Below are 115343 nucleotides of genomic sequence, written 5' to 3'. Positions count from 1 at the left end.
CCCTGCAGCGCGGTTCCTTCAACAAGGCCGGCTACCTGCGGTTCGACTTCTCCTGGGGCGAGGGACTTTCCGACGCTGCCAAGTCCGAGATCGAAGAGGTGTCCAACCTCGCGATCCGCAGCAACTACCAGGTCGAGACCAAAATCATGTCCCTGGCCGACGCCAAGGCACTGGGCGCCACCGCGCTGTTCGGCGAAGCCTACGGCGACACGGTGCGCGTGGTGGAAATGAACGGCGACTGGTCCCGCGAACTCTGCGGCGGCACGCACGTGGCCTCCACCTCCCGGATCGGCAGCCTCACCCTGCTGGGCGAGCAGTCCGTAGGCTCGGGCAACCGCCGGGTGGAAGCGTTTGTCGGCATGGACGCTTTCCGCCACCTGGCCGCCGAGCGCGCGCTGGTCAACGAACTGTCCGAAATGCTGAAGGTCCCCTCCGTGCAGCTGCCGGACCGCCTGGCCGCCACTTTGGCCAAGCTGAAGGCGACGGAAAAGGAACTGGAGAAGCTGCGCCGCGAGCAGCTGGCCGCCTCCGCAGCGGCGCTCGTGGGCACCGCAGTGGACGTTGACGGCGTCCGCCTGCTGGCCCACAACGCCGGCGAAGTCGGCGGCGCCGATGACCTGCGCACCCTTGCGCTGGACCTGCGCTCCCGGCTGGGCAGCGAACCCGCTGCCGTGGCCGTGGCCGGCGTTTCCAACAACCGTCCCGTAGTGATCGTTGCCACCAATGAAGGCGCCCGCAGCGCCGGGGTCAAGGCCGGAGCACTCGTGAAGGTTGCGGCCGGCGTCCTCGGCGGTGGCGGCGGCGGTAAGGACGACGTCGCCCAGGGCGGCGGCTCCGACGCCGGCAAGATCGCGGATGCCCTCACGGCTATCCGCGGAGCCGTGGCCGGACGGGGCTAACTTGGCTGATTCTGCTGTACCGCGGGGCGTAAAGCTCGGGGTCGACGTCGGCCTGGTCCGGGTGGGCCTGGCCGCCAGCGACCCCGACGGCGTCCTGGCCATGCCGGTCAGGACGCTGAAGCGGGACGCAAAGAAAAACAGCGACATCAAAGTGGTGCTGAACGAGGTTGCCGAACGGGGTGCGGTAGAGGTTTTTGTCGGCCTTCCCCGCAGCATGCGGGGCGGTGAAACGGCCTCAACCCAGATGGCACGGGACTACGCGAAGACGCTGGCCGACGCGTTGCTGGCGGCAGGCACCGGACTGGAAGTGCGGCTGGTAGACGAACGCCTGACCACGGTCACCGCGCACCGCTCGCTGCACGAAGCTGGAATGAACAGCCGGAATCACCGTACAGTGGTTGATCAAGCGGCTGCTGTCGCAATTCTGCAGCAGTCTATTGACACACAACGTTCCCTGAACCGGGACGTGGGGGAGCTGGTTACACCGAGCCGGCCGCATCGCCACCGTGATGCAGAGCCGGCCCCGACTGAGGAGTCCACAATTTCGCAGGACATCGAGCGCGAAGGCGGTATCACGCCGTGAGCCACAGATATCCCGAGTACCCCGCCATGGCGGAACCGGACCATGAGCCCGGATACGGCCACGGAGAAGAGCTTCCCATGACGCAGTTCTTTGACGAGCCCGCCGACCTGCCTACCCGCAGGAGCCAGCGGCCGTCCCGGGAGAAGCAGCGACGACGCCGCCGCCGCACCATCATCATGGTCACCGTGCTGGCCGTTTTCGCCGCCGTCGTGTTCGGCCTCACCATGTTCCTGCGGGACCTGCTGGGCATGAATGAGATCAAGGACTACGAGGGGGCCGGCAACGGCACCGTCGCGTTCACCGTCGCGGAAGGGGACGGGCCCCTGCTGATCGGCGGCAAGCTGGAAGCCGAAGACATCGTGGCCACCTCCAAGCAGTTCGTCAATGCCTTCACCGAGCAGTCGGACGGCCGGGAGATCCAGCCGGGCACGTACGAGATGAAGTACCAGATGTCTTCCTCCGCAGCGGTGGATGCGCTGCTGGGCGACGGCGACAGCCCGGTCCATTACGCTGCCGTGCAGCGCGGGCTGCGCCAAAACGAAGTGTTCGAAGTGCTGAACACCTCCACGCAGATTCCGCTTTCGGAGTTCCAGGCGCTGGCTGACGCTCCGCAGCAGTTCGGCCTGCCCGCCCAGGCCGTGAGCCTGGAGGGCTACTTGTTCCCGGGCGAGTACCGGTTCGACGTGGGCATGGAAGCCACGGACATCATCAAGGAGATGGTGGACAACACGTTCGCGGAACTGAAAAACGCGGGGATCACCGATCCGGCCGAGCAGTACCGGGTCCTGACCAAGGCCAGCATTATCCAGGCCGAAGCGGGTGAAGCCGACTACGGCAGCGTTGCCGGTTCCATCGAAAACCGGCTGCACGCCGACAACAAGGAAACCAACGGGCTCATCCAGTCGGATGCCACGGTGACCTACGGGCTGGGCCGCAAGAGCTACGAGCTTACGTCCGACGAGAAAGCCGACAAGTCCAACCCGTACAACACGTACGCCAACCCGGGACTGCCCGTCGGGCCCATCGGTTCGCCGAGCACGGAGGCCATCGAGGCCGCCGCCCACCCCAGTGATGTCCCGTACTACTACTGGGTCACGGTCAACCTGGACACCGGCGAGACGAAGTTCTCCAGCACGCTGGCCGAACACGCCAAGTACGTGGAGGAATACCAGAACTGGTGCAGCACGCAGAAGCCGGGGCGGTGCGGATAGGTGGATCCGACCCTGCGGCGGGCAGCCGTCCTGGGGCATCCGATCGGCCACTCCAAGTCGCCGCTGCTTCACCGGGCGGCTTATGCCTTCCTGGGCTTCGCCTGCAGCTACGAGGCGATTGACCTGACCGCAGAGGAGGCCGCGGCGTTCGCGGCCTCCCTGCGGGGCCAGCCGGCCTGGACCGGGCTTTCCGTGACCATGCCGCTGAAAGCCGTCTTGGTTTCCGCAATGGACCGCACGGACTGCCGGGTTGCGGCCCTTGGGGTCCTGAACACCGTGACCTTCTCCCACGGAGCGGACGGCACCGTCCTCACCGGACACAACACCGACGTCGACGGCATCCTGGGCGCGCTCCGGCGTGCCGGGGCGCCGGAGCATCCCCGCGCCGTCGTGCTGGGCGCCGGCGGCACCGCCTGCGCTGCCGTAGCGGCGCTGGCCGAACTTGGTTCCCCCCGCGTGCAGGTCTGTGCCCGCCGCTTCCCCGCGCCGTCGCCCGGCAACGCCGGAGTGCGCGAGGCAGGGGAGCGGATGGGCGTGAGTGTCTCGGCCCGGGGCTGGGACGAAGCGGCCGCCGCCTGCGCGGAAGCCGACGTCGTCATCTCCACGCTTCCCCCGCACGGCGCCGACGCACTGGCACAGGAACTGCGCGGCATTGTCCCGGGCAGCATCCTCCTGGATGTTGCCTACGATCCCTGGCCGAGCATGCTTGCGCAGGCCTGGTCTGCACACGGCGGCCGGGTGGCTGCCGGCATCGAGATGCTGCTGTACCAGGCGGTGGAGCAGGTGAAGCTGTTCACAACAGATGCCTTCTTCGACGAGCCCGGCGTCACAAACGCCATGTGTGACGCAGTCGGTATCCCGCGGCGCTGAACGGCCCGGCGGGACATGGCAGTATTGAAAGCATGTTGCGTTGGTTGACCGCCGGTGAGTCCCACGGGCCTGCATTGGTTGGAATTGTCGAAGGTGTCCCCGCCGGAGTGGAAGTGGACAGCGCCGGGATCCAGTCCGCGCTGGCCCGCCGCCGGCTTGGCTACGGCCGCGGTGCCCGGATGAAGTTCGAACAGGACGCCGTCCGCATCCTCGGGGGCGTCCGGCACGGAAGAACCCAGGGCGGCCCGGTGGCCATCGAGATCGGCAACACCGAATGGCCCAAGTGGGAACAGGTGATGTCCGCTGACCCGGTGGACCCCTCCGTACTGGCCGATTCCGCCCGCAACGCGCCCCTGACCCGTCCCCGCCCCGGGCACGCCGACTTCACCGGAATGCAGAAGTACGGCTTTGACGAGGCCCGTCCCGTCCTGGAACGCGCCAGTGCCCGCGAAACAGCCACCAGGGTGGCCCTCGGCGCCGTAGCCGCTGCGTTCCTGTCCCAGCTGGGCATCCGCCTGGTCAGCCACACCGTGGGCATCGCCGGCGTCATGGCGCCGCAGGACGCAGCGCTCCCGCTGCCCTCCGACGTTGACGCCCTCGACGCCGATCCCATGCGCTGCTTCGACGCCCGCGTCTCCGCGGCCATGGTTGCCGAAGTGGACGCCGCGCACAAAGAGGGCGAAACCCTCGGAGGCGTGGTGGAGGTGCTGGCCTACGGCCTGCCGCCGGGGCTGGGCAGCTATGTGCACTGGGACCGGCGGCTTGATGCCCGGATTGCAGGTGCCCTGATGGGTATCCAGGCGATCAAGGGCGTGGAAGTGGGTGACGGGTTCCTCACCGCCACGCGCCGCGGATCCGCTGCACACGACGAAATCCTGCAGGACGCCTCCGGCCGCGTGGTCCGGTCCGGGAACCGGGCCGGCGGCATCGAAGGCGGCATGAGCATCGGTGAACTGCTGCGCGTCCGCGCGGCCATGAAACCGATCGCCACCGTGCCGCGCGCCCTGCGGACCGTGGACGTACGCACCTCCGAACCGGCCCGTGCACACCACCAGCGCTCCGACGTGTGCGCCGTTCCCGCCGCCGGCGTAGTGGCGGAAGCCATGGTGGCCCTCGTCCTGGCCGAAGCCGTGATCGAGAAGTTCGGCGGCGATTCCGTGCCGGAGACCGCCCGGAACCTGCGCGCGTACCTGGCGGCCATCCCCGAGTCCCTGGAATCCGCCGGCACCGATGTCCCGCAGTACTGACCGCCGCGGCAGCGCCCGCAGCGGACAGACCCGCCGCACCGGACGCCATGTGGTCCTGATGGGCTTTATGGCCGCGGGCAAGTCGGTGGTGGGCCGCGGCTACGCTGCCCGTGCCGGACTGCCCTTCGTGGATACGGACGAGGCCGTGGTGGAACGCCACGGTCCCATTGCAGACCTGTTCAGTTCCCGGGGGGAGTGCTATTTCCGTGAGGTCGAGGCCCGGACCGTGGCCGCCGCGCTGGAATCGCCGGAGCCTGCCGTCATTTCGCTGGGCGGCGGTGCCGTCCTGGATTCAGGCACGCAACAGCTCCTGGCCAACGTCACGGTAGTGTTTTTGGATACGGACCTGGCCACCGTGCTTCCCCGGATCACCCGGGCAGGCCACCGGCCGCTCCTTTCCCCGGACCCCGTCCGGCGCTGGCAGGAGCTGGCCAAGGTCCGCCGTCCCGTCTACGAATCCCTGGCCGACATCACCATTGACACCAGGGGCCTCACAGTTCCGGCCATCATCGACCGGCTGACTTCCGTCCTCACTAAAGGAGAAGACTAGATGCCCTCCGAACCGACGATCATTCCGGTGACCGGCTCCGCCCCCTCAGACAACTACGACGTCGTCGTAGGCAACGGCCTGCTGGGGCGTCTTCCTTACATGCTCGGAGAACGCGTGCGCCGTGTCCTGGTGATCCACCCCAGGGCACTGCGCACTACGGGGGACACCGTGCGGGACGAACTGGCAGCAACCGGCCTCACGGCCGTGACCGCTGAAATCCCCGACGCCGAAGAAGGCAAGCACATCCAGGTGGCCGCGTTCTGCTGGCAGGTCCTGGGCCAGAACGACTTCACCCGGTCCGATGCCATTGTTGCCGTGGGCGGCGGCGCCGTGACCGACGTTGCCGGTTTTGTGGCCGCCACATGGCTGCGCGGCATCAAGGTGGTGCACATCCCCACTTCCCTGCTGGGCATGGTGGACGCCGCCGTGGGCGGCAAAACCGGCATCAACACGGCCGAGGGCAAGAACCTTGTGGGCGCGTTCCATCCGCCCGCTGGAGTCTTAGCCGACCTGGATGCCCTGGGCACCCTGCCGAAGAACGAACTGCTCAGCGGCATGGCCGAGGTCATCAAGTGCGGTTTTATTGCCGATCCCGCCATCCTGGACCTGGTGGAAGCCAACCCGGAGGCAGTGGGCGACGGCGGTTCCGACGTCGTGCGCGAACTCGTGGAACGATCCATCCGTGTGAAGGCCGAGATTGTTTCCGCCGACCTGCGCGAAGCCGGCCGCCGGGAATTCCTGAACTACGGGCACACCCTGGGACACTCGATCGAACTGGCCGAACGCTACCAGTGGCGCCACGGCGCGGCGGTGTCGGTGGGCCTGGTGTTCGCCGCCGAACTGGGCCGCATGGTGGGGCGCCTGGATGACGCCACGGCGGACCGGCACAAGGAGATCCTGTCCTCGCTGGGACTGCCTGTCAGCTACCGGAAGGACCGTTGGTCCGCCCTGCTGGACGGCATGCGCCGGGACAAGAAATCCCGCGGCGACCTGCTGCGTTTTGTGGTGCTGGACGGTCTGGCGAAACCCTCCATGCTCGAGGTGCCGGACACCTCGCTGCTGTTCGCCGCCTACCAGGAAATTGCTTCCGAGCCGCAGGGCGGGATCCGGCTCAGCCTGTAGCTCCCCGGAAGCGGGTAGAATAGTCGTCGGACTTGAATATATAGACGGACAACGGAAGAGAAACTGTGGCGACGACCAACGACATCAAGAACGGCACCGTGCTGAAGCTTGAAGGCAACCTCTGGAGCATCATCGAGTTCCAGCACGTGAAGCCGGGCAAGGGTGGTGCGTTCGTCCGTACCAAGATGCGCAACGTGACTTCGGGCAAGGTAGTGGACAAGACGTTCAACGCCGGCATCAAGGTCGAGACCGCCACGGTGGACCGCCGCGACTACCAGTACCTGTACCAGGACGGCGAAGACTACGTCTTCATGGACACCTCCGACTTCGACCAGCTCACGGTTCCGGGCAAGATTGTCGGCGACAACGCCAACTTCATGATGGAGTCCATGATGGTCACCATCGCCATCCACGAAGGTTCGCCGCTGTACATCGAACTGCCGCCGTCGGTCACCATGGAGATCACGTACACCGAGCCGGGCCTGCAGGGCGACCGCTCCACCGGCGGCACCAAGCCGGCCACCATCGAGACCGGTTACGAGATCCAGGTTCCCCTGTTCCTGGAGCAGGGCACCAAGGTCAAGGTCGACACCCGCACCGGCGACTACTTGGGACGCGTTAACGAGTGAGCGCACGCAGTAAAGCACGGACCCGCGCACTGGAGGTCCTCTTCGAAGCCGAACAGCGTTCGGTTTCAGCCTTTGATGCCATCAGGGCCCGCCGCGAACAGACCGACCAGACGATCAACCCCTACACCATGGATTTGGTGGAAGGCGTGGTTGCGATGCAGGAACAGATTGACGAGTTCCTGAGCACGTATTCGCAGGGCTGGACGCTTGAACGCATGCCTTCGGTGGACCGCATCATCCTCCGCCTGGGCGCCTGGGAACTTCTCTACAACGACGAGATTCCGGACAAGGTCGCCATCAGCGAAGCCGTGGAACTGGCGAAAACGCTCTCCACGGACGAGTCCCCGGCCTTCATCAACGGCCTGCTGGGCCGGCTGCAGGAATTGAAGCCTTCGCTCCTGGCCTAGGGGGCAGGCAAGCCGGACACAGGCAGTACGTCAAAGGACCGGCCCCCGCGGGGGCCGGTCCTTTTGTATGCCTTACGCCTGTTTTCCTAGACCCGCGCGCCCGCCAGCATGGCGGCACGGATGCCGGTCACTTCGGCCAGCAGGGTGGCCTCGTACTCCTGGTTGGCTGCGACGTCGCGGCCTACGGCAATCTGCTGCCGGGTCAGGGCCAGCCGGGTGGAGCGGCGGATGAACTCCTTCATGGTGCCCGCTGAGCCGTTGAGCCTGGCCCAGCTCATGGCCTGACGGCGCCCGTTGCCGGTGGCGAGCATGCGCACTTCTGCCGGTGTGAACCACCCGGCCATGGCATATTCGTCCAGGCGCCGCAGCGTGAGCCGCTGCTCCTTGCGGCGCAGCATCCACACGCCGGTGACCGCCAGGGCAAACAGCGGGACCTGCAGCAGGAAGTAGAACACAAAGAAGTTGTCCTCGAAGAAGAACGTCGGGCCGCCGTTCCACAGCATGTGGCCCAGGATCGCCGGAATCAGGCCGAGGATGAAGGCCGGCAGAATCCAGCCGCGGCCGGCCCGGCTCGCGGCAAGGCCGAGGGCCAGGCCGGTGCAGGCAGTGAAGAGCACGTGCGCGAAGGGGGAGAGCAGTCCGCGCAGCACAAAGGTGAAGCCCAGGTCCGCGGCGCCCCAGTCGGAACCGACCATGGCCGTACCGAAATAGAGGATGTTCTCCGTAAAGGCGAAACCCGCAGCCACAGACGCTGCGAAGACGATCCCGTCCACGGGACCGTCGAAAATCCGGCGGCGGGCCAGCAGCAGGATCAGGATGCCCAGACCCTTGGCTGTTTCCTCAACCACCGGTGCCTCGAGAACAAGTCCGAGGATTTCGGCAGAGGTGTAGGGCAGGATGTCCAGCAGGGCGAGAGTGAAATACGGGCCGAGCAGCAGGGCGATCACCACCGATACGCCGGCGCCCCAGAGGAAGGAAAACAGCAGGGCGCTGCGCGGTTCCGGTTCCCAGCGGTCCACCCACCAGATGCCGAGGAAGCAAATGCCCAGCGGTATCAGCGCCAGGATGCCGCAGATCACGAAGGCCGGAGAACCGAAACGGTCGATCAGCCCCATGCCGACCCACGCCAGCGCCGCCGCGGACAGGACCGTCAGCACAATGGTGGCTGCCAGGCCCTTGTCGCGGCGGGGTGCCGGAGGTACCCAGAAGGGCTGCACCGGGGCCGGGCCGTAGGCAGGGGCGTACCCGGGAGGCCCGGGGTACTGCTGCGGGGCGGGTTGGAAACCGGGTGCGCTCATGCGTCGGGCCTGCTCATAGGAGACAGAATAGTCACACAACTGACGTTCCGGTTCCGGATCGCGGGGTGCGGCGCGCCCTGTGGTAGCTTGGGTGCGCATTCAACCTTTAAGTTCCGTCCTGTGAGGCGGGGAAGGAGGAAGCGGAAATGGACAATCATACTGTCCCGGTACCCAGCCGTACCGTTCTGTCTTCAGCTGACATAGACCGCGCGCTGACGCGCATTGCCCACGAAATCCTCGAGGCCAACAAGGGCCCTGAAGACCTTGTCCTGATGGGCATTCCCCGCCGCGGATACCCGCTGGCCCAGCGCCTGGCAGCAAAGATTGCCGCAGCATCCCCGGGAGTGGACCCGGCGGCCATTACCGGCCAGCTGGACGTCACCATGTTCCGGGACGATCTTTCCCGCCGCCCCACCCGGCCGCCGTATGCCACCCGCGAACCGGCCAGCGGCATCGACGACAAGGTGGTTGTCCTGGTGGACGACGTGCTCTATTCGGGCCGCACCATCCGCTCCGCCCTTGACGCCTTGGTGGACCTCGGCAGGCCCCGGATTGTCCGGCTGGCCGTGCTCGTTGACCGCGGGCACCGGGAACTGCCCATCCGCGCGGACCATGTGGGCAAGAACCTGCCCACCTCGTCGCGGGAGCAGGTCCGTGTCCGGCTGACCGAGTCGGATACTGCGGAATCCGGCGCTCCCGCCGTCGACGAAGTGGTTATCGAGGGCACTGCATGAGGCATCTGCTCTCCACACTGGACCTCAGCCGGGATGATGCCCTGGCAATCCTGGACACGGCGGAGCAGATGGCGGCAGTGGGGGAGCGGGAAGTCAAAAAGCTTCCCGCCCTGCGCGGCCGCACCGTGGTGAACCTTTTCTTCGAAGATTCCACCCGCACCCGGATTTCCTTCGAAGCAGCCGCCAAGCGGCTCTCCGCCGACGTCATCAATTTCTCCGCTAAGGGCTCCTCGGTGTCCAAGGGGGAATCGCTGAAGGACACTGCCCAGACACTGGCGGCCATTGGCGCCGACGCCGTGGTGATCCGCCACGGTTCCTCCGGGGCGCCGGCCAGGCTGGCCAACTCCGGCTGGATCGACGCCGCCGTCCTGAACGCTGGAGACGGCACGCACGAACATCCCACCCAGGCCCTGCTCGATGCCTTCACCATGCGCCGGCACTGGGCGCGGCTGCACGGAACCCCGTCCGCCGGTACCGACCTGGCCGGCATGAAGGTGCTCATCGCCGGAGACGTGCTGCATTCCCGGGTGGCGCGGTCGGACCTCTGGCTGCTGCGCACCCTGGGCGCGGAAGTCACCCTGGTGGCACCTCCCACCCTGCTGCCCTTCGGCGTCGGCGCCTGGCCGTGCACGGTCAGTTACGACCTGGACGAGGCGCTGGAAAGCCGGCCCGACGCGGTGATGATGCTGCGCGTACAGGGCGAGCGGATGGACTCGGCGTTCTTCCCCTCCGTCCGCGAATACTCCCGCCGCTGGGGCCTGGACGACGTCCGGCTGGACCGGCTGGACGCTCTCGGCCTGACGGACACCATCATCATGCACCCCGGCCCCATGAACCGCGGGCTGGAAATCTCCGCCCGGGCCGCGGACTCGCCGCGCTCCACCGTCCTGGACCAGGTCAGTAACGGCGTATCCGTACGGATGGCCGCCCTTTACCTGCTGCTCTCCGGTGAGGGCAGCCACGCACGCACAGCACAGGAGCATTCGCTATGAGCACCACCGGCACCTACCTGATCCGCGGCGCCTCGGTGCTCGGCACGGAGCAGGCGGATATCCGCATCGAAAACGGCACCATCACCGCCGTCGGCCCCGGCCTGGACGCCGACGGCGCCGAGGTTCTCAAGGCACACGGCCTGATCGCCCTGCCGGGCATGGTGGACCTGCATACCCACCTGCGCGAGCCCGGCCGCGAAGACGCCGAGACCGTGGAAACGGGCAGCCGCGCCGCGGCCCTGGGCGGATTCACCGCCGTGCACGCCATGGCCAACAGCATGCCTGTCGCGGACACCGCCGGTGTGGTGGAACAAGTCCTGAGCCTGGGCGAACGCGCCGGCTGGGTGGACGTGCGCCCGGTAGGAGCCGTAACCGTGGGCCTGGCCGGGGAACGGCTGGCCGAGCTGGGTGCCATGGCCGATTCCCGTGCCCGGGTGCGGGTGTTTTCCGACGACGGCAAATGCGTCTCGGATCCGGTGCTGATGCGCCGGGCGCTGGAATACGTCAAGGCCTTTGACGGAGTGGTGGCGCAGCACGCGCAGGAACCCCGGCTCACTGAAAGCGCCCAGATGAACGAGGGCGAGGTGAGTGCCGTCCTGGGCCTGGCCGGCTGGCCGGCCGTCGCCGAGGAAGCCATCATTGCCCGCGACGTCCTGCTGGCGAAACACACCGGGTCCCGGCTGCATGTCTGCCACCTGTCCACCGCCGGATCCGTGGAAATCATCCGCTGGGCCAAGGCGCAGGGCATCAGCGTCACTGCAGAGGTCACCCCGCACCACCTGCTGCTGACCGATGAGCTGGTGCGCAGCTACGATCCGGTCTACAAGGTCAACCCGCCGCTGCGCACTGCCGCGGACGTGCAGGCAGTCCGCCGCGGACTGGCTGACGGCACCATCGACATTGTGGGCACCGACCATGCCCCGCATCCCAGTGAGCACAAGGAATGCGAATGGGAGCAGGCGGCCATGGGCATGACCGGCCTGGAAACCGCGCTGTCCGTAGTGCAGCACACCATGATCGACACCGGGTTGATGGACTGGGCCGGCTTTGCCCGCGTCACGTCCTCCACACCTGCCCGGATCGGGAATGTCTCCACGCAGGGCCGTCCCCTCGCCGCCGGTGAACCGGCCCATGTCATATTGGTGAACCCAACTGCGCGCCGGACCGTTGACCCTCATAAGATGGCAAGCAAGGGACGCAACAGTCCGTTTGCCGGACTGGAACTGCCCGGCGTGGTCGAGGCGGTTTTCTACGCCGGCCACCCCACGGTCCTGGCCGGCAGGCTGAACACGCCCCACCCCGCTGCCGCAAAGGAATCTTGATGGAACTGCTGTACTTCTTCCTGGGCCTGGCCGCCCTCATTGTCGTGGTCCTGGGCCTCTTTGCCCTGGGCTGGCGCGGCCGCCGACGACGCCAGCAGGACATGCCCCGCCCCCTGCCGGTGCCGGAGGACCTGTCGGAACCGGGTTTCCAGGCGCTGGGCCAGTACGTGGTCACCACCACCGCCGGCGACTGGCTGGACCGGGTGGCGCAGTACGGACTGGGCGTCAAGTCCAATGCCACCGCCGCCGTCTTCCCCGAAGGCCTGCTGTTTGCCCGGTCCGGGGCAGAGGATCTGTGGATCCCCAAGTCCGACCTGCGCGCGGTCCGGTTGGAGCGCGGGATGGCCGGCAAATTCGTCGAAAAGGACGGCCTGGTCACCGTGACCTGGCAGCTCGGCCCCAAGCGCGTGGACACCGGCTTCCGGACCCGCGCGGGCAGCGACAAGACCCCCCTGATAAACGCCATAACGAAACTTCTGCCGGAATCGGCCGCCCCAAGCGAGGAACAACTGTGACAGTCCACGAGATCATCAATCCCACCCCCGCCGTCCTGATGCTCGAGGACGGGCGCACCTTCCGCGGACGGGCCTACGGAGCGCAGGGCACTGCCCTGGGCGAAGCGGTTTTCGCCACCGGCATGACCGGCTACCAGGAAACCATCACCGATCCCTCCTACGCCCGGCAGCTGGTGGTCCAGACGGCCCCGCATATCGGCAACACCGGGGTCAACGCCGACGACGCCGAGTCCCGCCGCATCTGGGTGGCCGGCTACATTGTGCGCGACGCCGCCCGCCGCCCCTCCAGCTGGCGCTCCGAATCCACTCTCCACGAGCAGCTCGCGGAGCAGGGCGTGGTGGGAATCTCCGGTGTGGACACCCGCGCCGTGACCCGGCACCTGCGCGAACGCGGCGCCATGAAGGCCGGGATCTTTTCCGGGGACGACGCCGGCCGTCCGGATGCCGAACTGCTCGCCGAGGTCCGTGCCCAGCAGGGCATGGAAGGCGCGCGTCTGGCCGAAGAAGTCAGCGTGGATGAAACCTACCTGATCGACCCGGCGGACCACGGCTGGACGGGCGAACCCGTTGCCACGGTGGCCGCCGTCGACCTGGGCATCAAGTCGATGACCCCGGTCCGCCTGGCCGAGCGCGGCGTTCGGACCTACGTACTGCCCGCCGCTTCCACTTTCGAAGACATCTCGGCACTGAAGGCCGACGGCGTGTTTATGTCCAACGGCCCCGGCGACCCGGCCACCGCCGACGCCCAGGTGGACCTGCTGCGCGAGGTGCTCGATTCCGGAACGCCGTTCTTCGGCATCTGCTTCGGCAACCAGATCCTTGGCCGCGCACTGGGCTTCGGCACCTACAAGCTGCGTTACGGCCACCGCGGCATCAACCAGCCGGTGCTGGACCGGCGCACCGGCAAGGTGGAAATCACCAGCCAGAACCACGGCTTCGCCGTCGACGCCCCGCTGGACGGGCCCGTCACTGCGCCGGAGTCCCGCTACGGCCGGGTGGAGGTCAGCCACGTGTCCCTGAACGACAACGTGGTGGAAGGCCTCGCCTGCCTGGACATCCCCGCTTTCTCCGTCCAGTACCACCCCGAAGCTGCCGCCGGCCCGCACGACTCCGCTTACCTTTTTGACCGTTTCGTGGAGCTCATGGCCTCCAGCAAGAACAAGGAGAGCATCTAATGCCCCGCAGAACCGACCTTAAATCCGTCCTGGTCATCGGCTCCGGCCCGATCGTCATCGGCCAGGCCGCGGAATTCGACTACTCCGGTACGCAGGCGCTGCGCGTCCTGAAGGAGGAAGGCCTGCGGGTCATCCTCGTGAACTCCAACCCGGCCACCATCATGACCGACCCCGAGTTCGCCGACGCCACCTACGTGGAACCGATCACCCCCGAGGTGGTCGAAAAGATCATCGCCAAGGAACGCCCCGACGCGATCCTGCCCACCCTGGGCGGGCAGACCGCCCTGAACACCGCCATCGCGCTGGATAAGAACGGCGTGCTGGAGAAATACAACGTGGAACTCATCGGCGCCAACATCGCCGCCATCGAACTGGGCGAGGACCGCGAAAAGTTCAAGGGCGTCGTCGAACGCTGCGGCGCCGAATCAGCTGATTCCATCATTGTGCACAGCATGGACGAGGCCTTCGCCGCAGCCGAAAAGCTGGGCTACCCGATGGTGGTCCGGCCCTCCTTCACCATGGGCGGGCTGGGTTCCGGGCTGGCCTACAACGCGGAGGACCTGCGCCGCATCGCCGGCGCCGGCATCCAGTACAGCCCGACCTCCGAGGTATTGCTCGAAGAGAGCATCCTCGGCTGGAAGGAATACGAGCTGGAAATGATGCGCGACAAGAACGACAACGTGGTGGTCGTCTGTTCCATTGAGAACTTCGATCCCGTGGGCGTGCACACCGGCGACTCCATTACCGTGGCCCCGGCCATGACCCTGACCGACCGCGAATACCAGAAGCTGCGCAACATCGCCATCGCCGTCATCCGCGAGGTGGGGGTGGACACCGGCGGCTGCAACATCCAGTTCGCCATCGAACCGGATACCGGCCGCGTGGTGGTCATCGAAATGAACCCGCGTGTATCGCGCTCCTCCGCGCTGGCGTCCAAGGCCACCGGTTTCGCCATCGCCAAGATCGCCACCAAGCTCTCCCTGGGCTACACCCTGGATGAGATCCCCAACGACATCACGAAGAAGACCCCGGCGTCCTTCGAACCGACCCTGGACTACGTGGTCGTGAAGGTTCCGCGGTTCGCGTTCGAGAAGTTCCCGGCCGCCGATCCCACCCTGACCACCACCATGAAGTCGGTGGGCGAGGCCATGGCCATTGGCCGCAACTTCACCGAAGCCCTGCAGAAGGCGCTGCGTTCCCTGGAGCAGAAGGGCGCCACGCTGTCCTTCGATCCGGTGGACGCCGCCGACGTCCCGGCCCTGGTCGAAGCAGCCAAGCGGCCCACCACCGCGCGGCTGCAGCAGGTCCAGCAGGCCCTGCTGGGCGGCGCTTCCATTGAAGAGCTCTTCGAAGCCACCGGCATCGATCCCTGGTACCTGGACCAGCTGGCCCTGATCAACGAGACGGCCGAGCAGATCCGCGCCACGCCGTCGGTCAACGAGGACATCCTGCGCCTGGCCAAGCGGCACGGCTTCTCCGATGAGCAGATCGGAACGCTGACCAACACCCCGGAAGCCGTTATCCGCGGCGTCCGGCACGCCCTGAACGTGCGCCCGGTCTACAAGACCGTGGACACCTGCGCAGCCGAGTTCGCCGCCTACACCCCGTACCACTACTCCTCCTACGACGAGGAGGACGAGGTGGCCGAACACGCCAAGCCGTCCATCATTATCCTGGGCTCCGGGCCCAACCGGATCGGGCAGGGCATCGAGTTCGACTACTCCTGCGTGCACGCGACCATGGCGCTGCGCGAAGCCGGCCACGAGACGGTCATGATCAACTGCAATCCCGAAACCGTCTCCACCGACTACGACATCTCCGACCGGCTCTACTTCGAGCCGCTCACCCTGGAAGACGTCCTGGAGGTGATCGCCGCCGAGCAGCGCACCGGCGGCGTACTGGGCGTGTTCGTCCAGCTTGGCGGGCAGACCCCGCTGAAGCTGGCGCAGGCGCTGGCCGACGCCGGTGTCCCCATCCTGGGCACCTCGCCCGAGGCAATCGACCTGGCGGAACACCGCGGTGCCTTCCAGCGGGTCCTGGACCAGGGCGGACTGACCGCACCGAAGAACGGTACCGCCGTCTCCTTTGAGGACGCGAAGAAGGTTGCGGACGAAATCGGTTACCCGGTGCTGGTCCGGCCTTCCTATGTGCTGGGCGGCCGGGGCATGGAAATCGTGTACGACGAGGAAAACCTGTCCCGCTACATCACCCACGCCACCGAAATCACGCCGGACCACCCGGTGCTGGTGGACCGGTTCCTCGAGGATGCGATCGAGATCGACGTGGACGCCCTCTTCGACGGCACCGACCTGTACGTGGGCGGGATCATGGAGCACATCGAGGAAGCCGGCATCCATTCCGGCGACTCCGCCTGCGTGCTGCCGCCCATCACCCTGGGCACCGACGTCATCGCCCGGGTCCGCGAAGCCACCCGGGCCATCGCCGCCGGCGTGGGCGTGCGCGGCCTGATCAACATCCAGTTCGCGCTGGCCTCCGACGTCCTGTACGTCATCGAAGCCAACCCGCGGGCCTCCCGCACGGTCCCGTTCGTCTCCAAGGCCACCGGAGTGCAGCTGGCCAAGGCCGCCGCCCTGATCGGCACCGGCGTCACCATCGCTGAACTGCGGGCCGCCGGAAAGCTGACCGCCGACGGCGACGGCTCCACCCTGCCGCTGGACGCCCCGGTGGCCGTGAAGGAGGCCGTGCTGCCCTTCAGCCGGTTCCGCACGCCCGAGGGCACTGTGGTGGATTCCCTGCTCGGCCCGGAAATGCGCTCCACCGGCGAGGTCATGGGCATCGACAAATACTTCGACACGGCCTTCGCCAAGTCCCAGGCCGCAGCCAACAGCGCCCTGCCCACCGCCGGCAAGGTGTTTGTATCCGTGGCCAACCGGGACAAGCGCTCAATCATCATGCCGGTGAAGCTGATGAGCGACCTCGGCTTCGAAATCCTCTCCACCGGCGGCACCGCCGATGTACTGCGCCGCAACGGCATCACCGCCACCGTGGTGCGGAAGGTTGCCGAGGGGACCGGCCCCAACGGGGAAGGCACCGTCGTCGACCTCATCACCGCAGGTGAGATCAACCTGGTGGTGAACACTCCCTCCGGCGGCCAGGCCCGCGGCGACGGTTACGAGATCCGTGCCGCTGCCACCTCCATCGGCTGCCCGGTGGTCACCACGGTGTCCGAGTTCGGCGCCGCGGTGCAGGCCATTGAGGCGATGCGCTCCTATGAATGGGATGTCACCTCGCTGCAGGAGCATGCCGCCCGCCTGAAGGCCGCCGCAGGTGCCTGAGGCACGCCGTCAGTTCGGCGCACGGCTGCGCTCGGCCATGGACCGCCGCGGGCAGCTGTGCGTGGGCGTTGATCCACATCCGGGCCTATTGGCGGACTGGGGACTTAACGACGACGCCGCCGGGCTGGAGCGTTTCTCGCTGACCGTCCTGGAGGCGGTGGCCGGGCACGCCGCCGCACTCAAACCGCAGGTGGCCCTGTTCGAACGCCACGGCTCGGCGGGCCTGGCGGTCCTGGAGCGCTTGCTGGCGGCGTGCGCCGACGCGGGGATGCTCAGCATTGCCGATGCCAAGCGCGGCGACATTGGCTCCACTATGGCTGCCTATGCCGATGCCTGGCTGCGGGACGGCTCCGCCCTGGCCGCCGACGCCGTGACGCTCAGTCCGTATCTCGGCTTCGAATCGCTGCGCCCGGCCCTGGATCTCGCGGCAGGCAGCGGACGCGGTGTGTTTGTGCTGGCACTGACGTCCAACCCGGAAGGTGCCTCGGTGCAGCACGCCGGCAACGCTCACGGGGAACGCTCGGTGGCTGCACGCGTGGTTGATGCCGCCGCCGCGGAAAACGCCCGGACCCCGGATGGGCTGGGCCCGGTGGGCCTGGTGGTCGGCGCGACGGTGGGGGCCGGGGTGCTGGACGGGCTGGACATTGACCTGGCCGCATCCGGTGCGCCCCTGCTGGCGCCGGGCCTGGGTGCCCAAGGCGCCACGGCCGCAGACCTGCGCAAAACCTTCGGAGCGGCGTATCCCAATGTCCTGGCCACCTCCAGCCGCGGCATCTTGCAGGCGGGACCGGATCCGCGGTTGCTGCAGGCAGCGGCGGTGCGGGCCGGCGCGGAGCTGGCAGCCGAACCGTAACTGCGCGCCGTCTGCGCCGAAAGCCCGCTCCATTGCAATTGGGCTTCGATTGCGGATAGGTTCGGTCCTACCAGCAGAGCCGCTGACAGCGGTACGTCGTCGTCCGGGAGTCCCTTTTGAACCTCAAGCCCCTGACCGAAGCCGAGCGTACCCGGGCCCGGGAAAAAGCCACTGCCGCCCGGGCCGTACGGGCCGAGGTCAAGTCACGCATCAAGTCCGGTGACCTCAGTATTGAAGAAGTGATCCTCTCCCGTTCGGGGGAGGAGGCCGTAGGCCGGCTGAAGGTCATGGACCTGCTCCGCGCCCTGCCCGGTGTAGGGGAGCGCCGCGCAGCTGGAATAATGGCTACGGTAGGTATAGCGCCCACCCGCCGTGTCCGGGGGCTGGGCGTGCATCAGCGCAAGGCGCTGATCGAGCTGCTGGAGAACCACTAGGTTTCGACCGCTGCAGTCTTTCAGCGCATTTATCACGAGTGAATGAGGTTTACGTGTCGCAACCGCGGCTGACAGTTCTTGCAGGTCCAACCGCAGTTGGCAAGGGCACTGTGTCCACCTATATCCGGGACAATTATCCCGAGGTCTGGCTTTCCGTCTCAGCCACCACCCGGGCACCCCGGCCCGGCGAGGAAGACGGCGTGCACTACTTCTTCGTCAGCGCTGAAGAGTTCGACGCCATGATTGAACAGGACCAGATGCTCGAGTGGGCCGTTGTCCACGGCCGCAACCGCTACGGCACCCTGCGCCGCACCGTGGAGGCCGCCATGGCCGATGGCCGCAGCGTTCTCCTGGAGATTGACCTGCAGGGCGCACGCCAGGTCAAGAAGTCCATGCCGGAGGCGAATTTCGTGTTCCTGGCCCCGCCCAGCTGGGACGAAATGGTACGCCGTCTGGTGGGCCGGGGTACCGAAACCCCCGAAGAGCAGCAGCAACGGCTGGAAACCGCTAAACTGGAACTTGCTGCCGAGTCCGAGTTCGATCACACCGTCATTAATGATGACGTCCAGCGGGCTGCAGCTGAGCTCGTATCACTCATGGGAATCAGTCCGCGCCAGCGCTGACAAACCTCGAATCCCGTTCAAGAATTTTGGAGAACCCTGTGTCTGAAGGCATCATCAACCCGCCGATCGACGACCTGCTCGAAGCCGCCGATTCCAAGTACGCGCTGGTCATCTACGGTGCCAAGCGCGCCCGCCAGATCAATGCCTACTACTCCCAGCTCCATGAGGGCCTGTTCGAGTATGTTGGCCCGCTGGTCGAAACCAAGCTGAACGAAAAGCCGCTGTCCATCGCCCTGCGCGAGATCAACGACGGCATGCTTGTGGTGCGCCCGAGCGAAACCGCCGAGTAGACAGCACCACCAACGGGGGAAGGCAGCAGCGTGCGCGTAGTTCTGGGCGTTGGCGGCGGAATTGCCGCGTACAAAGCCGCGTCGCTGCTGCGGTTGTTTACCGAAGCCGGGCACAACGTCAGCGTTGTGCCCACTGAATCCTCCAAGCAGTTTGTCGGAGTTGCCACCTGGGAGGCACTGTCCGGCAACACCGTTTCCTCTTCGGTCTTTGACGAGGTGGAGAAGGTCAACCACGTTCGGCTGGGCCATGAAGCCGATCTGATTGTGGTGGCCCCCGCCACGGCGGACCTGCTGGCGCGCGCCGCCTCGGGGCAGGCCAATGACCTGCTGACAAATACGCTGCTGATGGCCAGGGGCCCGGTGGTGTTCGCACCTGCCATGCACACCGAAATGTGGGCCCATCCCGCCACGGCGGCCAACGTGGCGACCCTGCGCAGCCGCGGCGCCGTGGTCCTGGAACCGGGCGTCGGCCGCCTGACCGGCAAGGACTCGGGTCCGGGGCGGCTGCCCGAGCCCGAAGCGATCTACGCTGCCGCGTTGGCCGCGGTGGAGCCGGGCCCGCTTTCCGGTACCACTGTAACCATCACCGCCGGCGGCACCCGCGAACCCCTGGACCCGGTCCGTTTCCTGGGCAACCGTTCCTCCGGCAAGCAGGGGACCGCTCTGGCCTCGGCCGCCCTTGCCGCAGGCGCCAAGGTGCGCCTCATCGCCGCCCACATGGACGTCCCGGCCCCTGCCGGCGTCGAACTGGTTTCCGTGGAGACCGCGCTGGACATGCGTGCGGCAGTCCGCGAGGCTGCCGCCAATTCGGACGTGCTGATCATGGCCGCGGCCGTGGCAGACTTCCGTCCGGACCGGACGGTGGAAACCAAAATCAAAAAGAGCGACGACGTCCCCGACCCTGTGATTACCCTGGTCCGCAACCCCGATATCCTGCGCGAACTGGTGCAGGACCGGGATGCGTCCGCCACCGCCGCACCGCGGCTTATTGTCGGGTTCGCCGCCGAGACCGGTGACGCGTCAGCCGACGTCCTGGAATACGGCCGCAAGAAACTGGCCCGGAAGGGCTGCGACCTGCTGGTGCTGAACCGGGTGGGCCGGTCCCTGGTCTTCGGTCAGGACGAAACCGAGGTGACGATTCTCTCACCGCAGGACTCGGACCTGGAGCCGGCCGGAACCATCGCCGGTACCAAATCCGAGGTCTCGGCGCGCATCATCGCACGGATTGCCGGCGAACTGGCTGCCCGCCGGTCCTGACCCCGCGGCCGGCCGGGTCCGGGAGTGTCCGGGGTGCCCGGTAGAGTAAATGCTGTGACTTCTACTTCTGCCTCTCCCAAGACGCAGTCCAACCTGCGCCTTTTTACCTCGGAATCCGTCACTGAGGGCCACCCGGACAAAATCTGCGACCAGATCAGTGACGCCATCCTCGACGGACTGCTCAAGGTGGACCCCGAGTCCCGGGTAGCTGTTGAAACCCTCGTGACCACCGGCCTGGTCCATGTTGCCGGTGAGGTGACCACCGAGGGCTACGTCGAAATCCCGCAGCTGGTCCGCGACACCATCCTGGACATCGGCTACGACTCTTCCGCCAACGGCTTCGACGGTGCGCGCTGCGGTGTGTCCGTCTCCATTGGCCAGCAGTCCCCGGAAATCGCCTCCGGCGTGTTCAACTCCCTGGAAAACCGCACCGGCAAGGTGGTGGACCCGTACGACGCCCAAGGCGCGGGGGACCAGGGCATTATGTTCGGCTACGCCAGTGATGAAACCTCGGTGCTGATGCCCACGCCCATCTGGCTGGCGCACCGGCTCTCCGAGCGCCTGACCAACGTCCGCAAGGACGGCACCCTCCCGTACCTCCGCCCGGACGGCAAGACCCAGGTCACCATTGGCTACGACGGCGACCGCCCAGTGTCCGTTGATTCCGTGGTGGTATCCACCCAGCACGCCGCAGACCTGGACCTTGAGCAGCTGCGGGCCGACATGGCCGCGTACGTCATTAATCCCGTGCTGGCCGGCAGTGACCTGGACGTCTCCAACGTGCAGCACATCATCAACCCGGGCGGCCCGTTCGTCATCGGCGGCCCCGTGGGAGACGCGGGCCTGACCGGCCGCAAGATCATTGTGGACACCTACGGCGGATTCGCCCGCCACGGCGGCGGCGCCTTCAGCGGCAAGGACCCGAGCAAGGTGGACCGTTCAGCGGCCTACGCCATGCGCTGGGTGGCCAAAAACGTGGTCGCCGCCGGCCTGGCCCGGCGTGCGGAAATCCAGATTGCCTACGCCATCGGCATGGCCCGCCCCGTAGGCATCTACGTGGAGACCTTTGGGACCGAAACCGTTGACCCGGCCCGGATCGCCGACGCCGTCCAGGAGGTCTTCGACCTCCGCCCGCTGGGCATCATTAACGGCCTGGACCTGAAGCGCCCCATCTACCAGCGAACCGCCGCGCACGGCCACTTCGGCCGCGAGGATGAAGGGTTCACCTGGGAGCGCAAGGACAAGGTCGAGGACCTCCGCAGCTACTTCAACGTGTAGCCGGCATGGCAGCGGACCAGTCCGGGGAGGCCGTGCAGCTGTCGCTGCTGCACGGCTTCACGCCGCCGGCCAAGGCAGTGGGCAAGGCCCAGCCGGCGCCTGCCCTGCCGATAGCGCGCGTCTTGCTGGACTCGCCCCTGCCGCACCTGGACCGGCCGTTCGACTATCTGGTTCCCGTGGAGCTCGACGCCGACGCGGTGTCCGGTGCCCGGGTCAAGGTCCGGTTCGGCGGGCAGGAGCTGCCCGGGTTCATCACCGAACGGACCGCGGAAGCGGATACCACGGCCCGGCTGATGCCGCTGGGTAAGGTCATTTCCCCGCAGCCGGTGCTCACCCCGCAGATCCTTCGCCTGGCTGAAGCGGTGGCGGCACGGTACGCGGGCACGGTGCACGATGTGCTGCGCGTCGCCATTCCGCCGCGGGCGGCCCGTGTGGACAAGGAATTCACGGCACGCAAGAACGCGGCGGCCGACGGCGAAACCGCTACGGCGGCCGCACCGGGTAAGGCTGACGGACCGGAAGGTGCCGGAGCGAATCCGCTGGCACGTTATCCGCACGGCCCCCGCTTCCTCACCCACCTGGCTGCCGGCCACAGTCCGCGCGCGGTGCTCTCCTCGCTGGGCGGATACGGACCGCAGGACTGGCCTGCCGAAATCGCCGAAGCCGTCCGGTCCACGCTGATTTCCGGGCGCGGGGCCGTAGTGGTGGTGCCCGACAACAAGGACCTGGCCCGGCTTCAGGCTGCCCTGACCGCACGCATCGGAGCCGACGCGTTTGTGCGGCTGACTGCGGAGGACGGTCCCACCCCGCGCTACCGCAGCTTCCTAATGCTGCTGCACGGTGACGTCCGGGTTGCTATCGGCACCCGGTCAGCTGCCTACGCACCCGTAAAGGACCTTGGCTTGGCCGTGCTCTGGGACGACGCCGATGACCTCCATGCCGAGCAGCGCGCTCCCTACCAGCATGCACGCGATGTCCTGCTGCTGCGCACCGAACTGGAGAACTGTGCGCTCCTGCTTGCCTCGCATTCGCGCAGCACCGAAGCCCAGCGGCTGGTTGCCAGCGGCTGGGCCGCCGGGATCGCGGCCGAGCGCTCCACCGTCCGCGGGCACGCGCCCCGCGTGGTCAGCACCTCGGACTCCTTCACTATGGAACGGGATCCGTTGGCGGCCCGGGCCCGGATTCCGCATACAGCGTGGAAGGCCGCTCAGGACGGGCTGACCCGCGGTCCGGTGCTGGTCCAGGTGGCACGTACCGGTTTCTCTCCGGCCCTTGCCTGCCAGGACTGCCGGGAACCCGCGCGCTGCCGGCACTGCTCCGGTCCGTTGGGGCTGGCCAGCCGAAACGGCATTCCCGCCTGCCGCTGGTGCGGGCGCCCGGAGCCTATGTGGCACTGCGGCAACTGCGGCGGAACACAGCTGCGCGGTTCCACTGCCGGCGCGGGACGCACTGCCGAGGAGCTGGGGCGCGCCTTTCCTTCCACCACGGTCATTTCATCGGCTGGGGACCATGTGCGGGCCGAGATCCCTGATGCGCCTGCACTGGTGGTTGCCACGCCCGGAGCCGAACCGGTTGCGGCCGGGGGATACGCGGCGGCCATCCTGCTGGACGGCAACGCGATGCTCTCGCGGGAGTCCCTGCGTGCCGGGGAAGATACCCTGCGGCGCTGGTTCAGCGCCGCCGCGCTGGTTCGTCCGGCGGGGGAGAAGGGACTGGTGGTGGTGACGGCCGACGACGGCACAACCGTTGGGCACCTGCTGCGCTGGGACCCTGCGGGGGCAGCGGAGCGCGAACTGATGCTGCGGCAGGAACTAGGCCTGCCTCCTGCTGTACGGTATGCGGAGCTGACCGGTTCGCGTGAGGCACTGGAAGCCTTTAGTACCCGGCTGGACCTGCCTCAGGGGGTCCGTTCCATTGGTCCTGCACCGCTTCCCTCCGCAGGTCTTCCGGGCGGCGTCCAGGACAGCGGACCGGAGGCCGGGCAGCTGGGCGGAGCCGGCGGCAGGTACCGCACGCTGCTGTTCTTCCCCTATGCTGCGGCCCCGTCCATCACGGCGTCGTTGCGGTCCGTCAAGGCCGCAGCATCAGCGCGGCGCACGGGCGACCCGGTGTACGTGCGGGTGGACGGCACCGACATCCTTTAAGCCGCTACAAGAGTTCACACAGCTACAGCAGTTCACACAGGACGGCGCAGCCCGCGAGCAGCACGAGGAGCGATAGCTGCGCGGCGTTGCCCAGCCGGGCAAGCCTTCCGAGAAGTCCGCGGGGCACGCCGTGGATCATCCAGCCGGGCCGATTGACTTTGAAAATATGCACAGGCCATCCCTTCTTCCTGGAGGCGGCGACTAAGAGGAGTCCCTTCCAGTATCCAGCCGGCCACGGAACGGTCCCTAACCTGAGCGGCGTGAACTTGGCAACAACCGCGTACAAGAGCGGGGTCCCGGGAGAGTTCCCGGGACCCCGCTTGGTTGTCACGCGCTGACGGCCTCGTGTGCCTCGGCGTCACGGGCTTCGCCTGCCTGCACCGCGATCTTCCTCGGCTTGGCCCGCTCGCCCACCGGGATGGTTACGCTCAGGACACCGTTCTCGTAGCTTGCGGAGATCTTCTCGGTGTCGAGTCCCTGCCCCAGGTTCAGCTGGCGCAGGAACGAACCGCTTTCCCGTTCACGGGTGAGCCACTTGACGCCTTCGGCTCCGTGCAGGGTGCGCTGGGCCCGGATGGTCAGCAGCTGGCCGTCGATATCAACGTCGATGGAGCCGGGATCGATGCCCGGCAGGTCGGCGGCCAGGACATAGTGGTCGCCCTGCCGGTAAAGGTCCATCGGCATGCCGCGGAGCGTTCCTTCACCGCGCAGTGCCTGTGCCATCCGGTCGAGTTCCTGGAACGGATCAAACTTCATAGCCATGTGGTATCAACTCCTCCATTCGATCGCTTGATTCAAGCGTTGTTCTGCCTTTGTTGTGCGTTTGTTGTGCGATTGTTCCAAAGTTGAGTGAGCATCACTCAACTTGCGGAAGCAGGTTAGCACTCCACGGATCGGAGTGCCAACTACTTTTTCTGCGGCACAGGTAACGCAGGCACGGGAATTCAGAGCGCAGGTTTGAGCGTGGTTTCCACCCAGGCAGCGAAGCTTGTTTCGGTGACCCGGTGCGGGTCTCGGACCTGCACGTCGTAAATGCCGTTGTTCTGGGCGGCCCCCATGTCCGCTAGGCCCTGAACCCAGCCTTCACTCATGCCGTATTGGAGGAGCGTCGACCGGTAGGTATCGGAGCTGACCTGCGCAAAGTGCACGGGCCGGCCGATACTGTCCGAGATAATCCCTGCCATCTGCCGTGGGGTGAGCAGGTCCGGCCCCACCACGGGTAACGACTCCTGCCCCGTCCAGGTCCGGTCTGTCAGCAGTCCCACCGCAACACGGGCGATGTCGGGGGTCGCGACGGTCAGCAGTACTTTGTCCTGCTCGTTGGGCAGGGGGAGTATCCCGTGGTCCTTGATGGATGAGCGGTGGTTCAGGAGGTTGTCCATAAAGAAGGGCATGGCCAGGGAGCGGGTGTGCACGCCTGTTGCGTTGATGATCCCTTCCGCCTCCAGGGCAGCGGAGAGGTGCCCGGCCTCTGCCGTATACCCCCGCCCGAGGGTGGATACCACGACCGCACGCTTGACCCCTGTTGCGGTAATTGCAGCCGCCGACGCCGCGGCGAACCCGCGGTAGTGGCTCCGTACATTCGCTGCATGGACATCTGGCGGGGTGATGTGGAGTACGGCATCCGCCCCCTCGTAGGCAGCCATGGCGACCTCAGGGTTGCCGTGCGAACCCGCGAACACCTCGACGTTTTCGGCGATGCCGTCCGGCAGCGCCGCGGGGTTCCGGGCAATAACCCGCACGGACTGGCGCTCCGCGAGCAGGCCCTGAACTACTGCGTGCCCGATCTGGCCGGTTGGTGTGGTGACTACAATCATGGTTTCCTCCGAAAATGGGCATCCTGCTTGGCAGTATTGGAACCGGAGTTCCGGTTCCGCTTTGGTGTGCGCCACGATACGGAACTACAATTCCGTTTGTCAAAGGAGTGCCACATTGAATGATTCTTTACGTGCCGATGCGCGAAGGAACCGGCAGAAAATCCTGGCTGCGGCCAGGGAGCTGTTCGCCAGCCACGGCAACGATGTCCACATGGACAAAATTGCTGCCCATGCCGGCGTCGGCATAGGTTCCCTTTACCGGCACTTCTCCAACAAGCAAGAGCTGCTCACGGCGATTGTGCAGGAACGATTCGGCGGCATGTCTGAGCTCGCCCGCTCGGCGGAGGCAATCGAAGACCCCCGGGCGGCATTTGAGGCCGTGCTGGTGGGCTACCTGGAAGCCGCGGACGACGACGCCGGCTTCCAGCTCGCCTTGCTCGGTTCCGGGCCTTTCGAATGGGAGGGCGTCCAAGCCGAGAAGACGGAGTTTGCCCGCATCGTCACCCGGATCATCCGCAGGGCCGCTGACTCCGGTGCGGTGCGCGGGGATCTGACCTGGGACGACTTTCCGGTGATCACCTGCGGGATTATGTCGACCATGTATTTCCAGCCCGGCGGCGCCGATTGGCGCCGGCATCTGACCCTTGTCCTGGAGGGGCTGGGATAGCCTGCGGCCCCGCACTACCCCTGCCGGCAAGCCAGCCAGTCGTACACCAGCCGGGCTGTGTGCCGTCCGTGGATGCGCAGGAGGGGACTGGTGTCGACGTCGGGTTGGCTGCCCCAGTGGATCATGTAGTTCAGCAGGGCTGCCAGCAAGGCATCAATATAGGCGTCCGGCACGTCCCGGGTGAGTTCGGACCGGCGCAGCCAGGCATCGGCGTCGATACCGTCGGCCCGGGCGTAAGGCAGCACCCCCACCCAGTCGATCCAGGGTGCACCGGTGCCCAGGAAATTCCAGTCGCAGAACAGCGCACGTCCGTCGCTGATGAGGATATTGTCGGCGCGCAGATCGCCGTGCAGGACCGCGTCTCCGGCCAGTGCCTCGGGACACAGGTCCAGTGCTTCCTGGAACCCGCCGGCCTCTTCCGCGCTGAGCCCGGGCAGGAACCATGGCGGCTCTCCGCCGTCGGCGACCGCCTTGAACCGAGTCGGAATCAGGGCCATATCCTCGGCCACCGGCGTCCCGCCTTCGGCCTGCGGGAAGTCGGTGAGCAGCGCTGCAGCAGTGACGCAGGCGGTTTCCACGGCGGCAACATCCGCTTCGGTCCAGGGCTGGCCCGGCATCCGTCCGGGCACGGCCTCGTACACCAGCATCTGCCAGTGAATGCCGTCGGCCACCAGCCGTTGCGCACTGCGCAGGGCAGGCATAGGCATCCCCGGGAGCATCAGGGGAACCACCTGGGACTCGCGGAGATAGGAAGGGTAGATGAAGGCGTCCGACGCTGCGGCTGCCTTGGCGAAGATACGGTCCCCGCTCTTGTTCCCGAGCACCGCAGCGAAGCCGGGGGTGAACCCGCCGCCTGCCGGCTCCACCAGTGACACCCCGCCGTCAAGGGAAGCGGCAATGCTGTCCCGGACAGCAGCAGGAAGCCGGCCCCAGGGGAGACGGCGTGCGGTTCGGCGGTAATCGGGAATAGCCAGGGGTTCCTGCATGGCCACAGCCTACGGGAGGGGGCGGCAACCTGCCGCCAGCTGCTGCAGCCGGGCGGCAGGCGCCAGCAGCCCCGAAGGCAATTAAGTTGTACACAACTGAGTTGTGTCCTACGGTGGAAGGCATGAACGAATCGCTGCAGCGCCAGGTCTGCTTCTCGCTGTACTCAGCCTCACGGGCCGCCACCGCGCTGTACCGTCCGATGCTCGAGGAACTTAAGCTGACCTACCCGCAGTTCCTGGTAATGACGCTGCTCTGGGAACAGGACGGCCAGAGCGTGAGTGACCTGGGGCAGTCCCTGGAACTGGACTCGGGCACGCTCTCTCCGCTGCTCAAGCGGCTGGAAGCGGCGCAGTTGCTTCAGCGCCGCCGGGCCGTTGAGGACGAGCGCCGGGTCCGCGTCTACCTCACAGATGCAGGACGCGCCCTGGAACAGAAATCCCACGACCTTCCGGACCGTGTCGCAGCATCCGCCGGCCTGGATCCGGAGGAACTGCGCAGCCTCCAGGAAACCCTCGCCAAGGTCAATGCCGCGCTGCGGCAGTCCGTGGTCAAAGCCCAACAGTCCATCCACCCCAACAGTTAGGACCTCTCCATGAGCACGTACCCCGAAACAGGCCGTGAAATCCAGCTTGCCTCCCGCCCCGAGGGCTGGCCCGCAGATGAGAACTTCCGCTTGGCCGAAGTGCCGGTCCCTGAACTGCAGGACGGCCAGGTGCTGGTCCGTAACCTGCACATGTCCGTGGACCCCTACATGCGCGGACGCATGAATGACGTGAAGTCGTACGTCCCGCCGTTTAAACTCGACGCCGCACTCGAGGGCGGTGCAGTCGGCGAGGTCATTCAGTCCCGTTCGGATGACCGCAAGCCCGGCGACGTAGTGCTCCACGGCCTTGGCTGGCGGGACTACGCGGTGCTGGACGGCCGCCGCACAAAGGTCATTGACACGGATCTGGCCCCCGCCAGCGCCTACCTGGGTGTACTGGGAATGCCCGGACAGACCGCTTACATCGGCCTGACCAAGGTGGGGGAGTTCAAAGAAGGGGATGTGGTTTTCGTCTCGGGTGCCGCAGGCGCCGTGGGATCCCTCGTAGGCCAGATCGCCAAGGCGCTGGGAGCGAAGAAGGTCATCGGCAGCGCCGGTTCCGCGGAAAAGGTCCAGCGGCTGCTTGACCTCGGATTCGACGAGGCGTTCAACTACCACGAGGGCCCCGTCAAGGAAGCCCTGAAGAAGGCAGCCGGTGCGGACGGTATCGATGTCTACTTCGACAATGTTGGCGGCGAACATCTCGAAGCAGCCCTCTCAGTGATGAACAAGGGCGGCCGGGTGGCAATGTGCGGGGCCATCTCCCAGTACAACGACAAGGGCGCCGCCACCGGACCCCGCAACCTTGCCATCGCCATCGGCAAGGAAATCACGCTGCGCGGCTTCATCGTCGGCAGCTACAGCCAGTATGTCGACGAGTTCAACACCGTGATGGGCGGCTGGCTGCGGGACGGCGCGGTCAGCTACGACGAAACCTTCGTGGACGGCCTGGAGAACGCACCGCAGGCCTTCATCGACCTGATGAAGGGGGCCAACAAGGGCAAGATGGTCGTTAACCTCTAACGGCAGGCGCTAACGACGACGTCGGCGGCCGGGGAACAGGCGTACAGCCTCCCCGGCCGCTGCCATCAGCTGCCGCGCGGAAGCCGCCCATCCGTAGTCGCCCGCCCGCTGCAGGCCGGCGTCGGACGCCTTCTGCCAGCGCTCCGGCACCGCCAGCTCACGGACGGCGCCGGCGAACGCGGCCGGGTCGTCCGGATCCACCAGCAGGGCCGCGCCGCCGGATACCTCCCGGAAAATCGGAATGTCGCTGGCCACCACCGGGGTGCCCACCGCCATTGACTCGATCACCGGCAGTCCGTAGCCCTCGGCCTTGGACAGGGTCACCAGGGCCGTTGCCCGCCGCAGCAGGTGATCGTATTCCTCATCGGTCACCCCGTTGTGGAACCGCACCTGCGCCCCGGCCGGAACCAGGGCCTCCAGTTCCGTCCGCCGTGCATCGCTGATCCGGCTGAGCAGGTGCAGCGTGAACCCGGGCAGGTGCGCCATGCCGCGGATAACCGTTTCCACATTCTTGTACGGCATAAACGAACCCATATACAGCAGCGACGGTTCCGCAGGGGCATCCGCCGTCCGCGGCACGGCGCCTGGCTGCGGTGCATTGGCAAGGATCCGGACCGGCCGCCTGGTCAGCCGGTGCTGCTCCATCAGCGCCCGCGTGGTCTCGCTGATGGTGGCAACGACGTCGGCCCGGTTCAGCAGGAGCCGCTGCGGCCAGTACGCCAGGTGGTACAGCCGCCACAGGGCACGCACCGGCAGCGGCAGGAACGACGGCGGGGCGGGGTTCTGGTAGTAGATCAAGTCGTGCAGGGTAAGGATCAGCGGGTACTTCCGTCCCCAGCTGCCCATGGTCTGCATGGGGCAGAACACCGCATCCGCCCCCAGCCGGTTGATCCGCCGGGCCACGAATAGTTCGGCGGGGGACAGGGGACTGTTGATCCTGACCCACGGCAGGTCCGGCAGCAGGGCCAGCTGCCGCTCGTCCGAAATCAGCATCAGGACATCGGTGTGTTCACTGACCGCTTCGATCATGCTGGCGCCGTAGCGGCTGATCCCGTCGTGGTGGTCCGTGCGGGTAAACCGGGCGTCGATGGCCAGCCGCATCCTCATGTGTGCCTCCGGGACAGGAAATCTTCGATTATTGCTGCCGCTTCGGCCGGTTTTTCATAGTGCACCAGATGCCCCACCCCGGGAAGGATGTGCAGCTCAGCGTCTGGAATCATAGCCGCCAGCTTCCGCTGGCCCTTCACGGATCCGAGGTCGTCCTGTTCCGCAGCGATCAGCAGCACCGGCATCGCCAGCTGCGCGGCGACGTCGCGCACCGTGGTGGAGATGGAGGCCCGGAACGCGTCCAGGACCACCGCGCGGTTGGCGAAGGCACTGAAATACGCATCATGCTGGCCGTGGATCCAGCGGCGCAACCCCGGATCACGGGTCTTGGCCATCATGATGCTCATGCCGCGGACAATCAGCGGGCTGCGCAGCAGTGCCATGCCGGGCCTCTCCGGCAGGGCGGCACTGGCCCGGTAGTACAGCTCCGCCGCCTTGCTGGTGATGCCCTTGGGTCCCTCCAGGGCAGGCTCACAGATGGGGTTGACCAGCACCAGTTCGCTGATCAGCTCCGGGGACTGCGCCGCCAGGTGCGAGGAGATGATCGAACCGAAAGAGTGGCCCAGCAGCACCGTGTCCGGGCCCAGGTCCAATGCGGCGAGGGCCTCCCGGACAAAGGAGGCGTAGGCCGGAACATCGTGCCGGCCGGGCAGGGCGGAGCCAATGCCGAACCCGGGAAGGTCGGGCACCAGGACCCGGTGGCGGGGGAGGGATTCCACTATGCGGAGCAGCCCGTGGTGGTCGCCGCGGAAGCCGTGGACCATCAAAACGGGAGGTGCGCCGGCGTCGTCGAGCGGGCTGAAGTCCCAGCAGAACTGCTCGGTGCCCGCCACGGTAAAGGAGCGGACGACGGCGGTGCGTGCGAGGGTCACGGCCGAAGCGGACATCAATTGACCTCATCCGGGTGGGAGCCGGACCGCTGGCCGCGGTCCAGGCCGTTAATCGCCTGCCGGTGCGCGTCCCTCAGCTCGAAGGAGAACAGGTCCAGGTTCCCCGCAATCCGCTCCGGGCTGCTGGCCTTGGGGATCACCACGTTGCCCTGGTCCAGGTGCCAGCGGAGGATGACCTGCGCCGGGGTCCGGCCCAGTTCGCCCGCTATTTGCCCGATAACCGGGTCGGCCAGGACGGCACCGCGTCCCAGCGGGCTCCACGCCACCGTGCGGATGCCCAGCTGCTCGTGGAGTTCGCGCAGTTCCTGCTGTGCCAGCCACGGGTGCAGCTCAATCTGGTTCACGGCAGGAACAATTCCGGTGGCATCCATCAGCTGCTCCAGGTGCGCCGGCTGGAAGTTCGAGACGCCGATCGCCCGCACCCGGCCGGAGGCGTACAGGCTTTCAAGGGCCCGGTACGTTTCAATGAACAGGCCTCGCCGGGGGCAGGGCCAGTGGATCAGGTAGAGGTCCAAGTAGTCCAAGCCGAGCCGCGCGAGGGAGTCGTCGAAGGCCTGCAGGGTGGAGTCGTAGCCTTGGTCCGTATTCCAGACCTTGGAGGTGACAAAAATGTCCCCGCGGGCGGCGCTGCCGCTGTCCGTGAAGGTATTGACGGCCTCGCCCACCCCGGTTTCATTGCCGTACAGGGCGGCAGTGTCCACATGGCGGTAACCGGTGTCGAACGCGGTCAGGCACAGGCCGGCCGCGCTGTCTTCCGGAACCTTGTAGGTGCCGAAGCCGATTTGGTCCATCAGGACGCCGTTATTGAGCTCGATTCGAGGTGCCGGCTGCATAAGATGACTTTACCGAGGTGGGCGCCCGCCAGCCGAATCGGACCTGACTACCTGTTTTGCCGTGCTGTAATTGGCGTGCCGCCAAAGAGGTCCGCTAAGGTAATGGCGCTTCTTGCAAAAGATTGGTTGCATAGAACCAAAGAAATCCGCCCACCCGTCTGGGGCGCGGAATGCCACAAATGATCGGAGGAGTCGATGGTGACTCTGGGAGAAGTTTTTATCAGTGAGCTGGCGGGAACCGCCATCCTCATCATTCTTGGCTGCGGTGTCGTAGCCAACGTTGCCCTGGCCAAGACGAAGGGTGCCGGCGGCGGTTTCCTGATGGTCAACTGGGGTTGGGCCATCGGTGTGTTTGCCGGTGTTTACGCTGCCGCCATTTCCGGCGCACACATCAACCCGGCCGTCACCGTGGGCCTGTGGGCCAGCGGTGCCGATGAATTTGCCCCCGGTGTCGAGGTGTCCTTCGGTGCGGCCCTGACCTACTTCGCGGGCCAGATGGCCGGCGCCATTATTGGTGCCTTCGTCGCATGGCTGGCGTACAAGAAGCAGTTCGACGACGAACCCGACGCCGCCAACATCCTGGGCGTTTTCTCCACCGGCCCGGCCATCCGTTCCTACGGCTGGAACCTCGTTACCGAAATTATCGGCACCTTCGTGCTTGTTTTTACGATTATTGCCTTCGCAGGTACACCGACCGAACTGGGTCCGCTGGCCGTGGCGCTGGTAGTGCTCGGCATCGGTGCCTCCCTCGGCGGCCCCACCGGCTACGCCATCAACCCGGCACGTGACCTCGGTCCGCGCATCGTCCACGCCTTGCTGCCCATCCGGCACAAGGGCAACAGCGACTGGGCCTACGCCTGGGTCCCCGTGGTGGGTCCGCTGATCGGCGGCGCCCTGGGCGGCTTCCTCGGCGCCCAGATTCCCCTCCCGGAAATTTCGCTGTAGCGCACCGGCCGCCGCCCGCGGTCACCCATATACCCCCACCGCAAGGAGCAGAAACAATGCCTGATAATCCCAGGTACATCATCGCCATCGACCAGGGCACCACCAGCAGCCGGGCCATCGTCTTCGACCACGACGGAAACATCGTTTCCACGGGCCAGAAGGAACACGAGCAGATCTTCCCGCACGCCGGCTGGGTCGAGCACGATCCGCAGGAAATCTGGACCAACGTCCGCGAAGTAGTCGGCACCGCCCTCTCCAAGGCGAACCTGACCCGGCACGACATCGCCGCCGTCGGTATCACCAACCAGCGCGAAACCGCGGTGGTCTGGGACAAGAACACCGGCGAGCCCGTGTACAACGCCATTGTCTGGCAGGACACCCGTACGCAGCCCATCGTTGACGAGCTGGCGCAGAACGGCGGCCTGGACCGCTTCAAGAACACCGTGGGCCTGCCGCTGGCAACGTACTTCTCCGGCACGAAGATCAAGTGGATCCTGGACAATGTTGAAGGGGCCCGCGAGCGGGCCGAGGCGGGGGACCTCATCTTCGGCAACACGGATTCCTGGATCGTCTGGAACCTGACGGGCGGCCCCGACGGCGGCGCGCACATCACCGATGTGACCAACGCTTCGCGGACGCTGTTCATGAACCTTGAGACACTCACCTGGGATGAGGACATCCTCAAGGAATTCGGCGTGCCGAAGTCCATGATGCCCCAGATCCGTTCCTCGTCCGAGGTCTACGGCATGGTTGCGGGGTCGCAGCTGCTCCGCGAAACCCCGGTCGCCGGCATCCTGGGCGACCAGCAGGCCGCCACCTTCGGTCAGGCCGCCTTCGCCCAGGGCGACGCCAAGAACACCTACGGCACCGGCTGCTTCCTGATCTTCAACACCGGCGAGGAGATTGTCCGTTCCGAAAACGGCCTGATCACCACCGTGGCCTACCAGCTGGGCGACGCCAAGCCGGTGTACGCACTGGAAGGTTCCATCGCTGTCACCGGTTCGCTGATCCAGTGGCTGCGCGACAACCTGGGCATGATCAACAGCGCCCCGGAAATCGAGGAACTGGCCCGCCAGGTGGACGACAACGGCGGCGTGTACATCGTTCCGGCGTTCTCCGGCCTGTTTGCCCCGTACTGGCGTTCCGATGCCCGCGGTGCCATGGTTGGCCTGACCCGCTACGTGAACAAGAACCACATTGCCCGCGCCGCGCTGGAAGCCACCGCTTTCCAGACGCGCGAAGTGCTGGACGCCGTGAATGCCGACTCCGGTGTTCCGCTGACCGAACTTCGCGTGGACGGCGGCATGGTTGCCAATGACGCCCTGATGCAGTTCCAGGCCGACATCCTCGGCGTGGACGTGGTGCGTCCCAAGGTCATCGAGACCACGGCCCTGGGTGCGGCCTACGCCGCCGGCCTGGCCGTTGGATTCTGGAACGACACTGACGAGCTTGGACGCAACTGGGATGAAGGCAAGCGCTGGAGCCCCGCCATGGAAGATGCCGAGCGCGAACGGCAGATGCGCAACTGGAAGAAGGCCGTCACCAAGACCTTCGACTGGGTTGACGCTGACGTGAACTAATACCACGCAAAGCACAACGCAGAAGGCCCCGGCGGTTACCGCCGGGGCCTTCTGCGTTGTGCCGCGCAGGCGGCAGTGTGGCGAGTTCTCCATGTGGCCGGAAACCCCGACTACCCGGGACACCGCCATCTCCAGGAGCGGGCAACAGCGGCTGCGACATTGCCGTGGACGCCACTCGGGCCCGGGAAGCGCAGGAAGCCACTGAAGCTGCCGGTCAGAAGTAGGACACGCCGTTGGTCTTGAAAGGCAGTCCCAGGCCCCCGGCCACTTCTTCCAGCAGCTCCGGGCAGAAGAAATACACCTTCGTCTCCGCAATCAGCGGCACGCCTTCCGCGGCACGCATCCGGACGACGTCGGCCACCACTTCCGCTGCGTCAGGGCTGTCCTTGGGCCGTTCCCAGAGCAGGATGACCTCCTCGCCGTCGAATTGGTGCACGGTGGCCCGGTAGATCTCGGGCGCCTCCGGGCCGAAGGTGTGGTCCAGGGAACCGGTGCGGATTTCCTCGTGTCCGGTTTCGCTGACATTGCCCACCACCTCCGTGCGGCCGTTCGCCAGGAACAGGCTGACCATGGCCTCAATGTCGTAGGAGTTGAACGCATCCGCCAGCCGGCGCAGCAGTTCGGCGTGCCCGGCCGAAGGCACCGCCACAGCCGCGGGACCGCCGGACGAGCCGTCGGAATGCGACGGCGCCTCCTGGGCAGCCGCCAGCGTGTTCCGGCCGCGGTGCAGGGCCGATTTCACTGCACCGGCGCTGGTATCCAGGACATCCGCGGTTTCGGCCAGTGAATAGCCGAATACGTCCTTGAGGACCACGCAGGCACGTTCCTTCGGTGGCAGGACATCCACCAGCCGGCGGAGGGCGGCCTCCACCGCCACGGCGGTGAGCGGATCGGCGACGCCGTCGTCGGCGCGGTCCATCTCCGGGGCGCTGAAGTCCGCCACAGTGTTCCTGGTGCTGCGCCGGACGTTGTCCAGCCAGGTGTTGGTGGCTATGCGGACCAGCCACGCCTGCAGGTTCCGGATCGGTTCGTGCCGCTGGGACGCCTCGGCCAATGCCTTGGTCAGGGTTTCCTGGAGCAGGTCTTCGGCGTCCCACACGTTCCCCGCCAGGCTTCGGCAGTAACGGTAAACGGAAGGGCGGACCGGCTCCAGGGCGAGCAGGAAATCGCGCCGGACCTGCCGCAGTTGGCGCGGAATGCCACCCAGTCCCGCACTGCCGCTTTCCGTGCCCGCCAATGACACTGCAGGGTTTGTATCCACTGACATTTCGCTCCTTTTCCCAGGCCGCCCCCGGCGGTCCTGAACCAACAATGGCATTGCGCCACAGCCTTTAACCGGTAGACGCACGGAGCAGGGGAAAAGATACGCTGCCGGGCAGAATTTCCCCCTGCGGCTCACCCCGGCATCCTGCTTCCGGAGCGCACGCTCTGTTGTAAAGTGGAGAAATGAGCGCAGTAATCCTCCTTAGCTAGCCGCGCACCGTCTGTGCGCGGCCGCCCCTTGCTTGTCGAGGGGCTTTTGTGTGTCTGGGGAGGACCAGGTTTTCCGGTGCATCGGCCCGGAGCGCGGATCAAGATTTTTTCATTCAGGACAGAGGCGAAACATAGTGAGCACGCAGTCACAGACTGATCAGCAGGAAGAGGCCGTCTACAGTTTCGCGGCCATCGAACAGAAATGGCCGAAGGTCTGGGAGGACCTTGGCGTTTTCACCCCTGCCGATGACGGCTCCCGCGAACGCCGCTACGTGCTGGACATGTTCCCTTACCCCTCCGGCGACCTGCACATGGGGCACGCCGAAGCGTTCGCGATGGGCGACGTCGTTGCCCGGTACTGGCGCCAGCTCGGTTATGACGTGCTGCACCCGATCGGCTGGGACTCCTTCGGCCTGCCGGCTGAAAACGCCGCCATCAAAAACAATGCGCACCCCAGCGACTGGACCTACCGCAACATTGAAACGCAGGCGGAATCCTTCAAGCGCTACGCCATCAGCGTTGACTGGTCCCGCCGCATCCACACCTCCGACCCGGAGTACTACCGCTGGACCCAGTGGCTGTTCACCCGGTTCTACGAGCGCGGGCTGGCCTACCGCAAGAACTCCCCGGTCAACTGGTGCCCGAAGGACCAGACCGTGCTGGCCAACGAGCAGGTAGTCAACGGCGCCTGCGAACGCTGCGGCACCCAGGTCACCAAAAAGTCCCTGAACCAGTGGTACTTCAAGATCACCGAGTACGCGGACCGGCTGCTCGATGACATGGAGCAGCTCAAGGGGCACTGGCCCGAGCGCGTGCTGGCCATGCAGAAGAACTGGATCGGCCGCTCGGAGGGCGCCCACGTCCGCTTCGCGATCGAGGCTGCCGAGGGCAAGCCCGAGGAACAGGTCACCGTTTTCACCACCCGCCCGGACACCCTGGCCGGTGCCACCTTCTTCGTGGTGGCTGCAGACGCTCCGCTGGCGGTTGAGCTGACCACTGACGGGAACATGGATTCCCTGCTGGCCTACCGCGAGCAGGTCAAGGCTCTCTCGGACATCGAACGCCAGTCCACCGAACGCACCAAGACCGGCGTCTTCACCGGCCGCTACGCCGTGAACCCGCTCAACGGGGAGAAGCTGCCCGTCTGGGCCGCGGACTACGTGCTGGCCGACTACGGCACCGGCGCCATCATGGCCGTGCCCGCGCACGACCAGCGCGACCTGGACTTCGCGAAGACCTTCGACCTGCCCGTGCGGGCGGTCCTGGATACCGGCGAAGAAGATCCCGCCGTCAGCGGCACTGCCACCACCGGCGAAGGCACCCTGATCAACTCCGGCGCCCTGGACGGCCTGCCGAAGTCCGAAGCGATTCCGGCCGCCATCGCCATGCTCGAAGAGCAGGGCACGGGCGAGAAGTTCGTGAACTTCCGGCTGCGCGACTGGCTGCTCTCCCGCCAGCGGTTCTGGGGCACCCCCATCCCCATCATCCACTGCGCCGAGTGCGGCGAGGTTCCGGTTCCGGATGACCAGCTGCCGGTCACCCTGCCCACCGGGCTGAAGGGCGAAGCCCTGGCCCCCAAGGGCACCTCGCCGCTGGCCTCCGCCGAGGAATGGGTCAACGTTGCCTGCCCCAAGTGCAGCGGCCCGGCCAAGCGCGACACCGATACCATGGACACCTTCGTGGACTCGTCCTGGTACTTCATGCGCTTTGTATCCCCGCATTTCACCGACGGACCCTTTGATCCGGAGGCGGCGAAGAACTGGATGCCGGTCGGACAGTACGTGGGCGGTGTCGAACATGCCATCCTGCACCTGCTCTACGCACGGTTCTTCACCAAGGTGGTCCACGATATGGGCCTGCTGGAAACCAGCGAACCGTTCGGTTCGCTGCTGAACCAGGGCCAGGTCCTCAACGGCGGCAAGGCCATGTCCAAGTCGCTGGGCAACGGTGTGGACCTGGGCCAGCAGCTGGACAAGTACGGCGTCGACGCCGTGCGGCTGACCATGATCTTCGCCTCGCCGCCGGAAGACGACGTCGACTGGGCCGACGTCTCGCCGTCGGGCTCCGCTAAGTTCCTGGCCCGCGCCTGGCGCCTGGGGCAGGACATTACGAGCGAACCGGGCATCGACTACTCCGGCGGCGACAAGAAGCTGCGGTCGCTAACGCACCGGACCGTCGCCGAGGCCACCGAACTGCTGGAGAACAACAAGTTCAACGTGGTGGTGGCGAAGCTGATGGAACTGGTCAACGCCACCCGCAAGGCCATTGATTCCGGTGCGGGCGGCGCCGATCCGGCAGTGCGCGAAGCTGCCGAAGCCGTGGCCGTGATCCTGAGCCTGTTCGCCCCGTACACAGCGGAGGATCTGTGGAGCCTGCTGGGCCGCGAAGCCTCCGTGGTGAACGCCGGCTGGCCCACGGTCGACGAGTCGCTGCTGGTGCAGGACACGGTGACCGCCGTGGTCCAGGTCCAAGGCAAGGTCCGGGACCGGCTCGAGGTTGCCGCGGACATCTCCGAGGAGGACCTGCGCGAAGCCGCGCTGGCGTCCGAGGCAGTGCAGCGGACCCTTGACGGGCGCGGCATCCGGACCGTTATTGTACGGGCGCCGAAACTCGTCAACATCGTCCCGGCCTAGGCCCCGGACAACCATGGACTGGCTGGAACGGCTCGCATCGCGGGCCAAGGGACGGCAGCGGGAAACCGCCGCCGTCCCCGGGCCGTCCGTGGGAGTGGTGACGGATTCCGCGTCCGCCCTGCCCCGGGGGTGGGCGGACGCAGCCAAGGTGGCACGGTTTGTGCGGGTTGTTCCCATGCCGGTCATGATCGGAGACCAGATTTACGGTGAGGGATCCGAGGAACTGATCCCTGCCCTGGCCATGGCCCTGGCCCAGGGACACGAGGTGCGCACTTCACGGCCGGCGCCGGGCCGGTTTGAGGCGGCCTACGCCGAACTGGCTGCTGCCGGATGCAGCTCCGTAGTGTCCGTCCACCTCTCCGGCCAGCTGTCCGGCACAGTGGACTCCGCGCGGCTTGCCGCCCGCTCGGCAGCTGTTCCCGTGGAGGTTATCGACAGTGCGACGGCGGCCATGGGACTCGGTTTTGCCGTTGCCGCAGCAGCCGAAAGCGCCCGTGCCGGCTGTCCGCCCGAGGCCGTGGCTGCCTGCGCCCGGGCAGTGAGTGCGGATTCGAACATCCTCTTCTATGTGCCAAGCCTGGACCAGCTGCGGCGCGGCGGGCGTATCGGGGCGGCAGCCGGCTGGCTGGGGACCCTCTTCGCCGTGAAGCCGATCCTCGTGGTCCGCGACGGGAAGGTCCTGCCGCTGGAACGCGTCCGGACCGCCCCGAAGGCACTCGCCCGGCTCGCCGAACTGGTGCAGCAGGACATCGCCGCGCGGACCGGGAAGGTCCGTGCGGCCGTGCACCATTTTGGCAATGCCTCCGAAGCCGAACGGCTGGCCGGCCTCATCGGGGCAGCTTCACCCGAAGTCGAGATCCTTATCTGCCCGCTTCCTGCGGTTCTTGCCGCCCACGTGGGGCTGGGAGTACTGGCGGTCGCGGTTGTCGGGGACCGTGCGCCCATATCGGGTGAGCGCGGGGCACTTGCCGCACCGGTCAGCGCACCGCCGGAGTCGCCGGAGTCGCCGTCGTCCTGAGGGGCTTCCTCCACAGGGGCGCCGGCGTCCCGGGCGCAGCGACGGAAGGCCCGGTTGCAGGCACGCGGAGAGCTGGATGGGCCGTTTTCCACCTAGCTTTTTCCCATGGCACAGCACCGATGGGAAACCACCTGGCAGGGGAGCGAACCGGAACCGGACCTGCCGGCTACTCCCGAGAACGCAGAGGATGCACCCGATGATTCTCCCGGCACGCGACGCCGGTGGGCCTTCACGCTGCCCGCCGCAGTACTGGCGGTGTGCCTGCTGCTGGGATGCGGGGCAGCCGTGTATCTGCTCAGGGACCGGAATCCGGTACCGGTTGCGTCCGTTGATCTTGAGGAGCCGGATGCCTCAACGCAGCCACCTGTTGGCGCCGGCAGTTCCGCAACGGGTACGGCACCGGCACCGGATGCCCCCGCAGAAGCCGCCCGCGTGTCCGGGCCGACAACAGCGTCCGGTGGGGCCGGCGTAGTAGTGGTTCACGTCGCGGGAGCTGTCCAACGCCCCGGGGTGGTCCGCCTGGAGGCCGGAAGCAGGATTGTGGATGCCGTTGACGCAGCCGGCGGTTCAGCGGCGGATGCCGACCTTGCAGCGGTGAACCTGGCTGCAGTGCTGGAAGACGGTGCCATGGTGCTGGTGCCCCGTCTCGGCGAGGCTGCTCCGCCCGCAGCTGGAACGGCAGCGGAGCGCGGAGGGGGTAGCGGGGGAGTGCCTGGGATTAGCGGCGGTACTGGGGCGGGTGCCGGCGCGGCTCCCGGAGCCGGTTCCCCGGTCAACCTCAATACCGCCGACTCCGCGCAGCTGCAGGAGCTGCCGCGGGTGGGGCCGGTGCTGGCCGAACGGATCATCGCGTGGCGGACCGAGCACGGACGCTTCAGCCGGCCGGAGGATTTGGACGCGGTGCCCGGCATTGGGGAAGCCATGATGGCGGCGCTCCTGCCGCTGGTCACGGTTTAGCAGCTTCGGCATGGGTCAAAGGGGCACCTGGGACCGGTATGTGGCTTCCGCCTTGGGATCAGTATCAGCTGCGCCTGCTCCCGCTGTGGCAGCCGCACGTTCGCCGGCCAGGAATCAGCGCGGACAAAAGACAACCGAACCGCCGGCGCGGGTGCTGGAACTGCGGCTTCTGCCAACTGCCGCCACAGCCTGGGCTGCTGCCTTCTGCGCAGTGCGGCTGGCCCCGGAAACCGGTTTGCTGCTGGCTGCTGCGGCAGCTGCTGGGAGTATTGCGGCGCTTGCCCTGGCAGCGCGCCGGCGGGCGGGCGGTGCTGCTCTCCTGCGGGGCGCCGCCGTGCCGATGGCCGCTGCAGCGCTTGTCTGTGCCGGAGCTGCCGGTGCTTTGACCGAGCGCAGCAGCGGTCCCGTTTCCGGTCTCATCGCCGGGGAAAGGTCAGTCAGTGCTGACTTCCGTGCTGTGTCCGATGCCCGGCCGGCCGCAGCAGACCGCTTCACCGGGCAGTCCCGGTACCTTGTTGACGCAGTCGCCGAAACCGCCGCTGCGGACGGTAAGCGTTTCGGAACATCAGCGCCCATCCTCGTAGTGGGCGGTGAAGAATACGCCGCGATCCGCTGGGGCGACCGGTTCAGCAGTGCCGGAACCCTGCAGAAACTGCAGCCCGGAGACCGGAACCTTGCGCTGATGCGTGCAGCCACAGATCCTGACATCCATCCGGGAGGCGGCTGGTACGGTGCAACGGCACAGCTGCGGGACGATTTCGTGCAGGCCGCGGCCCACCGGGGAGTATCCGTGGACGGACTGCTGGCGGGCATGGTGCTCGGCGACCGCAGCACCCTGGACCCGGATCTGAGCCAATCCATGAAGGCTACCGGCCTGACCCACCTGACGGCGGTCTCCGGTGCCAACTGCTCCTATCTGCTGGCCTTCATCTTCCTGGCCGCCAGGGCCGCGCGCCTGCCCCGTGCAGCCGCCGTGCTGCTGGCGCTGGCCGGACTGGCGGCGTTTGTCCTGCTTGTCCGGCCCGATCCGAGCGTGCTTCGGGCAGCGGTTATGGGCGGGCTGGGCACCCTGGCGGTGCTATCCGGACGCGGGCGCCTGCCGGTGGCCCTGCTGTTCCTGTCCATCACGGTCCTGCTGTTCATCGACCCCTGGCTTTGCACGAGCTACGCGTTCATTCTGTCGGTCTGCGCCACACTGGGACTGGTGGTCCTGGGGCCGCACCTGCTGCGGGTGCTGTCCCGTCGGCTTCCGCTGTGGTTCGCGGCAGCACTGACGGTGCCGGTCGCGGCGCAGCTGTTCTGCGCCCCGGTCCTGGTCCTGCTCCAGCCGCAATTGCCGGTGTATTCGGTGCCTGCCAATCTGGTGGCTGCACCGGTCGTCCCGGGCGTAACCATCACGGGAATGCTGGCCGTGGCAGTGGTCGGGTTGGCACCGGCCGCTGCCGGAATCCCGTTGGCGGTCGCGGCCGCAGGGGCCTGGTGGGTCGCCGGGACCGCCCGTGCCTTCGAATCCGTGCCGGGCGCCCTGGCGCCGTGGCCGGCAGGCGGACCCGGAGCCGTGCTGATGGGGACGGCCGCAGCCGGCGCCGCAGGCGGGATCCTGTACTTGTCCCGGAGGAACCGGCACCACGGGGACCTTCCACGCCGGCAGGGGCCCTCACTGCCCTGGTTCCGGCACCGGAACGTTAACCGCTGGAACGCTAACCGCTGGAACGTTAACCGCTGGACCGTGGCCGGTGCGGTCATTGTCCTGGTCCTGCCGGCCGGGACGGTTCTGGTCCTACGGGGTGCGGGAGAGGGGCCGGCCGTGCCGGTGAAGGAATGGGTGCTGGCTGCGTGCGATGTGGGGCAGGGCGACGGACTGGCGGTCCGCACCGGGCCGGGGAGCGCCGTCGTTGTGGATGCGGGCGGTGAGCCCGAGGACATGGATAACTGCCTGGACCGGCTGGGCGTGCAAAGCATCGACCTGCTGGTGATAACACATGCCCATCTGGACCACTACGGCGGCACCGCCGGTGTCCTGTCCGGGCGCAGCGTGCGGGAGATTGGATATTCCACGGCGTCGTCCACGCTGCCCCCGGAACTGGAGGAGGCACTGTCCGGCTCATCGGCGCCCCGAACCCGGTTGAGTGAGGGCATGACGGGTACCGCCGGCATGGTGCGCTGGGAAGTTCTCTGGCCGCCGGAAACAGCCTCAGGACGGGCAACGCCGGGTGCGGGGGAGGACGATGAGAACAATGCCAGCGCCGTCCTGCTGCTTACTGTTGCCGCTGCGGACCCGGGCCGGCCGCCCCTGACGGTGCTTTTGACCGGAGACGCCCAAACGGACGCCGCCGCTGCGGTCCTGGCATCCCACCCCGTCCTGCAGGCCGGAGTGGATGTGCTGAAGGTGGCCCATCACGGTGCCCGCAACGGCGGCGACGGGTGGCTGCGTGCAGCCCATCCGTCGCTGGCGCTGATTTCGGTCGGAGCGGACAACGACTACGGACATCCGGCCCCGCAGATTGTCCAGGGACTGGAAAGCGCCGGCGCAGCTGTAGCACGGACGGATGAGCTGGGGACCGTCCTGGTGGCACGGCGCCAGGACGCCCTCCAGGTCAGCGGGCTGCCGCCGTGACCGGACGGTGGATTGACGGCTTCGGGACGGACACCGGCTCTCCGGAACCGGCGCGGAGCCCTGAGTTGGTGCCCGCGGACCGGCGTGAGAATCTTGGAGGGAGGATATCCGCAGTGCGGGTATGCTCAGATCCACTGATCCCGGCGGGTTCCGCAACCCCGCCGCCAGCACAATCCCAGGAGCACCTGCTGTGAATCCGGCCGTCCCTTCCAAACGCAGCTCCGGCAGCAAAACCTCCTCGCGCACGGTGTCGTGGCGGGAGGTCGAACCGGCCCCGGTTATCCTGCTGGCCGGCCCCGAAGATTACCTGGCGTCCCGGGCCCGGGACCGGCTACGGGCGGCGCTGCGGGAGAAGCAGCCGGACACCGAGCTGGTGCAGTTCGACGCCGCTTCCTACGCCTCGGGGGAACTCACCCTGCAGTCCAGCCCCTCACTCTTCGGCGAAGCCAAACTCATTGAAGCCGTGAACCTGGCCTCCATGAACGAAGACTTCCTCACCGAAACCCTTGCCTATTTGAAGGATCCGTCCCCGGACGCAGTCCTGGTGCTGCACCACAGCGGCGGCAACCGCGGCAAAAAGCTGCTGGACGCCGTGAAGGCTGCCGGTGCTCCGGTGGTGGAATGCCAGCCGTTCAAGAAGGATGCAGAAAAGCTCGAGTTCGTCACCTCCGAATTCCGGTCCGCCCGCCGCCGCATAGATCCGGCTGCCGCCCGCGCACTGGTGAACGCCGTGGGTTCCAGTCTGTCCGAGTTGGCTGCGGCCTGCCAGCAGCTGATCAGTGACGCCACCGGCGAGGTCACCGAAGAATTGGTGGAACGCTACTACGGAGGCAGGGTCGAAGCCACGGCCTTCAAGGTGGCAGACGCCGCCCTGGCCGGCCGGGCGGCCCAGGCGCTGTCCATGCTGCGTCACGCACTGGATACAGGAGTCGATCCGGTGCCGCTGGTCGGCGCCCTGGCCATGAAGGTCCGCGCGGTGGCCCGCGTGGTGAACCTGCGCGGTTCCTCCGCGTCCATGGCCAAGGAACTGGGCATGGCACCGTGGCAGGTGGATCAGGCACGCCGGGATGCGCAGAGGTTTTCCTCGGAGTCCCTCATCGAAGCAGTGCAGGCCCTCGCCGAAGCAGACGCCCAGGTCAAGGGCGCCGGACGGGACCCCGTGTACGCGGTGGAACGCGCCGTGACCGTAATTGCCCTGGCGGCATCGGGCCGGTAAAAGCCTGGACTTAAACCAAAGCGCGGCCGGTCCCGAAGGACCGGCCGCGCCGGAAGTCTTGCTAGCTTGCTGCTTAGAGCGCGCTGACCTTCTTGGAGATGGCCGACTTGCGGTTGGCAGCGTTGTTCTTGTGGATTACGCCCTTGCTGACGGCCTTGTCCAGCTTGCGGCTGGCGGTCTTCAGCGCTTCGGCTGCTGCATCCTTGTCGCTGGCCTTGACTGCAACATCAACCTTGTTGATGACGGTCTTCAGCTCGGACTTCACCGAGTTGTTACGCTGACGCGCCTTCTCGTTGGTGAGGATGCGCTTCTTCTGGGACTTAATATTGGCCACTTATAAACTCTCTTTGTATTGCGGACTTGGTCGGTGAGGGTATTTCAGACCAGACATTGACTGAGCGGCGTGGGGATACCGTAATGGCGCCTGAACTGAAGTGCCCGTCGACCTGCGCGGACACACAGCAATAAATGTTAGCAGAGATTCGGTGCCGGAATGCCAACCGGCGCTCAGCGCGCCGGGCGCACCTTTGCCAGTGCGCGGACTACCCGGCCGAACGCCCGCTCATCCATCACTGCGCCCTCACGGCGGATGCTCTCCGGTTCCAGGCGGAGCACCCGGTCCAGTTTAACTTCGCTGGGACGGCCCTTACTGTCCCACGGCCCGGTACCGACGTCCAGGTACCGCGGATCAGACGATCCAGTGTTGTTCCGGTCCCGGCTGGTCATCATCAGGCCCAGCAGCAGGGCACCGCTGCGGCCGATCAGCAGCACGGGGCGGTCCTTGCCCTGCGCCGGGTCTTCCTCGTAGGGGACCCACGCCCATACAACCTCACCGGGGTCGGGATCGCCGTCGGGCCGGGGTGCGTAGACCGGACTTACGGGCCCCGCATAGTCACCCGCGTATCCAGTAGGGCCCGACGCCGCGGCCTGCCGGGGGTGCGACGGCGCAGCCTTGGGTCCGGGGGAGGGCGCGGGGGACGGCCTTGGGGAGCGCCGGCCGGGCCCGGGCCGGGATTTTATACCGGTCCGGTCCCGGGACCCCTGCCCGGAAACGGTGCCGGCACCGGACCCGGCCTGGCCCAGCAGCCGGGCGGCGGAACGGACAAGGGAAGCGAAGGTGCGTGCGTTAAAGGGCATGGCACTACGTTAGGCGTCCGGCAGTCAACGGCGCTTCGGTTCCTGCTGGGGCAGGCAAACGTGGGAGACTGTTAATTCGACAGAAACACCCACCAGCAAAGCCTGGACACTGCCACCGCACGCAGGCGCACCCGCGCGGCGTCGGGCCTGTCCCGGAAACAGTAAAGGAACCGCCACAGTGTCACCTATGGCCCGCTTCTCGCCGGTGCCTGCCGCGACGGATCCGGCGATCATCAGAAACTTCTGCATCATCGCCCACATCGACCACGGCAAGTCCACCCTGGCCGACCGCATGCTCCAGTCCACCGGCGTCGTCGAGCACCGCAATATGAAGGCCCAGTACCTGGACCGGATGGATATTGAGCGGGAACGCGGCATCACCATCAAGTCCCAGGCCGTGCGCATGCCGTGGGAGCTCGACGGCGAGTCCTACGCACTGAACATGATCGATACACCGGGCCACGTGGACTTCACCTACGAAGTATCCCGGTCCCTGGCAGCCTGCGAAGGCGCGATTCTGCTGGTGGACGCCGCCCAGGGCATCGAGGCCCAGACGCTGGCGAACCTGTACCTGGCCATGGAGAACGATCTGACGATCATTCCGGTGCTGAACAAGATCGACCTCCCGGCAGCGCAGCCGGAGAAGTACGCCGAAGAACTGGCGAAGCTGATCGGCGGCGATCCGGCGGATGTGCTGAGAGTTTCCGGCAAGACAGGCGTGGGCGTCGAAGCCCTGCTGGACCAGATTGTCCGCGAGATTCCGGCGCCGCAGGGTGATCCCGATGCCCCGGCCCGCGCCATGATTTTCGACTCCGTGTATGACACCTACCGGGGCGTCGTCACCTACGTCCGCGTGATTGACGGGTCCCTGTCCCCGCGCGAACGAATCCAGATGATGTCCACCCGCGCCAGCCACGAGCTCCTGGAAATCGGCGTCAGCTCCCCGGAACCCACCCCGTCCAAGGGACTTGGGGTCGGTGAGGTGGGCTACCTGATCACCGGCGTGAAGGATGTGCGCCTGTCCAAGGTCGGCGACACGGTTACCAACCTGGCCAAGCCGGCTACGGAATCCCTGCCCGGCTACGCAGACCCGAAGCCCATGGTCTTCTCCGGGCTGTACCCCATCGACGGTGCCGACTACCCGGTGCTGCGCGAGGCGCTGGAAAAGCTGATGCTCAACGACGCCGCGCTGGTCTACGAACCCGAGACGTCGGCCGCGCTGGGCTTCGGCTTCCGGGTGGGCTTCCTGGGCCTGCTGCACCTGGAAATCACCCGTGAACGGCTGGAGCGTGAATACAACCTTGACCTGATCTCCACGGCGCCCAACGTGGAGTACGAGGTGACGCTCGAGGACAAGAAGGTCGTCACGGTGACGAACCCCAGCGAGTACCCCGAAGGCAAGATCAAAGAGGTCCGTGAGCCGATGGTTTCGGCTACTATCCTGGCGCCGAATGAATTTGTCGGTGCCATCATGGAGCTGTGCCAGACCCGCCGCGGCGTCCTGGGCGGCATGGACTACCTGTCCGAGGACCGGGTCGAGATCCGGTACCGCCTGCCGCTGGCCGAGATCGTGTTCGACTTCTTCGACATCCTCAAGTCCAAGACCCGCGGCTACGCCTCCCTGGACTGGAAGGCCGACGGCGAGCAGGTTGCCGATCTGGTCAAGGTGGACATCCTGCTCCAGGGCGAGCAGGTGGATGCTTTCAGCTCCATCACCCACAAGGACAAGGCGTACTCCTACGGCGTGATGATGACGGGCAAGCTGCGCGAACTCATCCCGCGCCAGCAGTTCGAGGTCCCCATCCAGGCCGCCATTGGCTCGCGCATCATTGCCCGCGAGTCCATCCGCGCCATCCGCAAGGATGTGCTTGCCAAGTGCTACGGCGGCGACATCAGCCGTAAGCGCAAGCTGCTTGAAAAGCAGAAGGAAGGCAAGAAGCGCATGAAGATGGTGGGCCGCGTGGAGGTTCCGCAGGAAGCCTTCGTGGCTGCACTTTCCTCTGACGATTCCAAGGACAAATCCAAGAAGTGACACCCAGCGCATTGCCCCTCGGAGACCCGGCACCCGCCGACGGCCTCCTGCCCGCACAGGCCGCAGAAGGCGCAGCGGAGCGGAACTTCGGACTGTACGTCCACATTCCGTTCTGCTCCGTCCGCTGCGGTTACTGCGATTTCAACACCTACACGGCCACCGAGCTCGGCGGCGGCGCCTCCCAGGCGGCCTACGGGGCGACGGCGGCCCGCGAAGTGGTTTTCGCAGCGGACGCGCTCCGCCGGTCCGGGATGCCCGAGCGTCGGATGGAAACCGTGTTCTTCGGCGGCGGCACGCCCACGCTGCTGCCGGCCGAGGACCTGGCCATGATCCTCACTACCGCCGTCGACCAGTGGGGCCTGGCGCCCGGCGCTGAGGTCACCACTGAGGCGAACCCGGATTCGGTGACCCCCGAATCCCTGCAGTTGCTCGCCGACGCCGGTTTCACCCGCGTGTCCTTCGGGATGCAGTCAGCGGTACCGCACGTGTTGGCGGTCCTGGACCGCACGCACACCCCCTCGCGGGTGCCGCAGGCAGTGAAATGGGCGCGCGACGCCGGCCTGCACGTGAGCGTGGACCTGATCTACGGCACCCCGGGCGAATCCATGGAGGACTGGAAAATTTCCGTGGAAGAAGCCCTGAGCTACGAGCCGGACCACATTTCGGCCTATGCCCTGATCATCGAGGAAGGGACCAAGCTCGCGGCGCGGATGCGGCGCGGCGAGGTGCCCCCGATTGACGACGACGACCACGCTGACAAGTACGTGCTGGCCGACGAAATGATGACCGCAGCCGGCTTGTCCTGGTATGAGGTCAGCAACTGGGCGCGCACCCCGGCGGACCAGTGCCGGCACAACCTGGCCTACTGGCGCAGCGACGACTGGTGGGGGATCGGCCCCGGCGCACATTCGCATGCCGGCGGCGTGCGCTGGTGGAACGCCAAGCACCCCACCGCCTACGCCCAGCGGATCGCAGCGGGGGAGTCGCCCTCAGTGGGCCGGGAGACGCTTGACGCCGACACCCGGTACATCGAAGACATCATGCTGCGCACGCGGCTGGCAGAGGGCCTGGAACTGAACCGGCTGCGGGAGCCCGGCCGGCTGGCCGTGGCGGGCCTGATGGCCGACGGACTGGTGGATCCCCGGGCGGCGCTGACCGGGAAAGTGATCCTCACCGGCAACGGACGGCTGCTGGCCGATGCGGTGGTCCGCCGGCTGCTGCCGGACTGATCGCCGGCACAAACGAAAAAAGCCGGACCGGGCTTAGTCCCGGTCCGGCTTTTTTATTTGGCTGAACTACTTGATACGGCGCAGGTTGAACGGGTAGCGGTACGGCCGTCCCCGGTTGCACTCAATGCCGGCAATGACGGAGGACACAGCCACGTAGACCCAGATCAGGGCGTTGAGTACGGCGAAGAAGCCGCCCACCACGGGGATAAAGGACAGGGCCCAGACCACCAGCGCCGCAATGCTGGGCGGTAGCGTGAAGTTCAGTGCTTCCTTGGATTCCTGGGCAGTGAACGGGCCGCGGTCGCGGAAGACCAGGTAGATGATCAAGGACGGGACGAAGGCGAGTATGCCGCCGAAGTGCGCCATGGTTGCCCACTGCCGGTCCTCCGAAGCGGTCAGCGGAAGCGCGTTGGCCGGAGCGCCCTGATACACGGGTCGCTGCGCGGGCTCTTCCGGGCGGGGCGGGTGATTCTGGCGTGTGTTGGACACGGCGTAATTTCCTTTTGGCTCATGGTGACTCAGGGTCGGTCCGCTACTACGTATTCCTCAAGCGTACTGTCTGGTCCGCTTTACAACGGAACGGAGACGGCCGGTGCGGCGCACATCTCACCTAAGGGACAGTCAGGAAGTCAATGACTTCTTCCACCCGTCCCAGCAGCGAGGGCTCAAGGTCCGCATAGGTGTGCACCTGCCCCAAAAGCTTCTTCCACCCCAGGGCGACGTCGGTGTGGTCCCGGTGCGGCCAGCCCAGGCCCTGCAGGATGCCGGTCTTCCAATCAAGGTTCCGCGGCACCACCGGCCAGGCACTCCGGCCGATCACCGAGGGTTTGATCGCCTGCCATACATCAACATAAGGGTGGCCCACAATGAGGACGTTGCCCGGCGCTCCGGGGCAGGTCATTGCCTCGGCGGCAATCCGGGATTCCTTGGACCCCGGGACCAGATGGTCCACCAGGATGCCGAGGCGGCGCCCGGGTCCCGGCCCGAAGTCGCGGACCGCCGAATAGAGGTCATCAACGCCGTGGAGGGGCTCGACGACGATTCCCTCCACGCGCAGGTCATCGCCCCAGACCTTTTCCACCAGTTCAGCGTCGTGCTTGCCTTCCACCCAGATGCGGCTGGCCCGCGCGGTGCGGGCGCGTTGGTTGGCCACCCGTACGGATCCGGACGCGGTACGGGCCGGTGCGCCCCTGCCCGGCGCGGCCGCGGACACCGGCACCACCTCCACGGGCTCGCCCTCCAGCAGGAAGCCAAAGCCCAGCTCGAAGGACTTGGTTTTTCCGCGGCGGTCCTCCAGGACCATCAGGTGCAGCCCGCCGGATTTCTCCACCCGCATCACGGCACCCACCCAGCCGGAGGCAACATCCTCCAGGACCAGGCCGGGTTCGGCGCCGACTTTTCGCAGGGCCGTCCGGGCCGGGGCAGTGATGTCCTGCGGACCCCAGGAAAAACTGGACACGAAAATTGCCTCACTCAGATGCTCGGTTGGGCTGGAATGCCCGCAGGGGGTGAACGGGTTCCTCAATGCTAGCAACGCAGTTGATCCGTATTAGACTTAGCACTTGAGCAGTGGGAGTGCTAACCCGCCGCACCATCCGCCGATTCGCTGGGAGGGAAAAGCCATGAGTGAGCCACGCCGGCTCGAGGTCCTCCGCGCCATTGTCGAGGACTACGTCCATTCACGCGAGCCCGTCGGCTCCAAGGCACTGGTGGAGCGCCACCAGTTGGGTGTTTCCTCCGCCACCATCCGCAATGACATGGCGGCCCTTGAAGAGGAAGGGCTCATCACCGCCCCGCACACTTCGGCGGGACGCATCCCCACGGATAAGGGCTACCGCCTGTTCGTGGACCAGATTTCGGACGTGAAACCGCTCTCGGCCCCGGAACGCCGTGCCATCCAGTCCCTGCTCGAAGGCGCAGATGATCTGGATGACGTTATGGACCGCACTGTACGGCTGCTGTCCCAGCTGACCAACCAGGTGGCCGTGGTCCAGTACCCGCACCTGGGTAACGCCAAAGTGCGCCACATCGAATTTGTCCTCCTGGCGCCGGCCCAGGTGCTGGTTGTCCTGATTTCCACCACGGGACGGGTGGAGCAGCGGGTCATCACGGTTCCGCAGCCGGTGACCGAACCCGATCTGCTGGACCTGCGCCACCATTTCCTTACCGCCCTTGCCGGCACGCCGCTCAGCAGCATCACCGGCCACCTTGCCGAAGCGCTGGCCACCGTGCCTGCCGCTTCCCGGAGGGTGGCCGCCGCGTTGGGCCACTGCCTGGAAATGCTCGCCGGAATTAACCGGGAGGACCGCATGGTTATGGCCGGAACGGCCAACCTGGCCCGCTCCACGGTAGACTTCCCGCTGACAATCGGACCGGTCCTGGAGGCTCTCGAGGAACAAGTCGTGATGCTGCGGCTGTTGTCCGAGATGGAGCAGGACGCCCGGGGTGTTGCCGTCCGGATTGGACGGGAAAACCCGCACGGCGGATTATCCGAAGCATCGGTGGTGGCCACGGGGTACGGACCCGACGCTTCGGCAAAGGTCGGCATCCTGGGCCCCACCCGGATGGACTATCCCACCACCATGGCAGCCGTCCGGGCCGTGGCGCGGTACCTCTCACGAATACTCAATAACTAGGCCGGCCCGCACCAGCTGCGCGGCCGTCCCGCCGGGCCACCCGGCGGACCACAAACTACGCCTCCACCACCGGAGGCAGGCAATACAGGAAGCGATGTGCACGAGTGAGCGATCACTATCAGGTTCTGGGCGTCGGACGAGACGCCACGGGTGAAGAAATCAAGAAGGCGTACCGGAAGCTTGCCCGCAAGCTGCATCCGGACGTCAACAATGCTCCGGGTGCATCCGATGAGTTCAAAGCCGTAACGCACGCCTACGAGGTTCTCTCGGATCCGGAGAAGCGCCGCATTTACGACACCACGGGCAACGAGAACGGCACCGACAACGGCTTCGGCGGCGGCGGCTTCGGCGGCCAGGGCTTCGGTTTCCAGGACATCTTCGACACCTTCTTCGGCGGTGCAGCCCCCGGCGGCGGACGGGGACCCGCCTCGCGGGCCCGGCGCGGCCAGGATGCGCTCATCAACGTGCGGATCGACCTCAAGGACGCCGTCTTCGGCGTCAACAAGAAGATCGACGTCGACACCGCCGTCGTCTGCCCCACGTGTGACGGATCGTGCTGCCAGCCGGGCACATCCCCGCGGACCTGCGACATCTGCCACGGCACCGGCCAGGTGCAGCGGGCTGTACGTTCCATCCTCGGCCAGGTCATGACCTCGGCCCCCTGCGGAACCTGCAACGGCTTCGGCACCGTCATTCCGGATCCGTGCCACGAATGCTCCGGTGAAGGCCGGGTCCGCAACCGCCGCACACTGACCATCAAGATCCCCGCCGGCGTCGCCACCGGCACCCGGATCCAGCTCAGCCAGCAGGGCGAGGCCGGCATGGCCGGCGGCCCCGCCGGCGACCTCTACGTGGAAATCAGGGTCAACAATGACCCGACGTTCCTCCGCGAGGGAGATGATCTGCACGCCACCCTCACCGTCCCGATGACTGCGGCGTCCCTGGGCACCACGGTCACCCTCGACACCTTCGACGGCGAACGTGAAATCACGGTCAAGCCCGGCACCCAGTCCGGTGAGGTCTCCGTCCTCAACGGACTCGGTGTTACGCACCTGCGCGGCCACGGCCGCGGCGATCTGCGGGTGCATGTGCACGTGGAAACCCCGCAGAAGCTGGACTCCGAGCAGGAAGAGCTGCTGCGCAAACTCGCCCAGCTGCGCGGGGAGGAATACAGCGAGGGCCGCCTGAACAGTTCGAACTCCGGCGTCTTCGCGAAACTGCGGGACCGGTTGGGCAACCTCTAGGATGACCAACCCCATTTTCTTCGGGGATCCGGAGCTGGTGGCAGCAGTCCTTCCAGGCGGCTCGTTCCGCCTGGAAGGACCGGAAGCCCGCCATGCCGTGTCCGTGAAGCGGATTGCCCCCGGCGAGCCGGTGGACGTTGTGGACGGTGCCGGACGGCGGATCACCGGCACCGTCACCGTGACCGGCCCGTCCCTGCTGGAACTGGCCGTGGAAGCGGTAACGCAGGAGCCGGCGGAGGCTGAGCGCCTTGTCCTGGTGCAGGCCCTCGCCAAGGGAGACCGTGATGAGCAGGCGGTCGAAGCGGCCACGGAACTGGGCGTGGATGCCGTGATCCCGTGGCAGTCGGACCGCAGCATTGTCCGGTGGCGCACGGAGAAAGCGGCCAAGGGCCAGGCCAAGTGGCAGGCACTGACCGCCGCCGCCGCCAAGCAGTCCCGCCGCTCCCGCATTCCCGAGGTTGAGCCGCTGCTCGACAGCAAGGCCCTGGTCCGCCGTCTCTCGGACCTGGACCTGGTACTGGTGCTGCATGAGGAAGCCGACGCACCCCTCGCCGGGGCCTTGGCGGCACTCGGCGACCGCCGCGCTGGTCCGGCCGGGCCGGATGAGGCGCAGGCTTCCATTGCGGTGGTTGTGGGACCGGAGGGCGGTATCAGCCCGGCGGAGCTGGAACAGCTGCGTGCCGCCGGCGCGGTGGCGGTCCGGCTGGGCCCGCATGTGCTGCGGTCCTCCACCGCCGGTCCTTCTGCGCTGGCTGTCCTGAATCAGCTGCTGGGCCGCTGGTAGTCCGGCCGCCGTAGGGCGCCTTACCCCTCGGGGGAGCCGGGATCGGAGATAACCGTGATCCGCTTGGAATCTCCGGCCGATTCATGTCCGCCGTAGAAGACACGGATACTGTAGTCGCCCGGTGCGAGGGTCGCGGAGAAACTGAACCTCCCGGTTTCCCCTACTGCGGCATGCAGGTCCACGGTGCCCGCAGCCACGGCTGCCGAGGACGGCCTGCCGTCCACCACGGGCTCGGCACGCCAGTACAGCTGGGAAGGCTGCGCCACCGCGGTGCCGCTGATCTCCACGTCACTGCCGCGCACCTGGGATTCCTGCGGATCGATGATCCAGATGGGAGCAGCCAGCTTGGTGTCCCGGCGAAGCGGCTCATCCAGCGGGACATGCCCGAACGCACGATAGCCCGCCTTGCCGTCCACCAGGATCACCACCGTGCTTTCCTGGCCCACCGCGGTGAGTTTCGCGTTGGCGGCAGCGGCGGTGGCGGTGTACACCAGCTGCTGCACGGCACGGTGGGCCATTCCGGAGTCGAGGGAGCCCTTGAACGCATCCGAGGAGATGTCCACCGTGATGACGTTCTTGCTGGAAATGGAAGCGGTGACGCTGTCAGCCGGATGCCATGGCGTGAAATAGTCCTGGTCCAGCGGTTTCCCCGCCGTCATTGCCCGGACTGCCTCGCCGACCGGATCGCCGGTGTGGTCCGAGTGCAGGAACTCCCGGTAGAGGCTCACGGTTGTTTCGTTGAGGCCGAGCCAGTAGACCGGCATCAAGGTAGAAGCCGAGGCCGCCTCGGCGGGCGGGGAGATGGTCATGGCGGCACCTCCGCCGGTTTCGCCGGCGTTGGCCGACGTCGGCATGGTGGTGGTGGCATTCTCTGCCACCACGCCGCAGCCGCCAAGCATCACGGCGCCGGCTGCCAGCGCGGACCCGGCGAGCAGGAGCCGGCGCCGGCACATGGAGGGGGATGGGGCACGGCGGGTTTTTCCGGTGGACATCAACCCTCCTTAAGGTGTCGCTAACAGGTACGTCATCCACCTTCGCACACGGTTTCGGGCCCACCGGTGCTGTTCGCGGGACCACGGCCGGACTGAAACACGATTGAGACATCACCGTTGCGGCCCCGAGATAAAGCCCATGGTGTTCCGCCCGGGTGCGGGCAGATCAAGTAAGATTTACGTAGCCGGAGTTGCGCGGCGCAGGCACCAGCAGGGGCGCAGGAATCACGTGCAGGGAAATAAAGCCCCGTACTGCGGCGTTTTTAGTAAACGGGACGCGGAGTACGGCGCACCGAACCACCCAACAGCAGCACACCCAACAGCACTCAATAAGGGGCGATGAAAGGCCTGGAAAGGCCGTCTATATGACCGAATCTTCAATGGAAATCGGCACCATCCGACTGGACAACCAGACAATTGTCTTTGACTCCACGGAACACATGGTCCAGTCGCTGGGGGCCAACGACGAGGCCCTGCGGATCATTGAGGCGGCCAATCCCGAGGTGAGCCTGCTGGTCCGGGGGAATGAGCTTTCGGTTGCCGGACCCGCGGCCGATGTGGAGCAGACCGTCCGACTGGTCAACGAGGTCCGTGTACTGGCCCGGAACCAGACCCGGGTTACCCCTCAGGTCCTCGAGCAGCTGATCAGCATGCTCCGTGATCAGAGCACGCACCGCCCGGCGGACGTGCTTACCCAGAACATCCTCTCCACCCGCGGCAAAACCATCCGGCCGAAGACCCTGAACCAAAAGAACTACGTGGACGCGATTGACCGCAACACAGTGGTCTTCGGCATCGGGCCGGCCGGCACCGGCAAGACATACCTGGCAATGGCCAAGGCCGTTCAGGCGCTGCAGCAGAAGGAGGTCAACCGGATCATCCTGACCCGGCCGGCCGTTGAAGCGGGGGAGCGGCTCGGCTTCCTGCCGGGCACACTGAGCGACAAGATCGATCCGTACCTGCGACCGCTGTACGACGCGCTGCACGACATGATGGACCCCGAATCCATTCCGCGGCTGATGGCGGCAGGCACCATTGAGGTGGCGCCGCTGGCCTACATGCGCGGCCGGACCCTCAATGACGCGTTCATCATTTTGGACGAAGCGCAGAACACCACGCCCGAACAGATGAAGATGTTCCTGACCCGCCTCGGCTTCGGCTCCAAGATGGTCGTCACCGGAGACGTCACCCAGGTGGACCTTCCCGGCGGCACAGCCTCGGGGCTGCGTATTGTGCACGACATCCTGGGCGACATCGACGACGTCGCGTTCTCCGAACTCCAGGCGGTCGACGTCGTACGCCACCGGTTGGTCAGCGACATTGTCACTGCCTACAGCGAGTGGGACGAGGCAAAGCGCAGCCGCAGCGCCGCGCGCAGCGACGAAGGACAGTCCAACAGCCGCGGCAACGGCGGCCACGGGCGGGAGGCCCGTTCATGAGCATTGAAGTAAACAACGAATCCAGCGCGCCCGGAGTGGACGAAGAGGGACTGGCCCGGCTGGGCCGGTACCTGCTCGACAGCCTCTACGTGCACCCCGAAGCGGACCTGTCCATCATCCTCGTGGACGAGGATGCCATTGAAAAGCTGCATATCGAGTGGATGGACCTGCCGGGCCCCACCGATGTGCTCTCCTTCCCCATGGATGAGCTGCGTCCCGGAACAGCCGGACGAATCACCCCGGCCGGCGTCCTGGGCGACATTGTGCTGTGCCCGCAGGTAGCCGCACGCCAGGCCGCCGACGCCGGGCACGGCACCGACGAGGAACTGCTGCTCCTAACCACACACGGCGTGCTGCACCTGCTCGGCTACGACCACGCCGAACCCGAGGAAGAGAAAGAAATGTTCGGCCTCCAGCGCCGCCTGCTCTCCGCCTACCTGGGTAAACAGGCCCCCAAGGAGACCCGAAGTTGAGCATTGGTGTCCTTGTGGTTATGGCCATGGCCTTTATGGTCCTGGCCGGGCTGCTGACCGCAGCCGAATCGGCGTACGGCTACCTGCCCCGCCAGGACGCCGAGGCGCTGCTTCACGGCAAGGCAGGCGCACCGCTGCGCCGCATCCTGGCACACCCCGTGGCGCACATGCACGCGCTGCGGTTCTGGCGCGTCTGGTTCGAAATGGCGATGGCGGTTTCCGTGGCCACGCTGTTCCAGCTGCTGCTGGACAACATCTGGCTGGCCGGGCTGCTGGCGACCGTCACCATGGCCGCCGTCGGCTTTGTCCTGGTGGGGGTGTCCCCGCGGCAGATTGGACGCAAGCACGTTACCGCCGTCGTGGTCCTCACCGCCGGACTGGTCCGCGTGCTGCGCGCCGTCCTGGGTCCGATCCCCGGCTGGCTGGTGCGGCTGGGCACGGCCGTGGCTCCCGGCACCCAGGGCCCGGATGCCGCCTTCTTTACCGAAGAGGAATTCCGGGAGCTGCTGGACCGCGCCTCCGATGCGGACATGATCGAGGACACCGAAGCGGAACTGATCCATTCCGTCTTCGAACTCGGTGACACCAAGGTCCGCTCGGTGATGGTTCCCCGCACCGACATGGTCTGCATCGAAGCCGGCAGCACCCTGCGCCAGGCCATGTCCCTGTTCCTGCGTTCGGGATACTCCCGGGTGCCGGTCATCGAAGACAGCGCCGACCACCTGGTGGGCATCCTCTATCTCAAGGACGTGGCCGCCCGGATCCACAGCGATCCCGAGCGCGGCTCCGTGGAAAAGGTCGAAGACTTTGCCCGCAGCGTCCGCTACGTGCCCGAATCCAAGGCCGTCAGTGAACTGCTCCAGGAACTCCAGCGGGAATCCACTCACGTGGCCGTGGTGATCGACGAATACGGCGGAACTGCCGGGCTGGTGACGCTTGAGGACCTCATTGAGGAGATCGTCGGCGAAATCGTCGACGAGTACGACTCGGAGCGCCCCGAAATCGAAAACCTCGGCGAAAACCGCTACCGCGTCAGCTCCAAAACCGGCATCGACGACCTCGGCGAACTGTTCGACGTCGAACTGGAGGATGATGAAGTGGATACGGTTGGCGGATTGCTGGCCAAAGCCCTCGGCCGCGTCCCGATTGTCGGTTCCGAGGTGGTAGTGGAAGGCATCGTCCTCCACGCCGAACGCCTGGAAGGCCGGCGCAACCGGGTTTCACATGTCCTGGCCTGGAAGGCCGCTTCCCCGGAAGACTCCGAAGAATCCAGCGATGAGGGCCAGAACCCGGCCCCGCGCTCCCGCTCTACAGAATTGGTACCCCGTAATGACTGAACCGCAGTTCCGCGCAGGATTCGTTTCCCTGGTGGGCCGGCCCAATGCCGGCAAGTCCACCCTGACCAATGCGCTGGTCGGTTCCAAGGTGGCGATTACCTCCGCCAAGCCGCAGACCACCCGGCACACCATCCGCGGCATCGTGCACCGCGAAGACTCACAGGTGATCCTCGTGGACACCCCGGGACTGCACCGCCCCCGCACCCTGCTGGGCAAGCGGCTCAACGAGCTGGTGGCTGACACCCTGGCTGAGGTCGACGCCGTCGGGTTCTGCCTGCCGGCCAACGAAGCCGTAGGCCCCGGCGACCGCTACATTGCCGCCCAGCTGGCGGCACTGAAACGCACTCCCGTGATTGCCCTGGTCACCAAGACCGACCTGGTGGACCGCGCGGCACTGGCCAAGCAGCTGATGTCTGTCACCGCGCTGGGCAATGAGGTGCTGGGCGAGGCCGGCTGGGCCGACGTCGTACCCGTCTCTGCTGCGGACGGTTTCCAGGTCGGTACCGTAGCGGACGTGCTGGCCGGCCACATGCCTGCCTCGCCGCCGCTGTACCCGGACGGAGAGCTGACGGACGAGCCCGAGGCCGTCATGGTGGCAGAACTGGTCCGCGAAGCCGCCCTGGAGGGCGTGCGGGATGAGCTGCCACACTCCCTTGCCGTGGTTGTGGAGGAAATTGTTCCCCGCGAAGGCCGCAGCGAGGAGAACCCGCTGCTGGACGTACGCGTGAACCTGTACGTAGAGCGTTCTTCCCAGAAGGCCATTATCATCGGCCGCGGCGGGTCCCGCCTGCGGGACGTTGGAACAACTGCGCGCCGCGGCATCGAGGCGCTGCTGGGCACGAAGGTGTACCTTGACCTTCACGTCAAGATCGCCAAGGACTGGCAGCGGGACCCCAAGCAGCTGGTGAAGCTGGGGTTTTAGCTCCGCTCCGGCCGGCTCTTCCGGCCGCCACGGTGCCTGCCCCCGCGTAACTCACAGGGTCAGCCCGTACACTTTGTACATTCGTTTGAGCATATCGATTCATGAAGGGGACCGGCTATGTCATCTCGCCGTGCCGCAACGGGCGGCGGCCCCTTGGGAAATACCAGTGCCAGGACAGGCGGTTCCGCGGAACCGGGTGGCAGGCATCTTTCCCGGCGGGCCTCCGCCGGGCATCCGGTCCTCAAGGGTATTGCTGCCCTCCTTTCGCTGGTCCTCGTGGCCGGCGTCGTTTTCGGCGTGGTGCAGGTAATGCGGCTGCAGGGCAACTTTGACACCGAGCCGCTGAACCTGGGTTCGGGTGACGCTCCGGTTGAGCAGGTGGATGCCAACACCGATCCCATGCAGATCCTGGTCTTGGGCACCGACAACCGCGACGGGCAGAACTCGAACAACTCCGACGTGATGATGCTGGTGAACCTCTCCGCGGACCGCTCCAACGTCACCGTGGTGAGCTTCCCCCGCGACCTGCTGGTCCCGCTGCCCCAGTGTGAAGATCCGGCCTCCGGCGTTGTTTATGACGCCATGGACTTGGGCCAGCTCAACGGCGCCCTGGGCAACGGCGGCCCGGGCTGCACGGTTGCAGCCATCAACGAACTGACCGGCCTGACCATCGACCACTTCATGATGGCCGACTTCGATGCCGTGAAGGAGTTGTCGAACACGCTCGGCGGCGTGGAGGTGTGCGTCAACCAGCCGGTTAATGACCCGCTTTCAGGTTTGGATCTTCCCGCTGGTGTCAGCACCGTCCAGGGCGAACAGGCACTGGCGTTCCTGCGCACCCGGCACGGATTCGGCAACGGCGGCGACGAAGGCCGTATCCGCGCCCAGCAGAGCTTCCTGGCCTCCATGGTCCGCAAGGTCAAGGACGAAGGTACGCTGAACAACCTGCCGAAGCTGTACTCCATGGCCGAGACGGTCACCAAGAACCTCACCGTGGACGAGGGCCTGGCACAGATTCCGGACCTGGTTTCCCTCGCCACCCGGCTCAAGGACGTGGACCTGGGCAAGGTGGCGTTCGTGACCGCTCCGGTGGTGCCCTGGGAACTGGACCCGAACCGCCTCGTGCTTGACGAGGAAAAGGCGCAGCCGCTCTTTGACGCACTGGTCTCCGACCAGGGTGTGACCGCAGAGCCCACCGCACCTGGAACCACCGGGACCCCGACGGATGCCTCTACTGACGCAGCCACCGGCATGCCGGTCACAGAGGAGCCCACGGTTCCGGTGGTGGATCCGGCAACTGTGCCCGTCACGCTGGTGAACGCCTCCGGCGCTTCGGGACGGGACAAGGCTGTAGCCGAAGTCCTGCTCTCGAAGGGGTTTGTCCAGGCACTGGCCGGCGGCACGGCGTCCACGCAGAGTCCGGCAACGCAGATCTTCTATGGTTACGGCTATGAGGAGATGGCGCTGGAAGTGGCCCGGACCCTGAATATCCCGGACGTGCAGGTGGTCCTTAGTGCGGCCTACACGGGTGTTTCCGTGGAGATCGGAGCGGACTTCGCCTCCGGCTCCGCCATGAAGGACCTGGGCGACGTCGGTGACCTGAGCGGCCAGACCGCTGCGCAGGTTACGTGCCAGTCCGCATTTGGAAACTAACATTTGAAGCGGGGGATCGCCTGCGTGTTAGTGTGATCACGTGCACGCAGAGATCCTTCTCCTTAGCTGCCGCGGCGAGGCTCCACAAGCACCTGCTTAGGCCGACCCCCCGCTGCGGAGTTCGTGTTGCCCGGCCACCGTTTCTGATGATCGACGAGAAAAGGCCAAACCAACACCATGCGCAACGCACAGCAGCCCTCGGGCATGCCGACGTCCAAGTACGTACCGTTCCACGAGCAGATCAACGTGGACCTGCCGGACCGGACGTGGCCCGGCAAACTCATCACCAAGGCGCCGCGCTGGTGCGCGGTGGACCTGCGGGACGGCAACCAGGCCCTCATTGACCCCATGACTCCCGAGCGCAAGCACAAGATGTTCGACCTGCTCGTGAAAATGGGCTTCAAGGAAATCGAGGTCGGTTTCCCCTCCGCATCCCAGTTGGACTTCGACTTTGTACGGCAGCTCATTGAAGGCGACCGGATCCCGGACGACGTGACCATCCAGGTCCTCACCCAGTCCCGCGAACACCTGATCGAGCGGACCTACGAATCGCTCGAAGGCGCAGACCGGGCCATTGTGCACCTCTACAATTCCACCTCGATCCTGCAGCGGCGGGTGGTCTTTAACACCGACCGGGACGGGATCGTGGACATTGCGCTCAGCGGTGCCCGCCTGTGCAAAAAGTACGAGGAACAGCTGCGCGGCGTCGACGTCACGTATGAATACTCCCCGGAGTCCTACACCGGCACCGAACTGGACTTCGCCGCACGCATTTCCGACGCCGTCGCCGAGGTGCTGGAAGCGTCCCCGGACCGGCAGATGATCCTGAACCTGCCGGCCACCGTCGAAATGACCACCCCCAACGTTTACGCGGACTCCATCGAGTGGATGCACCGCAACCTCGCCAGCCGGGACTCGGTGATCCTCTCCCTGCATCCGCACAATGACCGGGGGACCGGTGTGGCCGCAGCGGAGCTGGGCTACCTGGCCGGGGCGGACCGGATTGAGGGCTGCCTGTTCGGCAACGGTGAGCGCACCGGCAACGTGGACCTGGTGACCTTGGGCATGAATATGTTCAGCCAGGGCATCGACCCGCAGCTCGACTTCTCCGACATGGACGAAATCCGGCGCACCGTTGAGTACTGCAACCAGCTGCCCGTGCCCGAGCGTTCCCCCTACGGCGGCGACCTGGTGTTCACGGCCTTCTCCGGCTCCCACCAGGACGCCATCAAAAAGGGCTTCGAGGCCATGGAGAAAGACGCCGCCGCCGAAGGCAAAACCGTGGACGAAATTGCGTGGGGCGTTCCGTACCTGCCGATTGACCCCAAGGACATTGGCCGCAGCTATGAAGCGGTTATCCGGGTCAACTCCCAGTCCGGCAAGGGCGGGGTGGCTTACCTGCTTAAGAACGAGCACTTCCTGGACCTGCCGCGGCGCGCGCAGATCGAGTTCTCCGGCGTCATCCAGCGCCGCACCGATACTGCCGGCGGCGAGATCACCGGTGCTGAGCTGTGGAAGGTGTTCCAGGACGAGTACCTGCCGCACACTCCGGAGTCCGACGCCGCCGCGTGGGGACACTATGAACTGATCTCCGTGAACGCCGACACACCCGCGGACGGCCGCTTCAACCTGACCGCCACCCTGAGTGTTGACGGCGTCTCCCAGCGGCGGATGGCCAGTGGAACCGGTCCCATTGCCGCACTGCTGGAAATCCTGGGTCAGGACGGCATCGACGTGCGCCTGTTGGATTACACCGAGCACGCACTGTCGGCCAGCGGCAACGCGCACGCGGCGGCCTACGTGGAACTCGCTGTGGGGGAGCGGGTGCTGTGGGGTGTGGGAATAGACCCCAACACCACCATGTCCGCGCTGAAAGCGGTCATTTCCGCGGTCAACCGGGCCATCCGGGACCAGGGCTGATCCTGCCCTTCGCAACGGTGTCCGGACGCGCCCGGCGGCAGTGTCCGCCGGGACGTCCGGACGTGGGAAAATAGCCGGGTGGCCAAATCCTTCGCATCCCGCACCTACCGTGATGATGCCGTGGTCCTGCGAACCCACAAGCTGGGCGAGGCGGACCGCATCCTCGTGCTGCTGACGCGCGAGCACGGCCAGGTGCGCGCCGTGGCCAAGGGCGTGCGGCGGACTTCGAGCAAGTTCGGGGCGCGGCTGGAACCCTTTATGGTGGCCGAACTCCAGCTCTCGCACGGCCGGAACCTGGACATCGTCACCCAAGCCCAGACCAAGGGCGCCTACGGGCACGGCATAGTATCCGACTACGCCCGCTACACGGCCGCCGCCGCCGTCGCCGAAACGGCCGAACGGCTCACCGACATTGACGGCGAGTCGGCCAAGGCGCACTACCAGCTGGTGATCGGCGCCTTTGCCGCGTTGAGCCGCGGTGCGCACGCCCCGGAACTGATCCTGGACTCATATCTGCTGCGCGCGCTGGCCACGGCGGGGTGGGCGCCGAGCTTCACCGACTGCGCCCGGTGCGGTGCGCCGGGTCCGCACACCGCTTTTTCAGCGCCGCTGGGCGGAGCGGTCTGCCCGGTGTGCCGCCCGCCCGGCTCGGCGTCGCCGTCCCCCGAAACCATGACGCTGCTGGCGGCGCTGCTCAGCGGCGACTGGCCGGCAGCCGATGCTTCCGGACCACAGCCGCGGCACGAATCCGCCGGGCTGGTGGCCGGTTACCTGCAGTGGCACCTGGAACGGGTGCTGCGGTCCCTTCAACACGTGGAGCGTGTCTGACCTTGCGTTCAAAATCCCCCTCCGCCGTTCCGGCAATGCCGGTTATCCGGCCCACACCGCATCCCTCAGGCGCGGTGCCGCCGCCGGTGCCAGCGGAGCTGGTGCCCGCGCACGTGGCTATTGTGATGGACGGCAACGGACGCTGGGCCAACCAGCGCGGACTGCCCCGGACCGAGGGGCACCGCGCCGGCGAGGCGGCACTGCTGGACGTGATGGCAGGCGCCATCGAAATGGGTATCCGGCACGTCTCCGTCTACGCCTTCTCCACCGAAAACTGGAAACGCTCCCCGGAAGAAGTCCGCTTCCTGATGGGCTTCAGCCGCGACGTACTGCGGCGCCAGCGGGACCAGCTGAACGAATGGGGCGTCCGGATCCGCTGGTCCGGACGCCGCCCGCGGCTGTGGCAGAGCGTGGTGAAGGAACTGGAGACCGCTGAGGAGGCCACCCGCGGCAACACGGTATGCACGCTGAACATGTGCGTGAATTACGGCGGGCGGGCAGAAATTGCCGACGCCGTGGCCGCGATTGCCGCAGATGTGCAGAAGGGGCGGCTGCGGCCGGGGTCCATCAGCGAAAAGACCATCCAGAAGTACCTGGACGAACCGGACCTTCCGGACGTTGACCTGTTCCTGCGCACCTCGGGGGAGCAGCGGTTCTCCAACTTCATGCTCTGGCAGTCGGCCTACGCTGAAATGGTCTTTATGGACACGCTTTGGCCGGATGTGGACCGGCGGACCCTGTGGGAAGCGGTGGAGATCTATGCCCGGCGCGACCGCAGGTACGGCGGCGCCGTCGATCAGGCCGCCCTCGGCCAGGCCGCAGCCGACCCGGCCGCAGTAGATGAGGCCGCCGGGGCCTAGCCGCCGAACACAAACGCGGAGGCCCAGCGTTGGATGCCTGCGTATACGCGGGTCCGGACCGGCAGCGCGGAAAGCAAGGTGTCATGGAGGGCGCCGTCGAACCGGTACACAGTGACTTCCGGACCCAACAGCACCGCGCGCTGGACCATCAGGGAGACGTCCAGGACGCTGTCGGTGCGCAGCATCTGCGGATTCCAGGCGGGGGCGATGGTGGAGGCCGCAGAGGCGAGCATCAGGACGGGCACGTTGATGTCCAGTCCCCGGGCCACGCGTGCGTGCCCGGCCAGCACGGCCCGAATCCAGCCTGCCCGCACCGGGAAGCTGAAGGGCGGACGCCAGGCCGGGTCTACGGGCCACTCCCCGTCCATTTCGGCGCTGATGCTGCGGAAGTAGAAACCGAATTCGGGGATCTTCAACCGCGTTTTGGGCCGGCGTCGTGCCACCGGTTCCACCAGCCCGCTGGTGGCGAAGCGGAGCATTGAACTGCCGCTGATTTCCAGCCACGGGCTGTTCAGGATCAGGGCCCGGAGCCGGCCCGGGTTGCGGTGCGCCCACAGCGCGGCGACCAGCCCCCCGGTGGAATGTGCCATCAGCGTGGTCCGGACCGTTGCATCGGCACCGCACCGGGCCTGCACATCCTCGGCGACGGCGGCCAGCGCCGCTTCGATGTCGGCGTTATACTCGGCGAGGTCGCTCACGTAGCCTTCGGATTGTCCCGGCCTCAGGCTCCTGCCGTACTTGCGCAGGTCAAGTGCGTAGAACACCGCACCCTGTTCCGCCCAGAAGCGGGCAAGCTCCGCCTGGAAGAAGTAGTCACTCCAGCCGTGCAGGTAGAGAACGGTATCCACGGTCCCCGTGGGCGGTGCCGCCTGCACCGGTACATAGGAGACCAGGGTGGCAACCAGCGGGCCTTCCTCGTCTGCCCCGAGGTCCAGCGTCATACTCCGGAATCCCTCGCCCAGGACGTCGGGTTTCCAGTTGGGCTGATCGTGGTGCATGCCTTCGACAATAGCGGAGCGTGCAGCAGCGGCGGGCAGGGTTTGGCCGGACGTGCCGGGTCTGGGATTCTTTGGAGTATGCGCATCTATCCCACCTTCTTCCGTCTCGTTTTCTCCGGCATGGATCCCGAGCGGGCCCACCGGATCGGTTTTGCGCTGATCCGCGCGGCAGCCCGGACTCCCGCAGCACCCGTGATGCGCCGCCTGATGCGGCCGGCGGCAGGTCTGCGCACCGAGGCCCTCGGCTTGTCCTTCCCCTCGCCCTTCGGCCTGGCCGCCGGGTTCGACAAGGAAGGTTCCGGCATCGGTGCCCTGGCGAACCTTGGCTTCGGCCACGTGGAAGTAGGCACGGTCACCGCGCAGGCGCAGCCGGGCAACGCCAAACCCCGGCTCTTCCGCCTGGTCGAAGACCGTGCGGTCATCAACCGGATGGGTTTCAACAACGACGGCGCCGCCGCCGTCGCCCCGCGCCTGGACAAAGCGCGGAGGGCGCTGGCCCGCACCTTCGGTGAGCCCCGTCCCGTGATCGGGATCAACATCGGCAAGACGAAAAAGGTGGACCTGGCCGACGCTGTGCAGGACTACCTCACCAGTGCACGCACCCTGGCGCCGCACGCGGACTACCTCGCCGTCAACGTCAGCTCGCCAAACACCCCCGGCCTGCGCCTGCTGCAGGACATCAGTTCCCTGCGGCCGCTGCTCACGCAGGTGGGCAATGCTGCGGACGACGCCGCGGGCCGGCATGTGCCGCTGCTGGTAAAAATCGCGCCGGACCTGACGGATGAGGATATTGACGACGTCGCGGAACTGGCGCTGTCACTGGGACTGGACGGGGTGATTGCCACCAACACCACCGTCACGCGGGAAAACCTGGCCACGGACCCGGAGCAGGTGATCTCCTGCGGTGTCGGCGGACTAAGCGGCGCACCGCTGAAACGGCGTTCCCTTGAGGTCCTGCGCCGGCTGTATGCCCGGCTGGAAGGCAGCGGCTGCGCGATCATCTCCGTCGGGGGAGTGGAAACCGCAGCGGATGTCCGGGAACGCCTGGCTGCCGGGGCAACCCTGGTGCAGGGCTACACGGCCTTCCTCTATGAAGGTCCGTTCTGGGCGGCACGCATCAACCGGGCACTGGCGCGCGGCTAGGCGGCGCCCGGAGAGCAGGCCTGAAGAGCAGGCCTGGAAAGCAGGCCTGGAAAGCAGGCCTGGAGAGCAGGCACAAAAAAAGGGGGAAGGGCCGCCGTCGGCCCTTCCCCCTTCCGCCAAGCGGAACGGGTCAGGAGGGGTACTGCCCGCGCGCAACCTGCGGCTTCGGGAGCCGGAAGCGGCGCAGCTGCAGGGAGCGGGACACCCCGTACCAGACATCGCCGGAGTTGGGACCGCCGAACTTTGAGGTGAGACGCTTGCGGATCTGGCGCCGCAGCATAAAGCTGTCGGCGATAACAGCCAGGATCAGCACCCAGAAGGCGGCCATCACGAACAGCTGGACATCTACGTTCTGGATGAAGCTGAAGATGACGAACACCAGGGCCGCGATCATGACGTATTCACCCACGTTGCGGCGGGCGTCGACAATGTCGCGGATGAACCTGCGGTTGGGGCCCTTGTCGCGCAGCGGAAGATAACGCTCGTCGCCGGTGTCCAGGGCCTGGCGGGTCTTCAGCCGTTCCGCCCGCATGGAGTCGCGGGCAGCAGCCTTTGCCGCCTTGCGGTCATCGGGCACCAGGGGGCGCCGGCGTGCGGCTTCCTGGTCCTTGCGGCGGGGTGTGGGAGCGCCCTTGCCGGCACGTTCCCTGGCGCCGGCTTCAGCGGCGACAGCCTGGTCCACAGTTTCCTGCGCGGTGGGCGCTTCTTTCTTTCGTCCGAACACAACCCAAGGATACCGTGAAAGATTGTAGGGTTTTGGCTATGACTTCCAACCCCGCACAAGACCCCATTCCCGCGCAGATCCATGAGGACGCCCTGCGCGCCAGCGTGGCCGCAGACTTCCCGCGGACCGTCGAGCAGCTCAAGTCCCTGGTCAGCATCCCGGGCATCGCGTGGGACTCTTTTGACCCCGAGCACCTGAACCGCAGCGCCGCCGCCGTGGCGGAGCTGATCCGCGAAGCCGGCATCGAAGACGTGCAGGTACTCCGCGTGGACAACAACGGAACCCCCGGCGGCCCCGCCGTCGTCGCCCGCCGCCCGGCCCGCCCCGGCGCTCCCACCGTCCTCCTCTACGCGCACCACGACGTGCAGCCGCCGGGAGACCCGGACCTCTGGGAATCCGATCCCTTCAGCGCCGAGGAACGCAACGGGCGGCTCTACGGCCGCGGCGCTGCAGACGACAAGGCCGGCATCATGGCGCACATCGGTGCCCTGCGTGCGCTGGAGGACGTCCTGGGCGAAGAGTCCGGCGTAGGCGTCACCCTGTTCATTGAAGGAGAGGAAGAAGCCGGTTCGCCGACCTTCCGCACCTTCCTGGAGACCTACCAGGACCTGCTGCGCGCAGACGTCATTGTGGTGGCGGACTCGGGCAACTGGAAGGTGGGCGTTCCGGCCCTGACCACCAGCCTGCGCGGACTGGTGGACGGCACAGTGGAAGTCCAGGTGCTGGACCACGCCGTGCACTCGGGTATGTTCGGCGGTCCCGTGCTGGATGCGCCCACGCTGCTCGCCCGGCTGATCGCCACTTTCCACAACGCCGACGGCGACGTCGCCATCTCCGGGCTCGTCGCCACCGACGACGCGGCCGTGGACTACCCCGAAGCCGATTTCCGCGCCGATTCCTCGCTGCTCGACGGCGTGCAGCTGGCCGGTACCGGGTCAATCGCCTCCCGCCTGTGGACCAAGCCGGCACTGTCCATCATCGGCATCGACGTCCCCACGGTCGCGATGTCCTCGAACACCATTCAGCCCAAGGCGCGTGCCAAGTTCAGCCTGCGCCTTGCTCCCGGCCAGAGCCCGGAAGCAGCCATGGAAGCCATTGAAGCCCACATGCAGGCCAATGCACCGTTCGGCGCGAAGGTCACCTTCACACCGGGGGAGAAGGGCAACGCCTTCGCCACCGACACCAGTGCCAGTGCGGCCCGGACCGCACTGTGGGCACTGGGCCGCGCGTGGGGAGTGGAGCCCGTGGAGTCGGGCATGGGCGGCTCCATTCCGTTCATTGCAGACCTGGTGGAGCTGTTCCCGTCCGCTCAGATCCTCATCACCGGGGTGGAGGACCCGGATTCCCGGGCACACAGCGCCAACGAATCGCTGGACCTGAACGACTTCCGGAACGCGATCCTGGCCGAAGCACTGCTGCTGGCCCGCCTGGGTGCACGCGAAGGCTGATCGGCCGGCAGCCGGGGCGCACGGATGACCGGGGGAATGGATCAGTCCCCGGTATCTGTTAGATCGTTGGGGGATACCGGACGTACCATTGAGACACTGGTTTCGGCCTGCGGCAGGCGCGACGGCCTGCCAGCGGGAAACCAGCTGAGGAAAGAGAGAAACTATGAGCGTTTCCACCAGCGAAAACATCACCGCTGCGGCAGATACTGAGCTGCCCACGCACGAAGTGATGCTCTCGGACGTAGCCGCACAGAAGGTCCGCAGCCTGCTGGAGCAGGAGGGCCGTACGGACCTCCGTCTCCGCGTTGCTGTCCAGCCCGGCGGCTGCTCGGGACTTATCTACCAGCTGTACTTTGACGAGCGGGTCCTGGACGGCGACGCCGTCCGGGACTTCGACGGCGTCGAGGTCATTGTGGACAAGATGAGCGTTCCCTACCTTTCCGGGGCATCCATCGACTTCGAGGACACCATCTCGAAGCAGGGCTTCACCATCGACAACCCGAATGCGGGCGGCTCGTGCGCCTGTGGAGACTCCTTCCACTGACACACCGGCCCGACGGCCCTAAAAGCAGAGCTTTATTTCCCCGGCGCGGCGGCGATCTGTCACTGGATGGCCGCCCGTACGGGTAAGCTCTACACGTAGTAGTAAAACTAATGCCTGCAACCGGGAACTTTTTTGTCCCCGGCCGGGCAGCACTTGCACGCAACAAGAGGAAGGGCCGTCTGTGAGTTCGCAGGACCGAACCAGCAGCCGACGCGCCAGGATCTTAAAGATCTCAGCCGTAACGTCGGCCGGCGCGTTGTTTTTATCGGGGTGTTCATCGGAAGTCCAAAAGGGCTGGCTGCCTACGGACCGCGACACCACTAACCACACCGGCCGCATCATGGACCTTTGGGTCAACTCATGGATTGCTGCCCTGGCTGTAGGTATCCTCACCTGGGCATTGATCCTGTGGTGCATGGTCGCTTACCGCCGGCGCAAGAATGAGACCGGATACCCCCGCCAGCTCAGCTACAACCTGCCGCTGGAAATCTTCTACACGGCGGTTCCGCTGTTCATGGTTTTGGTGCTGTTCTACTTCACCAACCAGGACATCCAGGCGATCAACGAGCGCAGTGATGATCCCGACGTCGTCGTAGACGTCCGCGCCAAGCAGTGGTCCTGGGACTTCAACTACGTCAACGAAGACAAGTACTACCAGGGCACCCAGGTTAACCTGGACGGTCAGGAAGTCTCTGCCGACGAGTTCCCGACACTGGTACTGCCCGTCGACAAGACGATCGAACTGCAGCTGAACACCCGCGACGTCCAGCACTCCTTCTGGGTGCCTGCGTTCCTGCAGAAGATGGACATCTACCCGGGCCGCACCAACGTCATCACCTTGGAAACCGGCAAGACCGGAACCTTTGACGGCAAGTGCGCCGAGCTCTGCGGCGAGTACCACTCCGAAATGCTCTTCAACGTAGAGGTCCTCAGCGAAGACGACTACAACGACTACGTTGCCACCTTGCCCGACGGCCAGGTGACCGGCGAGTACGACCGCCAGTACAACTCAGAATCAAGCGAAGTTAGGAGGTAGGAGGACGCTATGACTACTCTCGAATACACTTCGGAAGATTCCGGCACCAGGGTTGCACCCCGCGTAGTACCCGTCTCCAAGGGACGAATCGTCGTCAACTGGATCACCTCCACTGACCACAAGACGATTGGGTACATGTACCTGATTGCCTCATTTATTTTCTTCTGCCTCGCAGGCGTGATGGCCCTGGTCATCCGTGCGGAGCTCTTTGAGCCGGGTATGCAGATCCTGCAGACCAAGGACCAGTACAACCAGCTGTTCACGATGCACGGCACCGTGATGCTCCTGATGTTCGCCACGCCGCTGTTCTCGGGCTTTGCGAACGTCATCATGCCCCTTCAGATCGGTGCCCCCGACGTCGCCTTCCCGCGGCTGAACGCACTGGCCTTCTGGTTCTTCCTGCTGGGCAGCAGCATCGCGGTGGCCGGGTTCATCACCCCGCAGGGTGCCGCATCCTTCGGCTGGTTCGCCTACACCCCGCTGTCGAGCACGACATTCTCTCCCGGCGTAGGCGGTGACCTCTGGGTCTTCGGCCTGGCACTGTCCGGTTTCGGCACCATCCTCGGTGCGGTCAACTTCATCACCACCATCATCTGCATGCGTGCCCCGGGCATGACCATGTGGCGTATGCCGATCTTCACCTGGAACACGCTGGTTACGGCCATCCTGGTTCTCATGGCCTTCCCGCCGCTGGCAGCAGCCCTGTTCGCCCTCGGTGCAGACCGCCGGTTCGGGGCGCACATCTTCGATCCGGAGCGCGGCGGTGCCATCCTGTGGCAGCACCTGTTCTGGTTCTTCGGCCACCCCGAGGTGTACATCATCGCCCTGCCGTTCTTCGGCATCGTGTCCGAAGTCTTCCCGGTCTTCAGCCGCAAGCCGATCTTCGGCTACAAGGGCCTGGTTTACGCAACCATCGCCATTGCTGCACTGTCGGTGACCGTCTGGGCGCACCACATGTATGTGACCGGCGCAGTTATGCTGCCGTTCTTCGCATTCATGACAATGCTGATTGCCGTGCCTACCGGCGTGAAGTTCTTCAACTGGATTGGCACCATGTGGCGGGGATCGATCACGTTCGAAACCCCCATGCTTTGGAGCATCGGCTTCCTGATCACCTTCCTCTTCGGCGGTCTGACCGGCATCATCCTGTCCTCCCCGCCGCTGGACTTCCACGTCTCGGACACCTACTTCGTAGTTGCCCACTTCCACTACGTGGTCTTCGGCACCGTGGTATTCGCGATGTTCGCCGGCTTCTACTTCTGGTGGCCTAAGTTCACCGGAAAGATGCTCAACGAGCGTCTGGGCAAGATCCACTTCTGGCTCCTGTTCGTCGGCTTCCACGGCACCTTCCTCATCCAGCACTGGCTGGGCGTCATTGGTATGCCGCGCCGCTATGCCGACTACCTGGTGGAGGATAACTTCACGGCCATGAACCAGTTCTCCACCATTGCCTCCTTCGTCCTGGGCGCCTCGATGATCCCGTTCTTGTGGAACGTGTACATCACCTGGCGCCACGGCAAGAAGGTTGAAGTGGATGATCCGTGGGGCTTCGGCGGATCCCTCGAGTGGGCTACGTCCTGCCCGCCGCCGCGCCACAACTTCACTTCGCTGCCCCGCATCCGTTCGGAGCGTCCGGCCCTGGACCTGCACCACCCCGAACTGCAGCAGCACGTTACCGACGAATCAGCTGCGGCCAAGGTCTTCGGCCCCGGTGACCGGAAGGAAAAGGTCAAATGAAGGTAGAGACTAAACTCTTCAGCTACCTGACACCGTTCTTCCTGGTTGTCGGCGTGATCTACGGCTACATGGTGGAGTGGACGGAACCCGTTGGTTACCTCGCCCTCTTCCTGACGGCAGCTATGTCGGGCATGATCGCCTTCTACATCGGCTTCACCGGCCGCCGCGTGGGTCCCCGCCCGGAGGATCGGCTCGACGCCGAAATCCATGAGGGATCCGGCGAGCAGGGCTTCTTCAGCCCGTGGAGCTGGTGGCCGCTGCTGCTGGGTATCTCCGCTGCCATCGGATTCCTCGGTATGGCAGTTGGCTGGTGGATCCTGTTCATCGGTGCCGGCCTTGCCGTCATTGCACTGGTTGGCTGGGTCTTCGAATACAGCCGCGGAAACCACGCCCACTAGGGCAGGTTCGAACACGGCAGCTTAGACAAGCAGCATCTCAGGGAGGATCCGCAGGAAACTGCGGGTCCTCCTTTTTGCTTGCCCCCGGTGTGTAGGGTGCGGATATGGCTTCCCGACTTATGCTGCTTGATACCGCCTCCCTGTACTTCCGTGCCTTCCACGGCGTTCCGGACACCATCCGCCGGGCCGACGGAACCCCGATGAATGCCGTGCGGGGACTGCTGGACATGATCGCCCGCCTGAGCACCGAGTATGGGCCGACCCACCTTGTGGCCTGCTGGGACAACAGCTGGCGCCCGGCGTGGCGGGTTGCCCTGCTGCCCGGGTACAAGGCCCAACGCGTGGCAGCCGCTTCCCCGGACGGGGACACTGAAACCGTGCCCGAGGGCCTGACCGCCCAGATTCCGATGATCCGGGAGATCCTTACAGTGGCAGGCATTGCCCTGGTGGGCGCCGATGACCACGAAGCCGACGACGTCATCGGCACCTACGCCCAGTTGGCAGGAATGCCGGTGGACGTGGTGACGGGCGACCGTGACTTGTTCCAGCTGGTCAGCGATGACCGGGAGGTACGGGTGCTCTATACGGCACGCGGGATGAAGAACCTCGAAGTTCTGACGGAGGCATCTGTGGTGGGCCGGTACCGGGTGCTGCCCAGCCAATACGCCGACTATGCGACGCTGCGCGGGGACGCTTCCGATGGGCTGCCCGGGGTGGCTGGGATCGGTGAAAAGACCGCGGCACAGCTGCTGGGGGAGTACGGAAGCCTGGACGGGCTGCTGGCGGCCGCGGCGGATCCGGGCAGCGGGCTGGCGGCACCGGTCCGTGCCAAGCTGGCCGCAGCGGGGGAGTACCTGCAGGCGGCACCGGCCGTGGTGCATGTGGTGCGCGACCTTCCCGTTCCGGCGCTGGAGGCCGCTGGGGCGCGCCTGCATGCCCCTGGTCCGCAGGCCCGCGCGGAACTGGAACGGCTCGGCTCCGGCTGGAACCTGGGTGGATCCCTCAACAGGTTCCTGCACGCGCTGGCGGCCTACCCTGCGGAGCAGGGCGGGGAGACCTCCCGGTATCCTTAGACGGCACGTGTTTTCCCAGCCGAAGGGGCGGAGTAGAAGAATGCGGAAAATTCTAGCCGGCCAGGGAGCTTCCCAGTGAGCAACCGCCGGCTTCTGCTGCTGACCGAATCCATCGATCCGGAAGCCGGTGTCGCCAAGCATATCCAGCTGCAGGCCATTCTCCGCCGGTTCGTGGAGGACCACGCCGGTGCGGGGGAGATCATCCCGTCCGAGCGGGAACTGGCGGAGCACTTCGCCGTCGCCCGTATGACCATCCGCCAGGCCGTAGACGCCCTCGTTGCCGACGGTGTCCTGGAACGCGTCGTGGGGCTGGGAACTTTCGTGGCACGCAAGAAGATGGACCTGCAGATCCAGCTGACCTCCTACTCCGAGGAAATGCACCGCCGCGGCATGGTTCCGGATGCCCATGTGCTCAGCTTCGAGCAGACCGGAGCGTCCCAGCTGGTGGCCCGTGAGCTGCAGATAGACCCCGGACAGCCGGTGGTGCGCTTCAGGCGCCAGCTGCTGGCCGACGGCGAACCCATGAGCGTGGACGAGAACTTCATTCCCGCCCACTACGTCCCGGGGATCCTCGAGGAGGAGGCTCCCACCTCGCTCTACAACATGCTTGGAGAACGGTACGGACTGGTGATGGAGTGGGGTGAGGACACCATCGAGGCCACTGCCGCATCGGCGTCCATTGCGCGGCTGCTGAATGTAGAACTGGGTGCACCGGTCCTGAAGATCCAGCGGCATGCCTATGTCTCCCGGGCGATGGTGGACTACTCCGTGTCCTACTACCGCGCAGACCGCTACAAGCTCTGGGTGCCGCTGCAGCGCCCCGGCGTACGCACCCCGCGCTCGTACCATCCCCGCCGCCTTCCGCGCGCCTAGGCCGCGGCACCACAATCCACAGCAGGAAGAGGAACACCGCAATGATAACCATCAGGATGTACAAGCGCGACGAAGCAGGAGTCCTGCACTTTCGTGAAGCGCTTTACGAGGAGGACGAAGGGCAGCTTATGCTGACCTCCGGGCCCGTGGGCCATGAAGGCAAAGCCAAGGTTCAGGACGTGGCGCCAGAGGCAGCCGAGGGGCTCCTGCATGCGTTCGCAGTGGCCTCGGAAGAGGACGGCTATGCGGAACTGGAGCCGGAGCAGCAGCACTGGGTCATCGCCCAGTACGCGCTGAAGTCCGCCACCGGTACTGAGCGGGACCGGTACCTTGAGCACAAGGCCACCCAGGCTATCTCCTCCTACTTCCTCTGGCGCGGGCTGGGGGAAGTGGACCACAGCGAGTTCGCGCCGCGGAAGCTGAACATCTACTGCCTGGTTCCGGATGTGAACAAAGCCGTGGCCGGACTGAAGGTTGTGCTGCGGGACCCGCTGCTGGACTTCACCAAACTCACCATCGGTTCCGCGCCGGTCGCCGATCCCGATCAGCTGCGCCGCCGGTACCCGCTGCCCTCCAAGGAGCCGTTCACTCTCTCCTGATTGCCAGCCGGAACATCGCAGAGATACAAGGAAGGCCCCGCCGGACATCCGGCGGGGCCTTCCTTTACGCTAAGCGCCTTGCGGCAGTTAGTGCTGTTCGATCGACTGCTGGTCGTCAGCCTTGGCTTCGACCTCGGCAGGCGACTCGTGGTGGTGCGCGTTTTCAAGCTCCGACGGCGTTACCGGGGCAACGCGGTCTTCGAAGAAGAAGCGCGAGAGCTTGGCCCGCCGCTTCTCCTTGCCGGAGACCTTGCCGTTGGCGCCCGGCTGGGCCGGCAGTGCCTTGTAGGACTCGAAGTCCACCAGGCGGTAGCGCTTGTACTCGTCCAGCGGCTCGTGGACCTCGATGTACTCGCCGTGCGGGAGACGGACAATACGTCCGCTCTCCACGCCGTGGAGGACAATCTCGCGGTCCTTGCGCTGCAGCGCCAGGGCGATGCGGCGCGTGATGATGAACGCCAGGACCGGGCCAACGAAGAGCAGGACCCGCAGCCAGTAGGTCACGTCGTTCAGCGACACGTGGAAGTGCGTGGCGATGAGGTCGGAGCTGGCAGCTGCCCACATAACCGAGTAGAACGTGATGCCGGCGACGCCGACTGCCGTGCGGTACGGAGCGTTGCGCGGACGGTCGAGCAGGTTGTGCACCCGCTTGTCCTTGGTCAGCCACGCTTCGATCCAGGGCCAGGTGAACAGCAGTGTGAAGACCAGGCCTGCAGGCACCAGGGCCGGCAGCAGGACGTTCAGGGAGAGCGTGTTGTCGCCCCACGGGAACGGGATGACCCATTCGAAGGGGAACCCGCCGATGAAGCCGGGCATCAGGCGCAGGGCGCCGTCAACCCAACCGATGTACCAGTCAGGCTGGGTACCGGCGGACACGGGCGAGGGATCGTACGGGCCGTAGTTCCAGATCGGGTTGATCGTGAAGAAGCCCGCAATGATGGCGATGATGCCGAAGACGATGAAGAAGAATCCACCGGCCTTGGCAGCGTAGACCGGGCCCACCGGGTAACCGACAACATTGTTGTTGGTCCGGCCGGGTCCGCGGAACTGGGTGTGCTTGTGGATGACCACCATGAAGAGGTGGATCGCGATCATCAGCAGGATCAGGGCCGGCACCAGGAGGATATGCAGGACGTAAAGACGCCCGATGATATCCGTTCCCGGGAATTCGCCGCCGAACAGGAAGAAGCTGATGTAGGTGCCCACTACGGGAATCGACTTGATGACGCCGTCGATGATTCGCAGGCCGTTGCCGGAGAGCAGGTCATCGGGGAGGGAGTAGCCGGTGAAGCCGGCCGCGAGGGAGAGGATCAGCAGGACGCCGCCCACCACCCAGTTCAGTTCACGGGGCTTGCGGAACGCTCCGGTGAAGAACACGCGGAGCATGTGCACGGAGACGGCCGCTACGAAGAGCAGGGCCGACCAGTGGTGCACCTGGCGCATAAAGAGGCCGCCGCGGATATCGAAGGAGATATTCAGCGAGGACTCGTAGGCGACAGACATCTCCACGCCGTTGAGCGGAACGTAGCTGCCTTCGTAATGCGTTTCCGCCATGGACGGATCGAAGAAGAAGGTCAGGAAGGTGCCGGTCAGCAGCAGGATGACGAAGCAGTACAGCGCAACTTCACCGAACATGAAGGACCAGTGGTCGGGGAAGACCTTGCGGCCGAACTCCTTGACCATGGCCGAGCCGCTGACCCGGGAGTCAACGAAGTTGGTGACGCGGCCAAGACGGGTCTTGGCTTCGTAAGGCGTAGCGGAGGGGACACTCACGGTTAACCACGCTCCCAGTAGCTCGGTCCGACAGGCTCTTTGAAGTCACTCTGAGCCTGCAGGTAGCCGTCTTTGTCGACCTTGATGGGCAGCTGCGGCAGTGCGTGGCCGGCCGGGCCGAAGATGACCTTGCATTCCTGCGTGACATCGAAGGTCGACTGGTGGCACGGGCACAGCAAATGGTGCGTCTGCTGCTCGTAGAGGGCCACGGGGCAGCCCACGTGGGTGCAGATCTTGGAGTAGGCGACGATGCCGTCTACGGCCCAGTCCTCGCGCCCGGGGGAGGGGTTGAGGTCTTCCGGGTTAAGGCGCATGAGCAGGACTACTGCCTTGGCCTTCTCTTCGAGCTTGTGCTCTTCCAGTTCCGTCAGGCCTTCGGGGATGACGTGGAACGCCGAGCCCAGGGTGACGTCGGAAGCCTTGATCCGGGTACCGCTGGGGTCCCGGGTCAGGTAGGTGTTCTCGTCCCACATGGTGTGGCGCAGGGTATTGCCGGGCAGCGGGCCGAGGTCGCGGAAGACCGCGATCGCCGGCAGCGGTGCCAGGACCATGGCGCCGAGGAGCGTGTTGCGGATCAGGGGACGGCGCTTGATGCCCGTCTCCTCGATGATGTCGCCCACCATCTTTTCGGCAATAACGCGGCCCTCTTCGGGACGGATCTCGTGGCGTTCTTCCACGATTTCGTGGTCCGGCATCAGGGTCTTGGCCCAGTGGACAATACCTACGCCGATGCCCAGCATGGCGAATGCCGTGCCCAGACCCAGCAGGATGTTCTGCAGCCGCAGCGTGGCGATGCTGGCATCATCCAGGTGGATGCTGAAGTACCCCACGAAAAATACGATCGTGCCAATGGCCGAGATGACGAACAGGCTTGCGACCTGCCGTTCGGCCCGCTTTTCGGCGCGGGGATTTGTGTCGGCTAGACGAGGGCGGTGCGGGGGAAGTCCCGGATTCTGGAACTTCTCCTCTTCTCCCTGGCCAGCCGTAGCGACGGTGCCCGAGGTGTTCGGACTGCCGTGACTATGGTCGCCCATGATCCCCCTCATCCTTCTCTTGAAACTGCATTTATAGACCTATGTGTAACTGTGATGTCACCCGTGGGGGTGAGCGCGGCGGGTGGTTAGGAAGACCGGGAGGTCAACCAAATAGTGAAAGCGATGATGATTCCCAGACCTGCGGTCCAGATGAACAGGCCTTCGGAAACCGGTCCCAGCGAGCCGAGCTGCGCTCCGCCGGGAGAGCCGTTGGCCTCGATGTTCTTCAGGAACGTGATGATGTCCTGCTTGTCTTCGGGCGTGATGTTCGTGTCGTTGAAGACAGGCATGTTCTGCGGGCCGGTGACCATGGCCTCGTAGATGTGCTTCTCGCTGACGCCCTCCAGGGACGGAGCGAACTTGCCGCGGGTCAGCGCACCGCCGGCGGCGGCAGCGTTGTGGCACATGGCGCAGTTGACGCGGAACAGCTCGCCGCCGTTGGCGGCAGCCTCTTCGTCGCTGGTGTCCGGTTCCAGGTACTCGGAGTCCGGAACGGAGGGACCGGCGCCGATGCTGGAGACGTAGGCGGCGAGGTCTGCCGTCTGCTCTTCATTGAACTGGACGGGCTTCTGCTGGGCCTGCGGGCCCTGCATGGCCATCGGCATGCGGCCGGTACCGACCTGGAAGTCAACCGACGCAGCGCCGACGCCCACCAGGGAGGGTCCGTTCTCGGATCCGGTGGCTTCGATGCCGTGGCACGTTGCGCAGTTGGCGACGAACAGCTTCTCGCCTTCGCTGACGTCATCGGCAGTGTAGGTGGTGGTCGCGGCCTGGGCCTGGTTGGCGCCGTTGGCTACGGCATAGAGACCACCCGTAACGAGGAGTCCCAGCAGCAGCAGCGCTACTGCTGCGAGGGGATGACGCCGCCTTTGCGATAGTGCCTTCACTTCGTAGTTCCTAACTTATGTGGTCTTTGGGAAACAGGTGCCACTTTGGGGTATTTCTTGGGTGCGGTCCTCAAGCAGTGTTACTTGAGGAAGTAGATGATGACGAACAGGGCAATCCAGACCACATCAACGAAGTGCCAGTAGTACGAGGTGACGATCGCCGAGGTTGCTTCGAAGTGTCCGAAGCGCTTGGCGGCGTAGGCACGGCCGATGATGAAGAGGAACGCGATCAGGCCGCCGGTCACGTGCAGGCCGTGGAAACCGGTGGTCAGGTAGAACGCGGAACCGTAAGAGTTCGACGAGAGGGATACGCCTTCAGAAACCAGCGTCGCGTATTCGAAAGCCTGTACGGAGACGAAGATCGCTCCAAGTACGAAGGTCAGCAGGAACCACTCGGTCATGCCCCAGCGGGAAAGCTTCAGAAGCCCTCCGGTGCGGCGTGCCTGGAGTCGTTCTGCAGCGAAAACGCCGAACTGGCAGGTGAAGGAACTGGAAACAAGGATCACCGTGTTAACGAAAGCGAACGGGACGTTCAGCTTCTCCGTCTCCATGGCCCACAGTTCGCTCGAGGTGGAGCGAAGCGTGAAGTACATGGCGAACAGGGCAGCAAAGAACATCAGTTCACTGGAGAGCCACACCACGGTTCCTACGGAAACCATATTGGGGCGGTTCAGCGTGGGGTGAGCCGGGGTACTGGGGGCATGGGTCGCTGTTGTCACATAGACATTATGGCGGTAAAACCGCCTACTTCTCCAACAGATCAGGGCCAACGGCGCGTCCCCGGCGCGCACTGAAGCCCCGGATCCCTGTATTGGCGCGGAATCGGAGCTTCAGAAAGAAATCAGCAATTTCTACGAATCGTAGATAACCTAGGGGGTGTGACTACGAATCCGAGTTCGACATACACCTGGCCGGGCCTGATTACGGCGCTGATCGAGGGCAGGCACCTCACTACCGCGCAGACCCGCTGGGCGATGTCCGCGATCATGGCCGGCAACGCCACCGACTCCCAGATTGCGGGGTTCCTGGTGGCACTGCGCGCCAAGGGAGAGACGGTTGACGAACTCACCGGGCTGGTCGAGGCCATGCTGGCAAGCGCCCGGCCCATCGATATCCCGGGGGAGACCCTGGACATTGTCGGTACCGGCGGTGACCGCCATAACACTGTGAACATTTCCTCCATGGCGGCGCTGGTGTGCGCAGGGGCGGGCGCCAAGGTGGTCAAGCACGGCAACCGGGCGGCCTCGTCGGCGTCCGGTTCCGCCGACGTCATCGAGGCGCTGGGAGTCCGTCTTGACCTTCCCGTTGACCGGGTGGCGCGGGCCGCCATGGAAGCAGGCATCACGTTCTGCTTTGCGCAGGTCTTCCATCCGTCCATGCGCTTTGCCGCCGTACCGCGGCGTGAGATGGGCGTGGCCACCGCCTTCAATTTCATGGGTCCGCTGACCAATCCGTCCCGCCCCAGCGCCTCCGCGATCGGCGTGGCCGATGCACGGCTGGCACCCCTGATGGCCGGAGTATTGGCCCGGCGCGGCGTGCGCGCCCTGGTGTTCCGCGGCCAGGACGGTCTGGACGAGATGACCACCACGGGTATCTCGACCGTCTGGGAGGTCCGTAACGGGGCCGTGGAGGACTCAGTGGTGGATCCCCTGGATCTCGGGATCAGCCGGGCCACGCTGGAGGACCTGCGGGGCGGTGACGCTGCGTCCAATGCAGCGGTGGTCCGCAGTGTGCTCGCCGGAGACAAGGGGCCGGTGCGCGACGCGGTGGTGCTGAACGCTGCAGCTGCCCTGGTGGCACTGGATGAAGACGCAGCCGGCCCGCTGCTGCACCGGCTGGCCCGCGGGCTGGAACGCGCCTGCGCCTCAATTGACAGCGGCGCGGCCCAAACCGCGCTGGACCGCTGGGTGGCGGTAACGCAGTAGGGCCGCGCCGTGGTTCGGCGGGCGGGGGACAAGCGGGGGACCGGCGGGGAACAGGCCCGGATATTAGCTGTCGAAGCCCAGTGAGAACGCGGCGTCGAGGTCGTGTTTGGAGTAGGCCCGGAACGCGATCTGCGTGGTGGTTCCGATCACCCCGTCCACCTTGGACAGCCGGTTGGCAATGGCGTCGGCGAGGTCCTCGTGCCGCTGCACACGGGCAATGGCAATAAGGTCGCATTCGCCGGTGACGGAGTAGACCTCGCTGATGCCTTCGATCTCCGAGATTTCCTCGGCGCATTCCGGGATCCGGGCCGAGTCGGTCTGGATGAGTACAAAAGCTGTGATCATGGCGGGGGCCTTTCCTGCGGCGGTGTGCGGGCGCGCGGTGCGCCCGCGGGTCGTTACCTCGAGCCTAGTGGATCCGCCGGGATCGCACGCGGGCACCGGCGCGCCAGAGCAGCCGCTGGCCCAGCAGGAACACTGCCAGCACAGCGAGGGTAACCAGCATGAAGCTGGTGGCCGTACCGCCGCCGGTTAGTGCCCGGATGCCCAGGCCTGCAACTACCGTAACCAGCCAGATGACGACGCCGGAGGGCCACAGTGCGACCGGTCGGCGCCAGGCGCGCGCAGCAGCCCATCCGAGCAGGCACGCGGCAGCAAAGGGCAGGGCCGTGCCGAGGATGCCGGCAAGCGCCAGCCCGTGCTCATGGCTGCGCCGGCCCAGGGCGGCGAACACAACAATCAGGACCAGGTCCGCCGCGAGGACCAAGGGCCAGGACCGGATGGTCTTTTCAGTGGAAGTACCAGCGGAATTTGCGGCGGCAGCGTTTCCGCCGGACGTATGCGGTGCGGTATTGCTCATGCGGTGCCCTCCTGGGCGGCGGTGGCGCGGTTTTCGCGGACGTACGGGCCAAGGAGTTCGCGGACCCGGCCCTCGACGATTTCCCGGCCGGTGCCCGATTCCAGCAGCCGGGTGGAGGAATGGACTATGGCGTTTATCAGTTCGGCGGTCACATGAGGATCCCGGACGCCGAGCATGGTCAGGGTTTCCACCAGCGGGGTCAGCAGCTGGCGGTGCATCATGGCGCTTTGGTTGTTCAGTTCCTCGCCCGGTGCGACGGCGGCAAGGGCGTTGCCCACGGCGTGTTCGCCTTCGGCTACGAGGGCGATGTTGGTCAGGACATAGGCCATGATCCGGTCCGCCGGGTCCGGCTCAGCGTCCATGGCTTCCGTCACCCGCCGGGTCCAGCGCGGAAAAACGTCCTGGACCAGTGCGTGCAGGAGGTCCTGGCGGGACTTGTAGTACTGGTAGGCGCTGGGCCGGGCGAGGCCCGCCAGCGCGGCCACTTCGGCCATGCTGGGGGCCTCGCCGGTGCGGGCCAGGAGGGTGCGCGCCGCATCCAGCAGCGCCCGCTGCTGTGCCGCCCGGTGTTCGGCCACCGTGGGGGCAGAGATTCGGGGCACTTGGCCCTCCTGTTCGTGCTGGTTTAGCTTGAGAGACGCCCGTCCACCATTTCGACTACGCGGTCGCAGTGGTGCAGGACGTCGTGATCGTGCGTCACCATAACTGTAGCAACGCCGCGCTCATGGGTTTCCCGGGCCAGCAGGGCCACCACGTCCTGGCTCCGGGCCCGGTCCAGGGCTGCGGTGGGTTCGTCCACCAGCAGCAGGGTCGGCCGGTTGACCAGTGAGCGGGCAATGCCCACGCGCTGGCGTTCCCCGCCGGAGAGCTGGTCCGGCCGGCTCTTGGCCTTGTGTTCCATGCCCACCCCGGCCAGCAGTTCCATCGGGTCCAGGCCGTCGCTGCTGCCGGCCAGTTTCTGCATCAGCTTCAGCTGTTCGACGGAGTTCAGTGCGGGAATCAGGTTTCCCGACTGGAACACAAAGCCGATTTCGCGCAGGCGGAACCTGGCGCGGGCGGCCTTGGCGAGGGTTGCGAGGTCCACGCCGTTCACCTGCACGGTGCCCGTGTCAGGCGCGGTGAGGGCGCCGGCTACCGCTAGGAGGCTGGATTTGCCAGCCCCGGACGGTCCGACGACGGCGACCATTTCCCCGGGCCGGACGGCCAGCGAAACATTGTCCAGGGCCTGGACTGTGCTGCCGCCGTCGCCCAGCGCCAGGTTCGCGGAGGTGATCAGCAGGCCGCCGGTTCGGGTTCCGGAATTTTGCTGCTGTGTGGTTGCGGTGCTCATCGTTGTCCTCCAAGGGCAGCCAGGGGATCTACGCGGGAAATGCGGACAATAGCCAGGGCGGCGCCGGCCAGGCCCAGCACGATGGTCAGGACCGTGGCCAGCACGATGGGTGCGGGTTCCAGTGCGAACGGCATGGCGGTCCCGCTCAGCCCGGCGCCCATGGCGAGGCCGGCAAGGATGCCGACAACCGTGGAGACCACCAAGATGATGGTTGCCTGCAGCAGGCCGTCACGGAGCAGGTACCCGGTGGAGGCGCCTACGGCGCGCAGGACTGCGAGTTCGTGTTTGCGCTGGATGGTCCAGACCGTGAAGAAAGCACCAACGACCAGGGCGCAGATGGCGTAGAGGAACACCTGGATCATCTGCAGGGTCATGGTTTCGGCGGAGTAGCCGGGGGAAGCATTGAAGGATTCGGACAGGGTGGACGTGACTGTTCCGGCGGCGTCGTCTCCTGCCGCAAAGTCGATGTCCGCACCGTCGGCTGCCTTCAGGGCAACCGTGCTGGCAGTGTCGAATTTCACGCCGTCCATTTGTGCCTTGGCGGGGGCTCCGGGAACACTCTGGCCGCTGGCCAGGTACTGCCAGGTATCCAGCGGAAGGTAAGCGAGGTCAACGTGGCCGAACGTCGCCTGGCTGTCCGTGTAGCCGACCACGGTCAGTTCGACGCCGATGCGTTCGAGGGTCACCACGTCACCAATGTTCAGGCCGGCATCTGCCGCGGTGGAGGAGACCACGATTTCATCCGGTGCGGACAGGCCGCGGCCTTCGCCGACCTGCGGGGCCAGGAACGAGTCGGGTTCAATGCCGAACAGGGCCAGATCCACCTGGGTGCCGTTTCCGGTGGTGCCGTTCATCATGGCAGTGCCCATCAGGGCCGCTTCATCCACGCCGGGCTGTTCGGCCCACACTGCAGCCTGCTGTTCGTCCACCACGCTGCGGGAGAAGGCATTATCGGTCTTGGTGCCCTCGTTGAAGGCAAACGCAGTTGCCGGCATGGATTTCAGGCCGGAGACGCCGTCGTTGACGAGACCGGAGGACAAGCCGGACAGCAGGACCATTAGCACGGCGATGAGGGCGACGACGCCGCCCATCAGTCCGAATCTGGCCCGGGCGAAACGCAGTTCACGCAACGCTAAAAACATCGGTACCCCTTGAGTGGTATTTTTTTGGGCATGATGCCGACGGGCTGTTGGCATCATGCCAACATCATGTCAGAAAAGTACCGGGGGACGCGAATGCTGCCGTTAAACACCTCCGGCGCCGGGGGATACCCGGCGCCGGAGGTGTTTGCCGCAGCGGTGCGGCAGGGGACGGGCTAGGACCAGATGTCGTCGCCGCGCAGCGTCGCGTCGGCGCCGCCGTCGGTGTAGATGGTCTGGCCGGTGGTGTGGGTGTTCTCCTCGGACGTCAGCCAGATGAGCAGCCGGGCAATGACCTCGGGCTCGGAGTGGCCGTTCAGCGGCATGGGGACGTTTTCGTCCACCATGGCACGGTTTTCGGGCGTGGCCAGGAGTTCGCGGGTCATGGCGGACAGGACGGTGCCGGGGGCCACGGCGTTCAGCGGGATGCCGGCACCGGCAAATACCGGGGTGATGCTTTCGCGGCGGACCCAGCGGCTGAGTGCGCGCTTGCTGGAGGGGTAGTTGAGGTAGCCGGTCTGGGGGCCCTTGTCTGCGAGCTCCTTGCCGATCCGCAGTGCTTCCTCCTCGTTGCCGGCCAGCAGCGCCTCAACCAGCTCGGGGGAGTTGGGCTGCAGGCTCGCCATGGAGCTGACGACGGCGGCACGCGGGGCGCTGCTCTTGGCCAGGACAGGTGCCAGTGCGGTGAGGAAGTCGGTAACGCCGAAGAAGTTCACGGCCACGGTGATGGGGGCGGGGGCGGAGATGCCGGCGCAGGCGATCACGGCGTCGACAGTGCCGCCGGAAAGGTCAAGGACCTTGGCTACGGCAGCGGAACGGCCCTCGGGGGTGCTGAGATCGCCTTCAACGTCGGCGTTGCGGAGGTCAACGCCAATGACCTTGTTGCCGGCCTCCTTCAGCAGGTTGGCGGTGGCTGCTCCGATGCCGGAAGCGGATCCTGTAACGATGTAGGTTCTAGTCATGTTTACAGTGTAAACCCGGACTCACCCGGTGCTGCCCACGCGTTCAGCGCAGCAGCTCCTGCCAGTCCGGAGGCACCCGGCTGGCCGGCCCGGGAACCGACTGGTTGAACGGGTGGTGCTCCGGCGGGGCCAGCTCGGGGCCGGCGAAAACAGAGGAATCGGCGTAGTTCCAGAACCAGTCCTCGCCCGGCTCATAGCTGCGGATGATCTGGTGCCCGGTCTGCTGCTCGTGCGCGGTGGCGTGCTGGCCCGGCGAATTGTCGCAGCAGCCGATGTGCCCGCATTCGGTGCAGCGGCGCAGGTGGTACCACCAGCCCTGCTGCTGCGTGCATTCCACGCAGCCCGGGCCGCTGGGCGGAACCGAAACGTTGATCCCGGGGATTGGCTCCATGGCGGATCTCCTTACAACGGGTAGCTGTTCTTGCCTACCCTCCACGGTAGCCATCCCGCCTTCCCGCCGACAGGCCCCGGAAGCAGCCGCCGGTCAGCCGAGCCAGGCCGTGGTGTCCGGCGGCAGCAGGCCGCCCTCGAGCGGCGCGCTGGTGTGGAGCACCGTGCCGGCGGGCAGGGCCACGGCCGCGGTACCGAAGTTGGTGATGCTCTGCCAGCCGCCGGGCCGGGTGAAGTGCAGGACGGAGGCAGCGCTGGGCACCCACGCAAGTTCCTCGGCACCCTGCCGTTTGCCGCGCAGTTCCAGGGCCCGCCGGTAGAAGTTCAGCGTGGAATCCGTATCGGCGTCCTGCAGCGACACGGCCGCGGGACTAAACCATTCCGGCTGGGGCAGGTGGGGTGCACCGGTGCCGAAGCCGAAGGACGGCTCCTCCGGGGTCCAGGGCAGCGGCACCCGGCAGCCGTCCCGGCCCTTTTCCACCCCGGCGTTGCGGAAGAAAGCGGGATCCTGGCGGTCGGCGTCGGGGATGGCAGCAACCTCGTGCAGGCCCAGTTCTTCGCCCTGGTACAAATAGGCGGAGCCGGGCAGGGCCAGCATCAGGAGCGTGGCCGCACGGGCCCGGCGCAGTCCCGCGGCCCGGTCCAACTGCTCTTCCGGTCCGCCGGCCAGGACCCATGCCTTGCCGTCCTGGCCCTTGGCGCTGTCCGCCGGCGTTGCCGGCAATCCGTAGCGCGTGGCATGCCGCACGACGTCGTGGTTGGACAGGACCCAGGTGGATGACGCGCCGGTTTCCGCCGCCTGGACCAGATTGTCGGTGATGACCGTGCGGAAGCGGGCGGCGTCGAAATCCGCCTGCAGCAGGTCGAAATTGAATGCCTGGCCCAGCCCCTCGGGGCTGGCGTAGCGGCCGCGGCGGGATGCATGGACCCAGGCTTCGGCCACCGCAGTGCGCGGCGGAGTGTATTCATTGAACAGGGCGCGCCACTCGGTGTAGATGTCATGGACCTCGTTCCGGTCCCAGAACGGATGCGCGCCGTCGGTTCCGTCGCCCTCGGCAACGAGCAGTGCGCTGGAGGGCAGCGGTTCGCTCAGGTCCTTCGCCAGGGCATGCGCCACGTCAATCCGGAAGCCGTCCACTCCGCGGTCGGACCAGAAACGCAGGGTGGCCAGGAATTCATCCTTTACCGCACGGTTGTCCCAGTTGAAGTCCGGCTGCTCCGGAGCGAAGAGGTGCAGGTACCACTGCCCGTCCGGCACCTGCTCCCAGGCGCTGCCGCCGAACACGGACTGCCAGTCCGAGGGCGGCTGGGCGCCGTCGGGCCCGGTGCCGTCGCGGAAGATATACCGTTCCCGGGCCGCGGAACCCCGGGGCGAGTCCAGCGCTTCGCGGAACCAGGCATGCCGGTTGGAGGAATGATTGGGGACAATGTCCACAATCAGCTTGATTCCGGCACCGTGCAGGGCAGCGGCCATGTCGTCGAAGTGCGCCAAGGTGCCCAGGCGCGGGTCGACATCACGGTAGTCGTCGACGTCGTAACCTCCGTCGGCGAGCGCCGAGGGGTAAAAGGGACTGAGCCATACGGCGTCCACGCCGAGGGCCGAAAGGTAGGGCACCTTGGCGGTTACGCCCTGCAGGTCGCCCAGCCCGTCACCGTTGGAGTCCGAGAAGCTGCGCGGATACACCTGGTAAACCGCAGCCTGCCGCCACCAGTCCGGATCCGTCAGGGGATCGGCGTTGGATGGGAAGGGCTGCGGGTTTGTGGTCAAGGTGATCCTTTGGCAGAGACTGTGGATTTGGAGAGACTGTGGATTTGGAGAGACTGTGAATATGGACAGACGGTGAAAGGCCAATGCGGGAAACGCGTGTGGTTGGACTCTACTCCTGCCCCCGGAGCAGCAGGAGCCGGCGTTCATGCCGGTTCTCCGCCAGTTCCGCGGCGGCGCGGAATTCGGCCCTGGCCTCCTCGACCCTGCCCAGCCGGGAGAGCAGCTCGCCGCGCACGCTGGGCAGCAGATGGGATCCCCGCAGGGCCCCCCGGGCGTCCAGACGCTCCACAATGGCCAGGGCCGGCTCGGGCCCCGACGCCATGGACACTGCTACGGCACGGTTGAGTTCGACGACGTCGCCGGGGCTGATGCGGCCCAGCGCCTCATAGAGGTCAACGATGGCCGGCCAGTCCGTCTCGTCGGCACGCCCGGCGGTGGCATGGCATTGCGCGATGGCTGCCTGCAGTGCGTAGCTCCCGCGGGACCGTCCGGCCGCTGCTGCCAGGGCGTCCGCGCGGGCCAGCGACGCGCGGCCCCGCTCAATCTGCGCCCGGTCCCACCTGGTGCGGTCCTGGTCCGGCAGCAGCACCGGCTCACCGCCGGCCCCGGTGCGGGCGGCGAAACGGGAGGCATGGAACTCCATCAGCGCCACCAGCGCGTGGACCTCCGGGACCCGGGGCACCAGGCCGGCCAGGATCCGTCCGATCCGCAGTGCCTCGTTAGCCAGGTCCGGCCGGATCCAGGTCTCACCGGCCGTTGCCGCATACCCCTCCGTGAACATCAGGTAGACAACATGCATCACACCCCGCAGCCGCGGACCCCACTCATTGGGTTCCGGGACTTCGAACGGGACCCGGGCGGCGGCCAGGCTCTTCCGGGCACGGAGGATCCGCTGCTGCATGGTGGCCACGGGTACCAGGAACAGCCGGGCGATTTCCTCCGTGCGCAGTGATCCCACCACCCGCAGGGTCAGCGCTACCTGGGCCTCAGGCGCAAGCACGGGATGGCAGGCGGTAAACAGCAGCCGGAGCACATCGTCGGGGAGCGGATCCCAGTCAACGGCGGCTTCATCTTCCCGGGCGCGGGCCAACTGCGCGTAACGGTTGCCGAGCTGGTCCTCCCGCCGCCAGCGGTCGATGGCGCGCCGCCGGGCCGCCGTCGTAATCCAGGCGCCGGGGTTCCGCGGAACGCCGCGTGTGCCCCACTGTTCCAGTGCCTGGGCAACCGCTTCCTGGGCCGCGTCCTCGGCCAGGCCCACGTCCCCGGTGGCACGCGCCAGGGCAGCAACAATCCGGGCACCTTCGATGCGCCACAGCGCGTCGAGGCGGCGCCGGATTGCCGCTGCCTGCCCGGGACCGGCTGCTACCGGTGCTCCGTGCGCAGCTTCTCCTCGTCCCTGCGCCATCCTTCTTCCTTCCGGATGTACTCGTTGTCAGCGAAATCCGAGAAGTCCGCAGCCTCCGTTACCCGCCGCACTTCCAGCTTCGATCCCGGTCCAAGCGGGCAGCGGCTGGCCCATTCCGCCGCTTCTTCGCGGGAGGCGGCGGAGATGATCCAGAACCCGTTGAACAGCTCATGGGTTTCCCCGTAGGGGCCGTCTGTGATCAGCGGCGGATCCTCGGAAAAGTCCACAACAAAGCCGCTGTCGGTGGAAATCTCGGCCAGGCCTTCGCCGGCCAGCAATACCCCTGCGTTGATCATTGACTCGTTATAGGCGCCCATCCGGTTAATGACTTCCTCGAAGGGGACATCCTTGTAGGCCTGCACGCCCGCGTCGGTGGACCGCATAATGAGCATGTACTTCATGGTGGACTCCTTCTTCTATGCGTTGCCGTTCCTGCAACTGTGAGGACGCGGTGTTGCGTCTTCTACTATGGCGTCGAACGAGCGGCGGAGATATCGACAGCCGCGGAAAAATCTGTTCCGCAGTCCCGCGGCGTTCGGTTCCGAAACCAAGGACGTGAGGATATGGACGAGCTTCCTGGCGATGCCGGCGCGGACCGGGCGATTAAGGCACGGCTTAGGGCCATCTGGTCGCTGGGGAACTACGCTGCCGTTGCCGCCGAAACCATTTCTCCCCTGGGGCCTGTCCTCGTCCGGGCCGCCGGCATCCGGGGCAGCGACCGGGTCCTGGACATTGCGGCGGGGACCGGGAATGCGGCAATCCCGGCAGCTGAGACGGGAGCTGATGTCACCGCTTCGGACCTGACGCCTGAGCTGCTGAATTCCGGTAAGCGCCTGGCGCTGGCCCGGTCCGTCCGGCTGACCTGGTCCATGGCGGACGCCGAGCATCTCCCGTATGCCGATGCCTCCTACGACGCGGTGATCTCCTGTGCAGGCGTGATGTTCGCCCCGCATCATCGCCTGGCTGCCGCCGAACTCGTCCGCGTGTGCCGGCCGGGAGGACGGATCGGGCTGATTAACTGGACTCCGGAAGGATTCGTCGGCAGCATGTTCGCCGCTTTGAAGCCCTACTCGCCGGCGCCGCCGCCGGGAACGCAGTCACCGCAATTGTGGGGAAACCGGGAGCACGTAGAGTCCCTATTGGAGGGGCAGGTACGGGAGTTCCGCGCCGAACGCCGCACCGTGCTTATTGACCGGTTCGCCACGCCGGAGGACTTCCTGGGGTTCCTTAAGGCGAACTACGGACCAATTATTGCGGTGTACGAATTCCTTGCGCACAATCCGGACCGGGCGGGCGCACTGGATCAGAAGCTGCTGGCCCTGGTGCAGAGGTACAGCGCCCAGGCCGGCGGGATGGCCATGGACTGGGAATATCTGCTGGTGACCGCCACGCGGTCCTGACACCGGCCGCCCGGGGGAGGGGACTCAGGCAGGGGCCGCGGCCACGCCTTCGCCGGCGGGCAGCGGCAGGCGCATCAGGACCTCGTCACGGAAGTCGTCTGCGGCCAGCCGCAGGGCCCGGGGCCGGCGGCCGTATTCGACCCAGCCCAGGCCCGAATAAAAGGACTCCAGCCCCATGCCGCCGCGGACCTCGAGGATCAGTTCGTCCAGCCGCAGTTCCTCACGGGCATATCGGGCGGCTTCCTGCATCAGTTCGGAGCCAATGCCCCGGCCACGTGCCTCCAGCGCGCTCTGTACCCGGGTTACGCGGGCCCAGTGGCTGGTCAGGGTGCCCGGGTTAACGGTGAGGACCAACCACCCGGCCAGCACGCCGTGTTCTTCCGCAATCAGCAGCCGGGAGCCTCCGGGTGCGAGGGCGGCAACGAGCGCTGCCAGCGCCGGCTCGACGTCGCCGGTACCCACCGGCAGCAGCGGGAAGCCGACGGCGCCGCCTGCGTTGCTGACGTCCGTCCAGCAGTGCAGCAGCTGGCGGCGCATGGCAGGGGAAAGGCTGCCGGGGGAGTCGAGCCAGGAAAAGGCCACCGTCATTCGCCGGCCCCTGAGGCCCATCCCGGGTACCCGAGTGAGATGCGGGAATCGCCTGTCAGCACGCCCAGGTCCCGTTCGAGCTGCCCTAGTTCGGGTGCGCCGATCCGACTTGCCCATGCAGCGCGGAGGCCGTCAAATACTGCTTCGCCTTCCCTAAGCATCCGGTGGCCCAGGGGAGTGACGGTTAGCCGCTTGCGCCGGGCATCCTGTTCATCCGTGCGGCGTTCCGCGTAACCGCGTTCCAGCAGCACCGCGATGGTCTTGGCGGCCGCCTGCTTCGTCACCGCCGTCGCGCGCCCGAGTTCAGAGGCGGTGTCGGCTCCGTCGTCAATGGCGCGCAAGGCAAAATCATGCACCGGCCGGATGTCGGCATAGCCGCGGGCCGCCAGCTCGGCGGTCGCGTCCTCCACCAGCTGCCGGTAGGCAGCGCGCAGCAGCAAAGCAAGGTCCGCACCGGTCCGATTCACGAAAACAGCATACGCGGACTATGGATTAGACAACCCGATTGTCTTACGATGGTGGACAACTCGGTTGTCTATTGGAGGACGCGCCATGAACATGAGTCCAGCCGCCACCATCCCCGGCGCCCGCCATGCCACCGCCCAGGCCGGCGAAATTCGCCTCCATTACGTCTCCGCCGGCCGGGAAGGATCACCGGTCCTGCTGCTGCACGGTTTCCCGGAAAGCTGGTGGGCGTTCCGCGCATTGATCTCCGTGCTGGCCCGCAGCCACCGGGTGTTTGCCGTGGACCTGCCGGGCTTCGGGGATTCCGCTGCAGTTCCGGACACGGGCCTCGACAGCAGAGCCGTGGCGGAAACACTCCATGAATTCCTGCGTGCCCTGGGCGTCGGGCCGGTACATCTACTGGCGCAGGACATCAGCGGGGGAGCGGCGTTCCGTCTTGCCGCCGTACACCCCGAGGCAGTGGCAAGTTTTACGGCGGTGGAGGCCGGGCTGGCCGGGTTTGGACTCGAAGCCCTGGCCGATGTCGCCCATGGCGGTTCCTGGCATATCGGCATGCTTGCCGCCCCCGGAATACCGGACTTGCTGCTGACCGGCAGGGAAGTGGACCTGCTGGCCGCCTGGGCCTATCCGTCCATGACGGCAGTGGAAGGCGCCGTGACCAGCACGGATATTGCTGAGTTTGCCCGCACGTACTCCCGTCCGGGCGGCTGGAACGGCGCCGCGGGCCTCTACCGCTCCATGCTTTCGGAAGGGGCGGAAATCAAGGCCTTGGCGGCGTCGCGGCCCCTTGCGATGCCGGTGCTGGCCGTGGGTGCCGGCGGCGGGCCGTTCACCGAACAGACCTTCGCACCGCTGGCCACCGGATCTTTCACGGCTGTGCAGCTGGATAGCGTTGGGCACTATGCAGCCCAGGAGGCTCCCGAGGCCCTGGGGGCGGCGCTGCTGGAGTTCCTCTCCGGCGTGGACGGCTAGCCGGACCCCGGGCCGGCGACCGAAACTTCTGCGGACGGCAGGGCCTGCTGCAGGCAGTCGGCAATCCGCCCGGCATCGTCTGCGGTTGCGTCAGCAGTCAGGGTCACACCCATGTGCGAAGCTGGATAGTCCGCGGACACAAACGCCTCCTCAACGCGCGGATCTTCAAGGCACTGCTCATAGGCGCCGGGCCCGGGATCGATGACGCTCACGGACCACCGGCTGGGGGTTCCGCCGGTGCCCTCGGATTCGGCGCCGTCGGATCCAGCGCCGTCGGATCCAGCGCCGTCGGATCCGGAAGCGCCCGCGCCGCAGCCGGCCAGGGACACGACGAGAGTGCTGACGGCTGCGGCAACGGGAAACCAGCGATGCGCGCCCATGATGCCTCCCTTGAACGCCGGGTGTTTGCCGGAAGCCTACCTGCTGCGGCTGCCCCCGGAGATGAGGGCTTCGGGCGGGTCCGGGGGACCCCCTTCTAAACGCTAGTTGACATAATGTGGATTATCGGCACTTTACGGTACGCGCCGGAAGTGGCCAGAAGCACTAATATCGCTTTTCCGGGCTATATGCCGATTCGGTACTCAAATCAGCACAAATCCCCCGGTTTTGGACGTTTCTGCCTGCTGGATACCTCGTCGCACGCTTTTTGCAGCGGACGATGCATTTCGCTCAGCTGTGCGGGGCTGCAGCATGCCGAGCCGGTTTCCTCCGGCGTGTTGGCATGCCCGGGCGGCCGGGCCTAAATCTGCTGACCTGGTTGGACATTTTCCGGTCCCCGGACGTTTCCAGTACAGGTTCATGGTGAGTTGACATAACTCCCCCGCAGGCCCGCCGCCGCTGTTCATCAAGTTGACATAACCGTTGCGTGCAGCGCTGGGACGTGCCATTCCCCTGTGCCCGTCCCCCGTGCCCGTCCCCCGTGCTGCACTGCGCGCCTCGGGTCCCCGGATTACCCGGGTACCGGCGGTCCTGCCGAGGGAACTACCGCCGGCACTACGGGAGAACGGGACGTTGGTCACTTTCGCCGCCTATTTCGTCAACGAACGGCCGCCACGCCTGTACGGTTTGGTGCAGCGACTTTCGTTGCCCTATATGATCTACGCTTCAACCCCCCCAAATCAGGAGATAAGCACAACAAAATGGCTACCGATTACGATGCCCCGCGCGTCAAGGAAGAAGACCAGCACACAGACTCCCTGGAGGGTCTGAAAGCTCAGCAGCGCGGCGGAGCGATGACGGCTGTCATCGATGTCGAAGAGTCAGACGCCATTGATGGTTTTGACCTTCCCGGCGCAGACCTGTCCGGCGAGGAACTGCTCATCAAGGTGGTTCCCCCGCAGGCAGACGAGTTCACCTGCATGTCCTGCTTCCTCGTACGCCACCGTTCGCAGATTGCCCGCGAAAAGAACGGCGAGGCTTACTGCGTGGACTGCGAAGGCTAACTCCTGCCCCGCAGCACAGCCGGGTTCCGCCGTTGAGGCGGGACCCGGCTTTTTGTGTGGCTCTCCCCCGCCGGCCCATACAATCCACGGGTGACCTCCTCCGACCATGCCGCCCTCCCGCCGTCGTCCCGGGCGCTGTCATCCGCAGGACAGGACCTGGCGGACCCGGACGCATGAGCGGAACAGGCGCCGCCCTGCCCGGGATCCACCCGCTGCCGCATCAGTCCCCCGGTCCCTCCACATCCTGAACCACCTCGTTGCGGCGCAGGAACCAGGGCCGGTAGGGCGGGTCGAACCGCGCAAAACGCGGATTTCCCAGCAGGCTGAACCCCTCTGCCCCGACGGCGGCCTGCAAGGCGGCCAAATGGGCCTGGTAGTTGGCTTCATTCCAGCGTCCGGAGAAGGCTGCTGCCGCCCCCGTTTGTCCCGGTACCGCCACAATGCTCACAGCGGGATCCTCCGGCACCGGGGCGGTGAGGGCGGTCAGGTCCCCAGGGAGGACAAAAGCCACCGTAAAGGCTCCCGCGATGGGGCTCGGCTCCAGGAGCACCGGGGCTGTCATCGCCAGGTTTTCGCTGAACTGCACTTCGCCCGGCGGATAGGGGTCCAGTCCCGCCCGGGAGGAGTTCCGGCCGCTGATGTACCGGTACAGGTAGCGGAAACCGGTGTTGCCGGCCCCCTCGAATCCCGCGTTCACAGTGACCTGGGCCAGCACGTGCGCCGGATAGTGGCGCAACTCGAATCCTGGATACCGTCCCAGCACGGTGTAGGGCTGCTGCTCAGTCATGATGGGCCAGACGCTACTCTCCGGTGCGGCGCACCAACAGCGTAGCGGCCATTAGGATGAATCCGTGCCCACCGAATCCTCCGCCCTGCTGCGTGACCTGGTCCTTCCGATGCTGGAGCAGGAGCTTGTACCGATTGTCCAACTGGGCCACCCCGCCCTGCGCCGTGCGGCGCTGCCCTTCGACGGTGAGCTGGACGCCGAGGAGCTGGAGGCGCTGATTGCGCTGATGCGGCGGGTGATGCACGCTGCGCCCGGTGTAGGCCTGGCCGCGCCCCAGCTGGGCATCCCGCTGCAGATCGCCGTACTGGAAGACACTTACGACGTCGGCGCGGAAGCGGCGGCGGTACGGGACCGCCAGCCGCTGCCGTTCTTCACCATCATCAATCCCCGCTACGAAGCCGACGGCGAGGATAGCGCCGAATTCTTCGAGGGCTGCCTGTCTTTCGAGGGGTACCAGGGCGTGGTGCGCCGGCATGCGTCCGTGGTGCTGGACTACACCGACCCGCAGTCCCGCCAGCACATGGAACGGTTCAGCGGCTGGCAGGCGCGGATTGTCCAGCACGAGACGGACCATCTCTACGGGACGGTGTACGTGGACAAGGTGCTCACCCGCTCACTGTGCAGCAACACCGAATACGCCCGGCGCTGGGCCGCGCCGGACATCGAGGAGTCCCAGCGGGTCCTGGGCTTCTAACCCGGCCCCGCTGGGACTCCGGCTGCCTAGGCGCCGGCCGGCTCCGGCTGTCGGGCGTTCTGCGGCGCGGGATTCTGTGCCGTGGGCAGCCAGCGCGCCCACCAGCGCAGCAGATGCTCGAACCGGCGGCGGCGGTGCCAGGGGGTGCCGCTGCGTGATAGTTCGTGGTTTTCGCCCGGGAACAGCAGCAACTCGGTGGGCACGCCGCGCAGCTTCAGCGCCGTGTAGTAGCGCTGGGCCTGCTCCACGGGACACCGCAGGTCTTCCTCGGAGTGGACCACGAACGTAGGGGTCCGGACGGCGTCCACGCAGGCCATCGGGCTCTGCTCCAGGACGTGCCCGGGATCGGTGCCCGTGTAACCGGCGCTGAAGAACCAGCCAATGTCCGCTGAGCCGGTGAAGGAAAGCGGATCCAGGAAACCGCGCTCCACCACGGCAGCGGTGAAGCGGTGGTCGTGCGCGATGGTCCAGGCCGTGAGGTAGCCGCCGTAGGAACCGCCCATGATGCCCACCCGGGTGCCGTCCAGTTCCGGGTGCCCGGCCAGGGCGCCGTCCAGGAAGGCCAGCACATCGGCCAAATCGAGGGTGCCCATATCCGCTTTGATGCTGCGTCCATGGTCCTGCCCGTACCCGGCGGAGCCGCGCGGATTGCACATCAGCACGGCGTAGCCGGCCTCCGTGTAAATCTGCGTTTCATCGAAGCAGCCCCACCCATACTGCGCAAACGGTCCGCCGTGAATGTTCAGCAGTACCGGGTGGGGACCGGGCCCCTCCGGCAGCGCCACCCAGCCATGGACCGGATAGCCGTCGGATGAGGAATGGGTTTCCTCCGCCGGAATAGTCAGCGGAGCATGCCGGCGCAGGGCCGCCGAGAAGTCGGTAAGCCGCCGCAGCCCGTCGTCGTCGACGACGGCCAGGTCACCGGCGGTCTGCGGATCCGTATAGCAGGCCACCACGGTGCCGCCCGCCGAGCCGGCTGCGGTGACAACCCGCGGGCCCTCCACCATGGTGTGCACCCCGCCGCGGGGATCCACGGACAGCAGCTCGCCTGTGCCCCGGGACCGGTTAAAGACCAGGGCTTCGGCACTGTTGTGCGGAACCACGGTGCCCTCGGCCAGGTCCACGGTTTCCGGATCCGTCAGCCGGCGCACCGCGGACGGGTCTGCTGCCGGCGCGGCGTACAGCGAGGTGTTCCGGGCCACGAAGTCGGTGCCTGACTCCGATACTTCCTGACCGAGGTAGAACAGCCAGTGCCCGTTGGTGCTTTGCACCGGGTCGGATACGGCCAGCGGGCTGCCGCCGCCCAAATTGGTCAGCTTCGTGAGGCCGGTTCCGTCAGGGCTGATGCTGTAGGCATCCGCCACCAGGGTCTCATCGTCCCGGGCGGCAGTGAACAGGATCCGGCTCCCGTCGGCGCTGAACACGGGCTGCAGGTGGTCGGTGGCTCCGGTGGTCAGCTGCACCGCCTCGGGCAGGCCGCGGCTGCCGCCGTCCTCGCCGCGGTCCTCTTCGCGGTCTTCCCCGGCCCGGGCTTCCCGGCTCCGTCCCCGGGGCGGAATGTACGGTTCCGCATCCAGATCGGGCAGGTCCACGAGGAAGGCCTGGACGGGTTTGTCCTGCGTGTAGCCCACGCCGTTCATCCGGTATTTGAAGGTGGTGATCAGCCGGGGATCCTCGGCGCCGGCGGCCACGCCCTCAACAGTGCCGTACCGGCCCGCTTTCGGCACCCGGGCGGAAAACACCGCGCGGACCCCGTCCGGCGAGAACGCGAACCAGCTGACGCCCAGGGCGGCATCGGTCAGCTGCACCGGTTCCCCGCTGCCGGCACCCAGCACGTACAACTGGGCCGGCTCCCCCGGTGCTGCACGGAGGAACCCCAGGACACTGCCGTCCGGACTGTACTTCGGGACGGTGTCGCGGAAGCCCCGGGTGAGCCGGCGCGGCGCCCCGCCCGGCGTCAGCGGGACCCGCCACAGCTGGCCGGTATAGGCATCAGCGGCGAAGTCGGGCCGGGTCACGGACACCACGCAGTACAGGGCGTCAGGGTGCAGGGCGGGAGCGGACAGTGAATTAAGGAGAGGCAGGTCACATGGTTTCACGAGTGGAAGCCTAATGTTCCCTGCCGTCCCCGGCCAACTGCCGCCTTAGGATGGTTTTATGCCTTCCCTGCCGCCCCTGGAGTGTCCCGTCTGCGGCAGCACCCTCGAGCCCGACGCCGCGCTGCGGACCCTTGCGTGCCCAGCCGGGCACCGGTACGACGCCGCCAAACAGGGCTATTTCAACCTCCTCACCGGTGCCGGCACCAAGTTCCAGGCCGACACTGCCGCCATGGTGCAGGCCCGCGCCGATTTCCTCGCCGCCGGCCACTACGCGCCCCTGGCTGCGGAACTCGCCCGGCTGGTTTCCCCGGCGGCCCCGAACGCTGCCACGGTGCTCGACGCCGGTGCCGGCACGGGATATTACCTCGGCGAGGTCCTGGCGGCCCTTCCCGGAGCCGCCGCCGTGGCCATGGACATTTCCAAATTTGCGCTGCGCCGTGCTGCCCGGTCCCTGCCCGGTTCCTACGCCCTGGTGTGGGACGTGTGGCGCAGGCTTCCGCTCCCGGATGCCTCGGTGGACGTGGTCCTGAATGTCTTCGCACCGCGGAACCCGGCCGAGTTCCGCCGGGTCCTGGACTCCAGCGGCGTGCTGGCTGTGGTCACCCCCGGCCCGGACCATCTGCAGCAGATCCGCGCCGCAGCAGGAATGCTGGACATCGGGACGGAAAAAGCGGAACGGGTTGCCGCCGCAATGGAGCGGTGGTTCACGCCGCTGCACACGGTCCGCTGCACCTACGAAATGCAGCTTGAGGCCGCGGACCTGCGCAACGTAGCCCTCATGGGCCCCTCTGCCCGGCACCTGGATCCGGCCGCCCTGGACCGCACCGTGGCGGGCTTTGCCCTGCCACTTGGGGTAACCGCGTCATTCTCCCTGCAGCTCTTCCGGGCCCGCTAGCCCGGGCGGGACGCAAACGTTACCCAACCGGCACGGATATCCCTAGGTCTGCACCGTCTCTTCGGGCAGAATGATCTCAACGCGCCGCTGCGCCGGGAGAACCCGCGCACACCCGGACCGCCGCACCAACCGGCAAGACGCCCCGCGCGACGCCCGGGCACAGCGGAGCAACCCGGTAAAGCCGGAACCCGACTACACGCGGATACATCCGAACGAACATCCGAAAGAAAAGGGGATAACGGATGCAGGAAGTCTACGAATGGATGCTCAGCTACGGCTGGGCCCTGTGGCTGGTGCTTTTCCTGGGCTTCGCCGCTATTGAGGCCCTCACTCTGGATCTGTTTTTCGCGATGCTCTCCGTTGGTGCGCTGGCGGCCATGCTCAGTTCGCTGCTCGGTGCCCCGCTGTTCCTGCAGGTTGTGGTGTTCGCCCTGGTGTCCGTGCTGATGATCGCACTGGTGCGTCCGCTGGCACTCAAGCACCTGCAGCACAGCAGCAAGGACCAGCTCTCCAACATAGACCGTCTCGTCGGCGGGCCGGCGCTGACGCTGGAGGCCGTAACCGGGCTCGCCGGCACAGTGAAGATCGGCGGGGAAACCTGGTCCGCGCGCAGCGCCGCCGGGGATACGCTGGCGGCCGGGACGCAGGTACGGGTGGCCCGGATCGAAGGCGCCACCGCCGTCGTCGAGGCTTCGGCCGGGAATACCCCGGACCGGCCCGGTGCAAGCGGAAAGACCCCGGAACCGGGCCGCCGCGAAACAACCTAACGAATCGTGCCGGCGGCACCACCGCCGGACCAACCGCAGGATCCGCGGATCCTGCCAAATCCCAAAGGGGGGAACATGGGTACCGGAACCGGCGTCCTAGTAGTTGTTCTTGCCGTGCTGGTGATCTTTGTATTGGTCATCCTCGTCAAGGCTGTAAAGATTGTCCCGCAGGCCCGGGCAGGGGTGGTGGAACGGCTGGGCAAGTACCAGAAGACCCTGAATCCCGGCCTGACTATCCTGATCCCGTTCGTGGACCGGCTCCTGCCGCTGCTGGACCTGCGTGAACAGGTGGTGTCCTTCCCTCCGCAGCAGGTCATTACCGAGGACAGCCTGGTGGTCTCCATCGACACCGTGGTGTACTTCCAGGTCACCGACGCCCGGGCGGCCACCTATGAGATTGCCAACTACATCCAGGGTGTGGAGCAGCTGACCATTACCACCCTGCGCAACGTAGTGGGCGGCCTGAACCTGGAAGAGGCGCTGACCTCCCGCGACCAGATCAACGGCCAGCTGCGCGGCGTGCTGGATGAGGCCACCGGCCGCTGGGGCATCCGCGTCTCGCGCGTGGAGCTCAAGACCATTGCCCCGCCCCTGACCATCCAGGATTCGATGGAAAAGCAGATGCGTGCCGAACGTGAACGCCGGGCCACCGTGCTCACCGCGGAAGGCTCCAAGCAGTCGCAGATCCTCACGGCCGAGGGACGCCGGCAGGCAGCCATCCTGGCCGCCGAAGGCGACGCCAAGGCCGCGATCCTGCGGGCCGACGGCGAGGCCCAGGCCATCGCCAAGGTCTTCGACGCGATCCACAAGGGCAACCCGGACCAGAAGCTGCTGGCCTACCAGTACCTCCAGACGCTGCCCAAGCTGGCCGAAGGCACGTCCAACAAGGTCTGGATCATCCCCAGCGAACTCGGCGAAGCGCTCAAGGGCGTGGGCAGCGCCCTGGGCGACTTCGTACCGGATGCGAAAAAGCACTCCTCCACCAACGGCAGCTCCCCCGTGCAGAACGGGTCCGGGCCCGCAGCGGACGCAGCCGGGGTGGCCTGACCCTCCCCTGTGTTCGCCGATCGGCGGTTGGTACCGGTACAATAGGTTGTTTGCCGGGCAATGGCCGCGGCGCCGATACGGGACCGCCGCCGGGAACAGCAGCAGCGCCGTCGGCGTTGTATGAACTGTGAGGGCGGAAGGGGCCGCCGGCCGGACCGCCCGCAGGGGCGGCAGCGTGCAGATAAGCGGCATCAGAACCGGCATCAGCACCGGAACGAGCACCGGCCCGGCGCCGGCACAACAGAGGATCCGCCAGCGGATCCAGCGGATTGAAGAGGGAGAAAAGATGAGCGATCGTAGCCTGCGGGGTATGCGCCTTGGTGCGCAGAGCATGGAGACCGAATCCGGTGTGGAGCCGGCTCCCCGCCAGCGGGTGGAATACCGCTGCGAGGATGGCGAGCGTGTTTTCGTAACCTTCGCCGCCGAAGCGGACATTCCGCCGGTCTGGATTTCCAAGACCGGCAAGGAAGCGCTCCTGGTCAACGGCGAGAAGCCCGACACCAGCAACGACAAGCCGGTGCGTACGCACTGGGACATGCTGCTGGAGCGCCGCAGCATCGAGGAGCTTGAGACCATCCTCCAGGACCGGCTGAACATCCTGCGTGAACGCCGCGGAGAGCGCACCAGCGCCTGACCCGGTTCGCCGGTGCGGCAACGCACCGGCCGGCACAGACATAGTCAACACGCAAAAAAGCAGGGCGGCTGCCAATCGGCAGCCGCCCTGCTTATTTGCGTCTGGGCCCGGGCCCCGCGGACTAGGACCGGCCGGTGAGCTTCTTCCAGCGTGCCGTGAGTCCCCAGCGGGTCACGTTGGTCATGGCCTCGACCACAATGTTGCCGCTCATCTTCGAGGCACCGAATTCCCGTTCCACGAAGGTGATGGGCACTTCGGTGATCTTCAGGCCCAGCCGTGCCACGCGGAAGGTCATATCGACCTGGAACCCGTAGCCCACGGACTCCACGGCGCCCAGATCCAGCTGTTCCAGCGTGCCGCGGCGGAACGCGCGGTAGCCGGCGGTAATGTCACGGACGGCAATGCCCAGCATCAGGCGCGAGTACGTGCTGCCGGCGCGGGAGAGCAGCTTGCGGCGCAACGGCCAGTTCACCACCGAACCGCCGGGAACCCAGCGCGAGCCGATCACCAGGTCTGCACCGGCCTTGGAAGCTTCGAGCAGCCGCGGCAGTTCCTCCGGACGGTGCGAACCGTCGGCGTCCATCTCCACCAGTACGTCATAGCCGCGCTCCAGGCCCCAGCGGAAGCCGGCAATGTAGGCGGCGCCCAGGCCCTCCTTGCCCTTACGGTGCAGTACATGCACCTTCGGGTCCTTGGCAGCAACCTCATCGGCGTAGTCGCCGGTGCCGTCCGGGCTGTTATCGTCCGCAATCAGTACATCCGAGTCGGGCACCGCATTCCGCAGCCGCGTGAGCGTCTTGGGAAGGGACTCAATCTCGTTGTAAGTAGGGATGATGGTCAGGACACGCACTCGGTAAGCCTTTCGTGGACGCACGCCGCGCTGTTGGCGGGCTAGACGGGGTTGCTCCCCCGGCTGACTACCTAGTATATGGGAGCGCGCGGCCGGCGTGCTCCGGCGGGGCCCGGTCACAGCCGGGCCCGGACCGGCGACAGGCGGTGCGGCACGCACAATCGGGCGGGTCCTGCCGTCTTCGGGCCAGTACCGGACGGTGCCGGGCCTGTTTTCTACTGACGGTTGAACCCACCCGATTGCTGTGGTGCAAGGCCCTGTCACCAGCCGCCCGCGGAACTTTCGCCCCGGCACGCGCTGAACGGGGCCGTGGCAGCCGAAGAACCGGAAACGCGTAGGGGCAGTGCACAGGGCCCGGGCTGGAACAGGTCCAGCGACGTGCCCGGCATGTCCCCCAAACGGCCGGTCCCGACTGCAGTAGTCATAGCCTACGTGCTCGCTTCCCGCTGTCAATGCGGCCGCTGACTAGGACGTTTCCGGTATCACCGCAGGTCAGGGCCGGGCCGGCCCCGCCCAGGCGGGACCGGGAATTTACCGGCTAGGCCAGGTCCGGGGCGCGGTAGAGCTCGTTGCCGTTATGGACCGTCTGCAGGCACCGGGGTTCGTCACCGTTGTCCAGTGCGGGCAGCAGCGGAGTTCCGGCCCGCGGATCGGTGCTCCAGGCCGACACATTGGCGTCCGGGGTCTGGACCATCAGTTCCTGCACCTCCCACAGCGCGAAGGAAGCCGGGGCGCCGGGAGCCAGCTGGCCGCGCATGAAGTTCTTCTCCCCCGCAGCACGCCAGCCGGCACGGGTGTGCCCGATGAATGCGGCCCGGGCGGAAACGCGTTCACGCGGATTCGAGTGCGCCATGGCAGCACGGACCCCGGACCACGGATCGAGGGGAAGGACGGGAGTGTCGGAGCCCAGTGCCACCGGCACTCCTGCCGACAGCAGGGAAGCCAGGCGGTTCATGCCCTCACGGCGCGGACCCACCCGCTGCTCGTAGAGGCCGCCCGGGTGGCCCCAGGCGGCGTCGAAGCCGGGCTGCAGGCTGACCGTGACACCGAAGCGCAGCAGCTCGGCGATGGCCGCGTCGTCAGTCATTTCAGCGTGCTCGAGCCGATGATGGGCGGCGCGCAGGGCCGCTTCGCCGCCGGCGTCGGACAGTGCCTCGGCGGCCAGGCGCAGGCCTGCCAGCGCGGTATCCATGCCCGCGTCTCCGATCACGTGGAAGCCGCCCTGCAGTCCGGCCCGCGTCATCAGTTCCAGGTGCCGGCCCACCTGTTCCGGTGTGAGGTACAGCGTCCCGCGGGTATCGGACCGGTCGGTGTACGGCTCCCGCAGGGCCGCGGTGCGGGCACCGAAGGACCCGTCAATGTTCAGGTCCCCGGCCAGGCCGAGCAGCCTGCCCTCGAAGAACTCCATCAGCCCGGTGGCCTGGGCTTCTGTTTCCACCAGCTGGCCCCAGTAAGGCAGCACCTGCGGCATCGGCTCCTCGGCCGGGGCACCGTCCAGGCCCAGCAGTTGCCGCAGGTCCTCCGGAGGAGCAATGTGCGGTGCGGCCATTTCAGTGACGGCCACCACGCCGCGGGAAGCGGCGTGCTTCAGGGCAGCCCGCTGGAACGCCGAGCGCTGGGCCGGGTCGGCGCTCCGCGACACGGTGCGCGCAGCCTCATGCGCGGCGCGGACCACAAAACCGTTGTCCCATCCGTCGTACTCCTGCAGGCGCAGATCGGCCGCCAGGGTTCCGGATACGGCGGCGCAGTGCACGTCGCTGCGGGAAAGATAGACGGGCCGGTTGCCGGAGGCGGCATCCAGTTCCGCCGCCGTGGGGAAACGGCGTTCCGGCCAGCGGGACTCGTCCCAGCCCGCACCCAGGATCAACCCGCTGCTGGCCGCGGCATAGCGGCTGACGGCCTCCAGCAGGTCCGCCAGCGATGTGCAGCCGCTCAGGTCAAGGGTCGCCAGGGACATGCCCAGTTCGGTGGCGTGCACGTGGGAGTCCACAAAACCCGGGGCCACCAGCGCTCCGTGCAGGTCCACCACATCCATCTTGCTGTCCTGGATGGAGGTGGCGGCCTGCTCGGACCCCACCCAGGCGATGGTGTCGCCGTCCACGAGCATGGCGGTGGCAAAGGGATCGCCGGCACTGTAGACCGAGCCGTTGCGGTAGAGCGTCAGCTTCGGGGCGCTCGGGATGGTACTGCCGTTCAAGGACTCACCTGTTTTCTGTAGAAACTGTTGGGGGAAGCGGAAGGAGGCTAGTCGCCGACGTTTGAATAGGCGACGACGCCGCGGCGCACCAGGCCAATGGCCTCGCGGAGGCGCCGGTACATTGCGGAGGGAAGGTCGGGCACCTTGGCGAGCTGGTCGAGCAGGTCGATCACCTGCTTGGCCCAGCGTACAAAGTCACCTGCCGCCAACTCGGTGCCGTTCAGGGCCACCTGGAGGTGCTTGCCCTTGACCCACTTGTACATGGGCCAGACCAGGCCCAGCTCGGGCTCGCCCGTGAGCGGCAGCTTCGAGGCTTCTTCCAGGTCCGTCAGCTCAGACCACTGCCGGATGACGGCATCCACGGACACTTCGAGCGAGACGCTGGGCATTTTCGGGCGCAGGCCGCGCTCCTCGCGCTTGGCCTGGTACACCAGCGCGGTGGCCAGGCAAGCCAGCTCTGCAGCATCCAGTTCGTCGAACGCGCCGTTTTCCAGGGCGAGGGCAACCAGGAGGTCCTTTTCACCGTAGATGCGCCGCAGTTTCTGCCCGGCGGGCGTGACGCCGGCGGTCCCGGATCCGTCCACTGCCACGTATCCGTACCGGCTCAGCACCTCGCACACCCGGTCGAAGGTTTTGGCGATGGTGTTGGTGCGTCCGCGGATCTGTCCCACCAGGTTGTCCGTCTCCCGGCGCAGCTTCCACCAGCGCTCGGCCCAGCGGGCATGGTCTTCACGTTCGCTGCAGCCGTGGCAGGGGTGGGCCCGCAGCTTCCGGCGCAGTTCGGCGATGGCCTTCTCCTGCCGTTCCGTTCCGGCCGTGCGCAGCTCGTTGGCCCGGGCGGCGGCGGGGCGCGGCGGCCGGTGGTCATGCAGGGCGTTCCGCAGCGACGCGGAGAGGTCCCGGCGGTCCTTGGGTGAGCGGGAGTTGAAGGACTTGGGGATCCGGATGTGGGACACGGATTCGAGCGGACCATCCAGATCCCCGGAGCTGATGCGCCGGATCTGCTTGTCCTCGGTCAGTACCGCAGGCCGTACCTCGCGGGCGGAAGCATCCACGTCCAGCACCACGGCATGGCCGGAATTACGCCCGCCGGGGATGTAGACAATGTCGCCGGGCCGCAGGTTTTCCAGCGACGCCGCGGCGGAGCTGCGCTTGTTCCGCGCCCGGACCTTGGACGCCGCGTCTTCCAGGTCCGACAGCTGGCGCCGCATGGCAGCGTATTCGCTGAAGTCGCCCAGATGGCAGGTCATGGCTTTTTCGTAGCCGGCCAGCGACTCCTCGCGGGAGCGCACCTGCTTGGCCAGGCCCACCACGGAACGGTCCGCCTGGAACTGTGCGAAGGAAGACTCAAGGATCTCCCGTGCACGTTCGCGGCCGAACTGGGCGATCAGGTTGATGCTCATGTTGTAGGTCGGCCGGAAGCTGGAGTTCAGCGGATAGGTGCGCCGGGACGCGAGGCCGGCGACGGCGGCCGGGTCCGTGCCGGGCTGCCACAGCACTACCGCGTGGCCTTCAACATCGATCCCCCGCCGCCCTGCGCGGCCGGTCAGCTGGGTGTATTCACCGGCGGTGATGTCAACGTGCGCTTCACCGTTGAACTTATCCAGTTTTTCCAGCACCACGGACCGGGCGGGCATGTTGATGCCCAGCGCCAGGGTTTCCGTGGCGAACACGGCGCGGACCAGGCCGGCGGCGAAAAGGCGTTCCACCACTTCCTTGAACGTCGGCAGCATCCCCGCGTGGTGGGCGGCGAACCCGCGGACCAATCCCTCGCGCCAGGTCCAGAAGCCCAGCACCTCCAGATCGTCTTCGGGGATGTCCTGGGTGGCTTCATCCACCACCCGCGCTATCTCGTGGCGCTCTTCTTCATCGGTAAGCCAAAGGCCCGAGTCCACGCACTGCCGGACGGCGGCCTCGCAGCCGTTGCGCGAAAAAATGAAGGTAATGGCCGGCAGCAGGCCGTTGCGGTCCAACTGGGCGATGACCTGCGGGCGGGAGGCACGCTGGATCCGGGTGATCGGGGGTCCGGCCTGCCCGTGTGCGCCGGGACGGCCGCCGCGGTGCCGGTCGCTGCGCCCGCCGCGTGCGCGGGCTCCGCCCCAGTGGCCGCGCTGGCTGACCCGGGACTCAGCCCGGGCCAGCTCCATCAGCTCGGGGTTCACCCGGTAGCGTTCCTTGATGCCGGGTGATTCGTCTGCCGCCTCGTCGAAGGACACGTCGGATTCGAACAGGTCGAAGATCTCCCGGCCCACCATCACGTGCTGCCACAGCGGAACGGGACGGTGCTCGGAGACCACCACATCGGTGGAACCGCGGACGGTGTCCAGCCAGGCGCCGAATTCCTCCGCATTGGACACGGTGGCACTGAGCGAGACCACCTGGACGTCGGAGGGCAGGTGGATGATGACTTCCTCCCAGACCGCCCCGCGGAACCGGTCGGCGAGGTAGTGGACCTCGTCCATGATGACGTAGCCCAGGTCCATCAGGGTCTCCGAGTTGGAGTAGAGCATGTTGCGCAGCACTTCGGTGGTCATCACCACGACGTCGGCGTCGGGGTTGATGCTGGTGTCACCGGTGAGCAGGCCCACCCGTCCGCTGCCGTACGCTGCTGCCAGCTCGGTGTATTTCTGGTTGCTCAGGGCCTTGATGGGGGTGGTGTAGAAGGCTTTCAGGCCCTTCTGCAAGGCAAGGTAGACGGCGAACTCCCCCACCACCGTCTTGCCGGCACCGGTGGGTGCAGCTACCAGGACCCCGCGGCCGGCCTCGAGGGAGCGGCAGGCCTCAGACTGGAAAGCATCCAGTTCGAAGCCCAGCGACTGCTCAAAGACCCCCAGCTCCGTCTTGGCGTGTTCGGAACGTTGTTTTGCGGCAAGGTACCGCTCCGAAGGAGAAGTCATGTACCCAGCCTATGCTCTATGCAAACTGCCCGATGCCATATCGCCGGTGGGCGAACACGGCGGCCCTACAGTTTGTCGATGGGGGTGGCTTTGTCCGCATCGGCTTCGACCGCGGCTTCACGTTCGGTCTCCCGGCGGGCACGCCGGCGGTCGTTGATCAGGCACAGGACCACGGCCAGCGCGAACAGGGCCAGCAGCGGGGCTGCCAGATAGAACATGCTCAGGGCATCGGCGCCCGGCGCGGCCATGGCCGCAAAGAGGCAGATCACGAAAACGGTGATCCGCCAGTACTTGATGATGGTCCTGCCCCGCAGCAGCCCGGCGATATTCAGCCCGACCAGGAAAACGGGGATCAGGAACGCGATGCCGAAGGCCAGCAGCAGCCGCAGGACAAACGCCAGGTACACCGACGCCGTTATAACGTTCGAGCCGCCTTCGGGCGTGAACTCGGTCAGCACCCGCACGGCGTTGGGGAGGATCAGCCAGGCCAGGTACACGCCGGCAAGGAAGAGCGGAACAGCTGCTGCCAAGAACCCCAGGGCCGCCCGTCGTTCCTTGCGCTTGAGGCCCGGGGTGATGAAGGCCCAGGCCTGGTACAGCCAGACCGGGCTGGAGACGAGTAGGCCGACGAAGACGGAGACCTGGATCATCTGGTCGAAGGGGGTGGCTACACCCTCGAAGTTGATCGTGGTGAAGCGGCCGTCACTGTTGCCCGCGTCAATGAGCGGCTTGGTCAGTGCCTCGAAAACAGGGAGGTACAGGAAAAAGCCGCCCACGGTGCCAAGCACCACGGCGATGGCGGATTTGAAGAGCCGGTTGCGGAACTCCCGCAGGTGCTCCTTGAGCGCCATCCGCCCTTCGGGGTTGGATTTGCGCCCTTTGCGCAGCGCCACGGCTGCTAGCGGCTGGTTGGCGGGTTACCCGCGGGGCCGGCGGAACCGCCCGGAGTACCCGACGGCGGGGTCTGCCCGGGGAAGAAGGTCTGATCGGCAGCCTTGGGCTGCTGCTCGGGGTTGACCACCCGGCCTTCCATCGGATCCGCGGGGGCCTTGGGATCGTCGTCCTTCATCTGGCGGACCTCGGATTTGAAGATGCGCAGGGACTGGCCCACGCTCCTTGCGAGTCCCGGCAGCTTCGGAGCGCCGAAGAGCAGGATGGCCAATACGATAATGGCAATAAGCTGCCAGCCTTCAAGCCTCATGGCGTTGTCCTTTCGTTAAACAACAATCCTATGTCAGAGTTCCGGGAAGTCGCGCCATGCACGGGGCTGCCCTTTGGCTGTGCGGCGCTCAACCCGGCGCTGCCGGCGCGCCTGGCGGCGGGCGGTCTTGCCCGCTTCGTAGGACTTCCGGGCGGCGGCCGGTTCCGTGAAGATGCCAGGCTTTTCATCCTCGACCACCATGGACGGAACGGTGTCCGGTGTGCGCAGGGAGAACTTGGCCGTGGCGGTTTCGACGTCCCGGAGGACACTGAGGAACCGCTGGAACAGCCGGTAGCCAATGAGGGCATAAAAGCCCGCCGCGCCTGCCGCGAGGGCAAGCCAAATCAGTATCCAGGACCACCAAGGCATAGTTCCAGCATAGTGGAGTATGTATTCCGTGTCGGACTGCCCGTTAGCCGGCCGGATAGTTTCCGGCAGCTTCCTGAAGCCAGGACTGCGCCGCCTCGCGCAGTTCAGCCGGTGCAGCAACCGCCGCCCCGCCGCCAAGCCTGCCCATAAAGGAGGGAATCCAGGCGGCGTCCGCCGTCCGCAGTTCCACCGCGGTGCGCCCGTCCGGCAGCGCGGCCCGGCGCTCGGCGTCGTACGCCTCAGCCACCCACAGGGAGGCCGGGTCCAGTACGAGTGTGACCAAGGTGTCCTGCGGGCCGGGCGTGAACAGGCTGTCCGGGAAGGACGCATCCGTCTCGGGTGCATGGGTGAGGGCAGGGCCGGTGTCCCGGACACCGAGGATCCGGTCAACACGGAAATTGCGCAGCGCTTCGGCCCGGTGGCACCACGCTTCCACGTACCAGATGTTGTCCACGGAGAACAGGCGGCGCGGATCAACCGTGCGGAGGGTGACTTCGTCCCGGCGCGGAACCAGGTACCGCAACTCAAGCTGACGGGCACCGGCAATGGCCTGCTGCAGTTCAACCAGCACGTCTGCCCCGGCGGTGTCGTCAAGGCGTGCCGCCACGGCCGTGCCCACGGCCCCGGCTTCGCCCGCAGCTTCCGTCAGTTTCCCGACGGCGCCTGCCACTGCGGCAGAGGAACCAATGCCCGGCAGCGCGGACAGCGTGTCCAACCCGACAATGAGCGCTGCGGCCTCATCCATGCCGAAGCGCACCGGCTCGGAGAGGTTGTCTGCGTTCTCGATATAGATCCGGTCGTCATCGAAACTGACGTCCATCAACCCGTTGGGGTAATGCCGGGGCCCGCTGACAAACAAAAGGTCCAGGTCCTTGGCCAGCTGTTCCTTGCTCACTCCGAAGGCGGCAGCTGTTTCGTCCATGTCCGCACCCTGGTTGGCCAGGACGTACGGGACCAGGTCGAGCAGCCGGGTGAGGTGGTCCTGTGCGCCGTATCCCGGCCGGCGGGCCGGTGCGGACTGTTCCGCCAGGGTGAATTCCGGCAACGGGCGGCGCTGGGCTTCGAGGGCGCCGGTGAGCGCGTTGCGGACTGCGTCCACGTATTCGGGCGGGTCGACGGCGACGGCGGCCGCCCCGAGCGCGGCGGTGTCGGCGGCAAGCGAGTCGAGGTCGCGCACCTGCAGCAGGAGCCTGTCCCGGCCTCCCGTACCGGGAACCACCGACTGTGCCTGGAGCCGCAGGGCCGTGCCGGTGCCGGGAAGCAGCTCCACCTCAGCCGGGCGGACGGTGAAGACACCATCGAGGGAAGCAAGCGAAGCATCGATGTCAAAGTCTTCGGGCACGGTGTAGCTGCCCGGACGCAGCCGCACTGGTGCCTGCATGCGGGATAGCCGGAAGATCCGCTCGGCACGGCGGTCAAGGTCGTACCCCACTAGGTACCAGTGCCCGAAGCGGCTGCCCATCCCCCAGGGCTGGACCCGGCGGACCGAAACGGTGTCGGACCCGGACGCGCGGTAGCTGAAGGTTACCGGGACCCGGGTGGTGGCGGCACGCCAGATGTCATCGAAGTACGGGTCATTGGTCCGGATGCTCGGCTGCAGCGGGATGCGGCCGGCGTCGTCGGGAAGGACCCCACGGGCCTGGAGCTTGCGCAGTGCCCGTGCTGCCGCGGAGCCGAGCGAGGCCTGGTCCCACATCCGGGCGGCCAGGGCCAGGACCGCGGACTCTTCCGGGGTGAACTGGACGCCGGGAAGCCGGTACGCGTCGTGCCGGATCCGGTAGCGCTGGACGGTGTTGTCCTCGTATTCCTCGCTGGCGGACTCCACCGGGATGCCCTGCTCGCGCAGGAAGGCCTTGTCCCGGTCAAAGAGTTTTTCGCGGGCCTCGGGCGTGGCGGCTTCGCCGTACAGTTCGATCTCCTCGAACAGTTCATGCTTGGTGAAGCCCCTGCGGGTGGAGAGCAGCGCAATAACGAGGTTGAGCAGGCGTTCGGTTCTCTTGGCGGACACGGAGCTAATCTACCTTCCTTCCGTGCCGGTGGACGAAGAAAGGCGGCGCCGGCCTCCATGTCGGAGGCCGGCGCCGCCGGAACGCAGGGCTAGCGGACGCCGAGCAGGTCCACCACAAAGATCAGCGACTCGCCCGGAGCCACGGCGGAACCTGCGCCGCGGTCGCCGTAAGCCATGGATGCCGGGATTTCCAGCCGGCGGCGGCCGCCGACCTTCATGCCCAGCAGGCCCTGGTCCCAGCCCTGGATGACCTGGCCCACGCCTACCCGGAAGTCCAGCGGAGCGCCGCGGTTCCAAGAGGCATCGAACTCTTCGCCGGTGGAGAAGGCCACGCCCACGTAATGGGTGGAAACCGTGTCTCCGGCCTTCACTTCCTGGCCGTCGCCGACTACGAGATCCTCAATCACGAGGTCCGTGGGTGCGTCGTGGGCCGGAAAATCGATCTCCGGCTTCTGGCGGTCGTATTCACGCTTTCCGAATGACATTGGTGCTCCTCGCATCGGTACAACTGGTGTGTCTGGTGAGTCAGGTGTTAAGGCTACTTGACTTCCTGGATGTCCACTACAAAGGCCAGCGGGCCGGAAGGGCCGCTCTGGGCGGGATCGCCGTAGGCCAATTCGGACGGCAGGACCAGGAGGACCTTTGAGCCCGCCTTCTGGCCGGCCAGGCCGTAGGTCCAGCCGGACACCACGTTGGCCAGCGGGAACTCCACCGGCTCACCGCTTTCGTAGCTGGAATCAAAGGTCTTGCCGTCCCGCAAGCCCACGCCCAGGTAGGCGGCCTTGACCGTGCCGGTGGATTCGAGCACCGGACCGTCGCCCTCTTCGAGGACCTTCACGATGAGGCGGTCGGGTTCCTCCACACCCTCGGGAATGGTGATCGACGGCGTGCCGTCTTCTCCGAAGCTGACCTGCGGGAGCTTTCCTTCGCTGTCCAGGGCTGCAACGTCTTCGGGACTCATGAGCAGCGTGCCTTCGGCATTGCGTGCTGCCGCTTCATCCTGGCTGAGGGAGGGCACGGTATCCACGGCGTCCATGACCGTGAAGACCAGGAAGTTGGTTTCAAGTCCGGCTTCTTCGTCGCCCGGAACGTAGTAGGCGAAGTCGGAGCCGACGTGGGCGCCGAGCAGGGCGTCGTAGAGCTGGGAGTTGGAGGATTTCAGGGCCTCGTCCACGGCGATGCCCTGGGCATCCTCCGCGGTGTAGCTTTCATCGACGAGCGAGCCGTCTTCGGGGTTGATGATCGCCAGGCGAAGCATTGCGGTCTGGTCCGCTGCCACTTCCTTGCCGTCACCATCGTTGATGCGTGTCAGGGTGGGTTCGTCCGCGCTGAGCGGCTTGTCGAAATCGACCGTGGGTGCGGTGCCTTCTTCGCCCCCCTGGATCTTCACGGAGGACAGCGGGCCGCTGTCATTGCCGTCGCCGCCGGAGCAGGCGGTCAGGAACAGCAGGAAAGGCAGGAGTATCGCTAGTACTTTACGCACAGTACTTCTTTCAGTGGTGGACATGATCAGTGTGGAACCGGGGCATGGCGCTATCCGGACCGCAACAGGCCCCACACTAACCGGTCCGCCTGAATGAATCCTAGGTGGCGCAGGCGGCAGGCGCTTCACAGGGTCGAGAGCAGGGCCTCCACCCGTTCATCGACTGAGGCAAAGGGGTCCTTGCACAGCACGGTCTGCTGCGCCCGGTCGTTGAGCTTCAAATGCACCCAGTCCACCGTAAAGTCCCGGTTCGCGGCCTTGGCCCGGCGTACAAAGTCACCGCGGAGCTTGGCCCGGGTGGTCTGCGGCGGCTGGTCCACGGCTTCCTTGATGTCGCTGTCCTCGACCACCCGCGCCGTTTCCCCGCGTGCCTGCAGCAGATAGAACAGGCCGCGGCGCCGGGAGATGTCATGGTAGGTCAGGTCCACCTGGGACAGGCGCGGGGAGTTCATTTCCAGCCCGTTGCGCTCACTGTACCGGTCCACCAGCTTCTTCTTGATGGCCCAGTCGATCTCGGTGTCGATGCTGGAATGGTCCCCGGACTCAATGGCGTCCAGCGTGCGTTCCCACAGGTCCACCACCCGCCCGGTATGCCGGTTGTGTTCCCCGTTGGCGGAGACGAAGTCCTTGACCCGCTGCAGGTAAATCCGCTGCAGGTCCAGCGGGGTCATGGTGGAACCGTTGGCCAGCTTCAGCGGTTGCCGGCCGGAGAGGTCATGGGATGTTTCCCGGATGCTGCGGATGGGGTTTTCCAGCCGCAGGTCACGCATCAGCACTCCGGCTTCGATCATCCGCAGCATCAGGTCCACCGAGCCGGCCTTGAGCAGCATGGTGGTTTCGGACATGTTCGAGTCCCCGGCGATGACGTGCAGGCGCCGGTAGTGCTCGGCGTCGGCGTGGGGTTCGTCCCGGGTGTTGATGATGGGGCGGGAACGCGTAGTGGCGGAGGAGACACCTTCCCAGATGTGGTCCGCGCGCTGGGAGAAGGCATAGAGGGACCCGGACTGGGTCTTGAGCACCTTGCCGGCACCCACCAGCAGCTGGCGGGTGACCAGGAACGGGATGAGGACGTCAGCCAGCCGGGAGAACTCCAGCCGGCGCGGAATCAGGTAGTTTTCGTGGCTGCCGTAGGAGTTGCCGGCGGAGTCGGTGTTGTTCTTGAAGAGGTAGACGCTGCCGTTGAAGCCTTCTGCCCGCAGCCGTTCCTCCGCCTCGTCCACCAGGTCGTCCAGGATCAGTTCCCCGGCCCGGTCGTGGGCCACCAGCTGCGCCAGGTCGTCACATTCGGCGGTGGCGTACTCGGGGTGGGATCCGACGTCGAGGTACAGCCGGGAGCCGTTGGTGAGGAAGACATTCGAGGAGCGTCCCCAGCTGACCACCTTGCGGAAGAGATAGCGTGCCACTTCCTCCGGGGACAGCGGGCGTGAGTCCGGGCCCGAGTAGGCGATGCCGAACTCGGTTTCCACCCCGTAGATCCTGCGGTCCATCAGTCTCCTTCCGCGCCGGACAGCAAGCGGTCCAGCTCAACGGTGTTTATCCTGCGGAACGCCCTGACGGTGCCGCGGGTCGAGAGCGGGTCCCGGTCCAGCACTGCCACTTCCAGCAGCCCGGCCCCCAGCCGGTCCGGAGGCTGGCCCCCGCCGTTGCCCTCCGGGGTCCGCGTGGCGGAGAGGGCGGTAACAGCTGTGCGGATGGCGGAGACGAAGCCGGCGTCCTGGTTCCAAGACCGGGCCAGGGCCTCTTTGACAATGTCGGCCTGCCCGCCCATCACGGTGTAGTTGCTTTCGTCGGCGATGGCACCGTCGAAGTTGAGCCGGTAGAGGCGGTCCGAATAGGGGTCCTCCCCCACCTCCACCACGGCTAGTTCAACTTCGAAGGGCTTGCCCTCGGTGGTGAACACCGAGCCCAGGCTCTGCGCGTAGACGCTGGCGAGGCCCCGCGCGGACACATCCTCGCGGGAATAGGAATAACCGCGAACGTCCGCGAACCGGATGCCGGCCTGGCGCAGGGACTCAAACTCGTTGTACTTGCCGACGGCGGCGAAACCGATGCGGTCATAGATTTCGCTGAGCTTGTGCAGGGACGGCGAGGGGTTTTCGGCCACCAGCGCAATGCCTTCCCTGCAGGTCAGCACCACCACCGACCGTCCCCTGGCAATGCCTTTCCGGGCAAAGTCTGCCCGGTCCTTCATCAGCTGTTCGGGCGACACATAGAACTGCTGGGTCACGGCTACGCCTCCAGCCCGGCGGCGGAGCGCCGTTGAACGAGCTCACGGGCAAGTTCCTGCAGTTCCCGCTCGGGGATTTCCCGATTGCCGGCGCTGTTGACCACGTAGACCACCGGCCACAGCCGGCGCACCATGTCCGGTCCGCCGGTGGCAGAGTCGTCATCGGCGGCGTCGTAAAGGGACTCCACCGCCACGGCCACCGCCGACTCTTCGTCCAGGTTCGGCTGCCACAGCTTTTTCAGGGCGCCGCGGGCAAAGACCGAACCGGAGCCCACGCTGTGGTGCTCATATTCCTCGTACCGGCCGCCGGTGACGTCGTAGGAGAACAGCCGGCCCGCCCGGCGCTGGGTGTCGTACCCGGCGAACAGCGGAACCACTGCGAGCCCCTGCAGGGCCAGCGGCAGGTTCGAACGGACCATGGCAGCGAGCCGGTTGGACTTTCCGTCCAGGCTCATGGGCGTGCCCTCGATCTTTTCGTAGTGCTCCAGTTCCACCTGGAACAGCCGGATCATATCCAGGGCCAGCCCCGCGGTGCCGGCGATGCCCAGCACCGAGTAGTTGTCCGCGGGAAAGACCTTCTTGATGTGCCGGGAGGCGATCATGTTGCCCATGGTGGCCCGCCGGTCTCCGGCCATCAGCACCCCGCCGGCGTAGGTGAGCGAGACGATGGTGGTGGCCTGCGGCGCCAGCGAAGCCGCGGAACCCTGCGATGAGGGCCCCAGCGACCGGGCGGACGGCAGCAGGCCGGGGTTGTGGCGTTCCAGATGGTCGGTGAACGATGCGGAGGCGGCGGTGTCGATGGCGGCGGCGGGGTCCCGGGGGGCCATCCGTCACTGACCGCCCTTCTGGATGAAGCCGCGGACAAACTCTTCGGCGTTGCTCTCCAGCACGCCGTCGATTTCGTCCAGCAGATCGTCCACGCCTTCGGTTTCGGCGGATGCTTCCGCTTCGGCGGCAGGCGGCGGGGCGGTTTCGGTTTCTTCTTCTACGGGATGCGTTCCGGTGTTTTTGCGGTCCTGGGTTGCCATGATGCTTAGCCCTTTCTTGCCCGGGGGTTGAATCCTAGTCCTATGGTGCCACGGTGCCCTCTGAACCGGTCAGGAGTCTGGCCACAAAATCCTCGGCATCGGCCGAAGCGCGGAACAGTTCCTCCGTAAGCTCGCGGGTACCGCGCAGCGGTTCGCGGGTAGGGATGCGCTGCAGCCGCCGCCGGGAGGGCAGCTCGAAGATGATCGAGTCCCAGCTCGCACCGATGACTTCCCGGGGGAACCGGGTCAGGCAGTTCCCGCGGAAATACGCGCGGGTATCCTCCGGCGGGTGGGTGACGGCACGGGCAATTTCCGCATCCGTCAGGATCCGCTCCATCTGCCCGCGGGCTGCCAGCCGGTAGTACAGTCCCTTTTCCGGCCGCATGTCCGCGTACTGCAGGTCCACCAGGTGCAGCCGTGCATCGGACCAGGACAAACCGTCGCGGTCCCGGTAGGCCTGCAGCAGTTTGAGCTTGGCTGCCCAGTCCACTGCGGCGGACGCCTCCAGGGGGTCCCGCTTCAGTGTTCCCAGCAGGGCGGACCAGCGGGCCAGGATGTCCTCGGTGTCGGCATCGGTTCCGCCGGTGGCGCGGGCATGCTCCGCGGCAGCTTCGAAGTAGATCTCCTGGAGGTCCAGCCCGGTGACCAAACGCCCGTCCTTCAGCTCCACCAGCTGTTCCAGGGCCGGATCATGGCTGATGGCCTGCAGTGAGCCCACCGGGTCCCGCAGTTCGAGGTCCGGGGCGGTACCGGCCTCTATCATGGACAGCACCAGGGACGTGGTGCCGGTCTTCAGCAGCGCGGACACCTCGCTGAGGTTCGCGTCCCCGATTATCACGTGCAGGCGCCGGTATTTCTCCGCCACGGCATGCGGCTCGTCACGGGTGTTGATGATGGGACGCCGGATGGTGGTTTCCAGCCCCACCTCCGTTTCGAAGAAATCCGCCCGCTGGCTGAGCTGGAAGCCCTGGCGCTGGTTGTTGGTGCCGATGCCCACCCGCCCGGAACCGGCAATCACCTGGCGCGAGACGAAGAACGGCACCAGGCCGCGGACCAGGGCACCGAAGGGAACGCTCCGGGGCACCAGGTAGTTCTCGTGGGAACCGTAGGACACCCCCTTGTTGTCGGTGTTGTTCTTGTACAGGTGAACCGGCGCGAACCCGGGCATCCGGCCAATGTGCCGCATGGCCGCCAGCACCACGGCGTCGCCGGCCTTGTCCCACAGCACCGCATCGCGGGGGCGCGTGACTTCCGGAGAGGAGTACTCGGGATGGGCATGGTCCACGTACAGCCGCGCCCCGTTGCCGAGCACCATGTTCATCAGCACCGGGTTGTCAGCGGTCTGCTCGCCATACAGCGCCGCCGGTCCCCCGCCTTCCATGGCAATCTGTTCGGCGTCCAGTACGGGCGGTTCGTCCGTCAGTTGGGTCGGGTCCGCGGCCGCCCGGGGCACGGCGAAACCCCGGGCGTCGTTCAGCGGCGCCTCGTCGGTATAGTCCCACCGCGTGCCGGAAAGGTTGCCCGCCCCGGAGCGCAGCGTGGCCGCGTAGGCGTTGACGATCTGGCTGGACAGGACGGTGGCATTGGCGGAGGGCAGGGACGGAGCGAGCACGCCGTACTCGGTCTCCGTCCCCATCACCCTGCGGACGGTCACAGATACTGTCCCGGGTTGGCCGCGGTTTCGATG

At 66.3% G+C, this 115343-nt stretch carries 111 protein-coding genes and 2 pseudogenes (2 of these 113 cut by a window edge); 63 read left to right on the top strand and 50 right to left on the bottom strand.

Features of this window, described 5'->3' with window-relative positions; translation table 11 throughout:
- From alaS to nusB, 9 genes are all read left to right on the top strand, one after another.
- A protein-coding gene (gene alaS / locus QNN98_RS09600; RefSeq protein ID WP_227911491.1) for an alanine--tRNA ligase crosses the window boundary here: on the top strand, positions 1-899 show its 3' portion. It extends 1795 nt beyond the left edge of the window; only the last 899 of its 2694 coding nucleotides appear in the window; the start codon falls outside the window, past its left edge; its stop codon occupies positions 897-899.
- Between the two features lies 1 nt (position 900).
- A complete protein-coding gene (gene ruvX / locus QNN98_RS09595; RefSeq protein WP_227911490.1) occupies positions 901-1482 on the top strand; it encodes a Holliday junction resolvase RuvX in 582 nt (193 codons plus the stop codon).
- Positions 1479-2693 (top strand): endolytic transglycosylase MltG, encoded by a 1215-nt coding sequence (gene mltG, locus QNN98_RS09590; RefSeq protein ID WP_283996912.1) that lies wholly within the window; start codon positions 1479-1481, stop codon positions 2691-2693. Before ruvX ends, mltG begins: the two co-directional genes overlap by 4 nt.
- Positions 2694-3563 (top strand): shikimate dehydrogenase, encoded by an 870-nt coding sequence (locus QNN98_RS09585; RefSeq protein WP_283996911.1) that lies wholly within the window; start codon positions 2694-2696, stop codon positions 3561-3563.
- Between the two features lie 32 nt (positions 3564-3595).
- A complete protein-coding gene (gene aroC / locus QNN98_RS09580) occupies positions 3596-4810 on the top strand; it encodes a chorismate synthase (protein ID WP_283996910.1) in 1215 nt (404 codons plus the stop codon).
- Positions 4794-5360, top strand: coding sequence for a shikimate kinase (locus QNN98_RS09575; RefSeq protein ID WP_227911486.1), 567 nt, complete (start codon positions 4794-4796; stop codon positions 5358-5360). Before aroC ends, QNN98_RS09575 begins: the two co-directional genes overlap by 17 nt.
- Positions 5361-6482: a 3-dehydroquinate synthase gene (gene aroB / locus QNN98_RS09570; protein WP_283996909.1), complete on the top strand. Its 1122-nt coding sequence runs from the start codon at positions 5361-5363 to the stop codon at positions 6480-6482.
- Positions 6483-6547: 65 nt separating this feature from the next.
- Positions 6548-7111, top strand: a complete 564-nt coding sequence (efp, locus tag QNN98_RS09565; protein WP_227911484.1) for an elongation factor P — start codon at positions 6548-6550, stop codon at positions 7109-7111.
- Positions 7108-7518 (top strand): transcription antitermination factor NusB, encoded by a 411-nt coding sequence (gene nusB / locus QNN98_RS09560; protein WP_227911483.1) that lies wholly within the window; start codon positions 7108-7110, stop codon positions 7516-7518. Before efp ends, nusB begins: the two co-directional genes overlap by 4 nt.
- 86 nt (positions 7519-7604) lie before the next feature.
- Here the strand turns inward: nusB and QNN98_RS09555 are convergent, their stop codons facing one another.
- Complete coding sequence (locus QNN98_RS09555; RefSeq protein ID WP_227911482.1) at positions 7605-8816, bottom strand: PrsW family intramembrane metalloprotease; 1212 nt, start codon at positions 8814-8816, stop codon at positions 7605-7607.
- Between the two features lie 146 nt (positions 8817-8962).
- On the opposite strand from QNN98_RS09555, the gene pyrR reads away from it, so the two are divergent.
- The 13 genes and pseudogenes from pyrR to QNN98_RS09490 all read left to right on the top strand — a co-directional run bounded on the left by pyrR (position 8963) and on the right by QNN98_RS09490 (position 23729).
- Complete coding sequence (gene pyrR / locus QNN98_RS09550) at positions 8963-9550, top strand: bifunctional pyr operon transcriptional regulator/uracil phosphoribosyltransferase PyrR (protein WP_227926224.1); 588 nt, start codon at positions 8963-8965, stop codon at positions 9548-9550.
- Positions 9547-10542, top strand: a complete 996-nt coding sequence (locus tag QNN98_RS09545; RefSeq protein WP_227911480.1) for an aspartate carbamoyltransferase catalytic subunit — start codon at positions 9547-9549, stop codon at positions 10540-10542. Before pyrR ends, QNN98_RS09545 begins: the two co-directional genes overlap by 4 nt.
- The gene (locus tag QNN98_RS09540) at positions 10539-11864 is read left to right on the top strand and encodes a dihydroorotase (RefSeq protein WP_283996908.1); all 1326 of its coding nucleotides are present in this window, start codon (positions 10539-10541) and stop codon (positions 11862-11864) included. The genes QNN98_RS09545 and QNN98_RS09540 overlap by 4 nt, the downstream gene beginning before the upstream one ends.
- On the top strand, positions 11864-12379 hold the full coding sequence (locus QNN98_RS09535) for a PH-like domain-containing protein (protein ID WP_283996907.1): 516 nt from the start codon (positions 11864-11866) through the stop codon (positions 12377-12379). The genes QNN98_RS09540 and QNN98_RS09535 overlap by 1 nt, the downstream gene beginning before the upstream one ends.
- Positions 12380-12417: 38 nt before the next feature.
- Positions 12418-13554: a glutamine-hydrolyzing carbamoyl-phosphate synthase small subunit gene (carA, locus tag QNN98_RS09530; RefSeq protein WP_283996983.1), complete on the top strand. Its 1137-nt coding sequence runs from the start codon at positions 12418-12420 to the stop codon at positions 13552-13554.
- On the top strand, positions 13554-16850 hold the full coding sequence (gene carB, locus QNN98_RS09525) for a carbamoyl-phosphate synthase large subunit (protein WP_283996906.1): 3297 nt from the start codon (positions 13554-13556) through the stop codon (positions 16848-16850). The genes carA and carB overlap by 1 nt, the downstream gene beginning before the upstream one ends.
- Positions 16843-17703, top strand: coding sequence for an orotidine-5'-phosphate decarboxylase (pyrF, locus tag QNN98_RS09520; RefSeq protein WP_283996905.1), 861 nt, complete (start codon positions 16843-16845; stop codon positions 17701-17703). Before carB ends, pyrF begins: the two co-directional genes overlap by 8 nt.
- A 116-nt stretch (positions 17704-17819) precedes the next feature.
- Positions 17820-18137 carry an integration host factor, actinobacterial type gene (mihF, locus tag QNN98_RS09515; RefSeq protein ID WP_227911475.1) on the top strand — a complete coding sequence of 106 codons (318 nt, stop codon included), beginning with the start codon at positions 17820-17822 and terminating at the stop codon, positions 18135-18137.
- 53 nt (positions 18138-18190) lie between these two features.
- On the top strand, positions 18191-18760 hold the full coding sequence (gene gmk, locus QNN98_RS09510) for a guanylate kinase (RefSeq protein ID WP_227911474.1): 570 nt from the start codon (positions 18191-18193) through the stop codon (positions 18758-18760).
- 26 nt (positions 18761-18786) lie between these two features.
- Positions 18787-19050 carry a DNA-directed RNA polymerase subunit omega gene (gene rpoZ, locus QNN98_RS09505; RefSeq protein WP_227911473.1) on the top strand — a complete coding sequence of 88 codons (264 nt, stop codon included), beginning with the start codon at positions 18787-18789 and terminating at the stop codon, positions 19048-19050.
- 27 nt (positions 19051-19077) lie between these two features.
- Positions 19078-20307: pseudogene (coaBC, locus tag QNN98_RS09500) on the top strand (bifunctional phosphopantothenoylcysteine decarboxylase/phosphopantothenate--cysteine ligase CoaBC); the annotation flags it as partial.
- 54 nt (positions 20308-20361) lie between these two features.
- Positions 20362-21585, top strand: coding sequence for a methionine adenosyltransferase (gene metK / locus QNN98_RS09495; RefSeq protein WP_227911471.1), 1224 nt, complete (start codon positions 20362-20364; stop codon positions 21583-21585).
- A 5-nt stretch (positions 21586-21590) separates the two neighbouring features.
- Positions 21591-23729: a primosomal protein N' gene (locus QNN98_RS09490; protein ID WP_283996904.1), complete on the top strand. Its 2139-nt coding sequence runs from the start codon at positions 21591-21593 to the stop codon at positions 23727-23729.
- Positions 23730-23751: 22 nt separating this feature from the next.
- Here QNN98_RS09490 and QNN98_RS09485 read toward each other — a convergent pair whose 3' ends face one another.
- The 3 genes from QNN98_RS09485 to QNN98_RS09475 all read right to left on the bottom strand — a co-directional run bounded on the left by QNN98_RS09485 (position 23752) and on the right by QNN98_RS09475 (position 25546).
- A complete protein-coding gene (locus QNN98_RS09485) occupies positions 23752-23901 on the bottom strand; it encodes a hypothetical protein (protein WP_283996903.1) in 150 nt (49 codons plus the stop codon).
- A gap of 155 nt (positions 23902-24056) precedes the next feature.
- Positions 24057-24491 (bottom strand): Hsp20/alpha crystallin family protein, encoded by a 435-nt coding sequence (locus tag QNN98_RS09480; protein ID WP_283996902.1) that lies wholly within the window; start codon positions 24489-24491, stop codon positions 24057-24059.
- A gap of 182 nt (positions 24492-24673) precedes the next feature.
- Positions 24674-25546, bottom strand: a complete 873-nt coding sequence (locus tag QNN98_RS09475) for an NmrA family NAD(P)-binding protein (RefSeq protein ID WP_227926233.1) — start codon at positions 25544-25546, stop codon at positions 24674-24676.
- Positions 25547-25661: 115 nt separating this feature from the next.
- On the opposite strand from QNN98_RS09475, the gene QNN98_RS09470 reads away from it, so the two are divergent.
- On the top strand, positions 25662-26213 hold the full coding sequence (locus QNN98_RS09470; RefSeq protein WP_227926234.1) for a TetR/AcrR family transcriptional regulator: 552 nt from the start codon (positions 25662-25664) through the stop codon (positions 26211-26213).
- Positions 26214-26227: 14 nt separating this feature from the next.
- On the opposite strand, the gene QNN98_RS09465 is transcribed toward QNN98_RS09470, so the two are convergent.
- On the bottom strand, positions 26228-27199 hold the full coding sequence (locus QNN98_RS09465; RefSeq protein WP_283996901.1) for a phosphotransferase: 972 nt from the start codon (positions 27197-27199) through the stop codon (positions 26228-26230).
- A 122-nt stretch (positions 27200-27321) separates the two neighbouring features.
- On the opposite strand from QNN98_RS09465, the gene QNN98_RS09460 reads away from it, so the two are divergent.
- Both QNN98_RS09460 and QNN98_RS09455 read left to right on the top strand, forming a co-directional pair.
- Complete coding sequence (locus QNN98_RS09460; RefSeq protein ID WP_283996900.1) at positions 27322-27783, top strand: MarR family winged helix-turn-helix transcriptional regulator; 462 nt, start codon at positions 27322-27324, stop codon at positions 27781-27783.
- Between the two features lie 9 nt (positions 27784-27792).
- Positions 27793-28806, top strand: a complete 1014-nt coding sequence (locus QNN98_RS09455) for an NADP-dependent oxidoreductase (RefSeq protein WP_283996899.1) — start codon at positions 27793-27795, stop codon at positions 28804-28806.
- A 9-nt stretch (positions 28807-28815) separates the two neighbouring features.
- Here QNN98_RS09455 and QNN98_RS09450 read toward each other — a convergent pair whose 3' ends face one another.
- Genes QNN98_RS09450 through QNN98_RS09440 form a run of 3 tightly spaced genes read right to left on the bottom strand, consistent with a single transcriptional unit; the run spans position 28816 to position 31636 of the window.
- The gene (locus QNN98_RS09450; RefSeq protein WP_283996982.1) at positions 28816-29907 is read right to left on the bottom strand and encodes a glycosyltransferase family 4 protein; all 1092 of its coding nucleotides are present in this window, start codon (positions 29905-29907) and stop codon (positions 28816-28818) included.
- Positions 29908-29909: 2 nt separating this feature from the next.
- Positions 29910-30800: an alpha/beta fold hydrolase gene (locus tag QNN98_RS09445; RefSeq protein ID WP_283996898.1), complete on the bottom strand. Its 891-nt coding sequence runs from the start codon at positions 30798-30800 to the stop codon at positions 29910-29912.
- Positions 30800-31636 (bottom strand): aldo/keto reductase, encoded by an 837-nt coding sequence (locus tag QNN98_RS09440; RefSeq protein ID WP_283996897.1) that lies wholly within the window; start codon positions 31634-31636, stop codon positions 30800-30802. The genes QNN98_RS09445 and QNN98_RS09440 overlap by 1 nt, the downstream gene beginning before the upstream one ends.
- A 198-nt stretch (positions 31637-31834) precedes the next feature.
- Here QNN98_RS09440 and QNN98_RS09435 point away from each other — a divergent pair, with 198 nt between their 5' ends.
- Complete coding sequence (locus QNN98_RS09435; protein ID WP_227926239.1) at positions 31835-32581, top strand: MIP/aquaporin family protein; 747 nt, start codon at positions 31835-31837, stop codon at positions 32579-32581.
- 56 nt (positions 32582-32637) lie between these two features.
- Positions 32638-34161, top strand: coding sequence for a glycerol kinase GlpK (gene glpK, locus QNN98_RS09430; RefSeq protein ID WP_227911459.1), 1524 nt, complete (start codon positions 32638-32640; stop codon positions 34159-34161).
- Positions 34162-34375: 214 nt separating this feature from the next.
- On the opposite strand, the gene QNN98_RS09425 is transcribed toward glpK, so the two are convergent.
- Positions 34376-35428 carry a sigma-70 family RNA polymerase sigma factor gene (locus QNN98_RS09425; protein ID WP_283996896.1) on the bottom strand — a complete coding sequence of 351 codons (1053 nt, stop codon included), beginning with the start codon at positions 35426-35428 and terminating at the stop codon, positions 34376-34378.
- Between the two features lie 337 nt (positions 35429-35765).
- On the opposite strand from QNN98_RS09425, the gene leuS reads away from it, so the two are divergent.
- From leuS to holA, 5 genes are all read left to right on the top strand, one after another.
- Positions 35766-38267: a leucine--tRNA ligase gene (gene leuS / locus QNN98_RS09420; RefSeq protein WP_442860136.1), complete on the top strand. Its 2502-nt coding sequence runs from the start codon at positions 35766-35768 to the stop codon at positions 38265-38267.
- A gap of 13 nt (positions 38268-38280) precedes the next feature.
- A complete protein-coding gene (locus QNN98_RS09415; RefSeq protein WP_283996895.1) occupies positions 38281-39285 on the top strand; it encodes a DegV family protein in 1005 nt (334 codons plus the stop codon).
- Between the two features lie 105 nt (positions 39286-39390).
- Positions 39391-40242, top strand: coding sequence for a ComEA family DNA-binding protein (locus tag QNN98_RS09410; RefSeq protein WP_283996894.1), 852 nt, complete (start codon positions 39391-39393; stop codon positions 40240-40242).
- An 85-nt stretch (positions 40243-40327) separates the two neighbouring features.
- Positions 40328-42859: a ComEC/Rec2 family competence protein gene (locus QNN98_RS09405; protein WP_283996893.1), complete on the top strand. Its 2532-nt coding sequence runs from the start codon at positions 40328-40330 to the stop codon at positions 42857-42859.
- Positions 42860-43049: 190 nt separating this feature from the next.
- Positions 43050-44075: a DNA polymerase III subunit delta gene (gene holA / locus QNN98_RS09400; protein ID WP_283996892.1), complete on the top strand. Its 1026-nt coding sequence runs from the start codon at positions 43050-43052 to the stop codon at positions 44073-44075.
- 73 nt (positions 44076-44148) lie between these two features.
- Here the strand turns inward: holA and rpsT are convergent, their stop codons facing one another.
- A complete protein-coding gene (gene rpsT / locus QNN98_RS09395) occupies positions 44149-44409 on the bottom strand; it encodes a 30S ribosomal protein S20 (RefSeq protein WP_227911452.1) in 261 nt (86 codons plus the stop codon).
- A gap of 173 nt (positions 44410-44582) precedes the next feature.
- A complete protein-coding gene (locus QNN98_RS09390; RefSeq protein ID WP_283996891.1) occupies positions 44583-45212 on the bottom strand; it encodes a type II toxin-antitoxin system PemK/MazF family toxin in 630 nt (209 codons plus the stop codon).
- Positions 45213-45390: 178 nt separating this feature from the next.
- Between QNN98_RS09390 and lepA the strand changes: the two genes are divergently transcribed.
- The gene (lepA, locus tag QNN98_RS09385; protein WP_227911450.1) at positions 45391-47244 is read left to right on the top strand and encodes a translation elongation factor 4; all 1854 of its coding nucleotides are present in this window, start codon (positions 45391-45393) and stop codon (positions 47242-47244) included.
- Positions 47241-48473: a radical SAM family heme chaperone HemW gene (gene hemW / locus QNN98_RS09380; RefSeq protein ID WP_283996890.1), complete on the top strand. Its 1233-nt coding sequence runs from the start codon at positions 47241-47243 to the stop codon at positions 48471-48473. Before lepA ends, hemW begins: the two co-directional genes overlap by 4 nt.
- Before the next feature lie 66 nt (positions 48474-48539).
- On the opposite strand, the gene QNN98_RS09375 is transcribed toward hemW, so the two are convergent.
- Together QNN98_RS09375 and QNN98_RS09370 are read right to left on the bottom strand one after the other, a co-directional pair.
- Positions 48540-48962, bottom strand: coding sequence for a DUF4870 domain-containing protein (locus QNN98_RS09375; protein ID WP_442860130.1), 423 nt, complete (start codon positions 48960-48962; stop codon positions 48540-48542).
- A 121-nt stretch (positions 48963-49083) separates the two neighbouring features.
- On the bottom strand, positions 49084-49932 hold the full coding sequence (locus QNN98_RS09370; RefSeq protein WP_283996889.1) for a DUF3097 domain-containing protein: 849 nt from the start codon (positions 49930-49932) through the stop codon (positions 49084-49086).
- A 163-nt stretch (positions 49933-50095) separates the two neighbouring features.
- Between QNN98_RS09370 and hrcA the strand changes: the two genes are divergently transcribed.
- The 3 genes from hrcA (at position 50096) to QNN98_RS09355 (ending at position 53137) form a co-directional block, all read left to right on the top strand.
- The gene (gene hrcA / locus QNN98_RS09365) at positions 50096-51109 is read left to right on the top strand and encodes a heat-inducible transcriptional repressor HrcA (RefSeq protein ID WP_283996888.1); all 1014 of its coding nucleotides are present in this window, start codon (positions 50096-50098) and stop codon (positions 51107-51109) included.
- Between the two features lie 104 nt (positions 51110-51213).
- Entirely contained in the window at positions 51214-52353 is a 1140-nt protein-coding gene (gene dnaJ, locus QNN98_RS09360; RefSeq protein WP_227911446.1) for a molecular chaperone DnaJ, read from the top strand.
- A 1-nt stretch (position 52354) separates the two neighbouring features.
- Positions 52355-53137 carry a 16S rRNA (uracil(1498)-N(3))-methyltransferase gene (locus QNN98_RS09355; protein ID WP_283996887.1) on the top strand — a complete coding sequence of 261 codons (783 nt, stop codon included), beginning with the start codon at positions 52355-52357 and terminating at the stop codon, positions 53135-53137.
- 20 nt (positions 53138-53157) lie between these two features.
- Here QNN98_RS09355 and QNN98_RS09350 read toward each other — a convergent pair whose 3' ends face one another.
- Complete coding sequence (locus tag QNN98_RS09350; protein ID WP_227911444.1) at positions 53158-54129, bottom strand: GerMN domain-containing protein; 972 nt, start codon at positions 54127-54129, stop codon at positions 53158-53160.
- Between the two features lie 380 nt (positions 54130-54509).
- On the opposite strand from QNN98_RS09350, the gene QNN98_RS09345 reads away from it, so the two are divergent.
- The 8 genes from QNN98_RS09345 to QNN98_RS09310 all read left to right on the top strand — a co-directional run bounded on the left by QNN98_RS09345 (position 54510) and on the right by QNN98_RS09310 (position 63561).
- A complete protein-coding gene (locus QNN98_RS09345) occupies positions 54510-55568 on the top strand; it encodes a PhoH family protein (protein WP_442860135.1) in 1059 nt (352 codons plus the stop codon).
- Complete coding sequence (gene ybeY / locus QNN98_RS09340) at positions 55565-56041, top strand: rRNA maturation RNase YbeY (protein WP_227911442.1); 477 nt, start codon at positions 55565-55567, stop codon at positions 56039-56041. Before QNN98_RS09345 ends, ybeY begins: the two co-directional genes overlap by 4 nt.
- Before the next feature lie 20 nt (positions 56042-56061).
- Positions 56062-57378, top strand: coding sequence for a hemolysin family protein (locus tag QNN98_RS09335; RefSeq protein ID WP_442860134.1), 1317 nt, complete (start codon positions 56062-56064; stop codon positions 57376-57378).
- A complete protein-coding gene (gene era / locus QNN98_RS09330) occupies positions 57371-58300 on the top strand; it encodes a GTPase Era (protein ID WP_227911440.1) in 930 nt (309 codons plus the stop codon). Before QNN98_RS09335 ends, era begins: the two co-directional genes overlap by 8 nt.
- Before the next feature lie 117 nt (positions 58301-58417).
- Entirely contained in the window at positions 58418-59953 is a 1536-nt protein-coding gene (locus QNN98_RS09325) for an LCP family protein (protein ID WP_227911439.1), read from the top strand.
- Positions 59954-60130: 177 nt separating this feature from the next.
- The gene (gene leuA, locus QNN98_RS09320) at positions 60131-61873 is read left to right on the top strand and encodes a 2-isopropylmalate synthase (RefSeq protein WP_283996886.1); all 1743 of its coding nucleotides are present in this window, start codon (positions 60131-60133) and stop codon (positions 61871-61873) included.
- A gap of 78 nt (positions 61874-61951) precedes the next feature.
- Positions 61952-62701, top strand: a complete 750-nt coding sequence (recO, locus tag QNN98_RS09315; protein ID WP_227911437.1) for a DNA repair protein RecO — start codon at positions 61952-61954, stop codon at positions 62699-62701.
- Positions 62702-62736: 35 nt separating this feature from the next.
- Complete coding sequence (locus tag QNN98_RS09310) at positions 62737-63561, top strand: isoprenyl transferase (protein WP_283996981.1); 825 nt, start codon at positions 62737-62739, stop codon at positions 63559-63561.
- Here QNN98_RS09310 and QNN98_RS09305 read toward each other — a convergent pair.
- Positions 63558-64559, bottom strand: a complete 1002-nt coding sequence (locus QNN98_RS09305; protein WP_283996885.1) for an alpha/beta hydrolase — start codon at positions 64557-64559, stop codon at positions 63558-63560. The genes QNN98_RS09310 and QNN98_RS09305 overlap by 4 nt on opposite strands.
- 78 nt (positions 64560-64637) lie before the next feature.
- On the opposite strand from QNN98_RS09305, the gene QNN98_RS09300 reads away from it, so the two are divergent.
- The gene (locus tag QNN98_RS09300; protein WP_283996884.1) at positions 64638-65702 is read left to right on the top strand and encodes a quinone-dependent dihydroorotate dehydrogenase; all 1065 of its coding nucleotides are present in this window, start codon (positions 64638-64640) and stop codon (positions 65700-65702) included.
- Between the two features lie 130 nt (positions 65703-65832).
- Here QNN98_RS09300 and QNN98_RS09295 read toward each other — a convergent pair whose 3' ends face one another.
- Positions 65833-66426 (bottom strand): DUF3043 domain-containing protein, encoded by a 594-nt coding sequence (locus QNN98_RS09295; RefSeq protein WP_227926254.1) that lies wholly within the window; start codon positions 66424-66426, stop codon positions 65833-65835.
- Between the two features lie 38 nt (positions 66427-66464).
- On the opposite strand from QNN98_RS09295, the gene QNN98_RS09290 reads away from it, so the two are divergent.
- The 8 genes from QNN98_RS09290 (at position 66465) to QNN98_RS09255 (ending at position 74134) form a co-directional block, all read left to right on the top strand.
- A complete protein-coding gene (locus QNN98_RS09290; protein WP_227911433.1) occupies positions 66465-67874 on the top strand; it encodes a dipeptidase in 1410 nt (469 codons plus the stop codon).
- 163 nt (positions 67875-68037) lie between these two features.
- Entirely contained in the window at positions 68038-68418 is a 381-nt protein-coding gene (locus QNN98_RS09285) for a HesB/IscA family protein (RefSeq protein WP_227911432.1), read from the top strand.
- 181 nt (positions 68419-68599) lie between these two features.
- Entirely contained in the window at positions 68600-69454 is an 855-nt protein-coding gene (gene ctaC / locus QNN98_RS09280; RefSeq protein ID WP_227911431.1) for an aa3-type cytochrome oxidase subunit II, read from the top strand.
- Positions 69455-69463: 9 nt separating this feature from the next.
- Positions 69464-71191 carry an aa3-type cytochrome oxidase subunit I gene (gene ctaD / locus QNN98_RS09275; RefSeq protein ID WP_283996883.1) on the top strand — a complete coding sequence of 576 codons (1728 nt, stop codon included), beginning with the start codon at positions 69464-69466 and terminating at the stop codon, positions 71189-71191.
- On the top strand, positions 71188-71589 hold the full coding sequence (locus QNN98_RS09270) for a cytochrome c oxidase subunit 4 (RefSeq protein WP_227926257.1): 402 nt from the start codon (positions 71188-71190) through the stop codon (positions 71587-71589). Before ctaD ends, QNN98_RS09270 begins: the two co-directional genes overlap by 4 nt.
- 104 nt (positions 71590-71693) lie before the next feature.
- Complete coding sequence (locus QNN98_RS09265) at positions 71694-72662, top strand: 5'-3' exonuclease (RefSeq protein ID WP_283996882.1); 969 nt, start codon at positions 71694-71696, stop codon at positions 72660-72662.
- A gap of 75 nt (positions 72663-72737) precedes the next feature.
- Positions 72738-73535, top strand: coding sequence for a GntR family transcriptional regulator (locus QNN98_RS09260; protein WP_502864670.1), 798 nt, complete (start codon positions 72738-72740; stop codon positions 73533-73535).
- 41 nt (positions 73536-73576) lie between these two features.
- On the top strand, positions 73577-74134 hold the full coding sequence (locus QNN98_RS09255) for a hypothetical protein (RefSeq protein ID WP_227926259.1): 558 nt from the start codon (positions 73577-73579) through the stop codon (positions 74132-74134).
- An 87-nt stretch (positions 74135-74221) separates the two neighbouring features.
- On the opposite strand, the gene qcrB is transcribed toward QNN98_RS09255, so the two are convergent.
- From qcrB to ctaE, 4 genes are all read right to left on the bottom strand, one after another.
- Complete coding sequence (qcrB, locus tag QNN98_RS09250) at positions 74222-75907, bottom strand: cytochrome bc1 complex cytochrome b subunit (RefSeq protein ID WP_227911426.1); 1686 nt, start codon at positions 75905-75907, stop codon at positions 74222-74224.
- Between the two features lie 2 nt (positions 75908-75909).
- A complete protein-coding gene (qcrA, locus tag QNN98_RS09245; RefSeq protein ID WP_283996881.1) occupies positions 75910-76941 on the bottom strand; it encodes a cytochrome bc1 complex Rieske iron-sulfur subunit in 1032 nt (343 codons plus the stop codon).
- Between the two features lie 86 nt (positions 76942-77027).
- A complete protein-coding gene (gene qcrC / locus QNN98_RS09240; protein WP_227926260.1) occupies positions 77028-77828 on the bottom strand; it encodes a cytochrome bc1 complex diheme cytochrome c subunit in 801 nt (266 codons plus the stop codon).
- 80 nt (positions 77829-77908) lie between these two features.
- Entirely contained in the window at positions 77909-78547 is a 639-nt protein-coding gene (gene ctaE, locus QNN98_RS09235; RefSeq protein WP_227911423.1) for an aa3-type cytochrome oxidase subunit III, read from the bottom strand.
- 159 nt (positions 78548-78706) lie between these two features.
- Between ctaE and trpD the strand changes: the two genes are divergently transcribed.
- Positions 78707-79753 carry an anthranilate phosphoribosyltransferase gene (gene trpD, locus QNN98_RS09230; RefSeq protein ID WP_283996880.1) on the top strand — a complete coding sequence of 349 codons (1047 nt, stop codon included), beginning with the start codon at positions 78707-78709 and terminating at the stop codon, positions 79751-79753.
- 63 nt (positions 79754-79816) lie between these two features.
- On the opposite strand, the gene QNN98_RS09225 is transcribed toward trpD, so the two are convergent.
- The 10 genes from QNN98_RS09225 to QNN98_RS09180 all read right to left on the bottom strand — a co-directional run bounded on the left by QNN98_RS09225 (position 79817) and on the right by QNN98_RS09180 (position 88007).
- Entirely contained in the window at positions 79817-80098 is a 282-nt protein-coding gene (locus tag QNN98_RS09225) for an Lrp/AsnC family transcriptional regulator (protein WP_227911421.1), read from the bottom strand.
- 64 nt (positions 80099-80162) lie between these two features.
- The gene (locus QNN98_RS09220; protein ID WP_227911420.1) at positions 80163-80612 is read right to left on the bottom strand and encodes a DUF3054 domain-containing protein; all 450 of its coding nucleotides are present in this window, start codon (positions 80610-80612) and stop codon (positions 80163-80165) included.
- Entirely contained in the window at positions 80609-81214 is a 606-nt protein-coding gene (locus tag QNN98_RS09215; protein WP_283996879.1) for a TetR/AcrR family transcriptional regulator, read from the bottom strand. The genes QNN98_RS09220 and QNN98_RS09215 overlap by 4 nt, the downstream gene beginning before the upstream one ends.
- A gap of 23 nt (positions 81215-81237) precedes the next feature.
- The gene (locus QNN98_RS09210; RefSeq protein ID WP_283996878.1) at positions 81238-81942 is read right to left on the bottom strand and encodes an ABC transporter ATP-binding protein; all 705 of its coding nucleotides are present in this window, start codon (positions 81940-81942) and stop codon (positions 81238-81240) included.
- Positions 81939-83084 carry an ABC transporter permease gene (locus QNN98_RS09205; RefSeq protein WP_283996877.1) on the bottom strand — a complete coding sequence of 382 codons (1146 nt, stop codon included), beginning with the start codon at positions 83082-83084 and terminating at the stop codon, positions 81939-81941. Before QNN98_RS09205 ends, QNN98_RS09210 begins: the two co-directional genes overlap by 4 nt.
- A 173-nt stretch (positions 83085-83257) precedes the next feature.
- Positions 83258-84043, bottom strand: coding sequence for an SDR family oxidoreductase (locus QNN98_RS09200; RefSeq protein WP_283996876.1), 786 nt, complete (start codon positions 84041-84043; stop codon positions 83258-83260).
- Between the two features lie 43 nt (positions 84044-84086).
- Entirely contained in the window at positions 84087-84434 is a 348-nt protein-coding gene (locus QNN98_RS09195; protein WP_227911415.1) for a UBP-type zinc finger domain-containing protein, read from the bottom strand.
- A gap of 93 nt (positions 84435-84527) precedes the next feature.
- On the bottom strand, positions 84528-86201 hold the full coding sequence (locus QNN98_RS09190) for a glycoside hydrolase family 13 protein (RefSeq protein WP_283996875.1): 1674 nt from the start codon (positions 86199-86201) through the stop codon (positions 84528-84530).
- 109 nt (positions 86202-86310) lie between these two features.
- The gene (locus QNN98_RS09185; protein ID WP_283996874.1) at positions 86311-87606 is read right to left on the bottom strand and encodes an RNA polymerase sigma factor; all 1296 of its coding nucleotides are present in this window, start codon (positions 87604-87606) and stop codon (positions 86311-86313) included.
- Complete coding sequence (locus QNN98_RS09180) at positions 87564-88007, bottom strand: YciI family protein (RefSeq protein ID WP_227926268.1); 444 nt, start codon at positions 88005-88007, stop codon at positions 87564-87566. The genes QNN98_RS09185 and QNN98_RS09180 overlap by 43 nt, the downstream gene beginning before the upstream one ends.
- 162 nt (positions 88008-88169) lie before the next feature.
- Between QNN98_RS09180 and QNN98_RS09175 the strand changes: the two genes are divergently transcribed.
- Positions 88170-89006, top strand: coding sequence for a class I SAM-dependent methyltransferase (locus tag QNN98_RS09175; protein ID WP_283996873.1), 837 nt, complete (start codon positions 88170-88172; stop codon positions 89004-89006).
- 24 nt (positions 89007-89030) lie between these two features.
- On the opposite strand, the gene QNN98_RS09170 is transcribed toward QNN98_RS09175, so the two are convergent.
- The gene (locus QNN98_RS09170; RefSeq protein ID WP_283996872.1) at positions 89031-89594 is read right to left on the bottom strand and encodes a GNAT family N-acetyltransferase; all 564 of its coding nucleotides are present in this window, start codon (positions 89592-89594) and stop codon (positions 89031-89033) included.
- The gene (locus QNN98_RS09165; protein WP_283996871.1) at positions 89591-90061 is read right to left on the bottom strand and encodes a MarR family winged helix-turn-helix transcriptional regulator; all 471 of its coding nucleotides are present in this window, start codon (positions 90059-90061) and stop codon (positions 89591-89593) included. The genes QNN98_RS09170 and QNN98_RS09165 overlap by 4 nt, the downstream gene beginning before the upstream one ends.
- Positions 90062-90146: 85 nt before the next feature.
- On the opposite strand from QNN98_RS09165, the gene QNN98_RS09160 reads away from it, so the two are divergent.
- Positions 90147-91031 (top strand): alpha/beta fold hydrolase, encoded by an 885-nt coding sequence (locus tag QNN98_RS09160; protein ID WP_283996870.1) that lies wholly within the window; start codon positions 90147-90149, stop codon positions 91029-91031.
- Here QNN98_RS09160 and QNN98_RS09155 read toward each other — a convergent pair.
- Complete coding sequence (locus QNN98_RS09155) at positions 91028-91411, bottom strand: hypothetical protein (protein ID WP_283996869.1); 384 nt, start codon at positions 91409-91411, stop codon at positions 91028-91030. The two genes, QNN98_RS09160 and QNN98_RS09155, sit on opposite strands and share 4 nt — an antisense overlap.
- A gap of 759 nt (positions 91412-92170) precedes the next feature.
- Here QNN98_RS09155 and QNN98_RS09150 point away from each other — a divergent pair.
- Positions 92171-92473, top strand: a complete 303-nt coding sequence (locus QNN98_RS09150) for a DUF4193 domain-containing protein (RefSeq protein ID WP_227911407.1) — start codon at positions 92171-92173, stop codon at positions 92471-92473.
- A gap of 220 nt (positions 92474-92693) precedes the next feature.
- On the opposite strand, the gene QNN98_RS09145 is transcribed toward QNN98_RS09150, so the two are convergent.
- Positions 92694-93260, bottom strand: a complete 567-nt coding sequence (locus tag QNN98_RS09145; protein WP_227911406.1) for an SOUL family heme-binding protein — start codon at positions 93258-93260, stop codon at positions 92694-92696.
- A gap of 109 nt (positions 93261-93369) precedes the next feature.
- On the opposite strand from QNN98_RS09145, the gene QNN98_RS09140 reads away from it, so the two are divergent.
- Positions 93370-93954: a peptide deformylase gene (locus QNN98_RS09140; protein WP_227926591.1), complete on the top strand. Its 585-nt coding sequence runs from the start codon at positions 93370-93372 to the stop codon at positions 93952-93954.
- A gap of 26 nt (positions 93955-93980) precedes the next feature.
- Here the strand turns inward: QNN98_RS09140 and QNN98_RS09135 are convergent, their stop codons facing one another.
- Positions 93981-96053: a S9 family peptidase gene (locus QNN98_RS09135; protein WP_283996868.1), complete on the bottom strand. Its 2073-nt coding sequence runs from the start codon at positions 96051-96053 to the stop codon at positions 93981-93983.
- A gap of 58 nt (positions 96054-96111) precedes the next feature.
- Between QNN98_RS09135 and QNN98_RS09130 the strand changes: the two genes are divergently transcribed.
- The 4 genes from QNN98_RS09130 (at position 96112) to QNN98_RS09115 (ending at position 99396) form a co-directional block, all read left to right on the top strand.
- A complete protein-coding gene (locus QNN98_RS09130; protein ID WP_283996867.1) occupies positions 96112-96948 on the top strand; it encodes a putative RNA methyltransferase in 837 nt (278 codons plus the stop codon).
- 242 nt (positions 96949-97190) lie between these two features.
- A complete protein-coding gene (locus QNN98_RS09125) occupies positions 97191-97715 on the top strand; it encodes an NfeD family protein (protein WP_283996866.1) in 525 nt (174 codons plus the stop codon).
- Positions 97716-97790: 75 nt separating this feature from the next.
- Positions 97791-98762 (top strand): SPFH domain-containing protein, encoded by a 972-nt coding sequence (locus tag QNN98_RS09120; RefSeq protein ID WP_227911402.1) that lies wholly within the window; start codon positions 97791-97793, stop codon positions 98760-98762.
- Between the two features lie 286 nt (positions 98763-99048).
- Complete coding sequence (locus QNN98_RS09115; protein ID WP_227911401.1) at positions 99049-99396, top strand: RNA polymerase-binding protein RbpA; 348 nt, start codon at positions 99049-99051, stop codon at positions 99394-99396.
- A gap of 121 nt (positions 99397-99517) precedes the next feature.
- Here QNN98_RS09115 and QNN98_RS09110 read toward each other — a convergent pair whose 3' ends face one another.
- From QNN98_RS09110 to arc, 15 genes and pseudogenes are all read right to left on the bottom strand, one after another.
- Positions 99518-100246 (bottom strand): polyprenol monophosphomannose synthase, encoded by a 729-nt coding sequence (locus QNN98_RS09110; protein ID WP_227911400.1) that lies wholly within the window; start codon positions 100244-100246, stop codon positions 99518-99520.
- A 538-nt stretch (positions 100247-100784) separates the two neighbouring features.
- Positions 100785-102443, bottom strand: a complete 1659-nt coding sequence (locus tag QNN98_RS09105) for an amidohydrolase (RefSeq protein WP_283996865.1) — start codon at positions 102441-102443, stop codon at positions 100785-100787.
- A gap of 47 nt (positions 102444-102490) precedes the next feature.
- Positions 102491-105340, bottom strand: a complete 2850-nt coding sequence (locus tag QNN98_RS09100; protein ID WP_283996864.1) for a DEAD/DEAH box helicase — start codon at positions 105338-105340, stop codon at positions 102491-102493.
- 65 nt (positions 105341-105405) lie between these two features.
- Positions 105406-106233, bottom strand: a complete 828-nt coding sequence (gene tatC, locus QNN98_RS09095; RefSeq protein ID WP_227911397.1) for a twin-arginine translocase subunit TatC — start codon at positions 106231-106233, stop codon at positions 105406-105408.
- A gap of 5 nt (positions 106234-106238) precedes the next feature.
- The gene (gene tatA / locus QNN98_RS09090; RefSeq protein ID WP_227911396.1) at positions 106239-106541 is read right to left on the bottom strand and encodes a Sec-independent protein translocase subunit TatA; all 303 of its coding nucleotides are present in this window, start codon (positions 106539-106541) and stop codon (positions 106239-106241) included.
- 33 nt (positions 106542-106574) lie between these two features.
- Positions 106575-106910, bottom strand: a complete 336-nt coding sequence (locus QNN98_RS09085) for a hypothetical protein (protein ID WP_283996863.1) — start codon at positions 106908-106910, stop codon at positions 106575-106577.
- Between the two features lie 43 nt (positions 106911-106953).
- Positions 106954-108918 carry a helix-turn-helix transcriptional regulator gene (locus QNN98_RS09080; protein ID WP_283996862.1) on the bottom strand — a complete coding sequence of 655 codons (1965 nt, stop codon included), beginning with the start codon at positions 108916-108918 and terminating at the stop codon, positions 106954-106956.
- An 89-nt stretch (positions 108919-109007) separates the two neighbouring features.
- Positions 109008-109403, bottom strand: coding sequence for an FKBP-type peptidyl-prolyl cis-trans isomerase (locus QNN98_RS09075; RefSeq protein WP_227911393.1), 396 nt, complete (start codon positions 109401-109403; stop codon positions 109008-109010).
- Between the two features lie 53 nt (positions 109404-109456).
- Positions 109457-110401 carry an FKBP-type peptidyl-prolyl cis-trans isomerase gene (locus QNN98_RS09070; RefSeq protein ID WP_227911392.1) on the bottom strand — a complete coding sequence of 315 codons (945 nt, stop codon included), beginning with the start codon at positions 110399-110401 and terminating at the stop codon, positions 109457-109459.
- Positions 110402-110526: 125 nt separating this feature from the next.
- Entirely contained in the window at positions 110527-111888 is a 1362-nt protein-coding gene (pafA, locus tag QNN98_RS09065; RefSeq protein ID WP_227911391.1) for a Pup--protein ligase, read from the bottom strand.
- Complete coding sequence (gene prcA / locus QNN98_RS09060) at positions 111888-112628, bottom strand: proteasome subunit alpha (protein ID WP_227911390.1); 741 nt, start codon at positions 112626-112628, stop codon at positions 111888-111890. Before prcA ends, pafA begins: the two co-directional genes overlap by 1 nt.
- A 2-nt stretch (positions 112629-112630) precedes the next feature.
- A complete protein-coding gene (prcB, locus tag QNN98_RS09055) occupies positions 112631-113455 on the bottom strand; it encodes a proteasome subunit beta (RefSeq protein WP_227911389.1) in 825 nt (274 codons plus the stop codon).
- 3 nt (positions 113456-113458) lie between these two features.
- Positions 113459-113656 carry a ubiquitin-like protein Pup gene (locus tag QNN98_RS09050; RefSeq protein WP_227911388.1) on the bottom strand — a complete coding sequence of 66 codons (198 nt, stop codon included), beginning with the start codon at positions 113654-113656 and terminating at the stop codon, positions 113459-113461.
- Positions 113657-113696: 40 nt separating this feature from the next.
- Positions 113697-115292 carry a depupylase/deamidase Dop gene (gene dop, locus QNN98_RS09045; protein WP_283996979.1) on the bottom strand — a complete coding sequence of 532 codons (1596 nt, stop codon included), beginning with the start codon at positions 115290-115292 and terminating at the stop codon, positions 113697-113699.
- 14 nt (positions 115293-115306) lie between these two features.
- A pseudogene (gene arc, locus QNN98_RS09040) lies at positions 115307-115343 on the bottom strand (proteasome ATPase); its annotated part runs 1655 nt beyond the window's last position; the annotation flags it as partial.

This window comes from Arthrobacter sp. zg-Y1143, from assembly GCF_030125565.1.
Lineage (GTDB): Bacteria > Actinomycetota > Actinomycetes > Actinomycetales > Micrococcaceae > Arthrobacter_B.
This window is presented reverse-complemented; position numbering and strand designations above follow the sequence as displayed.

Coding starts and splice junctions, on each gene's coding strand:
- QNN98_RS09415 (WP_283996895.1), top strand. CDS start 38,281: ATGGACTGGCTGGAACGGCTCGCATCGCGGGCCAAGGGACGGCAGCGG.
- QNN98_RS09445 (WP_283996898.1), bottom strand. CDS start 30,800: ATGTCCGCTTCGGCCGTGACCCTCGCACGCACCGCCGTCGTCCGCTCC.
- QNN98_RS09185 (WP_283996874.1), bottom strand. CDS start 87,606: ATGGCGCAGGGACGAGGAGAAGCTGCGCACGGAGCACCGGTAGCAGCC.
- era (WP_227911440.1), top strand. CDS start 57,371: ATGACTGAACCGCAGTTCCGCGCAGGATTCGTTTCCCTGGTGGGCCGG.
- QNN98_RS09145 (WP_227911406.1), bottom strand. CDS start 93,260: ATGACTGAGCAGCAGCCCTACACCGTGCTGGGACGGTATCCAGGATTC.
- QNN98_RS09535 (WP_283996907.1), top strand. CDS start 11,864: ATGGAACTGCTGTACTTCTTCCTGGGCCTGGCCGCCCTCATTGTCGTG.
- QNN98_RS09350 (WP_227911444.1), bottom strand. CDS start 54,129: ATGTCCACCGGAAAAACCCGCCGTGCCCCATCCCCCTCCATGTGCCGG.
- QNN98_RS09270 (WP_227926257.1), top strand. CDS start 71,188: ATGAAGGTAGAGACTAAACTCTTCAGCTACCTGACACCGTTCTTCCTG.
- aroC (WP_283996910.1), top strand. CDS start 3,596: ATGTTGCGTTGGTTGACCGCCGGTGAGTCCCACGGGCCTGCATTGGTT.
- QNN98_RS09195 (WP_227911415.1), bottom strand. CDS start 84,434: ATGGAGCCAATCCCCGGGATCAACGTTTCGGTTCCGCCCAGCGGCCCG.
- QNN98_RS09335 (WP_442860134.1), top strand. CDS start 56,062: ATGGCCATGGCCTTTATGGTCCTGGCCGGGCTGCTGACCGCAGCCGAA.
- QNN98_RS09460 (WP_283996900.1), top strand. CDS start 27,322: ATGAACGAATCGCTGCAGCGCCAGGTCTGCTTCTCGCTGTACTCAGCC.
- QNN98_RS09160 (WP_283996870.1), top strand. CDS start 90,147: ATGAACATGAGTCCAGCCGCCACCATCCCCGGCGCCCGCCATGCCACC.
- QNN98_RS09180 (WP_227926268.1), bottom strand. CDS start 88,007: ATGAAGTACATGCTCATTATGCGGTCCACCGACGCGGGCGTGCAGGCC.
- QNN98_RS09475 (WP_227926233.1), bottom strand. CDS start 25,546: ATGATTGTAGTCACCACACCAACCGGCCAGATCGGGCACGCAGTAGTT.
- QNN98_RS09285 (WP_227911432.1), top strand. CDS start 68,038: ATGAGCGTTTCCACCAGCGAAAACATCACCGCTGCGGCAGATACTGAG.
- ctaD (WP_283996883.1), top strand. CDS start 69,464: ATGACTACTCTCGAATACACTTCGGAAGATTCCGGCACCAGGGTTGCA.
- QNN98_RS09125 (WP_283996866.1), top strand. CDS start 97,191: ATGCAGGAAGTCTACGAATGGATGCTCAGCTACGGCTGGGCCCTGTGG.
- glpK (WP_227911459.1), top strand. CDS start 32,638: ATGCCTGATAATCCCAGGTACATCATCGCCATCGACCAGGGCACCACC.
- QNN98_RS09075 (WP_227911393.1), bottom strand. CDS start 109,403: ATGTCATTCGGAAAGCGTGAATACGACCGCCAGAAGCCGGAGATCGAT.
- QNN98_RS09050 (WP_227911388.1), bottom strand. CDS start 113,656: ATGGCAACCCAGGACCGCAAAAACACCGGAACGCATCCCGTAGAAGAA.
- QNN98_RS09540 (WP_283996908.1), top strand. CDS start 10,539: ATGAGCACCACCGGCACCTACCTGATCCGCGGCGCCTCGGTGCTCGGC.
- QNN98_RS09085 (WP_283996863.1), bottom strand. CDS start 106,910: ATGCCTTGGTGGTCCTGGATACTGATTTGGCTTGCCCTCGCGGCAGGC.
- QNN98_RS09170 (WP_283996872.1), bottom strand. CDS start 89,594: ATGACGGTGGCCTTTTCCTGGCTCGACTCCCCCGGCAGCCTTTCCCCT.
- QNN98_RS09255 (WP_227926259.1), top strand. CDS start 73,577: ATGATAACCATCAGGATGTACAAGCGCGACGAAGCAGGAGTCCTGCAC.
- QNN98_RS09120 (WP_227911402.1), top strand. CDS start 97,791: ATGGGTACCGGAACCGGCGTCCTAGTAGTTGTTCTTGCCGTGCTGGTG.
- QNN98_RS09205 (WP_283996877.1), bottom strand. CDS start 83,084: ATGTTTTTAGCGTTGCGTGAACTGCGTTTCGCCCGGGCCAGATTCGGA.
- ybeY (WP_227911442.1), top strand. CDS start 55,565: ATGAGCATTGAAGTAAACAACGAATCCAGCGCGCCCGGAGTGGACGAA.
- QNN98_RS09555 (WP_227911482.1), bottom strand. CDS start 8,816: ATGAGCGCACCCGGTTTCCAACCCGCCCCGCAGCAGTACCCCGGGCCT.
- QNN98_RS09175 (WP_283996873.1), top strand. CDS start 88,170: ATGGACGAGCTTCCTGGCGATGCCGGCGCGGACCGGGCGATTAAGGCA.
- QNN98_RS09130 (WP_283996867.1), top strand. CDS start 96,112: ATGCCTTCCCTGCCGCCCCTGGAGTGTCCCGTCTGCGGCAGCACCCTC.
- QNN98_RS09305 (WP_283996885.1), bottom strand. CDS start 64,559: ATGCACCACGATCAGCCCAACTGGAAACCCGACGTCCTGGGCGAGGGA.
- tatA (WP_227911396.1), bottom strand. CDS start 106,541: ATGAGGCTTGAAGGCTGGCAGCTTATTGCCATTATCGTATTGGCCATC.
- QNN98_RS09140 (WP_227926591.1), top strand. CDS start 93,370: ATGCTGGAGCAGGAGCTTGTACCGATTGTCCAACTGGGCCACCCCGCC.
- QNN98_RS09410 (WP_283996894.1), top strand. CDS start 39,391: ATGGCACAGCACCGATGGGAAACCACCTGGCAGGGGAGCGAACCGGAA.
- dop (WP_283996979.1), bottom strand. CDS start 115,292: ATGGGGACGGAGACCGAGTACGGCGTGCTCGCTCCGTCCCTGCCCTCC.
- prcB (WP_227911389.1), bottom strand. CDS start 113,455: ATGGCCCCCCGGGACCCCGCCGCCGCCATCGACACCGCCGCCTCCGCA.
- QNN98_RS09465 (WP_283996901.1), bottom strand. CDS start 27,199: ATGCAGGAACCCCTGGCTATTCCCGATTACCGCCGAACCGCACGCCGT.
- QNN98_RS09440 (WP_283996897.1), bottom strand. CDS start 31,636: ATGCAGCCGGCACCTCGAATCGAGCTCAATAACGGCGTCCTGATGGAC.
- QNN98_RS09425 (WP_283996896.1), bottom strand. CDS start 35,428: ATGTCAGTGGATACAAACCCTGCAGTGTCATTGGCGGGCACGGAAAGC.
- QNN98_RS09355 (WP_283996887.1), top strand. CDS start 52,355: ATGACCAACCCCATTTTCTTCGGGGATCCGGAGCTGGTGGCAGCAGTC.
- QNN98_RS09325 (WP_227911439.1), top strand. CDS start 58,418: ATGTCATCTCGCCGTGCCGCAACGGGCGGCGGCCCCTTGGGAAATACC.
- QNN98_RS09390 (WP_283996891.1), bottom strand. CDS start 45,212: ATGCCCTTTAACGCACGCACCTTCGCTTCCCTTGTCCGTTCCGCCGCC.
- QNN98_RS09310 (WP_283996981.1), top strand. CDS start 62,737: ATGCCGGTTATCCGGCCCACACCGCATCCCTCAGGCGCGGTGCCGCCG.
- QNN98_RS09155 (WP_283996869.1), bottom strand. CDS start 91,411: ATGGGCGCGCATCGCTGGTTTCCCGTTGCCGCAGCCGTCAGCACTCTC.
- QNN98_RS09265 (WP_283996882.1), top strand. CDS start 71,694: ATGGCTTCCCGACTTATGCTGCTTGATACCGCCTCCCTGTACTTCCGT.
- QNN98_RS09100 (WP_283996864.1), bottom strand. CDS start 105,340: ATGACTTCTCCTTCGGAGCGGTACCTTGCCGCAAAACAACGTTCCGAA.
- QNN98_RS09490 (WP_283996904.1), top strand. CDS start 21,591: ATGGCAGCGGACCAGTCCGGGGAGGCCGTGCAGCTGTCGCTGCTGCAC.
- QNN98_RS09450 (WP_283996982.1), bottom strand. CDS start 29,907: ATGCGGCTGGCCATCGACGCCCGGTTTACCCGCACGGACCACCACGAC.
- hrcA (WP_283996888.1), top strand. CDS start 50,096: ATGAGTGAGCCACGCCGGCTCGAGGTCCTCCGCGCCATTGTCGAGGAC.
- QNN98_RS09300 (WP_283996884.1), top strand. CDS start 64,638: ATGCGCATCTATCCCACCTTCTTCCGTCTCGTTTTCTCCGGCATGGAT.
- QNN98_RS09200 (WP_283996876.1), bottom strand. CDS start 84,043: ATGACTAGAACCTACATCGTTACAGGATCCGCTTCCGGCATCGGAGCA.
- QNN98_RS09455 (WP_283996899.1), top strand. CDS start 27,793: ATGAGCACGTACCCCGAAACAGGCCGTGAAATCCAGCTTGCCTCCCGC.
- QNN98_RS09210 (WP_283996878.1), bottom strand. CDS start 81,942: ATGAGCACCGCAACCACACAGCAGCAAAATTCCGGAACCCGAACCGGC.
- QNN98_RS09225 (WP_227911421.1), bottom strand. CDS start 80,098: ATGATCACAGCTTTTGTACTCATCCAGACCGACTCGGCCCGGATCCCG.
- carB (WP_283996906.1), top strand. CDS start 13,554: ATGCCCCGCAGAACCGACCTTAAATCCGTCCTGGTCATCGGCTCCGGC.
- aroB (WP_283996909.1), top strand. CDS start 5,361: ATGCCCTCCGAACCGACGATCATTCCGGTGACCGGCTCCGCCCCCTCA.
- QNN98_RS09290 (WP_227911433.1), top strand. CDS start 66,465: ATGACTTCCAACCCCGCACAAGACCCCATTCCCGCGCAGATCCATGAG.
- pafA (WP_227911391.1), bottom strand. CDS start 111,888: ATGGACCGCAGGATCTACGGGGTGGAAACCGAGTTCGGCATCGCCTAC.
- QNN98_RS09480 (WP_283996902.1), bottom strand. CDS start 24,491: ATGGCTATGAAGTTTGATCCGTTCCAGGAACTCGACCGGATGGCACAG.
- QNN98_RS09545 (WP_227911480.1), top strand. CDS start 9,547: ATGAGGCATCTGCTCTCCACACTGGACCTCAGCCGGGATGATGCCCTG.
- qcrA (WP_283996881.1), bottom strand. CDS start 76,941: ATGGGCGACCATAGTCACGGCAGTCCGAACACCTCGGGCACCGTCGCT.
- leuA (WP_283996886.1), top strand. CDS start 60,131: ATGCGCAACGCACAGCAGCCCTCGGGCATGCCGACGTCCAAGTACGTA.
- QNN98_RS09220 (WP_227911420.1), bottom strand. CDS start 80,612: ATGAGCAATACCGCACCGCATACGTCCGGCGGAAACGCTGCCGCCGCA.
- QNN98_RS09150 (WP_227911407.1), top strand. CDS start 92,171: ATGGCTACCGATTACGATGCCCCGCGCGTCAAGGAAGAAGACCAGCAC.
- QNN98_RS09115 (WP_227911401.1), top strand. CDS start 99,049: ATGAGCGATCGTAGCCTGCGGGGTATGCGCCTTGGTGCGCAGAGCATG.
- QNN98_RS09345 (WP_442860135.1), top strand. CDS start 54,510: ATGGAAATCGGCACCATCCGACTGGACAACCAGACAATTGTCTTTGAC.
- pyrR (WP_227926224.1), top strand. CDS start 8,963: ATGGACAATCATACTGTCCCGGTACCCAGCCGTACCGTTCTGTCTTCA.
- QNN98_RS09575 (WP_227911486.1), top strand. CDS start 4,794: ATGTCCCGCAGTACTGACCGCCGCGGCAGCGCCCGCAGCGGACAGACC.
- carA (WP_283996983.1), top strand. CDS start 12,418: ATGCTCGAGGACGGGCGCACCTTCCGCGGACGGGCCTACGGAGCGCAG.